This is a genomic window from Streptomyces sp. CA-251247 (assembly GCF_050952975.1).
GTDB classification, from domain to species: Bacteria; Actinomycetota; Actinomycetes; order Streptomycetales; family Streptomycetaceae; genus Streptomyces; species Streptomyces achmelvichensis.
In genome coordinates this window covers 2266202-2380985 of record NZ_CP191861.1, presented here as the reverse complement: position 1 = coordinate 2380985, position 114784 = coordinate 2266202, and the positions used below count along the sequence as shown (strand labels likewise).

Genomic DNA, 114784 nt, shown 5'->3' with positions numbered 1-114784 from the left:
GTCCTGACCTGGGACGACCATGAGACCGAGAACAACTACGCCGACGAGACACCCGAGAACGACGTCCCGCCGGAGGAGTTCCTGCTCCGCCGCGCCGCCGCCTACCGCGCGTACTGGGAGAACCAGCCGCTGCGCAGGCCCCAGCAGCCCAAGGGGCCCGACATGCAGCTCTACCGGCGGCTGCACTTCGGCCGGCTCGCCCAGTTCGACATCCTCGACACCCGCCAGTACCGCTCCGACCAGGCGTACGGCGACGGCTGGAAGGTGCCGGGACCGGAGTCCGAGGACCCGTCGCGCACCCTCACCGGTGCGACGCAGGAGCGGTGGCTCCTCGACGGCTGGAAGCGGTCGGGCTCCCGCTGGAACGTCGTGCCCCAGCAGGTCACGTTCGCCCAGCGCCGGGATGTCCCCACCGCCGCGTACAAGCTCAGCATGGACGCCTGGGACGGCTACCCGGCGTCCCGGCAGCGGGTTCTCGCCGGCGCGCAGACCGCCGGCATCGAGAACCTGATGGTCCTCACCGGTGACGTGCACGTCGGCTACGGCTTCGACCTCAAGAAGGACTGGGCCGACCCCACGTCCCGCACGCTCGGCACCGAGATCGTCGCCACGTCCATCAGCAGCGGCAAGGACGGCGCCGACAAGCCCGCCAACTGGGACAGCTTCACCCAGGCCAACCCGCACATGAAGTTCTACAACGGCCGTCGCGGCTATGTGACGGTCACCTACGGCGAGCGTCAGGCCCGGGCGGACTTCAAGACGGTCAGCGCCGTCACCACCCCGGGCGCGCCGCTCACCACGGCGGCGTCGTTCGTCACCGAGTCCGGCAATCCGGGCCTCACCCCGGTGTGATGCTCCCCGCCTCGCCGGGATAGCGGACGCCGATGCGGTCCCGTACCGCGTCGAGCGTCCGCATCACGGCGAGCGTCCCCTCCAACGGCACCAGCGGCGACTGCTTCTCACCGGCCCGCAGACAGCGCATCACCTCGGCCGCCTCGTGCCGGAACGGATGCGGGTCGGCCGGCACCGCGAACTCCCGCGGCTGTTCCCCGTCCCGGTGCAGGACGAACCGCTCGGGGTGGAAGAAGCCGCGCGGAAACTCGACGCGGCCCTTCGTGCCGGTCACCGATGCCGTCATGGGCGTGTCCGCCACGATCGAGCACGACAGCAGCGCGGACGCGCCCGATTCCCAGCCCAGCAGCATGCCCGTGTTCAGGTCCACGCCCTCGGGCGCGAGCAGCGCGTGCGCCTCGATCCGGTCCGGCTCGCCGAGCAGCAGCTGCGCGAACGCCACCGGGTAGACGCCGAGATCGAGCAGCGCGCCACCGCCGAGCGCCGGATCGCGCAGCCGGTGGCCGGCGTCGAAAGGACCCGCGAGGCCGAAGTCGGCGGACACGGAGCGGATGTCGCCGATCGTGCCGTCGGCGACGAGCTCGACGAGTTGGCGCATCAGGGGATGGCAGTACATCCACATCCCCTCCATCAGGAACACCCCGCGCTCGGTGGCGAGGTCCACGAGCTCCCCGGCCTCCGCTGCGTCGAGCGTGAACGCCTTCTCGCACAACACCGCCTTTCCGGCCGCCAGGCAGAGCCCCGCGGCCGCCCGGTGCGCGGAGTGCGGTGTGGCGACGTACACCACATCGACGTCCTCGTCGGCGGCCAGAGAGGCCCAGTCGCCGTACGCCCGGGGGATGCCGAAGCGGTCGGCGAAGGCCTGCGCCGACGCCTCGCTGCGGGACGCCACCGCCACCACCTCGGCATCCGGCATCTGTTGCAGATCAGCCGTGAACGCGGCGGCGATGCCGCCCGTCGCCAGTACGCCCCATCGCATGATTCCGCTCATTCCATCCCAGCCTGAAAAGGGACTCGACCACTCCGGACGAGCTGAGAGCATAGGGAGGGATTCAACAACATGGAGAGCCAATGCCGAAGCCGGAGACCGGCCAGGACCGTACAGAAGGACACATACCGGCCGGCGACCCGGTGACGGCGCCTGTTCCCACGGGACCCATCGCTCCCGTGGCGCACCAAGCGGTCGCCGCCGCGCGCCGCGTCGGCCTGCTCGTCACCCTCGTGCTCGGCGGACTCACCGCACTGCCGCCGCTCTCCATGGACATGTACCTCCCGGCGCTGCCCGCGGTCACCGACTCCCTGACCGCGCCCGCCGCCACCGTCCAGCTGACCCTGACCGCCTGCATCGCCGGCATGGCGTTCGGCCAGCTCGTCGTCGGCCCGATGAGCGACCGGTGGGGACGCCGCAGACCGCTGCTGATCGGCATGATCGTGTACGTCGTGGCCACCGCGATCTGCGCGATGGCCCCCTCCGTCCAGCTGCTCATCGGCTTCCGGCTGCTTCAGGGCCTCGCGGGCGCCGCCGGCATCGTCATCGCCCGCGCGGTGGTCCGCGATCTGTACGACGGCGTCGAGATGGCCCGGTTCTTCTCCACCCTGATGCTGATATCCGGCGTCGCCCCGATCATCGCGCCGCTCATCGGCGGCCAGGTGCTCCGGGTGACCGACTGGCGCGGCATCTTCGTCGTGCTCACCGGCGTCGGCATCCTGCTCACCCTCGTGGCGGTGAGGTGGCTGCCCGAGACCCTGGCCCCGGAACGGCGGCACAGCGGCGGCGTGGGGGAGACCTTGCGCACCGTGCGGTCGCTGCTCGGCGACCGTGTGTTCAGCGGCTACATGCTCACCGGCGGACTCTCCTTCGCGGCCCTGTTCTCCTACGTCGCCGCCTCGCCGTTCGTGGTGCAGGAGATCTACGGCGCGTCCCCGCAGACCTTCAGCCTGCTCTTCGGCATCAACTCCGTCGGCCTGATCGCGGTCGGCCAGATCAACGGCAGGGTGCTGGTGGGCCGGGTCAGTCTGGACAAGGCGCTCGGCTTCGGTCTGGGCATGATCACCCTGGCCGCGACCGGGCTGCTGCTGATGACCTCCGGCGTCTTCGGCAGGGCGAGCCTGTTCGCCGTGGCCGCAGGACTCTTCGTGCTGATGTCCGCCATGGGTCTCGCGATGCCGAACACCAACGCCCTGGCCCTGATGCGCACTCCGCATGCCGCCGGCTCCGCGTCCGCGCTGCTCGGCACCTCCGCGTTCCTGCTCGGGGCGGTCGCCTCACCCCTGGTCGGGATCGCCGGCGAGGCGACGGCCGTCCCGATGGCCGCGGTCCAACTGACGTGCGCGCTCGGCGCGGTGGGCTGCTTCATCGGGCTGTGCCGGCCGTGGCAGCGGCGCGCCGAAGCGGTCGTCTGAGCCGCGGGCGACCCACCAACCGCCGCGCTTCAGGACGTACGGGCCCGATGCCCGCTCAGCCGGGGCCGGTCCTGGGTGTCCGTCCAGCCGAAGAGACCCACGCCCGCGGCCTCCGCGCCCGGCAGCCGGACCCCGGACGCCAGCGGCTGCGGCACCCCCGACGCCAGGTCCAGTGCGATGGGCGTGCCGCCGCCCGCCAGCGCGTCCGCCGGGCCGCGGGCGCTCGTCGCGCCGTACGCGAGACCGGCGTCCGTCACGGTCGTCAGCGTCAGCGGCTTGGAGCCGTCCGACTCCTCGAAGCAGTGACCCGTGCGCCGCTCCAGGTCGAAGGCGAGGTTCCCGGCCACCAGAAAGCCGCCGCCGGGCGCGAGCACCGCCTGCGGGTACTCACCCGGCTCGATCGCCGGCCGCCGGCACCGCACCTGGACCAGCGGCCTGCCGGACGCCGAGTCGTGCACCGCCCAGATGTCGTGCGTGGCCGCGTCCTTGCTGCCCTTGGCGGGTCGCCACACGGCGAGCAGCCGGCCGGGTACCACGCTGGTCGGCACCCCCGAGGCGCGGTCGCCACCCGCCGGGGCGACATCGCGGCTGTACCAGCCCCCGCGGACCCAGAAGCCCGACTCGCCGCTCAGCAGCAGCCCCTTGGCGGTCAGGCCGCGCACCTCGGTCAGCCGGCGGCACCCCGCGCAGCCCTTCGGGTGGCCGAGCGATGTCTCGGGCACCTGCGTCACCACGCCGGACGCGGGGTCGACCATCGCGCTGCGGGTGCGCCCGTCGCCGACGAGGATGCCGGGACCGGTGCCGGACACGCTCGGCGCGGTCGGCCACGGGATCTCCACCCGCCGCCGGGTGCCGTCGTCGGCGCCGTACACATCGAGCACGACGAAGGTGCCGGCCGTGGTCAGCGTGTCCTCGCTCGCCCGGCCGAACGTCCAGGTCACGAAGTACTCACGGCCGTCCCTGGCGACGGACAGCAGCCGGGGGAGCGGACCGTCGGAGGCCGGCGGGCGCCACGGGCGGCCGGTCCAGCCGGCCCTGCCGGTGGCCGTGTCCAGGGTCCGCAGCCGGAAGCGGTCGCCGCCCGTGCGCTCCAGATAGCCGATCCGGCCGGCCTTCCGCGCGATCGCGTACTCGGCCGACGCCATGGCGATCTCCCAGCCGGGCCGCGGGTCGTACCCCGCGGGCACGGTGAGCCGGGGCTGCGTCGCCGCGGAGTGCCGGGCGGTACTGCGCGGCTTGTCCTCGGAGGTCCCGCCCTCGCCGCCGCGCAGGTTCAGTGCGACGAGCAGCGCCACTGCGATCACTCCGGCCACCAGAGCCAACCGCACGACCCGCTGTCTCATGGTCCCCCCGGAAGCGACCGCCTCACGTTCCGTGTGCGGCGAGGGCCACAGCGTAGCAACCGCCCCTGAGGCCACAGCAGTTCGATCCCGCACCCGGAGCGGTGGCCCCGCCGTGCCCCGGGGAGGTCGCGTCGACCGCCTTGGGACAGGACCTAGAATCGCTCGGTGAACGCCACCCTTCCCACCGCGGACGCCCTGCGCAGCGCACTCGCCGGCCTGCTGGACGGGCTGCCGCCCTCGCAGGCCGCGCGGGCCGTCGACCGGCTGATCGCCAACTACCGCGGGACGACTCCGACCGACGCCCCCGTGCTGCGCGACCGCTCCGACGTCGCCGCCTATGCCGCGTACCGGATGCCCGCGACCTTCGAGGCGGTACGGTCCGCGCTCGGCGCCCTGCGTGACGCGGCGCCCGGGTTCACCCCGGCCACCCACACCGACATCGGCGGCGGCACGGGCGCGGCGACCTGGGCCGTGGCCGAGGCCTGGGAGGACGAGGCCCCGCGCACCACGGTGCTGGACTGGGCGGAGCCGGCGCTGGCACTGGGCCGGGAGCTGGCCGCCGCGTCGGGGGTGCCCGCGCTGCGTGCAGCCCGCTGGGAGCGCTCACGGATCAGCGCGTCGCTCCGGTTGGAGAGCAGCGATCTCGTCACGGTGTCCTACGTCCTCAAGGAACTCACCGAGGCGGACCGGGCCGCGGTGGTCACCGAGGCGGCGCGCACCGCGCAGGCCGTCGTGATCGTCGAGCCCGGCACCCCGGACGGCTACGCCCGGATCATCGAGGCCCGCGACCGCCTCATCGGGGCGGGACTGACCGTGGCGGCGCCCTGCCCGCACAGCGGGGTCTGCCCGATCGTCCCGGGTACGGACTGGTGCCACTTCGCGGCCCGCGTCAGCCGCTCCTCGCTGCACCGGCAGGTGAAGGGCGGCTCCCTGCCGTACGAGGACGAGAAGTTCAGCTATGTCGCGGCGACCCGCTTCCCGCCGGAGCCGGCACCCTCGCGGATCGTCCGCAAGCCGCAGATCCGCAAGGGCCTGGTGCTGCTCGACCTCTGCGAGCCGGAGGGGGCCCTGACCCGTACGACGACGACCAAGCGCCACGGCGAGCTCTACAAGGCAGCACGCGATGCGGGGTGGGGCGACGCCTGGCCGCCCCACACCGGCTGATCTCAGGGGCGCAGCTCCTGTGTGCAGCACTTCACGCTGCCACCGCCCTTGAGGAGTTCACCCAGGTCCATGCCGAGGGGTTCGAAGCCGCGGTCCCGCAGCGGCTCGTAGAGGCCCACCGCCGCCTGCGGCAGCAGCACATGGCGCCCGTCGCTCACCGCGTTCAGACCGAGCGCGGCGGCGTCCCGTTCCTCGGCGATCAGCGCGTCGGGGAACAGCCGCTGGAGGACCTTGCGGCTGCCCGGGGAGAACGCGCCCGGGTAGTACATGATCTCGTCGGCCGCGTCGTCCAGCACACTCAGCGCGGTGTCCAGGTGGTAGTAGCGCGGATCGACCAGTTCCAGCCCGATCACGGGCCGGCCGAAGAACTCCTGCGCCTCGTCGTGCGAGAGCGGACTGGAGCGGAACCCGCGGCCCGCCAGCACATAGGACGAGGTGACCGCGAAGTCCCCTCGCCCTCGTTGATGTGCAGGGGTTCGTGGATCTCGGTGTAGCCGGCCGCGCGGAACCACGCGAGGTGGACGGCCGCCTCGGCCTCGCGTTCCGGGTGGGCGAACCGGGCGCCCAGCACCCGGTCGTCGATGACGGTCGCGCCGTTCGCGGCGTAGACCATGTCGGGCAGGTCGGGCTGTGGTTCCAGCAGCTCGACGGTGTGGCCGAGTGCGCGGTAGCGGTCGCGCAGGTCCTCCCACTGGGTCAGGGCCAGCGGCAGGTCGACCGGTTTCGCCGGATCCATCCATGGGTTGATGGAATACGTCACCTTGAAGTGCACGGGTGGGCACATGAGATAGCGACGCGGCGAGGCGTCACGAAGCGATGAGCGCAATGAGGGCTCCTCACGAACGAACAGGGGCACGCGGTCTGCGTTCAGCCATGGTGCGGCCTAACCGGCCGCTTCGCAGGAGATCGACCGCGTGGTTCACCGATTTGTGAGGTAAGCGCAGGCCGGCGTACCCCGCCGTGTCATGCGAACCGACGAATCGAGACGATACGTATCGGTTTGTTGTTGCCGGGAGCGGCACCTAGATTGACGGGATGACCGACACCAAGGCGCCCGACGCCGGCCGCCGCAGCGAACGCTCCCGCCGCGCGATCTACGAGGCCGCCCTCGCCCTCGTCGCCGAGGAGGGCTACACCCGCACCACCATCGAGGGCATCGCGGCCCGGGCCGGCGTCGGCAAGCAGACGATCTACCGCTGGTGGCCCTCCAAGTCGGCCGTCCTCCTCGAAGCCTTTCTCGACCTGGCCGAGCAGGCTGCCGCCGGAGAGAGGGAGATCCCCGACACCGGCGACCTCGCGACCGACCTCAAGCTCGTGCTGCGCGCCACCGTGGACGAGATGAACAGCCCCGCCTACGACGGCCCCGCCCGCGCGCTCGCCGCCGAGGGCGTGATCGACCCGGTGCTCGGGGCCCGGTTCGTCGAGAAGCTCCTCGACCCCCAGCTGGAGCTCTATGCCACCCGGCTGCGCTCCGCCGAGGAGGCGGGCCAGGTACAGGCCGGGACCGACCTGCGGATCGCGCTGGAACTCCTGGTCGGACCGCTGACCCACCGCTGGCTGCTGCGCACGCTGCCCCTCACCCACGCGTACGCGGACACCGTCGTCGACTACGCCCTGAACGGTCTCGCACCCCGCGGCTGACCTTCTGCGGAATGCCCGGGTCCACCCCCCGGTTGAGGACTGTGGCCACCCGGGGAGCAGGATGGTGGGACCATGGCAGAGTCCGCCGGTGCCGAGTGTGAGGTGTGAGGGGATAGATGGGCGACGGTAAAGGCCGCTACCGCGGCACGGAGAACAGGCTCCCCCGCGAGAGCCGGCTGCCCCAGTGGCTGCGCCGGCGCCCCCGCGACACCGAGCCGGAGGACTCACGCCGCGAGTCACTTCTCCTGGCCGCCGCCGGAGCCGGACTGCCGCTCGCGCCCGCCGCGTATCCCGTCGCATACCGCTGTTCCTGCGACCGCATCGGCTGTCCGACGCCCGCCATGCACCCCGTCTCCTTCGCCTGGCAGACCCAGTCCACGACCGACCGCGCCCAGATCGAGCGGTGGGCCCAGGGCCAGCCCGAGGCGAACTTCATCACCGCGACCGGCATGGTCCACGACGTCCTCGACGTCCCGCTGGAAGCCGGGCTCGACGCACTCGAACGCCTCCTGGAGCGCGGCATCGAGGTCGGTCCTGTCGCCGAGTCCGGCGGCACCGGCGGCGACGGACGGCTGCTGTTCTTCACCGCCACCCGCGGTACGCCCGAGGACGAGGACGAGTGGTGGCCGTGCGAGCTGGACTGCCACCCCGAGACGATGGACGAGCACCCGGGGCTGCGCTGGCACTGCCGGGGCAGCTATGTGCTCGTGCCGCCCGCCCGGCTCCCCGGTGATCTGGGAGTCCACTGGGTACGCGGTCCGGAACATCCGCTGCCGGACCCGCTGACCCTGCTGGAGACGCTCACCGACGCGTGCGCGCGCTACGCGGGTGACGACGAGGAACTGAACCGGCACGCGCCGGCCTGGCCGCTGGGCCGCTAGGGCGCCGGGTCCCGCCGGCCGCCGGCTGCGTCCCGGAGCCTGTCGTCCGGATCGGTCAGGACATTGCCGGGCCCGCTGCGGGGCCCGGACCGTCTGCCTACGACCCCTTCGCCGAGGTCAGGCCCGTCAGCCGGCCGAGGACGTCGACCTTGCCGACGCCGGAGGCCGGGACCGCCACCGCCTGGCTCGACACCCGCTCCTTGGTGATCGTCTGCTTCACCTCGCCGGTGAGCAGCGCCTTCACATCCGGGTGCACCTTCAGGCGCACACCCTTCGCCGAGGTCTGCCGCTCGTAGTTGCGCACGGTGAAGAAGACCAGCGCCCCGCCGTCCCGCGTCGCGAGCGCCAGCGGCGCGAAGTCACCGCTCTCCAGCGGCTGGTCGATGTACTGCGTGGACAGGCCCGGCAGGTTCTCCTCCTTCTGCCGCGAGGCGCGCCAGTCGGAGGTGTGCGGTCCGTCCTTGAAGTTGTCCGGCTGCCCGCTCTGCATGTACGAGGAGTAGTCCCCGCTCAGATCGCGCGGAGCGACCGCCAGCTCACCGCTGTCCACGGCGACCGGCTCGGCGTAGCCGTCCTGGTCCGTCTTCAGCTCCGGAATGCGGCCGGGGGTGAGGATGGTCAGATACGTCGCCTTCCACACCTCGGCCGGCCCGTTGCGTACGAAGATCAGCACCCAGCGGTTGTCCTCGCTGCCCTGGTCCCGGTCGCGGTTGGAGTCGACGTCGGCCAGGAAGAAGCGCGGCCAGCCGGCCTTCTTGGGAATCGTGATCTTCGGGTCGCTGAGCTCCAGCGGCACGTGCTGCGGGTTGCCGTCCGGGTAGTTGACGCTGCGCGCCTTCAACCCGGCCTGGTTGATGGCTCCGAGCGCACCGGTGACCCGGCCCGCGTCCAGTGCCGGGTCGTACGCCTTGTCGGCGGCGTTGTAGGCGGCGGTGAACTGCTTGACGGCCTCGACGGCCTCAGCCTTCGTCACCGACGGAACGATCTCCCGTTCCCCGTGCACCGTCACGCACCCGCTCGCCGTCAGGGCCAGCGTCGTCATCGCCACGAGGCCCGTCGCCGCCCGGCGCGGTCCTGTCACCCGAATCGGACTTCTCATCGGCTGCCTTCTGCTCCTCGACCCCCACTGACCGTCCGAACCCTACCGGGGCGAGGAAGAACCCGAGTGCCGGGATCAGATACAGGGCCCACACCACGGTCTGGAGAACGGTCGGATCCGGCTGGAAGTTGAAGACGCCCTTCAGCAGCGTCCCGTACCAGCTGTCGGGCGGGATCGTCGTGCTGATGTCGAAGGCCTTGTTCGCCAGGCCGCCGAGGAAGCGGGCTTCTTGCAGGTCATGGACGCCGTATGCGAGGACGCCGGCGGCCACGACCACGAGCATGCCGCCGGTCCAGGTGAAGAACCTGGCCAGGTTGATCTTCAGGGCGCCGCGGTAGAAGAGCCAGCCGAGGAGCACCGCGGTGGCGATGCCGAGGAGTACTCCGGTCAACGGGCCCTGTGAGCCTGCCTCGTCGGTGGCGGCCCGGACGGAGGCCCAGACGAACAGCGCCGTCTCCAGGCCCTCGCGGCCCACGGCCAGGAACGCGGTGGCGACCAGCGCGCCGGTGCCCATCTGCAGGGCGGCGTCCAGCTTGCCGTGCAGCTCGGACTTCAGGTGCCGCGCGGTGCGCTTCATCCAGAAGACCATCCAGGTCACCAGGCACACCGCGACGATCGACAGCGAACCGCCGAGCAGCTCCTGCGCCTCGAACGTCAGCTCCTGCGAGCCGTATTCGAGGGCGAAGCCGAATCCGAGCGACAGGGCGGCCGCGACGCCGATGCCGGTCCAGATCGGCCGCAGCGCGTCCCGTCTGCCGGTCTTGACGACATACGCGACGAGGATGCAGACGACGAGGCTTGCCTCCAGACCCTCGCGCAGGCCGATCAGATAGTTGCCGAACACGGCCGGTCCCTTCTGGTCATGAGAACAGGGCCCGTCCCCACCAGTCGTCCTTGTCCCGGACGCCCGGCGGGATCGCGAACAGTGCCGAACCCACGTGCTGGATGTACTCGTTGAGGTCGTCGCGGGCGAGCGAGCGCTGCACCGGGACGAATCCCTTGTCGACGTCGCGCTGGTAGGCGAGGAAGAACAGTCCTGCGTCCAGGCGACCGAGACCGTCCGTGCCGTCCGTGAAGGAGTAGCCGCGGCGCAGCATCCTGGCCCCGCCGTTGGAGGTGGGGTGCGCGAGGCGTACATGGGAGGTGGGCAGCATCGCGGGCAGGAACGGCTCGTCGCGTTCCTTCGCCTTGCCGACCGGGGCGCCTTTGCCCTTGTCCCGGCCGAAGATGTCTTCCTGCTCCTGCAGGGAGGTGCGGTCCCAGGTCTCGACGTTCATCCGGATCCGGCGGGCGACGAGGTAGGAGCCGCCGGCCAGCCACGCCGGACCGTCGTTCTCCGACACCCACACATGCTTCGTCAGCGCCGCGCCGTCCGTCCCCGCGATGTTGCGGGTGCCGTCCTTGAACCCGAAGAGGTTGCGGGGCGTCTGCGCGTCCGGGGTCGTGGACGACGTCTTGCCGAAGCCCAGCTGCGACCAGCGCACCGCGACCTTGCCGAAGCCGATCCGGGCGAGGTTGCGGATGGCGTGCACCGCGACCTGGGGATCGTCGGCGCAGGCCTGCACGCACAGATCGCCCCCGCTGCGCGCCGGGTCGAGGTTGTCGCCGGAGAATTTCGGCAGCTCGGCCAGGCCCTTCGGCCGCCGGTCTTCGAGCCCGAAGCGGTCCTTGGCGAACAACCCGGGGCCGAAGCCGATGGTCAGCGTCAGCCGGGACGGCTTGAGGCCCAGTGCCTCGCCGGTGTCGTCCGGCGGCGCCTCCGGCAGGCCGCCGAACGCGCCCTCGCCGACGGCCAGCCCGGCGGTCATCCGCTCCGCGGCCCGCGTCCAGTCCTTCAGCAACTGCACCAGCTCGGCGCGGTCCTTCGTCTTCACATCGAAGGCCGCGAAGTGCAGCCGGTCCTGCACGGCGGTGGCGACACCGGCCTGGTGCGCCCCATGGAAGGGCACGGCGGAACCGCTCGCCGCCGCGGTGGCGGTCTCGTCCCCGCCGCTGAGCGCGGCCACCGTGCCGCCGGCCGCGGCGGCACCGAGCGCGAGGCCCGCACCGCCCCAGCCGAGCAGCGCACGACGGGACGGCGTGCGGGTGCCCGTACCGGGCTCCCCGGGGCCGGCCGCCTCGGGCGTCGCGTCGCTCTGCTTGTCGTCAGACGCCGACATCTCGGTCCCCCTACTTGACCACTGCGGCGGCGAGCTTCGACAGCGGCTCGGCGAGGGCGTTGACGCCGTCGCTGAGCTCCTTGCGCTGGTCCTTGCCGACGGTGTCGTACGAGGCGAACACGTAACTGGTCTTGTCCTTGCGGTACTTGTCGAGCAGCGTGTTCAGCGCGGCGAACTGCTTGTCGAGCTCGGCCACCAGCTTCGGGTCGTTCTTCGACGCGACCGGCTTGAGCAGCTCGAACGACTTCTGCGCACCCTCGACGTTGGCCTTGAAGTCCACCAGGTCGGTGTGGCTGTAGCGCTCCTCCTCACCGGTGACCTTGCCGGTGGCGACCTCGTCGAGCAGCTCCTTGGCACCGTTGGCCATGGAAGTCGGAGTGATCTCGGCGGTGCCGACCTTCTTCTGCCAGACCGTGAGGTCCTTGATGAGGGTGTCGGCGAGCGCGGTGTCCTCGGGGCCGAGCTTCTTGTCCTGCCACAGGGACTTCTCCAGACGGTGCCAGCCGGTCCACTTCTGGCCCTTCTCGACGCCGTCCTCACGCAGGTCGACCTTGGGGTCGATGTCGCCGAAGGACTCCGCGACCGGCTCGGTGCGCTCCCAGCCGATACGGGAATCGGCGTACGCCTTCTTCGCCGCCTCGATGTCACCGGCCTTGACGGCGTCCGTGAACACCTTCGCCTTCGGAAGCGTCTCGTCGGCCTGCGCCTGGACGTACTGGCGGTAGGCGGCGACCGCGGCGTCCATCTCCGGGCTGCGCACGGCGGCCTTGCCGCCCGTCACGGTGACCTTCTGACGGATGCCGTCACCCTTCATGCCCGGCTTGCACGCGATCTCGTACGAACCGGACTTCACCTCGGCGGTGAGCCGGGCCTTGGTGCCGGGGCCTATGTTCTCCCGCTCGGTGACGATCCGGTCGTCGGGGAAGAGGATGTAGACCTCGGTGACCTTGCCGCCCTTGTTCTCGATGTCGAGCTGGACGTGCCCGGCGGGGAACTCCTTCTTCGACACCTCGCAGGAGTCGTCCTTCGCGGTGACCTTGATGGCGCCGTCGCCGCCGGCCGCGGTGTCGGCCTTCTCGGCGCAGCCCGTGACGGCGGCCAGAGCGGCCGCGACTGCGGTGGCAGTGGCGACGGAAAGACGGACTCGCATACGGACTCCATGCGGCAAGAGGCCCGGCGGAGACGGGCTGAGGGTGGGTGAGGCTGACCTAACTTAACCGAGCCTTACCTCGGCGCTACCCACCCGTGCAGTGATCTGGGACTCATGACGTACGTCCGGAAACGGAGGGGTCACAAGCTGTCCATCGGGACCCCATGACTAGGTCAAGCAGAGGTCAACCGGCCCGTTGCGGAAGCACCACGGGAACGCCGGAGCGAGGGTGCGGGAAGACTTCGACGGGCTGCCGGTAGACCCGGCTGAGCAGCACATCGTCGAAGACCTCGGCGGGCGGGCCCTCGGCCGCGAGCCGGCCCTCGTGCAGCACGGCGACCCGGTCCGCGTACGCCGCGGCGAGACCGAGATCGTGCAGCACGACGACCACGGCGTCACCGGCGGCGGCACGCTCCCGGCAGATGCGCAGCACCAGTTCCTGGTGGCGCAGATCGAGGGCCGCCGTCGGTTCGTCGAGGAGCAGGAGCGGGGCCCGCTGGGCCAGGACGCGGGCGAGGGCGACCCGGGCGCGTTCACCGCCGGAGAGCGCGGAGAAGGGGCGGGACGCGAAGCCGCCGACCTCCGTGACGGCCATCGCCTCGGCGACCGCCGCGTCGTCCTGCTCCTGGAGCGCGGTCCCGGACCAGGGGGCCCGCCCCATCCGCACGACGTCCTCCACCAGGAAGGGGAAGGAGAGCGCGGCGGCCTGGGGCAGCACGGCGCGGCGCAGGGCGAGTTCGGGAGCGGTCCAGCCGCCGGCCGGCCGGCCCGCGATGCTCACCGAGCCGCCGTCGGCGGGCAGATCGGCGGCGAGTGCGGCGAACAGGGTCGACTTCCCGGCGCCGTTCGGCCCGACCAGAGCCAGTACCTCGCCGGCGAGTGCGGACAGTTCGACCCCGGTGAGCACCTCACGGCCGCCGAGGCGGACATGAAGGCCCCGGGCCGCTGCGACGACGGAACCGGGTTCGGGACGCGCGGGCAGCTCCCGCCGGCGCATACCGAACAGACGGGTCACGGACCTCATGCCCAACCACCTTGCCTGCGACGGGTCCTGAGCAGCAGCCAGAAGAAGAACGGGCTGCCGAAGAGCGCGGTGAGCACGCCGAGGGGGAGTTCGGCGGGCTCGGCGACGGTGCGTGCCGCGAGGTCTCCCGCGACCAGCATCAGCGCGCCGCCGAGTGCGCTGCCGGGCACCAGGAAGCGATGGCCGGGTCCGTGCGCCATCCGCAGCAGATGCGGGACGAGCAGCCCGACGAAGGTGATGATTCCGGCGACGGCGACCGCGGCAGCGGTGAACAGGGCGACGACGAGGACGAGGACGATCCGCAGCCGCTCGACGTCGATGCCGAGATGCCGCGCCGGCCGCTCGCCGAGGGCGAGCAGGTCCAGTTTCCGTGCGTACAGGGGCGCGACGGCGAGACCGAGGAGTGCGCACGGCAGCACGGCGAGCACCTTGGGCCAGGTGGCCTGGGAGAGCGAACCCAGCTGCCAGAAGGTGATCTGGGTGATCTGGGCGTTGTCCGCGAAGAAGATGAACAGGCCGATGAGGGCGCCGGCGAAGGCGTTGACGGCGATGCCGGTCAGGATGAGCGTGACGACCTCGGTCCGCCCTCCCGAGCGGGACATCGCGTACACGAGGAGCACGGTCACCAGACCGGCGACGAACGCGCAGGCGGTGATGGTCCAGTTGCCGAGAAAGCTCAGCCCGAGCGCGATGGACGCGACGGCGCCGACGGCCGCGCCGGAGGAGATGCCGATGATGCCGGGCTCGGCGAGGGGGTTGCCGAAGACGCCCTGCATCAGGGCTCCCGCACAGCCGAGGGACGCGCCGACGAGGAGCGCGAGGACGACGCGGGGAAGGCGGACGTTCCACAGCACGCTCTCGCCGACCCGGTCGAGCGGGTGCCCGCCGAGCCCGGCGCGGTGCTGCACCGAGGCGATGACATCGGTGACGGGAATGTCGTACGCGCCGTAGGCGGCGGACACCAGGGCCAGGACGATCACGCCCGTCAGAAGTCCGCCGGCGAGCAGTCCGGCCCCGGTGCGGGTGCGGGCCAGGGGGACGGCGTCGGGCGCGTCCTTCGGGGTGGCCGGGTCGGAGGTGCTCCGGTCCTCCGGGGCCCCAGGGCTCTCGTGTGCCTCGGAGACTTCAGGGCTCTCAGGGCTCTCGGCGCCCTCCGGGCCGCTCCGTCGGTCCCGGTCCGGATCTCGGTCTCGCTCGCGCGGGCGGGCGGGTGAGGGGGAGTGGTCCGCGTGCGTGGCCATCGTCACCGGCCGCCCGGGTAGAGCTGTTCCACCAGCGACCGGAGCACCCGGTCGGTGCGCGGCCCGTAGTTCAGCAGGACGCCGTCGTCCACGCTCACCACGCGGCGGTCCATCCCGGCCGGGGTCTGGGCCACACCGGGGATCTTGACCAGACCGTCGATGCCGCCGACCGACTTCAGACCGTCCGTCATCACCAGCAGGGCGTCCGGCGCGGCCTTCGCGAGGGCCTCGGCGGTGATCGGGGTGAAGTCCTTCGCCAGTCCCGACTCCTTGCCGGCGTCCACGGCGCCCGCCGCCTCCAGCAGCGAGGCGGCCCCGGACTCGGCACCACCGATGAGGTACACCGACGCCGAGCCCCGCAGGTAGAGGAAGGCGACGCGGGGCTGCTTGCCCTCGGCGGGCTTCGGGATGTTCTTCTGCACGGCCGCGATCCGCTGTGCGGTACGGGTGTTGAGCTGGTCCCCGGCCGCCTTGACCCCCAGTGCGCCGGCCACCGCGTCGATCCGGGTCCGGACGTCGGCGAGGCTCTTGGGCGCCTTGACGACGACGAGCGGGATGCCCGCGGCGCGTATCTGGGCGATGGCCTCGGCCGGGCCGGTCGTCGAGTCGGCGAGGACGAGTGTCGGCTTCAGCGACAGCACGCTCTCGGCGGAGACGTCGTGTCCCCGGGTCACCACCGGCAGCGCGCGGGCCTGTTCGAAGGTCGCGGTGATGTCACGCGCCACCACCTGCTTGCCCAGGCCGAGCGTGAAGACGATCTCGCTGAGCCCACCGGACAGCGGCACGATCCGGTCCGCGGCGGAGACGGTGACGCTCTTGCCGTCGGCCGAGCGCACGGTGGCCGGGAGTCCGGGCTCCGGTGTCGCGGCGAGCGGCTCGATCCGGTCGGCGGCCACGGAGGCCTTCGGCTTTCCCGTGGCGGCGGGCGACTCGTCGTCTCCACCGCAGCCGGTCGCCGTCAGGGCGAGGGCGAGCACCGAGAGGAGAGCACCTGCCAGGCGAGGTGTGCGCACCGGGACACCTTTCTCTTGTTCACTGTCTAAGACGGTCACCGCGGCAGTCTGCCATGGGTGGGCGGGGAGTTGGCCGATGTTTCGGGTGGGTGGGGTCTTCCGAACCGCACGGATCAGAGCTTAGGTTAGCCTTACCTTACTTGCCAGTGCGTTGTGCCCCGGAGGATTCGTCATGCTGCCCTTCAGACCGGCCCGCGCGTCCGCCGTGGCGCTTCTCGCGGTCCTGCTCGGAGCCCTGCTCCCGGCCGGTACCGCACAGGCGGCGGACCGCACGGTGCAGGGCGGCAGGCTGGACTGGGGCATCAAGTCCTCGTTCCAGCGCTATGTCACCGGTCCCATCGCGCACGGCAGTTGGCGGCTCACCAGCGGCGCGGCCACCGTCGGCGGCAGTCAGTTCCGCTTCCACTCCGCCACCGGCACCTATGACCCGGCCACCGGCTCCTTCACCTCCCGCTTCTCGGGCGGCGTGCACTTCCTGGGCCACCGCAAAGCCGACGGCAGCCATGAGCTCGATCTCGCGCTCAGCCGCCCCACGGTGAGAATCTCCGGCGGACAGGGCACGCTCTTCGCCGACATGGTCAGCAGGGCCCGGTCGACGGGCAGGGTCACCACGTCGAGCCAGGTCCCGTTCGCCTCGCTCAACCTCTCCGGCATCTCGATGAAGGGCGGCGCGGGGCCCATCGAACTGCGCACCGTCCCCGCCACACTGACCTCGCAGGGCGCCACCGCCTTCGCCGGCTACTACACCGCAGGCACCCCGCTCGACCCGATCAGCCTCCGCGTCGATCTCGCGCCCGCCCGCACCAAGCCCTCGGCGCGGCCGTCCGCGCCGTCCACCCCGCCGGCCGCCAAGGCCGGTGCGCTCCAGGACGCCGCCGTCGACTGGGGGGTTCGCCGCACCTTCCGCGAATACGTCACCGGCCCGGTCGCGCAGGGCCGTTGGACCCTCACGGACGGCGCGCAGGACGGCGGGGCGCTCTTCCGCTTCCCGCGCGGCAAGGGCAGCTACGACGCCGGACGCGGAACCCTCTCGGCGTCGTTCGCCGGTTCCGTCCGGTTCACCGGCGACGGACTCGACCTCCGGCTGAGCAAGGTCAGGGCCACGGTGTCGGCCGGCCGCGGCACGCTGACCGCCGATGTGGCGCGCGGCGGCGAGACGCTCGCAGCCGTGCCCCTGGTGACCTTCGCCGCCCCGCGTCTCGTACCGAAGAAGGGTCTCGCCGCCGTCTCCGAGGCACCGGCGACCCTCACCGCGCAAGGTGCCGCGGCCTTCGGGGGGATGTACGCCGCGGGCACGGTCATGGACCCGGTCTCGCTCGCCGTGACCGTGGACCGGGCCGCCCGCCTGCCCGCCCTGCCGGACCTCGGCAGCGAGGCGGCACCGTCACCGCGGCAGACCACGACCGCGCCCGCCACCGCCTCCCGGCCGGCGGCGGCCGCCGCCTCGTCCGACACCTCGTCCCCCACCGGGACCTACCTCGCCGTGGGCGCCGGAGCCCTCGCCGCCGCGGCCATCGCCCTGTATGTCGTCCGGCGCCGCCGGACGGCCCAGCACTGAGGAGACCAACGACCATGGCAGCCACTCGCCGCCCCATCACCCTCGCCGCCGCGACAGCCGTCGTGGCCGCGCTCGGCGCCACCGCCTTCGCCCTTCCGGCGCTCGCGGCCGGCAGCGGTTCCGCCGCCCCCGGCGCCCCGAAACTGGAACTGAAGGACGGCACCCTGGACTGGGGCTTCAAGCAGTCCTTCCGCTCGTACGTCACGGGCATGGCCAAGGGCACGATCGTGGCGGCGGACGGCGCCACCCAGGCGCCGGACAACGGCCCCTTCACCTTCACCGGCGGCACGGGCACCTACGACACCGGCACCCACGCCACCGACACCGCCTTCAAGGGCAATGTGCTGTTCTCCTCCACCGCTCACGGCTTCGCCATCAAGCTCGCCGACGTGAAGGTGCTGACCGCGGGCACCACCGGCAGCATCCAGGCCGACGTCACCCTCAACGGCACGACGCAGGACGACATCGCGGTGGCCGCGCTCGATCTGTCGAAGGTCGCCCCGGGGCAGGGCGAGGGCGGTGCCATGGTCTTCAAGGACATCCCGGCCGCGCTCACCGCCGAGGGCGCGAAAGCCTTCAACGGCATGTACAAGGAGGGCGACGCGCTCGACCCGGCGACCCTCTCTGTCAAGGCGGTGAAGCCGGCCCCGTCGGCCACGCCGAGCGTCACCCCGCCGGTGACGGCGACCCCGACGGCCACCGCGACCGCGACGACCGACCCCACCGCGACGCCGTCCCCCACCGACTCCGCGACCCGTGACCCCGAGAGCGGCGACGGCTCGGTCGTGGACGGCAATCTCGACTGGGGCGTCAAGAAGCGGTTCCGGGACTACGTCACGGGCCCGATAGCCCACGGCAAGGTCGAACTGTCCGGCGGCGCGGCGAAGTCGGGTGAGGGCTACCGCTTCCCCGAGGGCCGGGGCTCCTACGACGCCGGTACCAAGACCCTGGCAGCCTCCTTCGACGGCGGCGTCCGTTTCCTCGGTCACCTCACCGGCGGCCAGTACGTCCTCGATCTGAAGCTGAGCGGCGTCGAGGTCGAGGTGAACGGCACCCGGGGCGCCCTGGTGGCCGACGTCAGCACCAAGGACCGGGAGACCGGCAAGACCGCCACCTACCAGAACCTGGGCATCGCCTCGCTGACCGTTCCGGCCGGCGCGCTCACGGCGCAGGCGGACGTGGTGAAGCTGACGGGCGTACCGGCGAAGCTCACGGCCGAGGGCACCAAGGCGTTCGGCGGTATGTACCCGGCCGGTGAGGAACTGGACCCGGTCACGGTCGCGGTCTCCCTCGACGAGGACGCCGATCTGCCGGAGGGCTCCGGCGGCACGAGCGGCTCCGGCGGTTCCGCGGGCGGTTCGACGGAGGGCGGCTCGGCCGGGACGACCACCGGCGGCGGCACCGTCGGCGGCACGGGCGGCGCCCTGGCCTCCACCGGCTCCGAGGTCCCGACGACCGCGCTGGCAGCCGCCTCGGCGGGCATCGCGGTGGCGGGCGCGGCCGTGGTCTTCGCGATCCGGCGCCGGGAGGCGACCCGCTCCTGACCCACGGGTCCCCGAGTCAGCGGGCCGCACCGGCAGCACTCGCCGCCGGTGCGGCCCTGTCGTACCAGGATGCTTGAATGCCGGGGTGAACGAACTCGACGTACTGGACGTGCTCCACGTCTTCTGCGCGGCCGACGGGGACCACGGCAACACCCTGGGAGTCGTACGCGACGCCCGGGCCTTTCCCGACCCGGCGTCCCGGCAGGCGCTCGCGGCCGAACTGGGCTTCAGCGAGACCGTGTTCGTCGACGACCCCGAGCGCGGGGTCGTGGACATCTACACCCCCGGCCTCAGGCTCCCGTTCGCCGGGCACCCGCTCGTCGGAGCGGCCTGGCTGCTGGACCTGGAGGCGGTGAACCCTCCCGCGGGCGAGGTGTGGGCGCGCAGCGACGGCGAGTTCACCTGGATCACCGCCCGCGCCGAATGGGCACCGCCGCGCACTCTGCGGCAATGCGCCTCACCGGCCGAGGTGGACGCGCTGCCCGCGCCGCCGCCCGGTGAGGGCTGGCTCTACGCCTGGGCCTGGGAGGACGAGGCCGCGGGCCGGGTCCGGGCCCGCGCCTTCCCCCGGCGGGACGACGGCATCGTGGAGGACGAGGCGACCGGCGCCGCGGCCCTGCTGCTCACCGACCGCCTCGGACGCGCGCTGAACATCACGCAGGGCCGCGGGTCGCAGATTCTGACGGCCCCCGGCCCCGACGGCACGATCGAGATCGGCGGACGGGTGCGCCTTGCGACGCCCGTGCCGGCCGCCCGCCGGATCTCGCTCATGCGCTGAGCGGGAACTCCTCGCCGAGCTCGCGGAAGACGGCTCCGTTGAAGTCGAAGGCCCGCTTGCACTCCTCGACGATCCGCTTCTTCTCCAGCTCGTCGGCGTTCACCGCGTCCAGCAGTTCGCGGTATCCGCGCTTGAAGGCGGCCGGGTTGTCGATCTGCTCGAAGACGTAGAACCGGACCCCGTCGCCCTTGCGTGCGAAGCCCCAGGTCTTCTCGGCGCGGTCGCGGATGATCTGGCCTCCGGAGAGGTCCCCGAGGTAGCGGGTGTAGTGGTGCGCGATGTACCCGGCGGGCCAGGTACGGGCGCACTCCTCGACCCGGGCGGCGTACGCCTCGGTCGCCGGCAGCGGTGCGGCACCCGCGCGCCAGTCCGGGCCGCGCAGATGCGCGAGATCGCGCTCCAGTGCGGCGGTGCGCATCAGCTCCGGGCGGATGAAGGGCCCTGCCACCGGGTCGTCCTCGAGCGCGCCCGCGGCACCTTCCAGTGCCCGGTACACGAACCAGAGCTGTTCGGTGTAGCGGGCGTAAGCCTCGACACCCAGCCGGCCGCCGAGCAGATCGCTCATGAAGGGCGAGGTCTCGGCCTCGGTGTGCTGCTCGTGCGAGGCAACACGGATGAGTGTCGAGAATGGCGTGTCCAAGGCGGACCTCCGGGGGACCGATGGGGACGGGAACCGGTTATGATCCTGCTACTTAGGCTTACCTAAGTCAACTGGTTCCCGACGACCTGTCGGTAAAACGCTACCCCCGAACGGCGTCAGGGCAACGTGAGAATCTCTGCGCCGCTCTCCGTGACCACGAGCGTGTGCTCGAACTGCGCGGTCCGCTTGCGGTCCTTGGTCACCACGGTCCAGCCGTCGTCCCACATGTCGTACTCGTAGGTCCCCAGCGTGAGCATCGGCTCGATGGTGAACGTCATGCCCGGCTGCATCACGGTCGTCGCGTGCTGGGCGTCGTAGTGCGGAATGATCAGGCCGGAGTGGAACGAGGAATTGATCCCGTGGCCGGTGAAGTCACGGACCACGCCGTAGCCGAAGCGCTTGGCGTACGACTCGATGACCCGCCCGATGACATTGACCTGGCGGCCCGGCTTCACGGCCTTGATGGCCCGGTTGAGGGATTCCCGGGTCCGCTCCACGAGCAGCCGCGACTCCTCGTCGACGTCGCCGCAGAGGTAGGTGGCGTTGTTGTCGCCGTGCACCCCGTTGATGTACGCCGTGACGTCGAGGTTCACGATGTCGCCGTCGCGCAGGACGGTGGAGTCGGGGATCCCGTGGCAGATCACCTCGTTGACCGAGGAGCACAGCGACTTGGGGAAGCCGCGGTAGCCGAGAGTGGACGGATAGGCGCCGTGGTCGCACATGAACTCGTGCGCGACGCGGTCCAGTTCGTCGGTGGTCACGCCGGGGGAGATGTGCTTGGCGGCCTCCTCCATCGCCTGCGCGGCGATACGGCCCGCGATGCGCATCCGCTCGACGGTGTCGGCGTCCTGCACCTCCGGCCCGGTGTACGGGGTCGGCGCGGGCTTTCCGACGTACTCGGGGCGCCGGATGGAGCCGGGGACGGAGCGGGTGGGGGAGAGCTCGCCTGGTACGAGCAGCGACTGGCCAGACATGCCGCGAGTCTAACCGGGGGCCCGGCACGCTCCCCGGGCGTAGGGGGACGTCCTTGGGGCAGCATGGCGTCAGAGGAAGGAGCCGACGATGGCCCTGTTCAAGAAGCGTACGGCCGGCAAACCGGGCGAGTGGTTCTACTGCCTGGAGCACAAGAAGGTCGAGGAGGGCCCGGACTGCCCCGGGAAGGACCGCTTCGGCCCGTACGCGAGCCGTGAGGAGGCGACCCACGCGATGGAGACGGCGCGCGAGAAGAACCTCGAATGGGAGAACGATCCGCGCTGGCACGACGCGCCGAAGGGCGAGTAGCGGTCAAGGGGCTCGCGCCCGTTGTGCCGGGGCGCGGGCGCACGTGGGTGCGGGCTGTTCGCGGGGCTCCGCCCCGGACCCCGCGCCTCAATCGCCGGCGGGGCTGGAGTTGCCCGCGCAGCCCGTGCACGAAAGCTCACGCCTTCGTCAGTGCCTCCTGCTGCGCGCGGCGGCGCATCGCGTCCTCGTCCGTCGAGGCGTCGTACGTGATCAGCTTCGGGAGTACCGCGGCCAGCAGGCCGACCGAGGCCACGCAGGCCACGCCGCCGGACCAGATCGCGGCTCGTGTGCCCGTCCAGCCCGCCATCGCGCCCGCGCGGACCTGGCCCAGCTGCGGGCCGACGCTGTACGACAGCACTTCTATCCCCGCGAGCCGTCCCCGCAGCTCCTCCGGGATCGTCTGGTTCCAGATCGTCGAGCGGCCGAGGCCGCTGAGCATGTCGCCCGCGCCCGCGAACGCCAGGCACAGCAGTACCAGCCACACGTTCGAGAACCATCCCGCCGCCGCGATCGCCAGGCCCCAGGCCGCCGCGCCGAACACCACGAACAGGCCGTGCCGTCGCACGCGCGACGTCCAGCCGCTCGTCATGCTCAGGGCCAGTGAGCCCACCGATCCCGCCGCGTACATCAGGCCGAGCGACCACTCCGCGTCCAGGTCGTCCGCGAGAAAGGGGAAGATCGCGTTCGGGAAGGCGAAGAACATCGCGGCCAGGTCGATCGCGTACGTCCCCAGCAGCACCGGGCGGGACCACGCATAGCGCGCCCCCTCCGCGATGCCCCGCAGCGACGGCTTCTGGGCGTCGTGTGCCGCCGGGGCCGGTGCCAGGCGCAGACACAGCACCACGGACACCGCGAAACCGGCGACCGTGACGCCGTACGCCGTGGCGTGGCCCGCGTAGGCCACGACCAGACCCGCCAGCGCAGGCCCGGCGATCGCGCCCAGCTGGTAGCGCAGGGCGTTCAGCGCGGCCGCAGCCGTCAGCTGGTCGTGCGGGACGATACGGGCCATCAGTGAGTCGAGCGCCGGGCGTTGCAGACCCGCCAGCGCCGAGACGCCCGCCGCGACCAGGTACAGCGGCCACAGCATCGGGTCCGGCAGCATCGCGTTGACCAGCAGGACGACCGCCAGCACGCCGAGCCCGGCCTCCGTGCCGAGGATCAGTTTCCGGCGGTCGGCGGAGTCCGCGAGCGCCCCGCCGTAGAGGCCGAACACCACCAGCGGCACCAGCTCCACCGCGCCCATCACGCCCACCGCGAGCGGCGATCCGGTCAGGTCCTTGATCTGGAGCGGCAGGGCGATCATCGCCATGAAACTGCCGAAGTACGTGACCACGCCCTGCACCCACAGGAGGCGGAAGTCGCGGGACGAGCGCCACGGAGAGAGGTCGGGCAGCAGCGCCGAGAGCTTGGAGGTCACAGGAGGTCATGCTCCCCGCGGCCGGTAGCCTGCGGCAACCGAATTTCCTGTGAGGAGACGGACTACCAGCGAGGCGGCGGCGGCGAGGTCAGCTGGTCGGCGAGGCGCGAGAGCCGGTCCCGCAGGCTCCGCCGGCCGCGCGCCACCGGCAGGCTGTTCTCCCCGGCCGCCGCGCTCACCAGATGCTGCACGGTGTCCAGATCGACCTCGTCCGCGGCCGCCGTCACCGTCAGCGCCTCGTGCGCGAGCCCGTGCACCTCCGGGTCCCCGCCGTCCAGCGCCAGCACCGTCGCACCGGCCCGCCGGGCGTCGTGCACCCGCTCCAGCAGCTCCGCCTCCGGCTGCCCCGGCGCGACCACCAGCAGCGTCTCGCCGCGGCGCGCCGCCTCCAGCCGGCCGAGCCCGACCGCGAGCTGCGGCGGGTCCCCGGGCCGCACCCGGTGGCGTACCAGCGTGGGCGTCAGTTCCGGCTGCCCCGACCAGGCGGCCTCGTCCACCAGATGCGCCGCGAGATGCCAGGGCTCGTACGCCTCGGTTCCCACCAGCAGCAGCCCGCCGCCCTGCGGGACGACGGACGACCGCAGGACCCCGGCGAACCGCCGGGTCGCCGCCGGCCACCCGGTACCCGCCAGGACTTCGCGCAGCAGCGCGACGCGTACGGCATCCATGGCCCCGCATCCTGCCCGACACCCCGCGCCGGCGGGCGGGCTTCGGTGCGGCTCACCCGTTCGTGAGCCCGATACCAGCAAGTAAGGTCGGCTGCATGACTTCTACTGACAACGCAGGCACGGCGCCGAAGCCCGCGGCCAAGGACCCCTGGGACCTCCCGGACGTGTCCGGCCTGGTCGTCGGCGTGCTCGGCGGTACCGGGGACCAGGGGCGCGGGCTCGCCTACCGCCTCGCCCGGGCCGGGCAGAAGGTGATCATCGGATCCCGCGCGGTGGAGCGCGCCGAGGCCGCCGCCACCGAACTGGGCTTCGGTGTCGAGGGCGCGGACAACGCGGAGTGCGCGCGGCGCAGCGACGTGGTGATCGTGGCCGTGCCGTGGGACGGGCACGCCAAGACCCTCGAGACCCTGCAGAAGGAGCTCGCGGGCAAGCTGGTCGTCGACTGCGTCAACCCGCTCGGCTTCGACAAGAAGGGCGCCTACGCGCTCAAGCCGGAGGAGGGCAGCGCCGCGGAGCAGGCCGCCGCCCTGCTGCCGGACTCCCGGGTGACCGCCGCCTTCCATCACCTGTCCGCGGTGCTGCTCCAGGACGAGTCGATCGAGGAGATCGACACCGATGTGATGGTGCTGGGCGAGTCGCGCGAGGACACCGACATCGTCCAGGCGATCGCGGCACGCATCCCCGGGATGCGCGGAGTGTTCGCGGGCCGGCTGCGCAACGCCCACCAGGTCGAGTCGCTGGTCGCCAATCTGATCTCGGTGAACCGGCGCTACAAGGCACACGCCGGACTGCGCGTCACCGACGTGTAGTCGCGCGCGGGGCATGGGGGACACTGGGCGGGACGAATCACCCCCCGACAGGAGCCGTACCCCATGCCCCGCCTCGCTCTCTACGCCCTCATCTTCTGCGTGCTCGCCGTCGTGGCGGCCGTGGTCTCGTTCGTGCAGGGCAGCTGGCTCGGGATCCTCTGGGTGCTGATCGCCGGCCTCACCTCGAACATGGCCTGGTACTACTTCCGCCGTGCGAAGGCGGAGCGCGCCGCCCGCTGACCCGCGGGCCCCGGCCGCGCCGCCTCGCCACCGTCACGCCGGGCAGGCCTCGGGCGTCCCCTGCCAGAAGCGGTAGTAGTCCAGCCCGCAGCCCGGGAACCCGGTCTCGACGCCGAGCCCGCGCAGGATCGCGTCGACCGCGTCGAAGAACAGCCCGTTCACCTCGGGAATCCACAGCAGACCGAACACCGCGATCAGTCCGAACGGCGCGAACGGCTCCACCTGCCGGCGGATCTTGTACGAGAGCCAGGGCTCGATCACGCCGTAGCCGTCGAGGCCCGGCACCGGCAGGAAGTTCAGGATCGCCGCGGAGACCTGGAGCAGCGCGAGGAACCCCAGCGCGTACTGGAACACCGGCGGCACACCGTCCAGTGCGTCCAGCCAGAACGGGGCGGTGCAGGCGACCGCGAACAGGATGTTCGTCAGCGGTCCGGCGGCCGAGATCAGACTGTGCTTCCAGCGGCCGTGGATGCGGTTCCGCTCGATGAAGACCGCCCCGCCCGGCAGACCGATACCGCCCATGATCACGAACAGCACCGGCAGCACGATGCTGAGCAGCGCATGCGTGTAGGCGAGCGGATTGAGGGTGAGATACCCCTTCGTCCCGATGGAGATGTCGCCGCTGTGCAGCGCGGTACGGGCGTGCGCGTACTCGTGGAGACAGAGCGAGACGACCCAGGCCGAGGTGACGAACAGGAACACCGCGAGGCCCGTGCTCGCGGAGAACTCCGTCCACACCGCCCAGCCGGTCACCGCCATCACGGCGACGATGCCGAGGAACACGGGACTGATGCCCCGGCCGCTGTGGCGGGAGGTGGCGGTGGTCATGGGTGCGGCTCCTGGGGATGCGGGGACGTGCGGTCGACCGTACCGGTGACGGAAACAGAACGTTCCGCGGAGGCCCCGGGGTTCCTGCTGCACGGGTCCGCGGGCGCGGCAGGGACAATGGGCGGGTGCGCTTCTCGCTACTCGGCACCACTCAGGCATGGCACGACGACGGGACACCCGTCGCGCTCGGCGGTGCGCGGCTGCGGACGCTGCTGACCGTCCTGGCGCTGCGGCCCGGTCGTACGGTCCCCGTCGCCACCCTGGTGGACGAGGTGTGGGACGGCGATCCGCCGGCGGATGCGGTCGGCGCGGTCCAGGCGCTCGTGGGCCGGCTGCGCCGGGTGCTGGGCCGCGACGCGGTCGCCTCACCCGAGGGCGGCGGTTACCGGCTCTGCGCCGACGGGGACGACGTGGACCTGCACCGCTTCGACCGGCTGGCGGGGGAGGGGGCGCGGGCGCTGGAACGGGGCGACCCGGTCAAGGCCGCGGCCCTCCTCGACGACGCCCTCGCGCTGTGGCAGGACCCGGTACTCGCGGACCTGCCCGCACGTGCGGCCGAGACGGCCCGCTGGGAGGCCCGCCGCCTCGACGCCCGCCGCACCCGCCTCGCGACGGCGCTGGCCCTCGGCCGCGCCGAGGAGGCGCTGCCGGAGCTGGTGGCGCTCTGCGAGGCCCACCCGATCGACGAGTCGCTCCAGGCGCTGCGGCTGCGCGCCCTGCGGGCCACGGGCCGCCCGGCGGAGGCGCTGGCCGCGTACGACATCGTCCGCAGATCCCTCGCCAACCGTCTGGGTACCGACCCGGGCCCGGAACTCCGTTCCCTGCACGCGGAGTTGCTCGCGGATCCGGGCCCTCCCGAGACTCCCGCGCACACAGCGGGCCCGGGGCGGCCGGACGCGGACGGTACGGATGCCGGGCCCCTGCGCGACGCGGGGAACCTCCGCGCCCGGCTCACCTCCTTCGTCGGCCGCGACGCCGACATCGGTGCCATCCGCCAGGACCTCGGCGCCGCCCGGCTCGTCACCCTCCTCGGGCCCGGCGGGGCCGGGAAGACGCGGCTGTCGCAGGAGGCCGCCGAGCATGCCGCGCCGCACATGGCGTGGCCCGACGGCGTCTGGATGGCCGAACTCGCCCCCGTGGACGACCCCGACAACGTGCCGGACGCCGTTCTCACCGCCCTCGGTGCGCGCGAGACCGTGCTGCGCGGCGCCGGTGCGGAGGAACTGCGGGCCGCCGAGCGGCACGGCGACGATCCGCTCGTCCGGCTCGTCGAGCACTGCTCGCACCGCCGCATGCTGCTGCTCCTCGACAACTGCGAGCATGTGATCGAGGCCGCCGCCGTGCTCGCCGAACGGCTGCTCCAGACCTGCCCGGGCCTCACCGTGCTCGCCACCAGCCGGGAACCCCTCGGTGTTCCGGGCGAGTTGGTGCGACCGGTGGACCCGCTGCCCGACCCGATGGCGCTGCGGCTCTTCGCGGACCGCGGCACGGCCGCCCGTCCCGGTTTCCGGATCGAGGACGACGAGGCGGCGGCCGCGGAGATCTGCCGCCGCCTCGACGGACTGCCGCTGGCCATCGAACTCGCCGCTGCCCGCCTCCGTATGCTCACCCCGCGGCAGATCGCCGACCGTCTCGACGACCGGTTCCGGCTGCTGACCGGTGGCAGCCGCACCGTCCTGCCCCGCCAGCAGACCCTGCGCGCCGTCGTCGACTGGTCCTGGGACCTGCTCGACGACGCCGAACGGACCGTCCTGCGGCGGCTGTCGGTCTTCGCCGGCGGGTGCGACCTGGCCGCCGCCGAAGCGGTCTGCTCCGGTCCGCAGGACGCCGGCCCGGATGACGCAGGCCCCGGTGGGCCGGGTGCCCGCCCGGCCCACCCCGGTGACGTCGCCGACAGCCTCGGATCCCTCATCGACAAGTCGCTCGTCGTCGCCGCCCCCGCCCCGGACGGCCCGATGCGCTACCGCCTCCTGGAGACCGTCGGGGAGTACGCCGCCGAGCGCCTCGACGAGGCCGGCGAGCGGGCCGCCGTGGAGCGCCGGCACCTCGTCCACTACCGCGAGGTGGCCCGCACGACGGACCCGCTCCTGCGAGGTTCGGAGCAGCGTGCCGCCATCGACCTCTTCGAGCGCGAGTACGAGAACCTGCGCACCGCCATGCGCCGGGCCGTCGCCGCGCGTGACGAGCAGGAGGCGCTGCACGTCGTCCTCTCGCTGGCCTGGTACTGGCAGATGCGGGACCTGCGTTCGGAGGCCCGGCACTGGTCCACCGCCGCCGGCGCGCTCGGCCCGGATCCGTTCCTGCCGCCGGCCGAGGCCGCGCCGCCGGTCTTCGAACGGTTCACGGACGCCCCGCCGCCCATGGGGCCCGAGCTGCTCCAGGAGGCCCGGCGCTGCGTCGCACTCATGCGCATGGTCTTCATGAACCACGACCTCGACGCGTGGACCACGCCCGAGGCCATGGACTGGCTGCACAGCGTCACCCGGGTCTACGCCCCCGGCCTGCCGCAGACCTGCCGCTCGCCCGGCGCGCTGTGGTTCTTCGCCGTCCTGATGACCGGTGACATCAACAGCCTGAAGGCGCTGCTGGACGAGACCGTCAGCGCCTGCCGCGCCTACGGCTACGAGTGGGAGCTCGCCGCCGCACTCCAGAACCGCGCCAACGTCCTGGCCAACCGCACCCATTGGGCCGGCGACGCGGCCCGCGACGCGGACGAGTCGCTGGAGATCTTCGTCCGGCTCGGTGACGCCTGGGGCGCGGCCGAATCCCTCTCCGCGCGCGGCGAGGCGCAGGAGCGGCGCGGCGAGTACACCGGCGCGGCCGAGGACTTCCGGGCGGCCATCGGATACGCCGAACAGATCGGCGCCCAGGCACAGGTGGCGGTCCTGCGGTGCCGGCTCGCCGGGATCATGATGGAGATCGGCGAGGGCGAGCGGGGTGAGCAGATCATCCGGGAGGTCCTCGCCGAGCACCGTGGTCTGGAGAACGAGTCGAGAGCCGTCGCGCGGCTCTTTCTCGCCCTGCGGCTCGGCAGCACCGGCCGCAGCGAGGAGGCGCGTGTCGAGATCGGCCACCTGTTGGAGCAGTTCCGCTCCAACACCCTGGCCATCTTCGAGGGCATGGTGATCGGATTCCTCGCCTGGCTCGATCTCGTCGACGGCTTCTACCCCAAGGCCGTGGAGGGCGCGCGCATGGCGCTGGAGCGGGCACGCGACCCGCTGAGCATGATGGTCGCCCCGCAAATGGTCTCCATGCATCTGGTGACGGCCGCCCGGGCGGTCGCCCTGGACCGGCCGGAACGGTCGGCGGACGCCGCCCGGGTGCTCGCGGTGGCCGACGCCCATCTGCCGCCCCGTCACTTCGCGGCCCTGCACGAGCGGGAGAACCGCGCCGAGTGCGAGACGGTCCTGCGCGGACAACTCGGGGACGAGGGCTACGAGCGCGCCTATGCCGAGGGCGGCGGCCTCACCGTGGACGAGGCCGCCGCCCTGATCTGATCCGCCGGCCCCACCGGGCCGCCGGGCTCAGGTCTTCTTGCGGAACTTGGCGACCGCGAGCGGCGCCGTCACCACCGTGACGGCGGCGGCCCAGGCGAGCGTCATCCACACCGAGTGGGCGACCGCGCCGCCGTTGATCAGGGCCCGTGCCGCGTCCGCGAGATTGGACAGCGGGTTGTAGTCGGTGAAGCTCTCCAGCCAGCCGGGCATCGTCGTCGGCGGGGCGAAGATCGACGACCCGAACTGGAGCGGCATCAGTACGAGCATGGCCACTCCCTGGACGGCCTGAGCCGTCTTCATGGTGAGACCGAGCAGAATGAAGATCCACATCAGCGAGGCGCCGAAGACCGTGGACAGACCGATCGCCGCGAACAGGTGCAGCACCGAGGTCTTGATCTCCAGGCCGAGCGCGAAGCCCATGCCGAGCAGGATCGTGGTGGCGACCAGCATCCGGCCGACCTCGACGACGATCTTGGCGATGAGCACCGAGGACCGTGCGATGGGCATGGACCGGAAGCGGTCCATCACGCCCTTCTTGAAGTCGTCGTTGACACCGGTGCCGACAGCCATGGCGATGTTCATGCCCATCATGGCCATCAGGCCGGGGATCACGTAGTTGACGTACGCGTCCTGGTTGCCCTTGCCGGAGATCGCGCCGCCGAAGACGTACACGAACAGCAGGGTGAAGATGATCGGCATGAGCACGGCGTCGAACATCGACTCCGGGTCCTGCTTGATCTGGAGCGCGTTGCGGCGCACCAGGGCGCCGATGTGGCGCAGATTGCCGCGCAGGCCGATCCGGCCCTCGCCGGCCGGCGCCTCCGGGCGTCGGGCGGGCGCCTCGGTGGGCGCGGGGGTGGCAGTTGCCGTGCTCACGCGGCGACCTCCTCTTCGGTCGTGTCGGACACGGACGTCTTCTCGCCCGTGATGGCCAGGAACACCTCGTCGAGGCTGGGCAGATGGGTGCCGATGTGTGCGATGCCGAAGCCGTGCGAGCCCATCACGCCGACGACGGCGGTCAGTTGGGCGTCGCTGAGGATCGGTACGTACAGCAGTCCCTCGTCGGGCACGACCGTGGCGCCGGAGACGCCGTCGAGTCCTGCCTCGGCGAGGACCCGCGCCATCGCGGACAGCTGCGCGGTGTCGGACGGCCGGATCTGCAGGGTGCGTCCGCCGACCTTGGCCTTGAGCTCGTCCACCCGGCCGTTGGCGATGACCCGCCCGCGGTCGATGACCGTGAGCTCGTTCGCGAGCTGCTCGGCCTCTTCCATGTACTGGGTGGTGAGCAGGACGGTCGCCCCCTCCGCGACCATCCGCTGGACCTCGTCCCAGACCTCGTTGCGGGTCCGGGGGTCGAGTCCGGTCGTCGGCTCGTCCAGATAGAGCACGGCCGGCTGCCCGATCATCGAGGCGGCGAGGTCGAGACGCCGGCGCATACCGCCGGAGTACTGCATCGCGGGCCGCTTCGCCGCGTCGGTGAGCGAGAAGCGCTCCAGCATCTCGTCGGCGCGCTGCCGTGCGGCCCTGCGCGGCAGATCGAGCAGCCGCCCGATCATGTAGAGGTTCTCCCAGCCGGACAGCTTCTCGTCGACCGAGGCGTACTGACCGGTGAGTCCGATGGTGCGGCGCAACTGCCGCGGCTGCTTCACCACGTCGTAGCCCGCCACGACCGCGGTGCCGGCGTCGGGGGTGACGAGGGTGGAGAGGCAGCGTACGAGTGTGGTCTTGCCGGCGCCGTTGGGGCCGAGCACACCGAGCACGGTGCCCTCGCGGACGTCCAGGTCCACCCCGTCCAGCGCCTTGGTCTCGCCGTAGTGCTTGACCAGCCCCCGCACCTCGACGGCGTTGTCCTTGCCGCCGTCAGGGTTCTTGTCGATTCGCGTCATGGCGTCAACCATGCAGGGTCCCACCGACAGCTCGCCGACAAGCCGCCGACACCTTGTCGACGGCTGGTCGACGGCCGGTGTCCGACTGCTCGCGGGCGACGCGGGCCGGGCCCCGGGCCGAACAGCAGCAATCTGACGTGGGCATGCCGACAGCCCGCCGACGGGGGAAGATCGGCGGGCTGTCGTCTGTGCCGGGAGTGGCTAGTGGAAGGTGTGCTCTTCCTGCGGGAACGCGCCGCCGACGACATCGTCGGCGAAGGCCTTCGCGGCGTCGCCGAGCGTCCTGCGCAGATCGGCGTACTGCTTGGTGAAGCGCGGCACCTTGCCGCCCGTGAGACCCGCCATGTCCGTCCAGACGAGGACCTGGGCGTCCGTGTCCGGACCGGCGCCGATGCCGATCGTCGGGATGTGCAGGGACCGGGTGACCTCGGCGGCCAGCTCCGCGGGGACCAGTTCGAGGACGACCGCGAAGGCGCCCGCGTCCTGGGCGGCCTTGGCGTCGCGCAGCAGCCGGTGCGCCGCCTCGTCGCCGCGGCCCTGTACCCGGTAGCCCATGGTGTTCACGGACTGCGGGGTCAGGCCCAGGTGCGACATCACGGGGATGCCGGACTCGACGATCAGCTCGGTCTGCGGCAGCGAGCGCTCGCCGCCCTCCAGCTTGACCGCGCCGACGCCCGCCTCCTTGACCAGCCGGGTGGCGTTGCGCAGGGCCTGGACGGGCCCCTCCTGGTACGAACCGAACGGGAGGTCGCCGACGACGAGGGCGCGGCTGGTGCCCCGGACGACCGCCGCGGAGAGCAGGGTCATCTCGTCCATCGTGACCGGCACGGTGGTGTCGTAGCCGAGGTGGGTGTTGCCCATGGAGTCGCCGACGAGCATCACGGGGATACCTGCCTCGTCGAAGACGGAGGCGATCATCGCGTCGTAGGCGGTCAGCATGGGCCACTTCTCGCCGCGCTCCTTGGCGGCGGTGATGTCGTGGACCGTGATGCGGCGAGTGCCCTTGCCGCCGTACAGCGCCTTGCTGCTGTCGGTGGGCTTCTGGGCAGCCTGAAGCGTCATGGCTAACGGCTCCTTCGTCATCTCGAGGCACCCTGACGGCGTCCCCGGATCAGCTCCATGGTGGCACCTCGTGCCGTCCGGACGGAAGGGGAGGGGGCCGGCCGGGTGTCGCCCTGCTATACGAGACGATTTCGTATCGAAATGGGATATTCTGCGCCGATGGCCACACCGCCGGGTCGTGTCGCACCCTCTGTCCCCGAGATCGTCCACCGTCGACGCTGGGCGATCCTCACCGTCCTGACGTTCAGCATGCTCATCGTGGTGCTGGACAACTCGATCCTGAATGTGGCGGTCAAGACGATCGCCACCCCCGCACCCACGGGCATCGGCGCCACCCAGAGCGAGCTCGAGTGGGCGATCAACGCCTACACGCTCGTCTTCGCCGGCCTCCTCTTCACCGCCGGCCTGGTCGGCGACCGGCTCGGGCGCAAGAACGTGCTGCTCCTCGGCGTCCTGGTCTTCGGCACGGGCTCCGCGCTCGCCGCCTTCTCCGCCACCCCCTCGGAACTCATCGTCTACCGGGCGATCATGGGCCTCGGCGCCGCCTTTGTGATGCCTGCCACGCTCGCCGTCCTGATGAATGTCTTCGAGCGCGACGAGCAGGCCCGGGCCATGGGGATCTGGACGGGCAGCGTGGGCGTCGCCATCGCCATCGGCCCGTTCACCGGCGGAGTGCTCCTGGAGCACTTCTGGTGGGGCTCGATCTTCCTGATCAACGTCCCCGTCGTGATCGTCGCGCTGGTCACGATGGCGATCCTGGTGCCCGACTCCAAGGACCCGAATCCCGGCCGTCTCGACCCCGTCGGTGTGCTGCTGTCCATCGTCGGCCTGGTGCTGCTGGTGTACGGCATCATCCGCGGCGGCGAACTCGCCGACTTCACCGCGGCGTCCGTGCTGCTCCCGCTGGTCGGCGGCCTCGTCGTGCTGGCCCTCTTCGTCCTGTACGAGAAGCACATCGACCATCCGGCGCTGGACCTCTCCTGCTTCGCCAAGCCGGCCTTCTCCGCGGCGATCGCCGCCATGGCGCTGGTCTTCTTCGCGGTGATGGGTGTGACGTTCTTCTCCGCCTTCTACCTCCAGAGCATCCGCGGCTACAGCCCGCTGCGCGCCGGCATGCTCGTGCTGCCGCTCGCCGTCGCCCAGGTGGTCTTCGCCCCCCGGGCCCGGCTTGTCGTCGACCGGTTCGGCGCCCGTCCCGTCTGTGCCGTCGGCATGGTGATGGTCGCGGCCGGACTCGCGGCCTTCGTGTTCTTCGACGCGTCCACGCCCCTGTGGGTCGTGGAGTTCATGCTGTTCGTCCAGGGCGTCGGAATGGCGCACATCATGCCGCCGGTCACGCTGTCCGTGATGCAGGCGCTGCCCCGCGAGAAGGCCGGCTCCGGCTCCGCGATCAACAACACCTTCCGCCAGGTCGGCGGAGCGCTCGGTGTCGCCGTCCTCGGCTCGCTGCTGTCCACGCGCTACCGCAGCGAGATCGAGGGGCACCTGCTGAGCGTTCCGGCGGACGCCCGGAGCGCGGCCGGGGAATCGATCGAGGCCACCCTCGGCGTGGCGGACACCATGGGTCCGGCCGGCAAGGCGCTCGTCGGCCCGGCGCAGGACGCCTTTCTCGACGCCATGCATCTGACAGCGGCCTGTGCGGCGGCTGTGGCCGTCGCCGGAGCGGTCGTCGTGGCGCTCTTCCTGCCGGGCAGGGACCCGGCCCGCCAGGCCCCCGAGCCCGACGCGCTGCCCGAGCGGGAGGGCGCCGGACGCTGACCCGCGGCCCGGCGGCGAACGGACGGCGACGTTGGCGAACCGGCGGCGGCGAACCGGGTGGCGGCGGCGGTGACGACAGTGAGAGGCGGTGCGGACATGCCCGTGCAGGACGACCGGGCGCGCCCCGGCCGGGAGTCCCGCGGCCCCGCACGGGCCGCGCGTCACGCCGAGCCCCGCACCGCCGGCGGCTCCGCGCCGGTGGTCCGCCGCGGCCGGCCGCGCAGCGAGGCGGCGGAACGGTCGATCGTCGAGGCCGTGGTGACCCTGCTGGAGGAGGGTCTGCCGCTCTCCGAACTCTCCGTCGACCGCATCGCCCGTACCGCCGGCGTCGGCAAGGCCACCATCTACCGCCGCTGGGAGGGCAAGGAGGCGCTGTTCGTCGACGTCGTCCGGTCCATCGAGCCGGTGGACCCGCCGCTGCCCGGCACGTCGGTACGGGACGATCTGGTCGCGATGGTGGAGAGCGTGCGCCGGCGCGGACTCGCCAAAGGGTCCTCGGCCCTGCTGCACAACGTCTTCGCCCAGATGCAGAGTTACCCCCGGCTCTGGGACATGTATCACCGCACCTCGGTGGCCCCCCGGCGTCGCCGGATGGACGAAGTGCTGCGCCGGGGCGTCGAGATGGGCGAGATCCGTGACGACATCGACGTCGATCTGCTCGGTGACCTGTTCCTCGGTCCGATGCTCATACGGACCGTGCTGCGGTCCGGCGGAACGCCGGGCGCCGGCAGTGCGGAACAGATGGTCGACGCGGTGCTCGCAGGGGTCCGCAGGCCCGTGTGACACGCCGGGCCCAGGTGTTGCCCGAAGTGTGCGTGTTCTGTCACAGCGCCCCAACCTGGCCTGATACCAGGAACCCCGGGCGCCTCACTGTCGTCTCCGAAACAGTACGGCCGCCCCGGGGCGGCAGGGAAAGTACCGTCATCGCCTAGTGTCGACGCCGAGGCTGGTGTGACGGCAAGGCAGTGAGGACAGCTCCATGGTGCAGGCGTACAAGACGGAGACCGGGAACGGCGGCCCGGGGGACCGGTTCAGCTCATCCCGGGTCCGGCGCCTGCTGGAGCGCTGGCGGGGCGACAGCGGCATCTGGCGGCGCGGTCTTCTCCTCGCGTCGTGCGCCGTGGTGATCGCGCTGCTGATGATCCTGCACGCGCAGATGCCCAACAGGATCGGGAACCTCGGCAGTCTCGCGGAGACGTTTCTCCCGTGGCTGGGCGTGTTCATCCCGGTGATCCTCGTCGCCGCCGTGTGGCGGCGTTCTGCCAGCGCGCTGATCGCCCTGCTGCTCCCGACCATCGTGTGGCTGAACCTCTTCGGCGGGCTGCTCACCGACAAGTCGGTCGGCGGCGGCGATCTGACGGTCGCCACGCACAACGTGAACGCGGGCAATCCGGACCCCGGGGGCACCGCGCAGGACGTGGCCGCCTCGGGCGCGGACGTCGTGGCGCTCCAGGAACTGCCCCAGGGGCAGGTCTCCACCTACGAGGAAGCGCTCGCCGGGACGTACAAGTACCACTCGGTGCAGGGCACGGTCGGCCTGTGGAGCAAGTACCCCATGAGCGACACCGCGCCCGTCGACATCAACATGGGCTGGACGCGCGCGATGCGCTCCACCGTGCAGACCCCGCAGGGCGCGGTCGCGGTGTACGTGGCCCACATGCCCTCGGTGCGGGTGAAGCTGAACGCCGGCTTCACCGCCAATCAGCGGGACAACAGCGCCGACGCGCTCGGCATGGCGATCGCCCGCGAGCCGGTTGCCAGGGTGGTGCTGCTCGGCGACCTCAACGGGACGATGAACGACCGCTCGCTGAAGGCCATCACCTCGCAGATGCGCTCCACCCAGGGAGCGGCGGGGGACGGCTTCGGGTTCAGCTGGCCGGCGTCGTTCCCGATGGCGCGGATCGACCAGATCATGGTGCGGGGGATCGACCCGGTCTCGTCGTGGACGCTGCCGCAGACGGACAGCGACCACCTGCCGATCGCGGCGCGGGTCAGGTTCTGACCGCGGTCCGCGGGGCCTTCCGGGGTCCCCGGAGGGCCTTTGGGGACCCCGGACCGAAACCCGGCGTTCACCCCGGGGGACCCAGCACGTGAGACCCTTTGTTCAGTAAAGGAACTTACGCGTTGTGAAAGGCCCACCCCCATGCCCCTGGCGCTGCTCGCGCTTGCCGTCTCCGCCTTCGGCATCGGCACCACAGAATTCGTCATGATGGGCCTGCTGCCCAACGTCGCCGACGACCTCGGCACGTCCGTCCCCACCGCGGGGTATCTCGTCTCCGCGTACGCGATCGGTGTCGTCCTCGGCGCGCCCCTGCTCACCGCCCTCGGCTCACGCGTCCCGCGCAAGAAGATGCTGCTGCTCCTGATGGCGCTCTTCGTCGTCGGCAACCTCGCCTCCGCGCTCGCCCCCGGCTTCGGATGGCTCGTCGCGGGCCGGGTGCTCGCCGGCCTTCCGCACGGTGCCTTCTTCGGCGTCGGCGCCGTCGTCGCCGCCCGGCTGGTCGCCGACGGGCGGCAGGCGCGGGCCGTGGCCACGATGTTCCTCGGCCTCACCGTCGCCAACATCGTCGGCGTTCCCGCCGCCACCCTGCTCGGCCAGCACCTCGGCTGGCGCGCCACCTTCCTCGTGGTCACCGTGATCGGACTGGTCGCCATGGCGGCGCTCGCCCGGCTCGTCCCGCGGATACCCATGGACGACCATCAGAGCCTCGGCCGGGAGATGCGCGCCCTCGGCAACCGCCAGGTGCTCCTCGGCCTGCTCACCGCCGTCTTCGGCTTCGCGGGCGTCTTCGCCGTCTACTCGTACCTGGCCTCGATGACCACCGAGGTCATGGGCTTCGGCGAGTCCTCCGTCACCCTCGTCCTCGCGCTGTTCGGCATCGGCATGACGCTCGGCGCCCTGGCCGCGGGACCGCTCACCGACCGGGCACTGCGCCCCACGCTGTACGGATCGCTCGCCGCCCTCGCGATCGTGCTGGTGGCCTTCCGCTTCACCGTGCACCACCAGGCGGCCGCCCTGGTCACCGTCGTCGTCCTCGGCGCGGTCGGGTTCATGACCACGACCCCGCTGCAGATGCTGGTGATGAACAAGGCCAAGGACGCCCCGACCCTGGCCTCCGCCTCCAACCACTCCGCCTTCAACCTCGCCAACGCGGGCGGCGCCTGGCTCGGTGGCGCGGCCATCGCGGCGGGCTGGGGCTGGACGTCCCCGATGCTGGTCGGCGCCGTGCTCGCGGTGGCCGGACTGGGCATCGCCGCGGCCGCCGGACTGCTGGACCGTACGGCGAAGGGGACCTCCCGCGTCATTGCCGCGGGAAGTCCCCCTCCGTCCGGACGGCGCGAGGTCAGCCGGTCGTCTCGCGCCAGCGGTTCGTGATCGGCAGCCGCCGGTCCTTGCCGAAGCCCTTCGCCGAGATCTTGGTGCCCGGCGGGTACTGGCGTCGCTTGTACTCCGCCGTGTCCACCATCCGCAGCGTCTTCGCCACCAGTTCCTCGTCGAACCCGGCCTCGACGATCGCGTCCTTGCCCTGGTCCCGGTCCACGTACATCGCGAGGATCCGGTCCAGCACGTCGTAGTCCGGCAGCGAGTCGGTGTCGACCTGGCCGGGACGCAGCTCGGCGCTCGGCGGCTTGCTGATCGAGGCCTCCGGGATCGGCGGCACCTGACCGCGCTCCTCGGCGGCGCGGTTGCGCCACCGCGCGAGCCGGAACACGGTCGTCTTGTAGACGTCCTTGATCGGTCCGTACGCGCCGACCGAGTCGCCGTACAGCGTCGAGTACCCCACCGCCAGCTCGGACTTGTTGCCCGGCGCGAGCACGATGTGGCCCTCCTGGTTGGACAGGGCCATCAGCATCGTGCCGCGCAGCCGTGACTGGAGGTTCTCCTCGGCGAGGCCGGTGAGGGAGAGCGAGCCCATGTACGCGTCGAACATCGGCTCGATCGACACCGTGCGGAAGTTGAGCCCCGTGCGGCGGGCCAGCTCGGCGGCGTCGCCCTTGGAGTGGTCCGAGGAGTACTTCGACGGCATGGAGACGCCGTACACGTTCTGCGCGCCGAGCGCGTCGCAGGCGATCGCGGCGACGAGCGCCGAGTCGATACCGCCCGACAGTCCGACCAGCACCGAACGGAAGCCGTTCTTGGCGGCGTACGCGCGCAGGCCCACGACCAGAGCGGAGTAGACCTCCTCGTCGTCCTCCAGGCGCTCGGCGTACCCGCCCGGCACCTCCGCCTCGTACGCGGGCAGCGGGTCCTCGGAGAGGACGACGTGGTCGATCCGCAGCCCGTCGTCCACCACCCCCGACGGCGCCTCGCCCGCGGCGGGCAGCTCCAGGTCGAGGACGACGCAGCCCTCCGCGAACTGCGGTGCACGCGCGACGACTTCACCCCGCGCGTCGACCACGATCGAGTCACCGTCGAAGACCAGCTCGTCCTGCCCGCCGATCATCGCCAGGTACGCGGTGGTGCAGCCGGCCTCCTGGGCGCGCTTGCGCACCAGCTCCAGCCGGGTGTCGTCCTTGTCCTGCTCGTACGGCGAGGCGTTGATGGAGACCAGCAGCCCGGCACCGGCGGAGCGGGTGGCCGGTACCCGTCCGCCGTCCTGCCAGAGGTCCTCGCAGATCGCGAGCGCGACGTCGACGCCGTGCACCCGGATCACCGGCATCGTGTCGCCGGGCATGAAGTAGCGGAACTCGTCGAAGACGCCGTAGTTGGGCAGGTGGTGCTTGGCGAACGTCAGCACCACCTCGCCCCGGTGCAGTACGGCGGCGGCGTTCCGCGGCGCCCCCGCTGGCTGGCCGTACTTCGGCTGGGCGTGCTCGGCGCGGTCGAGAAACCCGAGGATCACGGGCAGTTCGCCGAAGCCCTCGTCGTCGAGCCGCACCGCGAGTGCCCGCACGGCGGCCCGGGACGCCTCCACGAAGGACGACCGCAGGGCCAGGTCCTCCACGGGGTAGCCGGTCAGCACCATCTCGGGGAAGGCGACGAGGTGCGCCCCCTGCTCGGCGGAGTGCCGGGTCCAGTGCACGATCGCCTCGGCGTTGCCGGTGAGGTCGCCGACGGTCGAGTCGATCTGATTCAGAGCGAGACGTAGTTGAGGCACGCGGCCCAGTGTAATCGTCTTTCTGACGCGATGTCCTGTGAGAGGAAGATGATGCGCTGTAGCGCGGGGGTGAGAGGTGCCACAACGTCGTGCCGTTGCGGGACACCGGCCGCACCCGCTCGTCCGCACGGACCGGGCGGCGCCGGCCGGGGGTGCAGGGCGGCCGTCGAACGCCCTGTGGTCCGCCGGCTGCCGGCCGGCCCCAGGTCGATCGTGCGGTCGGGCCTCTTCGGCGTGCGGGCGCACCGGGGGCCGTTGATCATGGCCCCATGCCCGGCCCACGGGGCCGGCCGGCCGCCGCCCGTGGCAGGCTGGCGGGAAACTCACGTGCCGTCATCGGCAGGGGCGGGGAGAGGCGGGGCGCAGTGACGTTCGTACGGGTGGGCGGGGTGGCGCACCATGTGGTCGTCGAGGGCGACGGCCCGGTCTGCGTCCTGAGCGCCGGCCTCGCCATGAGCTGGTTCGACTGGGACCCCGTCGTGCCCCTCCTCGCACCGCACCGCACCGTCGTCCGCTTCGACCGGCCGGGCCACGGGCTCAGCGCCCCCGCCACCGTGCCGCCCTCGGCCGCCGGCGAGGCCCACCGCATCGCGGGCCTGCTCGACGCGCTCGGGACGGACGGGCCGGTGACGGTGGTGGGCCACTCGATCGCCGGGTTCCACGCCGAGGCCTTCGCCCGGCTCCATCCTGCCCGCACCGCGGCCGTCGTCCTCGTCGACTCCAGCATCGAGGAGACTGCGCGCAGACCGGCCGCGCCCGCTGTACGCACCGCGGTCACCGGTGCGCTCGGCAGGGCGCTGGGAGCCCTCGGGGTACCGGCCGCCCTCGGCCCGCCGACCCGGCGCGCGGCCGTACGGCTGTCCCGCACGGGCGGTGGCGACCCGGCACCCGCGGACCTCGTACGGCGCTGCTACGGCACCTCGCGCGTCCTGCGCGGCGCGCTGCTGGAGAACACCCACTACCGCGCGGTCGCCGCCGAACTCCTCGACCTACGCGAGCGGTACGCCCTGCCGGAGGTACCGGTCACCGTGCTCGCCGCCGACGCCGCGGGGCGCCGGTGGACGGCGCGGCAGCGGGCGTTCGCCGAACTGCTCGGCGCCCGGTTCCAGGAGGTCGAGGCCGGTCATCTGATCATGCTCGACCGGCCGGACGCGGTGGCCACCGCCGTACTCGACAGCGACCAGGAGGTCTCGGCATGGCACGGCTGACCCTGCGGATCACGGGCCACGAGCTGCCCGGCAGCGTGTGCGGCGACTACCGCGACGTCCATGTGGGCACCCAGCGCGGCCGCGAGCCGGACCAGTTGGTGCGGGCCGACGCGGCCGAGGCGGTGTTCGACATCCCGGTCGAGACGGTCGAGGCCGCCGACGGACCGGCCGACTTCCGCGGCCCGTATGTCCAGGGGCGGCGCGGGGAGCGCTTCGTGTATCTGACGTGGGGCGAGCTCAGGGACGGCGGTGAGTTCGCGATGTTCCGCCGGGCGAAGATCTTCCTCGCCGATCTGCCGGAGGGGGCGGCGTCCGGCGGCACGGCGGAGACCGCGCTCGGTCTGACGGACAGCTGCGGAATGCCGCTCTGCGCGGCGGTCCGCCCGCCCCGGATCACCTGGCGGCTGACGGGGGCGGACGGGCGCTGACGCGGCCGGGACCCCGTGCGGGGGTACGGGCGCGGTCAGGGTCGCAGTGACCCGCGGGTACGGCGGCGGTCACGTCCGGACCGGCCCGTCGCGGACCGACTCGTCGCGGACCGGCTCGTCGCGGACCGGCCGGCCGGAACCGGACCGGGCCGCGCGAACCGGGGTGCTCAGGACCGGGCGTCCGCGCCCCGCTTGTGCAGCAGGTCCACCATCAGGGCGACCTCCGACTCCTGCGCGGCGACCATGCCCGCGGCGAGGTCCCGTTCCGTGTCGACCGAGCACCGCTCCACACAGCCCTTGGCCATGGAGATCCCGCCGTTGTGGTGGACGATCATCAGCTGGAGATACTCGATCTCGGCCTGCTTGCCCACGGCTTTGTCCAGCCGCTCCACATCCGCCTTGGTCGCCATGCCCGGCATCAGCGAGCCGTCCTCGGCCTGATGACCGGTCCCGCCGTGGCCGCCGTGGCCGCCCTTCGCGTCGCCGGCCATCCAGGCCATCGGCTCACTGTCCGCCGCGACCTTCGGCAGGCCCCACAGATCCAGCCAGCCCAGCATCATGCCGCGCTGGTTGGCCTGGGTGTTGGCGATGTCGTACGCCAGACGGCGGACCTCGTCGTCCTGGGTGCCGTCGCGCACGATGAACGACATCTCCACCGCCTGCTGGTGATGGACCGCCATGTCGCGCGCGAACCCGGCATCCGCCGAATCCGCCGTCGGCGTCGCGGCCGTGGCGGAGTCACCACCACCCGCGGAGGCCACCGTGGCGGCCCCCGCGAACAGCAGCGCCAGGACGACCGCCACGACGGCCGCCCAGTGCGTACGGGTCATACGGATCACTTGCCACCCAGACCGTTGGTGCACGCGGCGCCCGGCTCGGGCGTCTGCGGGCCCTGCACGTACTTGGTGAAGAACTGGCTCACGCGCTTGTCGCTCGCGCTGTCGACGGTGACCTGCTTGCCCCACGCGGAGATCATGATGGCGCCCGCCTGGTCCTTGACCGGGCTCATCATCGAGTACGGCGTCTTCTTCACCTTGTCGGCGAGCTTGCTGACCTCGCCGGCCGGTGCCTTGTCGTTGTACGTCACCCACACGGCGCCGTGCTCCAGCGAGTGCACCGCGTTCACGTCGGGGACCGGCTCCGTGTAGACGTCGCCGTTGCAGTTCATCCAGACCTGGTTGTGGTCACCGCCGACCGGCGGCTTCATGGGGTAGGTGACGGCCTTGGCGACATGGTTGCGCCCGAGCTTCTTGGCGTCCCAGGACTTCTCGCCGGTGACCGGCGCCTTCGCCTCGGCGACCTGCTGGTCCTTCTCCTCGGACTCCTTGTTGAGGACGAAGACGCCGAAGCCGACCAGGCCGGCCACGACGACACCGCTGATGGCGATCGTGATGATGCGCCCACGGCGCTCACGCGCCTGCTCGGCGCGGCGCATCTCCTCTATTCGGGCCCGGCGGTCGTTGGTGCGGGAAGCCATGATGTGTCGTCCTTCGTCAATGAAGTGATCAGTGGGGGCGGAGGAGGTGCGGGACGACTCAGGTCCGCAGCACCTGAAGGACGTGCAGGCTCGGAGCGCGGGGCAGCGCGGTGGCATGGGGAGGCCGGGCCGTGCCGGCCGGGGCGTCGAGCCGCGGAAGCTGTTCCCCCGCGTCGAGCGGCGGGTCGAGCGGCGGCGCGGTGAGCACGGCGGGGCTGACCATGGGCAGCAGCCCGCAGGCGCCGTTGTCGTACGGGCACGAGTACGCGGCCACCGTCGTGTCCGGCACCGCGCTGTGGTGGTCGGCCGACGCGCTCGGGCAGATGAAGAGCGCGCCGAGGAGCGTCGCCACGGCACTCAGCAGTGCCACGGGACGCATGGTGCGCGTGAGCCGAGGGCCCCCCATGGCCGCGATCGTAGCGAGCGGGACGGCGCGCCGGAACGGGGGCTCCGTTCCCGGCCCCCGCGACCGGCCGCTTCCGGCCCCTCGCGACCGGCCTCCGCGGCGGCCCTCCCGCCCACGGCCGGGGCCCGTCGAACACGCCCGCCTCAGGTGCGAGGGGACTCAGGGTCGTCTCCCGGTGTGCCCTGACCCACAATGGGCTCAGCCCGGGTTCGCAACCTGCCTGAAACCCATGGGTGGGATGCTCGCGGTAGCAGGCGGCTTGACCAGCAAGGATTGGGTTGACATGGATAAGCAGCAGGAATTCGTGCTCCGTACGCTCGAGGAGCGCGACATCCGCTTCGTGCGCCTGTGGTTCACCGACGTACTCGGCTTCCTGAAGTCGGTCGCGGTGGCCCCGGCCGAGCTGGAACAGGCCTTCGACGAAGGCATCGGCTTCGACGGCTCCGCGATCGAGGGCTTCGCGCGCGTCTACGAGTCCGACATGATCGCCAAGCCCGATCCGAGCACCTTCCAGATCCTGCCCTGGCGCGCCGAGGCCCCCGGGACCGCCCGGATGTTCTGCGACATCCTGATGCCCGACGGCTCTCCGTCCTTCGCGGACCCGCGCTTCGTCCTCAAGCGGATCCTCGCGCGGACCTCGGACCTGGGCTTCACCTTCTACACGCATCCCGAGATCGAGTTCTTCCTGCTGAAGGACAAGCCGCTCGACGGGTCGCGCCCGGTGCCCGCGGACAACTCCGGCTACTTCGACCACACCCCCCAGAACGTCGGCATGGACTTCCGCCGGCAGGCGATCACCATGCTCGAATCGATGGGCATCTCGGTCGAGTTCAGCCACCACGAGGGCGCGCCGGGCCAGCAGGAGATCGACCTGCGGTACGCGGACGCGCTCTCCACGGCGGACAACATCATGACCTTCCGCCTGGTGATGAAGCAGGTCGCGCTGGAGCAGGGCGTGCAGGCGACCTTCATGCCCAAGCCGTTCAGCGAATACCCGGGCTCGGGCATGCACACCCACCTCTCGCTCTTCGAAGGCGACCGGAACGCCTTCTACGAGTCGGGCGCCGAGTACCAGCTCTCCAAGGTCGGCCGGTCCTTCATCGCGGGCCTGCTCACGCACGCGGCCGAGATCTCGGCCGTCACCAACCAGTGGGTCAACTCCTACAAGCGCATCTGGGGCGGCTCGGCCCGCAGCGCGGGCGCGGGCGGCGAGGCGCCTTCGTACATCTGCTGGGGCCACAACAACCGCTCGGCCCTGATCCGCGTCCCGATGTACAAGCCGGGCAAGACGGGCTCGGCCCGCGTGGAGGTCCGCTCCATCGACTCCGGCGCGAACCCGTACCTGACGTACGCGGTGCTGCTGGCGGCGGGCCTGAAGGGCATCGAGGAGGGCTACGAACTTCCGGCCGGCGCGGACGACGACGTATGGGCGCTCTCGGACGCGGAACGCCGCGCGATGGGCATCGAACCGCTGCCGCAGAACCTGGGCGAGGCGATCTCGCTGATGGAACGCAGTGAACTGGTGGCGGAGACGCTGGGGGAGCATGTGTTCGACTTCTTCCTCCGGAACAAGAAGCAGGAGTGGGAGGAGTACCGCAGCGAGGTCACGGCCTTCGAGCTGCGGAAGAACCTGCCGGTGCTGTAGGCGCGGGGCGGTTTCCCGTTCATGAGTCGGCTCCGGGCCGGTGGCAGTAGGCCACCGGCCCGGAGCCGTTCCGTGTCCTGCCCGGCCGGCGCCCACGGCCCGTCGTGTCGATGCCGACCCTGAACCCGCGCGACGCTCCGGGTGGGCGACGGGCTCGCGCGGACGAGCCGGAACCGGTGGGCGCCGACGCACCCGAGTCGCAGGCCTGAGCGCGGCTCCGCCGGCAGCGCTTCCGTCCTCCCGGCCGGCGCTCCGGAGCACCGGATCCGGCGCCCCGGACCCCTCGCCGACCGGCCTTCTCCGCCACTCGAATGGCCCCATCGCGCCACCCCGTGAACACCCGACGACGCTCCGTACCAGGAACGCCTGCACAGGGGCGACTTCAGCCCTCACCCGTACGGGCGACCCGGCGTGGGAGCGCCGTGGCCCCATGGCGCCCTCCCCGCGGTGGAGTTGCAGCGGTGCTGGGCCCATGAGTCGGTAGGAGGCGTGTCCCAGCAGAGCTCACCCACCAGGAGGAGATATGGGCACCGTGCAGAACGGCCATTCGGCCGACAGGCTTTCCGTCGTCTTCGCCGTCCAGGTCACCGAGGGCTGCGAGGAAGGGTTTCTGGAGATGTACGACCAGATCCGGAAGTCCGTCGCCCGCACTCCCGGTCACATCATCGACCGTCTCGGAGAACCCGTGGAGGAGGGCTCCCGTCAGTGGGTCATCACCAGCGAGTGGGAGACCCCTGAGGCCTTCTTCGCCTGGCAGCAGAGCGACGAGCACCAGGAGATGGTGGCTCCGCTGCGCAAGTGGGTCGACTCGACCCAGTCGCTGCGCTTCCGCGTCGTCAAGGAGACCGCGGAGGTGAAGTCATGACGCCCACCCAAGGACCCGTCGCCGTGCTCGGACTCGGCACGATGGGCGCCGGCCTGGCCGGTCGCCTGCTCGACCAGGGCGTACAGGTGCGGGTGTGGAACCGCACCCCGGAGCGTGCCGAGCCGCTGACCAAGGCCGGTGCCGTCGCCGCGGCCCGGCCGATAGAAGCCGTCGAGGGCACGAGCGCGACCATATGCACCGTGTCCGACGGCGAGGCGCTGCGCGCGGTGCTGCGGGGACCCGACGGGGTCCTGGCCGGGGGGTCGTACCCCGGAGCCATCATCTGCGCGAGCACCGTCTCTCCGGACGAGGTCGTCCGCCTGGTGGGCGACGAGCCCTCCGTGCTGGACGTCGGCATGCTCGGCAACCGCGACCATGCCCGCAGCGGAGACCTGCGGCTGTTCGTCGGCGGTGAGGAGCGGGTCTTCACCGCGGGCCGGCCGCTGCTCGACATGCTGGGCAAGGAGGTCGTCCACCTCGGCGCGCTCGGCTCGGGCATGCGGATGAAGCTGCTCCTCAACCTGCTGATGGGCATCGAGGTCCAGGCGATGGCCGAGGCCGCCGAGCTGGCCGCCGTCTCCGGACTCGACCGGCAGCAGGTCCTCGCGACCATCGCGGGCAGCGGTTTCGCCTCGCCGGTGATGGCCTTCAAGTCCAAGCGCCTGGCAGCCGGGCGTTACGACAAGCCGGACTTCCGGCTGCGTCTGATGGCCAAGGACCTCGCGCTCGCCACGGAGCAGGCCGCGGCCGCCGGGCTGCACCTGCCGCTCACCGCCGCTGCCGCGGAGACCCACCTCCGCGCCACCGAGCAGGGCCTCGGCGACGAGGACTGCGCCGCGGTGACCCGCGCGATCGTGCCCGACACGGGAGTGGGCGCATGATCATCGACATTCACGGGCACCTGTCCCCGCCCGAAGCCGCGCAGCGCTTCCCGATGCCCCCCGCCCTGACCGACGTCGACGGCATGCTCGCCGCCCGCGCCGAGGCCGGGATCGACCTCACCATCATCGGCAGCCCCGTCGGGGCCGGCGCGATGGCACGGGTCCCGGGCGTCGACAACTACGCCCAGCCGCGGGACCGGCTGCGCAGCTTCCACGCCTGGATGTCGGGCCTGATCGCCTCGTTCCCGGACCAGCTGCGCGGATACGTGTACGCCAATCCGTTCGGCGACGACGACCATCTGGAGGGTGTCAGGGAGACGTTGGCGGACCCCGCCTTCGTCGGTCTGATCACCACCTCCAGCGTCCACGGCGAGCTGCTCGGCTCGCCCCGGGCCGACTCCTTCTTCGCGCTGGCCGCGGAGGCGGGAGTGCCGGTCATGGTGCACGCCCCGGCCGAACCCGTCGGCACGGAGCACGTCCAGAACATGGGCTTCGTCGAGCAGATCGGCCGCTTCGGCGACCTGACCGTGGGCATGGCGATGCTGGCGTTCGCCGGGTGGCTGGAGAAGTACCCGGATCTGCGGCTCATCGGTGCCACCGGCGGCGGCGCGATGGCGCTGCTGACGGACCGTCTGCAGACGGCGGCGCGGCCCCGGCACTGGGGCCCGCCCGCCGGGGCCCCGGGCGGGCAGCCGGGAGCGGCCGGCGCGCCGCCCGCGCAGCCCGCCGTCGCGCCCGCCGCCGACCCGGGCGCGGCCCTCCAACGGATGTACGTCGACACCAGTCCTCTCAGCGCGGCGCATCTGAGCCTCAACGCGGAGGTCCTGGGGCCCGAACGGATGCTGTTCGGCACCGACTCGCCGCCGATGGCGATGCCACTGACGGAGTGGGTCCGCATGATCGAGAAGCTGCCGGTCGACAAAGCGGCCCAGCAGCGCATCCTCGGCGGCAACGCCGAGGCCCTCTTCGACCTCAGGAGTCGTCCGTGACCACCACGCAAGACCCCGCCGCCGCAGCAGAGCGGTGCACTCCCGAGTTCCGGCGGAACCCGCACCCGGTCTATGAGCACCTGCGGGACAACCAGCCCGTCTGTCCGATGAAGCCGCCGCACGGCATCGACACGTACCTCATCACGCGGTACGAGGACGCCCGGGCCGCTCTGTCGGATCCGCGGCTGAGCAAGGACATGTACGGCGCCATGGACGCGTACCGGAGAATCTTCGGCGACTCGTCGGTGGCGCTGGACGACCACATGCTCAACGCCGACGCGCCCAAGCACACCCGGCTGCGCAAGCTGGTCAACTCGGGGTTCACCCCCCGTCGTGTGGAGGCGCTGCGGCCGAAGATCCAGGGCATCACCGACATGCTGCTGGACGCGTGCCCGAAGCGGGAGGCGTTCGACCTGCTCCCCGCCTTCGCGTTCCCGCTGCCCATCACGGTGATCTGCGAACTTCTCGGTGTACCTCAGGACGAGCGGTCGGACGTCCAGACCTGGTCCACGACGGTGGCCCAGACCGGCTTCAGCGAGGAGTCCAAGCGCGCTCAGCAGCAGGCGGAGGAGAGTCTCCACCGCTACTTCTCGGACCTGATCGCGCGCAAGCGCAGCCACCCAGAGGAGGACCTGCTCAGCGCGCTCACCGAGGCGCGGGACAAGGACGGCGGCCTCACCGAGAACGAGCTCGTCTCGACGGCGTTCCTGCTGATGTTCGCGGGTCACAAGACGACCGCGTACCTCATCGGCAACGCGGTCCAGCACCTTCTCTCCCACCCCGCACAGCTGCGCGCCGTGCAGGACGACCCGGAGCTGATGGGCCGGGCGGTGGAGGAAGTGCTGCGCTACGACGGCTCGGTGGAGAGCGCGACGTTCCGCTTCGCGACCGAGGACGTGGAGATGTCCGAGACGCGGATCCCGAAGGGGTCGCTCGTGCAGATCGCGATCACCTCGGCCAACCGCGATCCGCGGAAGTTCGACTCCCCGGACGAGTTCGACGTGTCCCGGCCCGACAACGCGCAGAACGCCCACGTGGGGTTCGGCAACGGCAGTCACTACTGCCTCGGGGCGCCGCTGGCCCGGATGGAGACGCAGATCGCCCTCACGAGCCTGCTCGGCCGCTTCCCGCGGCTGGCCTTCGCCGACCCGGCGCAGGAGCCGGCCTGGCTCCAGGTTCCGTTTCCGGCCTTCCGCGGCCTCTCGGCACTGCCGGTCGTGCTGGAGCCGTAGCGGTCACCACGGCGCCGCCGTCCGCTGTCCCGGCCCACGGGCCGCTTCAGGACAGCGGACGGCGGCGTTCGCTGCGGTCGGTGACGCGTCGGGCCTTGCCCGTGCGCGCCACAGGAGCACACTGGCCGTATGGCCCTCCCCAGAACGCATCACTGCCAGGCATGCTCGGACACCTCGGCGCACGAACCGGTCCTGCACGAGGACCTCGTTGTCGGCGCGCCGCTGTCGATGGAGGATCTCACCGACGCACAGCGCCTCGACCGTTTCGCCCTCAAATACGCCCACGACGGCTGCCGCGTCACGGAAGTGCGCCGGGTCCCGCACGACAACCTGAGCGGCTACGCCTGGTCGGTGCGCTTCACGGCGGATTCCTGACCGACCCGTAGCGGCCCTGTCTGTTCCTGAGCCGCGCGTTCGTGCCGGTTGCCGACGAAAGCGCGGCCGCAGCCGGGCGGCAGCAGCCGCGCCACCAGCGCGACTGCTGCCTCCGCGGTATCTGCCGGGCAGCAGGTCCTGGCACGCCGCCTCGACAGACCCCAGGTCGGGGACCGTCGCTCACGCCGCTCCCGTCCTCGCCAGGATCTCCATGTAGTGGACGTTCGTCATCACGCCCAGCACGTTGCCGAACGGGTCCACCACCGTCGCCGTCACGAAACCCGGGCCGTGGACCCGCAGCGGCTGGTACTCCTTCGCGCCGAGCGCGAGCAGCCGGTCGACCGTCGCCTCCAGGTCGTCGACCGCCCAGTGGGCGATGGCTCCGCCCGGGGTGGTCGCCGCTCCCGGCGGGGCGTAGGACGCGTCGACGATGCCCAGTTCGTGCTGGTAGTCGCCGATGCGGAACTCGATGTATCCGGGGCGCTCGAAGTACGGCCCGATGCCCAGCAGGTCCGTGTACCAGGCCTCGGCCGCGGCCAGGTCGTCGGCCCAGAAGTTGATGGTGGCGAGTCCTCGGAGCATGGTCGTCGTCCCTTCGTCCCTGCGGTTTCCCCTGAGGGAACGATAGGCGGCCACTAGGCCAGAACCTGTCCTAGTGGGCGGGCCCGTCGGGATGCGAACCCGGCGGTGTGCGGTGACCCTGGAAGAGCGGGGGGCAACGCGGCGAAAGGGATGTCCCATGTCCGTGATGGACAAGCTCAAGCAAATGCTCAAGGGCCACGAGGACCAGGCCGGCAAGGGTGTGGACAAGGCCGGTGACATGGTCGACGGCAAGACCCAGGGCAAGTACAGCGGTCATGTCGACACGGCGCAGGACCGGATGAAGGACCAGCTCCGCTCCGACCGCGACCAGGGCGGCCCGCCTCAGACCTGACGCAGGCCGGTCCCTCTCCACGTCACTCACGCCACTCACGGCCGGACGGCCCGGGCGCCCAGCGCCGGAGCCGCCCGGCCGTCGGCATGAAAGGCCGGCATGAACGGTCCCTCACAGGGCCGGCAGGAAAGGCGGCCGGGCGCGAGGGACCGGCGCTCAGCGCTCCGAGAGCGGGGCCGGTGCTTCCTGGACGACCCAGCCGTTGCCGTCCGGGTCCTTGAAGAACATGAAGGCGTTCCACGTGTCCCCGCGGCCCTCCTCCCACGAGCCGCTCGCGCCGACGTGCTGCACGTTGCTCACCTCGACGCCCCGCTCGAGCAGTTCCGCGTGCGCCTGGTAGATGTCGGTGACACACAGCTGGAGCCCCTGGACCGAACCGGGCGCCATGTCGTGCTGGCCCGGAGCCGGCGGGAGGCCGCTGGAGAGGGCGATCGAGCAGCGGGAGCCGGGCGGGGTCAGCTGGACGATCCGCATGCCCGGGCCGATCTCGGTGTCGGTGTCGACCGCGAAACCGCAGGTGTCCTCGTAGAAGGCCCGTGACCGGTCCAGGTCCGCGACCGGGAGGATGACGACTTCGAGTGTCCATTCCATCGGTGCCGTTCCCTTCACTGGGTGAACTGCCACCGCGTCTGGCTGTAGGGGCTCTTGGCGAACCCGAAGGCCGTACGCGGCTCCACACGGAAGACCAGGGCTGTCCCGCCGTCGCCCACGAAGGCGCCGTCACGGACCTCGAAGGTCCAGTCCGCACCGTACTTCTCGACATACGCACCGGCGAGCGCACGCAGCCGCGCCTCGTCGCTCACGGTGGCCGCGGTGCCCTCCAGCACCAGGTCGTAGCCCTCGTTCAGGGCGTTCGCGCCGGTGGTGAGGACCACTTCCCGATTCTCCCGGAGGTTCTTGGCCTTGCGCTCGTCGGGACCGGTGCAGAAGTGCAGTCCGCCGTCGTGCCACACCGCGATGAGCGGGGTGACGTGCGGACGGCCGTCCGGGCGTACGGTCGACAGCCAGAACACCTCCGCGGTCCTCAGGTGGTCGACGGCCTCCGACCAGTCCGAGGCGGTGGCCTTCTCCTCGCTGTAGCGGGCGTCGAGTTCGGTCACGGGGCTGTTCGCGGCCATGGCGCGGTCCTCTCGGATCGGATGCGGGTCGGGTCCTTGGGGCTCACACAGGGGTGACTGCGAGCCGCGCCCGTATTCATCGGTCGGACGGGTCGGACGCGTCGGGCGGGTGGACAGGCCCTCGAAGGGTCCCCCGCGGCCCCCGGCGGCTACGCTCGAATCCGGACCTTGATCGGACAGCTCTACGCACGACAGGAGACCGCGGGATGACGGTGCCGGGGCGCAGAAGCAGTACGTTCACCCGACTGCTGCGGCACGGTTTCACCGACCCCGGCGAGGCCGAGCGGTTCCTCGAACTCCCCGACATGGCATCCGTACGGACCGACCCGGTGCTCCTGGAAGCGCTCGGCGCCGTCGCCGACCCCGACCTGGCGCTGCGCAGCCTCGTACGGCTGGTGGAGGGACAGGAACCGCCCGACCGCCGGGTCCTGCTCGACACCCTGGTCAGTGCGAAGCCGCTGCGCGACCGGTTGCTCGGGGTGCTGGGCGCGTCCGAGGCGCTCGGCGACCACCTGGCCCGGCACCCGGGCGACTGGCGGGCCCTGGCCACCTACGAGTCGGCGGACCTGCACCCGGGCGTCGAGGAGTTCGAGCGGTGTCTCGCCGACGCGGCCGACCCGGTGACGCTGCGGATCGCCTACCGGCGCTGTCTGCTCTCCATCGCGGCCCGTGACGTGTGCGGGACGACCGATGTCGCGCAGACCGCCGCCGAACTGGCCGACCTCGCCACCGCCACCCTGCGCGCGGCGCTCGCCATCGCCCGCAGCGCCGCCCCCGCCGACGCGGCCCAGTGCCGCCTCGCCGTCATCGCGATGGGCAAGTGCGGCGGCCACGAGCTCAATTACGTCTCCGACGTGGACGTGATCTTCGTGGGGGAGCCGTCCGACGGCGCCGACGAGAGCAAGGCGATGCAGGCCGCGACCCGGCTGGCCTCCCACCTCATGCGGATCTGCTCCGAGACCACCGTCGAGGGCACGATCTGGCCGGTGGACGCCAATCTGCGGCCCGAGGGCCGCAACGGGCCGCTGGTGCGGACCTTGTCCAGCCATCTCGCGTACTACCAGCGCTGGGCCAAGACCTGGGAGTTCCAGGCGCTGCTCAAGGCCCGGCCCGTCGCCGGTGATCCGTCCCTCGGCGAGGACTACATCGAGGCCGTCTCGCCCCTGGTGTGGCAGGCCGCCGAGCGGGAGAACTTCGTCCCCGACGTGCAGAAGATGCGCCGCCGTGTGGTCGACAACATCCCGGTGGCCGAGGTGGAGCGCGAGCTCAAGCTCGGCCCCGGCGGGCTGCGGGACGTCGAGTTCGCCGTGCAGCTGCTCCAGTTGGTGCACGGGCGCAGCGACGCCACCCTGCACAGCGGCAGCACCCTGGAGGCCCTTCAGGCGCTGGCGGCGGGCGGATACGTCGGCCGGGTGGACGCGGCGCAGCTGGACGAGGCGTACCGCTTCCTGCGCGCCATGGAGCACCGGATTCAGCTGTACCGGTTGCGGCGTACGCATCTCGTGCCCGATCAGGAGGCCGATCTGCGGCGCCTCGGGCGCTCGCTGGGGATGCGTACCGACCCGGTCACCGAGCTCAACAAGGAATGGCGGCGGCACGCGTCGGTCGTGCGCCGGCTGCACGAGAAGATCTTCTACCGGCCCCTGCTCGACGCCGTCGCCCAGCTCACCCCCGGCGAGACCCGGCTCAGCCCGAAGGCCGCGGGACAGCGGCTGGAGGCGCTCGGCTACGGGGACCCGGCCGCGGCGCTGCGGCATCTGGAAGCCCTCGCTTCCGGGGTCACCCGCAAGGCGGCGATCCAGCGGACCCTGCTGCCGGTGCTGCTGGGCTGGTTCGCCGACTCGGCCGACCCGGACGCGGGGCTGCTGGGCTTCCGCAAGGTGTCCGACGCGCTCGGCAAGACGCCCTGGTACCTGCGACTGCTGCGGGACGAGGGGGCGGCCGCGGAGAATCTGGCGCGCGTGCTCTCCGCCGGCCGTCTCGCGCCCGACCTGCTGCTGCGGGCGCCGGAGGCGGTCGCCATCCTCGGTGACCCGGAGGGACTGAAGCCGCGCGGCCGGGACCACCTGGAACAGGAGATCCTGGCGGCCGTCGGGCGCGCCGACACCGCGGAGGGCGCGGTCGCCGCGGCCCGCGGGGTCCGCCGGCGGGAGCTGTTCCGCACCACGTCCGCCGACCTCATCGGCTCGTACGGCACCGAGGAGAGCCCCGCCGAGACGGATACGGGCGCGCTGGTCGACCAGATCGGGGGAGCCGTCACCGACCTGAACGCGGCGACGATCGCGGGCGCGCTCCGGGCGGCCGTACGACAGCAGTGGGGCGACGAACTGCCGACCCGGTTCGCCGTCATCGGCATGGGACGCTTCGGCGGGCACGAGATGAGTTACGGCTCGGACGCGGATGTGCTTTTCGTGCACGAACCGCGCGAGGGCGTGGACGAGCAGGAGGCCGCCCGGGCCGCGAACGCCGTGGTCTCGGAGATCCGGCGGCTGCTCCAACTGCCCACGGCGGACCCGCCGTTGCTGATCGACGCGGATCTGCGCCCGGAGGGCAAGAGCGGGCCGATGGTCCGCACGCTCCGTTCCTACGAGGCGTACTACCGCCGGTGGGCGCTCGTGTGGGAGAGCCAGGCGCTGCTGCGGGCCGAGCCGATGGCGGGGGACCGGGAGCTCGGCGCCCGCTTCATCGAGCTGGTCGACCCGCTGCGCTACCCGGCGGAGGGCCTCGGGGACGACGCGGTCCGCGAGATCCGCAGGCTGAAGGCGCGGATGGAGTCCGAACGGCTGCCGAGGGGCGCGGACCCCACGCTGCACACGAAGCTCGGGCGCGGCGGCCTGAGCGATGTCGAATGGACGGTCCAGCTGTTGCAGATGCAGCACGGCTGGGCGGAACCGGGACTGCGGACGACCCGCACCCGCGAGGCACTGGCCGCGGCGCACGCGGCGGACCTGATCGGCACGGAGGACGCGCAGATCCTCGACGAGGCCTGGGTCCTCGCGGCCCGCGTCCGCAACGCCGTGATGCTGGTCCGCGGCCGCGCCGGCGACACGTTCCCCTCGGAGAGCCGCGAGCTGGCGGCCGTGGGCCGATATCTGGGGTACGGACCGGGGCACGTGGGCGACATGCTCGACGACTACCGGAGGATCACGCGACGGGCGCGGGCGGTCGTGGAGGTGCTGTTCTACGGCGCGTGAGCGGTCCCGGCGGCCCCCCGGACACGGCTGCGGAGCCCGGGTCCCGCGAGCGGCCGGGCAAGGCGCCGGTCCGCGTGCGTCTGCGGTGCAGGGTCCCGCTGACCCGCGAGCGGCCGGATCAGACCCGGGCGGGCAGCAGGCTCTTCCGGCTCCCGCTCTCCGGCAGGCGGGGCAGCCGGTGCGGCGCCGCGCCGAACCAGACGTACGAGAGCGCGAAGCCGAAGGCCAGGCAGATCATGCCGCCGACCGCGTCCAGCCAGAAGTGGTTCGCCGTCGCGACGATGACGACCAGCGTCGCCGTCGGGTACAGCAGGCCCAGGATCCGTGCCCACGGGGCGGAGGCCACCGCGCAGATGATGAGGCCGCACCACAGCGACCAGCCGATGTGCATCGACGGCATCGCCGCGTACTGGTTCGACATGTTCTTCAGGTTGCCCGAGGCCATCGAGCCCCAGGTGTGGTGGACGAGCACGGTGTCCACGAAGTCCTGGTTGCTCATCAACCGAGGGGGCGCAAGCGGATACAGGTAGTAACCGACCAGTGCCACGCCCGTCGTCGCGAACAGGGCGAGGCGGGCGGCCGCGTACCGTCCCGGATGCCACCGGTACAGCCACACCAGCACACCGATCGTCACGATGAAGTGCAGCGTCGCGTAGTAGTAGTTCATCGAGACGATCAGCCATGTCACCGAGTTCACGGCATGGTTGACCGACTGCTCGACCGCTATGCCGAGTGTCTGCTCGACGCGCCAGATCCAGTCGGCGTTGTGCAGCGCCTGCGTCTTCTGCTCCGGCACGGCGTTGCGGATCAGCGAGTACGTCCAGTAACTGACCGCGATCAGCAGGACTTCGAACCAGATCCGGGGCCGGCGCGGCGACCGTAGAGTCTGCAGTCGGGTACGCCGGACATGCGGCGTTTCGGCGACCTCGTCCGTCATGGGTGACGGGGTGGCCGTCCGGCCTTCCAAACTCTTCACGGTCGTTTCACCCATGGGACGAGAGTCTGCCAGATGCGCGCCCACCGACCGATCATCCCCCGGTCTGGTTCCCCTCGCACCCGATCCGACTCAGGGAGGAGTCAGCCCCGGACAGCGGCTCCGGGGCCCGACGCCGTCGACCCGCGAACCACCAGCTCAGGCATGAAAATGAACTCGCTGTGCGGGGCAGGGGTGCCCCCGATCTCCTCCAGCAGGGTCCGTACGGCGGCCTGTCCCATGGCCTGCACGGGCTGCCGGATCGTGGTCAGCGGCGGATCCGTGAACGCTATGAGGGGGGAGTCGTCGAAACCCACCACCGAGACGTCGCGCGGCACCTCCAGGCCCAGCCCGCGGGCGGCCCGGATCGCGCCGAGCGCCATCATGTCGCTCGCGCACACCACGGCGGTGCACCCCTCCCCGATCAGGGCGCCGGCCGCGGCCTGACCGCCTTCGAGGGTGTAGAGGGAGTGCTGGATGAGCTCTTCCGATTCCTCGGGGGCGAGCCCGAGTTGGATCTCCATGGCCTGCTGGAAACCCTCGATCTTCCGCAGCACGGGCACGAACCGCTTCGGGCCGACCGCCAGGCCGATCCGCGTGTGGCCGAGCGAGGCGAGGTGGGTCACCGCCAGATGCATCGCCGCCCGGTCGTCGGGCGAGACGAAGGGAGCCTTCACCTTGGGCGAGAAGCCGCCCAGGAGGACATAGGGCACGCCCTGTCCGCGCAACTGGTCGTAGCGCTGCATGTCCGCGGTGGTGTCCGCGTGCAGTCCCGAGACGAAGATGATGCCGGACACGCCCCGGTCCACCAGCATTTCGGTGAGTTCGTCCTCGGTGGAGCCGCCCGGTGTCTGGGTGGCCAGGACGGGGGTGTACCCCTGCCGGGTCAGTGCCTGGCCGATGACCTGGGCAAGGGCCGGGAAGATCGGGTTGTCGAGCTCGGGGGTTATCAGACCGACCAGTCCGGCGCTGCGCTGGCGCAGACGCACCGGGCGTTCGTAGCCGAGCACGTCGAGCGCCGCGAGTACGGATTCGCGGGTGGCTGCGGCCACACCGGGCTTGCCGTTGAGCACGCGGCTGACTGTGGCTTCGCTGACCCCCGCCTGGGCTGCGATGTCGGCAAGCCGTGCGGTCACAGGATTGGACTGTACCGGGCGCACGTCAGATTGCCCACCACGCACAGGAATCAGCCGGAATACGGGCTGTGTCGCCCGGCTGGTCCATGGCATCGGAGGAGATCAGCAGCCGTCCCGGCGTGGGGAGTTCGACCGCCGACGCGGTGGTGTTGAGGGTGCAGACCAGGCCGTTTCGGGCCAGTACGAGCAGTCCGTCGGGCCCCGGCAGCCACCGCATCGGGCCGCCCGGCAGCTGACGGCGCAGGGCCAGGGCCGAGCGGTAGAGCTCCAGCGTGGAGAGCGGGTCGCCGGTCTGGGCGGCCACCGAGAGTGCGCCCCACTCGGCGGGCTGCGGAAGCCAGCTGCCGCCCTCGCCGAAGCCGTACGACGGGCCCTTTGCGGTCCACGGGATCGGCACCCGGCAGCCGTCGCGGAAGCCGTCCTGCCCCGCCGCGCGGAAGAACGCGGGGTCCTGGCGCACCTCGCTCGGCAGGTCGGTGACCTCGGGGAGTCCGAGCTCCTCGCCCTGGTAGATGTACGTCGAGCCGGGCAGCGCGAGCATCAGCAGCGCGGCCGCGCGGGCGCGGCGCAGCCCCTGGGCGCCGCCGCCGTAGCGGGTGGGGTGGCGGACCACGTCGTGGTTGGAGAGCACCCAGGTGGTGGGTGCCCCGACCGACGCGGTGGCGGCCAGCGACTCGTCGATCACGCTGCGCATCGCCGCCGGCTCCCACGGGCACCGCAGGAACTGGAAGTTGAAGGCCTGGTGCAGCTCGTCGGGGCGTACGTACAGCGCCAGCCGTTCCGCGCTGGGCGCCCAGGCCTCGGCGACCCCGATCCGCTCGCCCGGGTAGGAATCGAGCAGTCTGCGCCAGCCGCGGTGGATCTCGTGGACCCCGTCCTGGTCGAAGAACGGCAGTGTCTGGGAACCGATCAGGCTGGCCTGTTCCCCGTGGCCGATGTCCGGCATTCCGGCGGCCTTGACCATGCCGTGCGCGACGTCGATGCGGAAACCGTCCACACCGAGGTCCAGCCAGAAGCGCAGGACCGAGTCGAACTCCTCGTGGACCTCCTGGTTGTCCCAGTTGAGGTCGGGCTGCTCGGGTGCGAAGAGGTGCAGGTACCAGGCGCCGTCGGGGGTGCGGGTCCAGGCCGGGCCGCCGAAGACGGATTCCCAGTCGTTCGGCGGCAGCTCGCCGTGCGCGCCCCTGCCGGGCCGGAAGTGGTAGCGCCGGCGGGCGCCGTCGGGGTCGGGGTCCGCGAGCGCGGCCAGGAACCACGGGTGCTGGTCCGAGGTGTGGTTCGGGACGACGTCCACGATCACCCGCAGGCCCAGCTCGTGGGCGGTGCGCACCAGGTCGTCGGCGTCGGCGAGATCCCCGAAGAGCGGGTCGACGGCCCGGTAGTCGGCGACGTCGTAGCCGCCGTCGGCCTGGGGGGAGGCATAGAAGGGGGTGAGCCATACGGCGTCGATGCCCAGCTCGGCCAGGTGCGGCAGGCGTTCGGTGGCGCCGCGCAGATCGCCGATGCCGTCGCCGTCGCTGTCGGCGAAGGAGCGGACGTACACCTGGTAGATGACGGCATCGCGCCACCAGTCGCGGCCCTCGCTGGAAGAGCTTGCAGGGCTCTGTCCCTCGGCTGCCGTGGGCGCGGGGAGGCCGACGGCGGGAGCGAGTTCGTGGGTCATGAGTGGGTCCCTCTCGTACGGTCCGGAGGCGGGGGGACGTACAACCAACGAGGTCAACGTGGGTGCGGGCGCTTGGTGACGGTGCTCGGGAACCAAAATATCAGCTCTGCAAGATCTTGCGGAAGTGATTGCGGGGGCGCACGGGGGCGGTCGGAGGAGCCACCGTCAAGCGATGCAACGGCAACTCTCCGGACACGTGGATGTAACGATCCTCCGCCCTTGCAGAAAATTGCCGCAAGGTCTTTCCGCTTCCTTTCATCCTTGTTACGTTCCTGCCGAACCCGGCGCCGCGAGGGAGCGGTCGGCGGGAGGCCCCCGGCCTCCGCCATCTCGGGCATCTCTGAAGGAGTTCACATGCGGCGTGGCATAGCGGCCACCGCGCTGGTAGCGGCACTGGCACTGGCAGCGACGGCGTGCGGCGGGGACGACAGCGGTGACGAGGCCGGCGGCCCGGTCACCCTGACCTGGTGGGACACGTCCAACGCGACGAACGAGGCGCCGACGTACAAGGCGATGATCGCCGAGTTCGAGAAGGCCAACAAGGACATCAAGGTCAAGTACGTCAACGTCCCGTTCGACCAGGCGCAGAACAAGTTCCAGACCGCGGCCGGCAGCAAGGGCGCGCCGGACATCGTCCGGGCCGAGGTCGGCTGGACCGCCGCCTGGGCCAAGTCGCAGTTCCTCGCCCCCCTCGACGGGACGGACGCCCTCAAGAACACCGAGGACATCACTCCCTCGCTCCTCAAGCAGGCCCAGTACGAGGGCAAGACCTACGGCGCCCCCTTCGTCACCGACTCCCTCGGCCTGATGTGGAACAAGGAGATCCTGAAGAAGGCCGGCTACGACAAGGCGCCCGCCACCTGGGACGAGGTCAAGGCCGTCTCCAAGGCGGTCAAGGAGAAGGCCAAGGTCGACGGCTTCACGCTGCGCGCCGACGCCTACTTCGAGCTGCCCTTCCTCTTCGGCGAGGGCACCGACATGGTCGACGCCCAGGCGAAGAAGATCACCGTCAACTCGCCCGAGGCCGTCAAGGCCGTGGACGCGAGCAAGGCCCTCCTCGAGGCTCCGGGTGTCTCCAAGCTCGACGTGACCGCCGACGCGTACGCCCACATGATGGACGCGTTCAACACCGGCAAGGTCGCGATGATCCTCCAGGGTCCCTGGGAGCTCACGAACATCTACAAGGGCGCCGCGTTCAAGGACAAGGCGAACCTCGGCATCTCCGGCGTCCCGGCCGGCGCCACCGGCAAGGCCGGCGCCCCGACCGGCGGCCACAACCTCTCCGTGTACGCCGGCTCCGACAAGGCGCACCAGGCCGCGGCCCAGAAGTTCGTCGGCTTCATGACCTCGGGCGAGACCCAGGCCAAGATCGCGCTGAAGAACGGCACGCTGCCGACCCGTACCTCCGCCTACACCGCCGAGGTCAAGGCCACCCCGGGCATCACCGAGTTCCAGGCGATCCTCGCCGGCTCCGCCCGCCCGCGTCCCGAACTGCCCGAGTACAGCTCGCTCTTCGCCGACCTGGGCACCAACCTCACGGCGATCCTCCAGGGCAAGGTGAGCACGCAGAAGGGTCTCGACACCACCGCCGAGTCCTACAAGAAGCTGCTCAAGGACTTCTCCTAAGGCCGTCGGCCGTCCGGACCCGGCTCCCGACAGGGGGCGGGACCGGGCGGCCGCCCGTCGTGGTGCGGCCCGCAGCCGGGCCGTGCCACCACGCCGTACACCCTGCTGAGAATCTGTCGTAAAGGTGTCGAAGATGACCGTCGCCGTCGAGGGCGGAAGCGATAAGACCCGGCGTGGCGCTGGGCAGCGTCCCGGGCCGATGAGCCGTATCAGGCAGTCGTACAACCGGAACTGGTACGCCTGGGCCATGGTCGCCCCCGTGGTGGCGGTCATCGGCGTCCTGGTGCTCTACCCCCTGGTCCGCGGCATCTATCTGTCGCTGACCGATGCCAACAGCCAGAACGTCGGCCGGACCATCGGCGTCAACGAGATCCCCGACAGCTTCTCGTGGGTGGGCCTCGACAACTACACGGAGATCCTCTCCGGCGGCGACCACCAGTTCTGGCCCCACTTCACCTGGACCATCGTCTGGACCGTCGTCTGTGTGGCCCTGCACTACGGCATCGGCATGGGGCTCGCCCTGATGCTGAACCGCAAGCTCCGCGGCCGCACCTTCTACCGGATGGTCCTGATCCTGCCGTGGGCCGTGCCCACCTTCGTCACCGTCTTCGCCTGGCGGCTGATCCTCGCCGACGACGGCGGCGTCCTCAACATGGCGCTGGAATGGGCGCATCTGCCGACCCCGGCCTGGCTGAGCGACCCGTTCTGGCAGAAGACCGCCGCCATCATGGTCAACACCTGGGTCGGCGTCCCGTTCATGATGGTCTCGCTGCTCGGCGGTCTGCAGTCGATCCCGCCCGAGCTCTACGAGGCCGCCGAGGTCGACGGAGCCACCCCCTGGCAGCGCTTCCGCTTCGTGACGCTCCCGGGTCTGCGCTCGGTCAGCAGCACGGTCGTCCTGCTCGGCGTGATCTGGACCTTCAACCAGTTCGTGGTCATCTTCCTGCTGTTCGGCAACAACTCGGGCACCGACGCCCAGATCCTCGTCACCTGGGCGTACCGCCTCGGCTTCGGACAGGAGCCGCGCGACTACGCGGGCTCCGCCGCCTACGGCGTCATCATCCTGTCGATGCTCATCGTCTTCGCCTCCTTCTACCGGCGCTGGCTGGCCCGCAACGAGAAGGCCGTCTGACGGTCCGTACACGGCCAACGGGCCATCAGAAGCAGTCCTGACGAAAGAGAGGGGAGCGACCCCCATGAGCACCACAGCAGATCTCCCGGCCGCGGGACCGGCCGCCGAATCCACCGCCGCCGTCCCGCCCCGCGGGCGCGCCGCGGGCAAGCGCCCGCTGAAGCGCGGCGAGCGTCCCCGCTCGGCTTCCGTGCTGATCCACAGCGCGCTGATCCTCGCGAGCTTCATCGCCGCGTTCCCGATCGGCTGGATCGCCTGGATCTCCCTCGGTCCCGACAAGAGCGACTTCCTGCACCCCGGCGACATCGCCGGCAAGATCAGCTTCGAGAACTACACGACGGTCCTGAGCGACACGTCGTTCCTCCAGTGGTTCGTCAACTCGATGATCGTCGCGCTGGGTACCTGCCTGCTCGGCGTCTTCATCGCCGCCAGCTCCGGCTACGCCGTCTCCCGGATGCGCTTCCCCGGCCACCGGCAGCTGATGTGGACCTTCCTGGTCACGCAGATGTTCCCGGTCGCCATCCTGATGGTGCCGCTCTACAACATCCTGGCGAACCTCGGCCTGCTCGACACCTACTGGGCGCTGATCCTCGTCTACTGCACCACGGCGATCCCGTACTGCGCCTGGCTGCTCAAGGGGTACTTCGACACCATCCCCGCGGAGATCGACGAGGCCGGCCGGATCGACGGACTCACCCCGTTCGGCACCTTCTACCGGCTGATCCTGCCGCTGGCGCGGCCGGGCCTGGCGGTGGCGGCGTTCTACACCTTCCTCACCGCCTGGGCCGAGGTCGCCTACGCGTCGGTCTTCATGCTCAGCGACGACAAGTACACCCTCGCCATCGGCCTGACCACCTTCATCAGCGAGCACGACACCCAGTGGGACCTGATGGCCGCGACCTCCGTGCTCATCGCCATCCCGGCCTCGCTGTTCTTCTACCTGGTCCAGCGGCACCTGGTCACCGGTCTCACCGCCGGCGCCGCCAAGTCCTGACCCCCCACGAACCGGGGCGCCCGGCTGCCTGACCGGCCGGGTGCCCCTGCTGCCTGATGTTTCGCCCCCATCGCTGCACCGAGCCTCAGAGGGATCGAGAATGACCCAGTACCTGGCTGACGCCCATCACGCCGCCAAGACGACCGCGCCCGGCGCGGACTGGTGGAGAGACGCCGTCATCTACCAGGTGTACCCCCGCAGCTTCGCCGACGGGAACGGCGACGGCATGGGCGACCTTCCCGGCATCCGCAGCCGGCTGCCGTATCTGAGGGAACTCGGCGTCGACGCCGTGTGGCTGAGCCCCTTCTACGCGTCGCCGCAGGCCGACGCCGGTTACGACGTCGCCGACTACCGCGCCATCGACCCGATGTTCGGCACGCTCCTCGACGCCGACGCGCTGATCAGGGACGCGCACGAGCTCGGTCTGCGGATCATCGTCGACCTGGTGCCCAACCACTCCTCGGACGCCCACGAGTGGTTCAAGCGCGCGCTGCAGGAGGGCCCGGGGTCGGCCCTGCGCGAGCGCTACCACTTCCGCCCCGGCAAGGGCGACGACGGCGAACTCCCGCCCAACGACTGGGAGTCCATCTTCGGCGGCCCCGCCTGGACCCGTACCGAGAACCCCGACGGGACGCCCGGCGACTGGTATCTGCACCTCTTCGCACCCGAGCAGCCCGACTTCAACTGGGAACACCCCGCCGTCGCCGACGAGTTCCGCTCGATCCTGCGCTTCTGGCTCGACATGGGAGTCGACGGCTTCCGGATCGACGTCGCCCACGGCCTGGTCAAGGCCGAGGGCCTGCCCGACCTCGGCGGCAGCGACCAGCTGAAGCTGCTCGGAAATGACGTCATGCCCTTCTTCGACCAGGACGGCGTCCACGAGATCTACCGCAGCTGGCGCACGATCCTGGACGAGTACCCCGGCGATCGCATCGCCGTGGCCGAGGCCTGGACCCCCACCGTCGAGCGCACGGCCAACTACGTACGCCCCGACGAACTGCACCAGGCCTTCAACTTCCAGTACCTGGGCACCCATTGGGACGCCCCGGAGCTGCGCCGGGTCATCGACCAGTCGCTGGACGCCATGCGGCCCGTCGGCGCCCCGGCGACCTGGGTGCTCTCCAACCACGACGTGACCCGGCACGCCACCCGCTTCGCCGGTCCGCCCGCCGGTACCCAGATCCGCGAGGCCGGCGACCGTGAACTGGGCCTGCGGCGCGCCCGCGCGGCCACCCTGCTGATGCTTGCGCTGCCCGGCTCCGCCTACGTCTACCAGGGCGAGGAGCTCGGCCTCCCCGATGTCACCGACCTGCCCGACGAGGTCCGCCAGGACCCCGCCTTCGGCCGCACCGAGGGCCAGGACGGCTTCCGCGACGGCTGCCGGGTACCGATCCCGTGGACCGCGAAGGGCCCGTCGTACGGCTTCGGCGAGGGCGGCAGCTGGCTTCCGCAGCCGGACAGCTGGGCGGCGCTGAGCGTCGAGGCGCAGACCGGTGACCCCGAATCGACGCTGGAGCTGTACCGCAGCGCTCTCGCGGCGCGGCGCGAGCACCCGGCGCTGGGTGCGGGCGACGCGGTCGAGTGGCTGGACGCGCCCGAGGGCGTGCTCGCCTTCCGCAGGGAGGGCGGCTTCGTCTGCACCGTCAACACGACGGGCGCGGCCGTGCGCATCCCGGCCGCCGGCCGTGTCCTGCTCGCCAACAGCGCGGTGCGGATCACCGACGGCGAGGCCGTACTGCCCGCGGACACCACCGTCTGGTGGGCGGTGTGACGATTCCTCCGTCGCGGGGCGGCGCCGTCCAGACCGGCGCCGCCGCCCCGCGGCTCGCGGACATCGCGGCTCAGGCGTCGGTCAGCGAGGCGACCGCCAGCCGGGTCATGAACGGCAAGCCGGGTGTGGCGAGCGGCACCCGGCAACGCGTGCTCGCGGCGCTCGACGTGCTCGGATACGAGAGGCCCGTACGGCTGCGGCAGCGCAGCGCGGGCCTCGTCGGGCTGCTCACGCCCGAACTCACCAACCCGATCTTCCCCGCCTTCGCCCAGGCCCTGGAGCAGGTGCTGGCAGGGCACGGCTACACCCCGGTGCTCTGCACGCAGTTGCCGGGCGGCGCGACCGAGGAGGAGCTCGTCGAGCAGCTCCAGGAGAGCGGTGTCAACGGCATCGTGTTCCTGTCCGGGCAGCACTCCGACACCTCGGCGGATCATTCGCGCTATGCCGAACTCGCGGCCCGGGGCGTCCCGTTCGTCCTCATCAACGGCCACAGCGAGCACATCAGCGCACCGTGCGTCTCGTGCGACGACCGGGCGGCGATGCGGATGGCCGTGAACCATCTGGCCGAGCTGGGGCATGAGCGGATCGGTCTCGCGATCGGCCCCCTCCGCTATGTGCCGGCGCAGCGCAAGACCGAGGGCTTCCTGGACGGGCTCGTGTCCCTCCTCGGCTACACCCGCGCGGCGGCCGAACAACTGGTGGAGCGCTCCCTGTTCAGTGTCGAGGGCGGCCACGCGGCGGCGGCCGCGCTGCTGGAGAAGGACTGCACCGCCATCGTCTGCGGCAGCGACATGATGGCCCTCGGCGTGATCCGGGCGGCCCGCGAGCGGGGGCTCCACGTGCCGTACGACCTCTCGGTGGTCGGGTTCGACGACTCACGGTTGGTGGCGTTCACCGACCCGCCGCTGACGACGATCCGCCAGCCGGTGAAGGCGATGGCGGCGGCCGCGGTCGGCGCGCTGCTGGAGGAACTCCAGGGAAGTCCGGTGCAGAGCACGGAGTATGTGTTCCAGCCCGAACTCGTGGTCCGCGGCAGCACCGCGCAGGCACGCCGCTAGAACCTGACCCGAACGACACGCCCTGGGCGCGCTCCGCGCCGCGCGCGAGCCGTGCCCGGGTGCCGGCGCGTGACCGGACCGGCCGGCCGGGCGCGTGGGGTCCGGACAGGCCGGCCCCCCGGCCGACCGGCCCGGAGTCATGGCTGAAAACTAACACCGCTGCAAGTCTTGCGAAAGAGCTTGCAGTTGGGAAACGGCAAGATTTCCGCGGTGCAACACCGGTGTGTCCAAAGGGTTGACCGCGGACCGGCGGAATCGTACGGTCGCGACCGCAATAACTTTCTGCTGCCTTGCAGCAAGAACCCTCACAGGCCTTACGGGCACGGCGCGTTGCCGGACAAGGCTTCTCCGTCACCCGCACCTCCCCCCATGCAGGAGGAACAATGGCCGGCAGACCTCTGGCCGCGGCACTCGCCCTGGTGGCGTGTGCGGCGGTGAGTGTGGTTGCACCGGCGGGCGCCGCGCAGGCGGCACCGCCGGGGGACAAGGACGTCACGGCTGTCCTTTTCGAGTGGAAGTACGCATCGGTCGCCACCGCGTGCAGCGGCACCCTGGGCCCGGCCGGCTACGGCTACGTCCAGGTCTCCCCGCCGCAGGAGCACATCCAGGGCGGCCAGTGGTGGACCTCGTACCAGCCCGTCAGCTACAAGATCGCCGGGCGGCTCGGCGACCGCGCCTCCTTCGCCGCGATGGTGAACACGTGTCACGCGGCCGGGGTCAAGGTCGTCGTCGACGCGGTGATCAACCACATGGCGTCGGCGGACGGCACCGGCACCGGCGGCTCGTCGTACACGAAGTACACCTACCCCGGGATCTGGTCCGGCGCCGACATGGACGACTGCCGGTCCCACATCACCAACTACCAGGACCGCGGCAACGTCCAGAACTGTGAGCTGGTGGGCCTCGCGGACCTCGACACCGGCGAGGACTACGTCCGCGGACGCATCGCCGCCTATCTGAACGACCTGCTCTCGCTCGGCGTCGACGGCTTCCGCATCGACGCGGCCAAGCACATGCCGGCGGCGGACCTCGCGAACATCAAGTCCCGGCTGAGCAAGCCGTCCGTGTACTGGAAGCAGGAAGCCATCTTCGGCGCGGGCGAGGCCGTCTCGCCGAGCGAGTACCTCGGCACCGGCGACGTCCAGGAGTTCCGCTACGCCCGCGACCTCAAGCGGGTCTTCACAGGCGAGAACCTCGCCTATCTGAAGAACTACGGCGAGGGCTGGGGCTACATGGAGTCGGGGAAGTCGGCGGTCTTCGTCGACAACCACGACACCGAGCGCGGCGGCGACACCCTCAGCTACAAGGACGGCGCCAACTACACGCTGGCCAACGTCTTCATGCTGGCCTGGCCCTACGGATCCCCGGACGTGCACTCCGGCTACGAGTTCTCCGACCGTGACGCCGGCCCGCCGAACGGCGGGACGGTGAACGCGTGCTGGCAGGACGGCTGGAAGTGCCAGCACGCCTGGCCGGAGATCAGGTCGATGGTCGCCTTCCGCAATGCGGCCCGCGGACAGGCCGTCACCAACTGGTGGGACAACGGCGGCGACCAGATCGCCTTCGGGCGCGGTTCGAAGGCGTACGTGGCCATCAACCACGAGACGGCGTCGCTGACCCGGACGTTCCAGACGTCGCTGCCCGCGGGCGGCTACTGCGACGTCCAGTCGGGACGCGCGGTCACGGTGAACGGCTCGGGCCAGTTCACGGCGACGCTCGGCCCCAACACCGCGGTGGCGCTGCACACGGGCGCCCGCAGCTGCGGCTGACAGGCACGCAGCCGCAGCCGGCGGGCATCCGAGCCGGATCCCTTTCGCCGCGCGCCGGCACAGCACGTCCCCACGGGCGGGTCCCGCACATCCCGGGCCCGCCCGCCGGGCCGCACCGCGCGCGCAGGACTACCCAAGGAGAACAACCGTGTTCCGAACCGGACGACCGCGCAGAGCCGTCGTCGGCATCGTCGGGGCGCTGTGCGCCGCGCTCGTACCCGCCGCGCCGGTCGCGGCCGAGACCAAGGCCCCCGGCCCACCGTCCGACGCCAGGCTCGCCGCCGAACCGGCCCGGCACGACCTGACCCGCGAGCAGTTCTACTTCGTGCTGCCGGACCGGTTCGCGAACGGCGACGCCGCCAACGACCGCGGCGGCCTCGGGGGCGGCCGGCTCGACACCGGGTACGACCCCGCCGACAAGGGGTTCTACCAGGGCGGTGACCTCAAGGGCCTGACGAAGAAGCTCGACTACATCAAGGGTCTCGGCACCACCGGGATCTGGCTCGCGCCCATCTTCAAGAACCGGCCCGTCCAGGGCGAGGGCAAGGATGCCTCCGCCGGGTACCACGGGTACTGGATCACCGACTTCACCCAGGTCGACCCGCACTTCGGGACCAACAAGGACCTGGAGACCCTCATCGACAAGGCCCACGCCAAGGGCATGAAGGTCTTCTTCGACGTCATCACCAACCACACCGCCGACACCGTCGACTACGCCGAGAAGAAGTACGGCTACCGCCCCAAGGGCGCATACCCCTACCTCGACTCGTCCGGCCGTCCCTTCGACGACCGGGCCGGCGTCCCTGCGGTGGACGCGGACTCCTTCCCGTACACCCCGGTCACCCGCGACAACACCGGGGCCAAGGTGCCGAGTTGGCTCAACGACCCCACGATGTACCACAACCGCGGTGACTCCACCTTCGCCGGTGAGAGCTCCGAGTACGGGGACTTCTCCGGGCTCGACGACCTGTGGACCGAGCGGCCCGAGGTCGTCACCGGCATGGAGCGGATCTACCAGAAGTGGGTCCGCGACTTCGACATCGACGGTTTCCGCATCGACACCGTCAAACACGTCGACATGGACTTCTGGACCCAGTGGGCGACCGCGCTCGACGCGTACGCGGCGAAGCAGGGCCGGGACGACTTCTTCATGTTCGGTGAGGTCTTCTCCGCGGACACCGCCATCACCTCGCCGTACGTCACCCGCGGCCGGCTCGACGCCACCCTCGACTTCCCCTTCCAGGACGCGGCCCGCGCCTACGCCTCCCAGGGCGCCCCCGCGGACCGGCTCGCGAAGGTGTTCGCCGACGACTACCGCTACACCACCGACAAGGCCAACGCCTATGAGCAGGTGACCTTCCTCGGCAACCACGACATGGGCCGCATCGGGACGTTCCTGAAGCAGGACAACCCGCAGGCGGACGACGCCGAACTGCTGGGCCGGGCCCGGCTCTCCAACGAGCTGATGTTCCTCTCCCGGGGCAACCCGGTGATCTACTACGGCGACGAGCAGGGCTTCACCGGAGCCGGCGGCGACAAGGACGCCCGCCAGACGCTCTTCGCCTCCAGGACCGCCGACTACCTGGACGACGACCAGCTCGGCACCGACCGTACGCACGCCTCGGACGCCTACGACCCCGGGCACCCGCTCTACCGCTCCATCGCCGCGCTCTCCCGGCTGACCAGGAGCCACCCGGCGCTGCGGGACGGCGTCCAGCAGCAGCGGTACGCCGAGGGTTCCGTGTACGCCTTCTCGCGCACCGACACCCGCCGGAAGGCGGAGTACCTGGTCGCGGTCAACAACGGCACGGCGCCGAAGACGGTCGAGGTGACCACCGGGTCGGCGGACACCGCCTTCCGCGGGATCTACGGAAGCACCGCCGCCACGCGCAGCGACGCGGCCCGCAAGGTCACCGTCACCGTGCCCGCGCTGTCGTCCGTCGTGCTCCGGGCCGCGACGCCGCAGCCCGCGCCGGCCGCGAAGCCCGTGATCAGCCTGAAGGCACCGGCCGCCGGGGCCACCGGCACCGTCGAGATCGCCGCCGACGCCGACGGCGGGCAGCTCGCCCGCGTCGTCTTCGCCGCGCAGGTCGGCAACGGCCCGTGGCGCCCCCTCGGCACCGCCGACCACGCCCCGTACAAGGTCACCCAGCACATCGACACCACCGTGACCGCCGGAACACCCCTGCGCTACAAGGCGGTTGTGGTGGACATCGCGGGCCGCACCGCGAGCGCGCTCGCCTCGACGACCGCCGGCCAGGCGCCACCGCCCGAGAAGCCCGGAGCGGTGGACCGTGACCACGCCGTCGTCCACTACCAGCGGCCCGACGGCGACTACGACGGCTGGCAGCTGAAGTCCGGCTCCACCACCGCCGCGTTCACCGGCCGCGACGCCTACGGCGCGTTCGCCTGGATCACGCTCGACGACGGCGCCTCGACGCTCCCGTACACCGTGGAGAAGAACGGCACGGCGGACGGCCCGCAGCGCACGGTCGACCTGGCCCGCACCGGCGAGGTGTGGATCGCCCAGGGCAAGGACGCCCAGGCGGACCGCGCCCCCGACGGCGCGTACCCGCCGCAGGACAGGACGAAGGCCGTCCTGCACTACCACCGCCCGGACGGCGACTACGACGGCTGGGGTCTGCACACCTGGACCGGCGCCGCGAACCCCACCGACTGGTCCAAGCCCCTCCAGCCCGTGCGCACGGACGCCTACGGAGTGACCTTCGAGGTGCCGCTCGCCGCCGGTGCAAGCTCACTCAGCTACATCCTCCACAAGGGGGACCAGAAGGACCTGCCCACCGACCAGTCGCTGGACCTCGCGACGTACTCCAACGAGGTCTGGCTGCTCGCCGGACAGCCGAAGTACCTCCTCCCGCAGACCGGCGGGGCGCCCTCGCTCGACCTCGGTACGTCCGAGGCCCAGTGGATCGACCGGAACACCGTCGTCTGGAAGGTGAAGGCGACCGAGGCGACCAGCCAGCAGCTCGTCTACGCCGAGAAGGGCGGCATCTCCGTCGTGGACGGTGCGCTGAGCGACGAGGGCCGCTGGCTGCGGCTCGGCGCGGCCGCACTCACCGACGCGCAGAAGGCCAGGTACCCGCACCTCAAGGACTATCCGGCCTTCACGGTCGACCCGCGTGACCGGGACCGTGTGCGCGACGCCCTGCGCGGGCAGGTCATCGCGACCCAGCGGGCCGCCGGGGGAGCGCTCCTGGCCGCCACCGGTGTGCAGACGGCAGGAATCCTCGACGACCTGTACGCGCCCGCGGCCACCAAGGCCTCCCTCGGACCGGTCTTCCGCCAGGGCGCTCCCTCCCTGTCCCTCTGGGCGCCGACCGCGCGCTCCGTCTCCCTCGAACTCGACGGCTCGAGCGTCCCGATGCGACGGGACGACACCTCGGGCGTCTGGTCCGTCACCGGCAAGAAGTCCTGGACCGGCAAGCCCTACCGGTACGCCGTCACCGTCTGGGCGCCGAGCGTCCAGAAGCTGGTCACCAACAAGGTCACCGACCCCTACTCCACCGCCCTGACCACCGACTCCGCCCGCAGCCTCCTCGTCGACCTCGCCGACCCGGAGCTCGCCCCGGCCGGCTGGCGCACCCTGAGGAAGCCCGCGGCGGTCCCGCTGCGCAACGCGCAGATCCAGGAACTGCACATCCGTGACTTCTCGGTCGCGGACCGCACCTCACGGCACCCGGGCGAGTACCTCGCCTTCACCGACCGCGCATCAGCCGGGATGAAGCACCTGTCGTCCCTCGCCGCGAGCGGTACGTCCTACGTCCACCTCCTGCCCGCCTTCGACATCGGCACGATCCCCGAGCGCAGGGCCGACCGGACGAAGCCCGGCTGCGACCTCTCGGTCTACGCCCCCGACTCGCAGGAGCAGCAGGCCTGTGTCGCCGCGGCGGCCGCCAAGGACGCCTACAACTGGGGCTACGACCCGCTGCACTACACCGTGCCGGAGGGCTCGTACGCCTCCGACCCCGAAGGCACCCGCCGCACGGTCGAGTTCCGGAAGATGGTCCAGGCCCTCAACGGGACCGGACTGCGCACGGTCATGGACGTCGTCTACAACCACACCGTGGCGAGCGGCCAGGCCGACAAGTCCGTACTCGACAGGATCGTGCCCGGCTACTACCAGCGCCTGCTGGAGGACGGCACCGTGGCCACCTCCACCTGCTGCGCCAACACCGCGCCCGAGAACGCCATGATGGGCAAGCTGGTGGTGGACTCCGTCGTCACCTGGGCGAAGGAGTACAAGGTCGACGGCTTCCGCTTCGACCTGATGGGACACCACCCGAAGGCCAACATCCTGGCCGTCCGCAAGGCGCTCGACGCCCTCACCCCCGCACGGGACGGCGTGGACGGAAGGAAGATCGTCCTGTACGGAGAGGGCTGGAACTTCGGCGAGATCGCCGACGACGCCCGGTTCGTCCAGGCGACGCAGAAGAACATGGCCGGGACCGGCATCGCGACGTTCTCCGACCGGGCGCGTGACGCGGTGCGCGGCGGCGGACCGTTCGACGAGGACCCGGGTGTGCAGGGCTTCGCCTCCGGACTGTTCACCGACCCCAACTCCTCACCCGCCAACGGCACCGAGGCTCAAGCGAAGGCCCGGTTGCTCCACTACCAGGACCTGATCAAGGTCGGCCTCACCGGCAACCTCGCCGAGTACACCTTCACCGACAGCGCGGGCCGCAGCGTCAAGGGTTCCGAGGTCGACTACAACGGCGCGCCCGCCGGGTACGCGGCCGCCCCCGGCGACGCACTCGCCTACGCCGACGCCCACGACAACGAATCGCTGTACGACGCCCTCGCCTTCAAGCTCCCCGCCACCACCTCACCCGGTGACCGGGCGCGTATGCAGGTGCTGGCGATGGCCACGGCGGCACTCTCCCAGGGCCCCGCGCTCTCCCAGGCCGGCACGGACCTGCTGCGCTCCAAGTCGCTGGACCGCAACTCCTACGACAGCGGCGACTGGTTCAACGCCATCCACTGGGACTGCCGGGACGGCAACGGCTTCGGCCGCGGACTGCCGCCCGCGGCCGACAACCGGCCCAAGTGGCCCTACGCCAAGCCGCTGCTGACCGCCCCGGCGCTCACGGTGGGCTGCCCGCAGATCACGGGAGCGTCCGCCGCCTACCGCGATCTGCTCACCATCCGCACCACCGAGAAGGTGTTCGGTCTCGGCACCGCCGAGCAGGTCCGGTCCGCGGTCTCCTTCCCGCTGTCCGGCAAGGACGAGACACCGGGTGTGATCACCATGCGGGCCGGCGACCTGGTCGTGGTCTTCAACGCCACCCCGCAGCGCCGGACCCAGCGGATCGAGGCCCTGACCGGCGCCCCGTACGCCCTGCACCCCGTCCAGGCGGCCGGCGCCGACGCCGTGACCAAGGGCTCCTCCTACGAAAGGAGTTCGGGCACCTTCTCGGTACCCGGGCGAACAGTCGCCGTCTTCACCCGGAGCTGAGCTGGGCGCGCTAGCGTAGTGGACCGACTACGGAGAGGAACCATCTCCCCGGTTCGACGGGAGCGCACGATGAACGAAGCGGACGGCGCCACGGTCCTGGTCGTCGACGACCTCGAGGCCAACCGCTATGCCATGGGTGCCGTGCTGCGCCGAGCGGGGCACCTGGTCGTGCCGTCCGCGTGTGCCGGCGACGCCCTGATCGAGCTGGATGCCCGGCTCAGATCAGGTGCGTTGCCGGACGCGGCACTGGTCGATGTCGGGCTGCCGGACATGAGCGGGTTCGAGCTCTGCCGCCGTATCAAGGCGCATCCGGAGATCGCCACCATGCCGGTGGTGCACTTCAGCGCCGCGGCCGTCACTCCGCGCGACCGCACCCGCGGTCTCGACTCCGGCGCCGAGGCCTATCTCACGATCCCCGTCGAGCCCGAGGAGATCGAGGCCGTCGTCCGCGCGGCCCTGCGCGGCGCCCGTTCCCTGCACGACGCCGAGGCCGAGGCGGACCGGCTGAACCGGCTGGCCGCCGTCACCACCGAACTGCACTGTGCCCACGGCCCGCAGGAGCTGGCCGACCTCGCCGCCGGCGCGGTCGGCTCGCTCACCGGCGGCCCCGCGGCGGCTTTCGTGTTCGGGGTCAACGAGACCCTGCACGCGGGCAGCCCCCTGCGGTACGGAAGCCTGCCGGGCGTCGAGGAACGCGCGGTGGTGGCCCGGCTGATGGAGCAGTGCACGGAGGGCCGCACCGGCGTGCAGCCCCTCGTCATACCGCCACCGCTGTGGCCCGCCGGCTTCTTCCGCCCCGAACCCCGCGGCGGCGCGGCCCTGCTGCTCGCCCGCAGCGGCCCCGACCAGCCGCCGGTCTGTCTGGCGTACCCGGTCGGCCCCCGGCGCGACCCGCACACCACACTGCTGCTGCGACGGCTCGCGCACACCACCGCCCTCACGGCCCGTACGCTGCGCACCGCGGCCGAGGAACGCCATGTCGCCCTCACCCTCCAGCGCAGCTTCCTGCCCCAGCAGCCGCCCGCCCTGCCGGGCGCGGAGCTGGCCCTGCGCTATGTGCCCGCCTCGCGCAACGCCGAGATCGGCGGCGACTTCTACGTGGCCCTGGCCACCGCCGAGGGACTGCTCGTCGGTGTCGGCGACGTCGTCGGCCACTCTCTCGACGCGGCCACCGTGATGGTCGAACTGCGCCACGCGCTGCGCGCGTACGCCACCGACGAGACCGATCCGGCCGTCCTGCTGCACCGGCTCGACCGTATGCTCCAGCGCTACCACCCGGAGGCGACGGCCACGGTCTGCCTCGCCCTGATCGACCCGGCCACCGGACGCACCCGTATCGCCAACGGCGGTCACATCCGCCCGCTGATCGTCGACGGCACCGGCGGAGCCCGCTACGCGGAGGTGTCGGGCCCGCTCCTCGGCCTGGGGCTGGGGCGCCCGCGGCCGGCCGAGGTCCGGCTCGCCGGCAGCGAGCGGCTGTTGATGGTCACCGACGGACTGATCGAGACCCGGGGAACCGATCTCGCGGTCTCGATGGACCGGCTGCGCCACGCTGCCTGCCAGGCGCCGCCGGGGGTCGAGGCGCTGTGCGACTCCCTGCTCGACTGCTTCGGCACCCGTGAGGACGATGTGGCGCTGCTGGCCCTGCGGATGACGGGGCTCTGACCGGGCTCTGACCGGGGACCGACGCCAGGACCGGGGCCGTGAGCGTCCGGTGCCGTGCTACGGCCGGCGCTGGGACGGCACCGTGCCCACGAGCGCGGGCGCCAGTGTCATGAGCCGGCCGACCAGATCACCGAAGGGTCCCTCGCCGGGTTCGTCCGTCAGGACGCCGCTCAGGATGCCGGCCATCTCCTCGTCGTAGGCCGCGCTCACCGCGCACAGCGCGGCGAAGTCGTGCACGAGCTGCAACTCCAGCTCGGTGCGCGGGATCCGGCGCCCGTCCAGCCAGATCAGCGCCGTCGACTCCGCGAGGGAGACCCAGGAGCGGACGACCAACGCGAGCCGCGCGGGCGGGCGACGGACGCCGAGGTGCGCGAGGATCTGCTCGTACGCGGCCTGCCGCACCTCGTCGATCATCGCGTTGGTGGTGGTCGATCCGACGGCCGGACCACCGCGCATCAGCGCGGAGAAGCCCGGCCCGTGCTCCTCCACGAAGTCGAAGTACCGGCGCATCACCCGCAGCAGCCGTGCACCGAGCGGCCCCTCGCGCGGTTCGATGAACCGGCCGGCCAGCTCGTCGGCCGCGCGCCGCAGCGCGGCCTCGTACAGGCTCTGCTTGCCGGGGAAGTAGTGGTAGACGAGAGGCCGCGAGATACCCGCGGCCGCGGCTATCTCGTCGATCGACACCTCATCGGGGGAGCGGGCGCTGAAGAGCTCCAGCGCCACACCGATCAGCTGCTGCCTGCGCTCCTCGACGCCCATCCTGCGGCGTACCCCGGTCGTCATGCCGACAGCCTACCGACTTCACTCCGTGCGCCTGTTCTACAGGTCGAGCACCAGCCGTCCGCCGTGACAGCGCGAGACGCAGATGAGCATCGAGTCCTCCCGCTCGCCGTCGGTCAGCAGTTCGTCGCGGTGGTCGATCTCGCCCGCCAGGACGCGCTGTTGGCAGGTGCCGCAGAAGCCCTGCTCGCAGGAGTACGAGACATCCCGCACCTCGGCGCGGACCGCCGCCAGCACCGACTGGCCCTCGGCGACCCGAACGGTCCGTCCGGTACGGCGGAGTTCGACCTCGAAGGGGCCGCCGCCCGCCTGCGCTCCCGGTGCGAACCGCTCCAGATGCGGCTGCCTGCCCTCCGGGAGCAGGCGGGTGACCGCGTCCATGAGCCCGTTCGGGCCGCAGCAGTACACCGCGGTCTCCGCCGGGGTGCCGGCGAGGAACGCGAGGTCCGGCAGCCCGGATTCGTCCTCGGCGACGATCGTGACCCGGCCGCCGTCGGCCCCCAGCTTCTCGACCTCGTCGAGGAACGGCATCGAGGCGCGGGAGCGGCCGCAGTACACCAGCCGCCAGTCGGCGCCCGCGGCCTCGGCGGCCCGCAGCATCGGCAGTACGGGCGTGATGCCGATACCGCCCGCCACGAAGAGATAGGCGGCGGAGCGGACCAGGGCGAACCGGTTGCGCGGCCCGCGGATCTCGATCTCGGTGCCTTCGTGGAGCTGTTCGTGCACCTCGCGCGAACCGCCCCGGCCGTCCTCGATCAGTCGCGCGGCCACCGTGTAGGTGCCCGACTCGGCCGGGTCGCCGCAGAGCGAGTACTGGCGCACCAGCCCGGACGGCAGCACCAGATCGAGGTGGGCGCCGGGCTCCCACGGAGGCAGATCCGTGCCCTCCAGGCGCAGCCGGACCACACCCTCGGCGGCGGAGGTCCGTTCGGTGACCAGCGCCCGCCGGGTCGCCGTGGCGCCGCGGCCGCGCCCCGACACCGGCTCCTCCAGGGCGGGCAGTGGCCACAGCGGCGAGGTCCCGATCCGGCGGCGCAGGGCCCGCCGGGTGAGCAGCGCCGCGCCGGCGACGAGGGCGAGGGTACGCAGGCGGGCCGCCATCTCAGTGGCCCCCGTTCGCGGCCGGGGACGCGGCGAGATAGGCGACGGCCTGCGCCGTGCTGCCCTCCTGCGACGGGTGGTAGCCGCGGCTCAGATAGCGGGGAACGGAGCGCAGCATCGCGGACGTCGACGGCAGGACGCCCTGCCGTCCCGCGCGGACGAACTGCGGAAGGCTCGCCCGGCCGTCCTTGAGGGACGGGTCGTTCTCCATGAAGAAGCGCGCACCGCGCTGCCACAGGAACACCAGCGCGGAGAACGCCGTCGCCCAGGTGCGCACCCGGCGCCGGTAGCCGCCGTCGACATGCATGAACAGCTCGAAGGCCACCGAACGGTGCTCGACCTCCTCGGCGCCGTGCCAGCGCAGCAGATCCAGCAGCGTGGCGTCGGCGCCGCGGCGGTCCAGCTCGTCCGCGTTGAGCACCCAGTTGCCGAGGAAGGCGGTGTAGTGCTCGATCGCCGCGATGATGGCGACCCGCTCCATCAGCCACCACTCACGCGGCCTGCCCGGCGGCAGGGTGCGGTCGCCGAGCAGCTTCTCGAAGAGCCAGTCCACCTGCGCGGTGTACGGCGTCGGATCCAGACCGAGCTTCTTCAGATGCGGCAGTACGTCGTCGTGCGCCTGGGAGTGCATCGCCTCCTGCCCGATGAAGCCGATGACGTCCGCGCGCAGTTCCTCGTCCGTGATGTACGGCAGGACCTGCTGGTAGACGTGCACGAACCAGCGCTCGCCGGCCGGGAGGAGGAGGTGCAGCACATTGATGGTGTGGGTCGCGAACGGGTCACCGGGGACCCAGTGGAGCGGGGTCTCCTGCCAGTCGAAGGAGACCTTGCGGGCCTTGAGCGCGATCCGCTCCGAAGCCTCCGGCGCAGGCTGCGTGTTAGACATGGCGTCAATGTACTGACGGGTAAGCTCCGGCGACAGGGGTGTGCACCCGATTTCCGGCCCGCGCAGTGCACCGCGTCCGCCCCGGGGAGAGCGCTCGTGACGCCCTTCCCCGGAACGGCCGTTCGCCGGAGCGCGCCCGGTGCGGGGCGCCCGTTCAGTGCAGTGTGCCCACCCGGTTCCCGTCCGACAGCACGCCGTTGAGCTCCGCCCGCGCACCCGCCTTCGCGCGCACCGCCAGCAGCCGGCCCGTGGCGCTGCCGTCCACACCGCCCGACGTGGCGAGCGAGGCGAACTGCCCGCTGCCCGCCGCCAGGACGTACCAACTGCCCGCGCGCGACTTCCACAGCACCCCGGCCAGCACCTTCGGGTCCCGCACCCCGCAGGCCGGCGAGTCCTCGGCCCGCGCGGCGATCGCGCCCGGCGCGCCGGGCAACGTCCCCGGTGCGTGGAACTGGGCCATGACCCGGCTGCCCGGCCCCCGCCAGGTCTCCGCCCGCGTACACAGCCAGGCCGCCGTGCCGTTCGCCTCGGGCAGCGACTGCTGGGCGTACTGCCACAGATTGACGCTGCGCACGCCGTGCGAGGCGACTCCCGGCAGCAGACAGGCCGTTCGCGCCCACGCGGCACGCTCCACCGCGCCGCCGAGATCCTTCGGGGCCGACGGCGTGCCGTAGGTGAGACGGGCCGGGGTCAGCTCGCCGAGGTCGGTCAGCAGCCGGTCGGCCGCAGAGTCGCGCAGCTCCAGTACGTCCCAGGAGCGGCAGTCCCGCGCCTGCGCCGGACTCGGCAGCGGGTTCGTCAGGCCGTCCTTGTCCCGGCGCAGCGGACGCGCCCCGCCCTCCGGGGTGAGCAGGTCCCGTACGGACGTGGTCCGGACCCAGGGAGCCGTCAGATAGCGGACGTTGCCGTCGGTGCGGCCGGCCACCAGGGCGCTCGCCGACGCGGAGTCGGCGTCGTCCGTGCGCGCGAAGTCGAGCGCCACCCCGCCGGTGCCCTCCTTCGGCTCGGCGTACCGCACCACCCGCAGTCCGTCGTGCAGCAGCACCACCCGAGCCCGGTCCACCACTCCCGCGTACAGCAACTGCGGCGGGCCCATCGGCGGCCCCGGCGGGGTTGCGGGGGTGGCCGATGTCTGAACGGCGCTGCCGGGCCTGGCCCAGACGGCGAGTGCCCGGCGGAGCAGGGCGTCGTCGCCGGTGAGCCCGCCCCGGGCCGGCCAGACGGAGAAGTCCCTGCGGGCGGAGTACTGCCACGCCGTGGGGGAGACCCGCACCAGGCGGCCGGGGTCGAGGGCCGCCTCGGCCGAGGGGTTACGGGCATACGCCGGCGCGGCGGCACCGTCCGGGCCCCAGCCCTCGCCCGGCAGCCCGAGCAGCGCCCCGCAGACCGCGAGCGCCGCGGCCGCCACCAGCGCCGCCTTCGCGTGCTGGCGGCGGCGCATCAGATCGGTGGGTCGCGCCTGGAGCGAACACGGGTCGAACTCGGCGGAGTCGAGCAGCGCCGGATCGCTCCCGGCCATGCCGTCGGCCTCCGCGAGCGCCGCGTGCGGATCGGCCACTCCGGCGTCGGTGAGCACCTGGGTCACGTCGGCGTCCGGCAGGTTCTCCAGAGCGCGCAGGACGTACGCGGCCCGGCCGGGGCCGGACAGCGCCGAGAGCCGCTGGTCCAGGGCGAGTTCGTCGGCGCCACCGGAGCGCGGAAAGACCCGCAGGCCCCAGACGTGCGGCAGCAGCGGCGGCAACTGCGCCCGCTTCGGGCGGGCGAACCGCCGCAGCGGCAGCCCGGCGTCCAGCGCCTGGCGCAGCACCCGCCCCCGGACATAGAGATAGCCGGGGTCGGCGGCGTTCTCCGGCCGGCCGCCCGCGCGGGCGGCAGCGGTGCCGCCGGCGTTCGCGGGGACGGTCCGGCCGCGCGGCAGCGAGCGCTGCGCGAGCGCGTGCGCGGTCAGCACACGGCGGTTGCGGCCGAGGCTGGGGGGCAGCACCAGATAGGCGATCCGGACGAGGCGGGGGTAGTGCTCGACCAGGGCCGCCTCGGCCTGGTCGAGCTCCACCCGGCCGGTCGGAGCGGGCGACGGCGGGGCAGGCGGGGTGACGACATCCTGTGGGCGCACGTTCAGCAGAACGAGCGAATGGTCGTATGGTCACCGCCCCGGTGGTGAGACGGTCTCAGCGGAGCGACCATCCGCTGAACCGCACCGTGCCGCGGGCCCCACCGCCACCGTTTATGGCCGTCATGAACAGCCCCACGTCCTGCACGCCGGCGGCCCCGGGCACGGAGACCGTGGCGACGGTCCGCCACGTCGTCCCGCCGTCCGTCGAGCAGGCGCCCGTGAACGACGTCCCCGTGCCCCGGGTCAGCCGCAGCAGCACCGGGGCGCGGACCCCCGTCACGCGCCGGTAGGTGTCCAGCGTCCCGTCGCCGTTGGTGTCGTAGGAGAGGGCGACGCCCTGGGACGGCGTGACGGCCAGGTTGAGGAAGCCGGTGTCGCCGGGGGTGGCCAGGCTGTTGCGGACGACGATGCCGGCGCGGGCCCATGACCCGGTGTTGTCCTGGGCGTCCACCCGGAGCAGCACGCTCCTGCCGGGCGTCAGCGCCCCCTCCCGGTAGGCGGTGCCGAACTGGGCGGTGCCCCGCCACAGGTCGTTGCCCGCGCCGTTGACCGCGAACCGGTCGTCCAGCTGCCCGAAGACGGCCGCGTTGCTGGTGAAGGTGCGCCACTCGGGGCCCAGCGGCGCGGCGACGTGCAGGGCGCCCTTCTGCGTGACGGCGACCCGCTCCGCGCCGCGCGGCCCGTACCGTGTGAGCAGCTCGTAGGGCAGGGCACGCAGCGGCTCGGTGAGCGGTTCCGGGGGCGCCGTCACCCGCCAGGCGACCGAGCCGGTTCCGCCCGCCGGCACACCGGGCAGCCGGCCGGCGCCCTGCGGTTCGGCGGTGAGGCCGGACAGGCCGAGGTCGACCCGGCCGGTGCCCCGCAGCCCGTTGAGGTTGCGGAAGGCGGCCGTGACGGTCCCCTCGCTGCCGGGCGTGAAGGCCGGCGGGTCCACCGAGACCTCGACGAAGCCCTGGTAGGGGGCCGTGGCCAGGGTGTCGTGGACGCGGCGCGCGGTGCGGTACGCGTCGCCGGTGGGCCGGACCGGATGCGGCCGGCGGTCCCGGGTCCAGGCCTCCTCGGCCGGGTACCAGTCGAACGGCGTGGGCGAGCGGCCCTCCGCCATCGCGGTGGCCACCTCGTCCAGATAGGCCTCCCACTGCGGGAGATGGACCTCGTTGATCAGCCCGTGCCAGTCGCGGTTGGCGTAGTTGCTGAGCTGGGCGGCGGCGGGACGGTCGGCCCAGGTGGTGATCAGGGCGCGGGCGGTACGTTCCAGTTCCACCGCCTCACCGGCACTGGTGGCCAGCCGTTTGGCGTCCTCCAGCCAGGGCCCGAGCAGGAAGGCGCGATGGCAGCCGGCCATGGTGTCGCTCAGCCGCATCAGCTTCAGCCAGAGCGAGGACAGCGCGCGGAAGGTGTCCACGTCCCCGTGCAGATACGCGGCACGCAGCGGGAGCTGGAGGGTGCGTGAGCGGTTGGCGAGCGCCTGCCGGGCGACATCCGTCAGATCGTGGCGGTAGGTGTCCGAGTCCCGCAGCGCCGGCCGCACGTCCAGCAGCGCGGTGAGCGCCCGGTCGAAGGCGGCCGGGTCGAAGGCCGTGCCGATGGCCCCGGACAGGCCAGGCCGGCGGCAGAACAGCGAGTCGTACGGCCGTCCGTCCGTGCTGGTGAGCTGGTACGCGGTCGTGGCGAGCGTGCCGAGAGCGGCCCGCGCGGCGGGGTCGTCGCCGCCGTAGCGGAAGCGGCTGTACTCCTCGAACCACTCGCGGCGGTCGATCCGCTCCTCCCGCCACGCCAGCTCGCTGAACAGCTCCAGCGCCGCCGGGTCGCGCTCGGCCGCCTCCGGCATGTAGGCGGTGCCGACGAGCGCGCTGCCGGGCTTGTCGCGCCAGGCGGTGAACTTGGCGGTCCAGCGGTCGGTGTTGGCGCCGACCGTCGTCCGGCCGCCGAAGTTGGGGATGGTGCCGAAGGCGTACGGCGCCCCGCCCCACTCCTTCTCCCGGTCCGTCACCGTGTCCAGGTCGGAGAGTCCGTCGACGATCAGCATCCGGCCGGTGTCGACGGCGTCCAGCAGCGCGGGCCGCGGATTGGACTGCCAGCCGAGGATCACCCAGGTCGCGCCCGGATGCGCGGTCTGCAGCGACCTCTCCACGGCCCGGGCCGCGTCGGCGACCGGTACGTCCCCGGCGCTGCCGCCCTCGTGCAGCAGATCCATCTTGAAGTGGGCGGCGTCGCCGAACAGTTCGGCCTGGTGCCGGTAGAAGGCGGCGGCGACCTCGGCGAAGGCCCCGGTGCGGGGGTCGAGCCAGTCGGGGCGCCGCAGTCCGTTCCAGGTACCCTGCGGCACGACCCGGGCGCCGGGATTGCGGGCGGTGAAACCGTCGGGGACCGTCCCGAACCAGCCGGGCAGCACCGGGTGCATCCCGAGCTCGCGCATCCGGTCCGCGATCCGGCGGCCGAGGTCCGTGCGGCGGTCGATGAGCGCCTGCGAGAGCGGGCCGCCGTATTCGCTCATGTTCTGCAGCAGCCACCACGGCTGGTGGGAGGGGGCGGGCAGCCAGGTGCGGGCCTCGGTGTCGGAGTAGCCGAAGTCCATCAGCAGCCGGTGGTAGACGGCCTCCTGCCCCGGGGTCACCAGTACCTCGTTGCAGCCGTGCAGGGCGAGGACGTCGAGCAGCCGCTCCCAGCGCGACCAGTCGGCGTACGGAGCGGTGTAGCCGTCGTGGGTGTCGTTGTACGCGAACCGGTGCGGGACGGTCGCCGCCCGCTCCAGCGGCCGGCCGGGGGCCGGCAGCCGGTGCGGCAGCGCGGGGTTGCTCCCCGACCAGGAGATGTGCGCCCGGCAGACGTACTTGAGATACCAGTGCACGCCGGTGAGCAGGACGGCGCCCGAGGTGCCCGCGACCTCGACACGGCCTGCGGAGCCGGTCACCCGGAAGCGCTCGGGGCCGTCGAGGAGCCGCAGCGTGAACTGGTCGGCGTGGCGGGGGAGCAGCCGCCGCAGAGCCGCGTGCGCCGCGGCCGGGCCGGACGGCGCCGCAGTCCTTGGCGGCGAGGCGGGCAGTGAGACGGGCAGCGCGGTGGGCAGTGGCGCGGCGGCCGCCAGGACCTGCCCGGCGAGGGCGGCACCCGCACCGATCGCCCCCGCGGTGCCCAGCACGGTACGTCTCGACAGCTCGAACATCAGCAATCCTCCGTGTTGCCCACGTCACAAGCGGTGCGTGCGTGGCGCAGGTTACCCGCCGTTCGACTCCCCGGATCGGTGGTGAAGGGGCACGATGGCCGGATGCGGACGAGTACGAAGACAGGCGCGAGGCGTACAGCCCGCGCGGCACTGGCAGTTCTGGCCCTGACCCTGGCCACGGCGTGCGGATCTTCCGGCGACGGTGACGGGCGTGGCGACGAGAAGGTCCCCAAGACGGCGACCGGCACGCTCGAACAGATCGCGGCGAAGGCCGCGTGCAAACCGAACATCCAGACGAACGCGAAAGAGCTGCGGCAGGCGAACTGCACCACGGGTGACGGCAAGTACGTGCTGGCCACCTTCGCCACCGACCGCGGCCAGCGGGAATGGCTGAACGAGGCCAACGACTACGGCGGCTCCTACCTCGTGGGCCGCAAGTGGATCGCCGTGGGCGACGCGAAGGTCGTCACCGCGCTGCGCGGCCGGCTCGGCGGTTCGGTGGAGACCGGCGTCCAGCACGGCTCCGGCGGAGGAAGCGGCGAGCCCAGCAAGGACCACTCGGGGCACACCGGGCACCACGGCGGCTGAGCCCGCGCGACCGCGCGGCAGCGGCAGGGGGGCCGGACACACGGAACGGCCCCCCTCAAGAGGGGGGCCGTTCCAGCCGGTCCGGGTGGGTCACTCGGACAGGGTCACTGGCACTTCTGGCCGTTGTTGATGCAGTCCACGAGCTCGTCCATCACGTTGTCGTCGAAGACGTTGATGAAGTCACCGTGGTCCGTGATCGGCTTGTGCAGCTGCTCGGGGAAGGAGTCGACCGCGAAGCCCGGGCCCGGAGGCACGTCGTACACGATCCGCTGCACCAGCTGGGGAATCGCCTGGAAGCCGTCACCGCACTCGCCGTCCTCGTTCGCAAACGCCACGTGGGTGCGGTGATTGGCACTGTCGATGTTCTGACCGTCCCAGCAGCTCTGGAACTTGAAGGAGCGCACCACCTGGCTGCCCTCGGGGCAGATCGGGTACTTGTCCTTCAGCTGACGGTCCTCGAATCCCGTACAGCTCCAGGAGGCATTGGCATTCGCGTCACCATTGGTGAACGCCTTGGCGTCACCGGTGATGATGCGCAGGAACCGCGGCATCGCGGTGACCTTGCTGACCGGGTTGCCGACGAAGTTCAGCGTGACCTCGGAAGGCTGCTGGATCTCACCGACGTTCTGGTCGTTGCCGCCGCCGTCCGCATTGGCGTCGTTCTCGTTCTGACCGTTCTGCAGACGCAGCACCGGCCAGTAATAGGTCGACTTGTCACCCTGGTTCTGGCAGGTGGTGTCGCCATTGGCGAGATCGTCGTCGCTCGCGAAAGCGTCGTTCGCCTGGTTTCCGACGTAGTCGTGCATATGGTGCGCGCCATTGGCGACACCGGGGGCGACGATGACGTTGTCCGGGTTGAACTTGCCGTTCTCGTTCACCCCGCAATCGGTGGCGAAGGAGCCCGTGGAGGCGTCATTGCCCTCCTGCGGTTCGTCGACGTTCGGCTCGATGGACTGGATGTCGACGAAGTCGTCGTCCTGGGGCCCGTTACCGGCCTGGCCGCCGTTGTCCTGGCCGCCGTCCTGACCGCCGTTGTCCTGACCCTGGTCCTGCCCGCCGTTGTCCTGGCCCTGGTCGTTGCCGCCCTGGTCCTGACCGCCGTCCTGGCCCTGGTCCTGGTTGCCGTCCTGGTTGTCTCCCTGGTTCTGGCCGTCGCCCTGGTCGTTGCCGTCGTCACGCAGCGAACAGGGGGCGAGGTTGTTCATCCCCTGCGGCTTGTTGCCACCTCGGCCGATGGCGTTCGTGATCCGGTCGATGCTCGCCTGACGCTTGTCCTTCAGAGGATTGAGAATCGCGTTCTCCGCCAACTGCGGATCACGCTGAATCTGTTCCTTCTGATCAGCGAACTTCTTGTACGCGTCCGTGATCTGGCTGTCGATCGCGGCCAGTTCACGGTCGACTTCTCCGCGTGCCTGCCTGGGCATTTCACGGGGAAGTTCGTTGGCGACCTCGGGGCAGTCAATGGTGGACACCTGTTGTCCGGCATTCTCGGCCCGCTGCGTTCGCGGACCGGATGACCAGCCTTCACCCGCGGATGCGTAGAAGTTGACCGCCACTAGCCCACCCCCGCCCAGGATCAGAGCGGCCGAGGCGACGATCGCCCGGTTCGCCAGCGTTGAGCGTTTTCTCGTATTGCGTCCCATGGAACTCCTCTGCTTCGTTGCCGGGTGTGGGTTTGGGGGGTCCCGGCAGAGGGAGAAGCGCAACGTTCCATACGGGTGGGGCTCATGGGGTGTTCAAAGCAATCCGGGATTCGTAGAAATCTCCATCGCCAAATCCGGCATACCGAGCGGAAGGAGGGCGGCCCCCTCAGCCGTGGTCGAGGTAGGCCAGAACGGCGAGGACGCGACGGTTGTCGTCGTCCGAGACCGGCAGCCCCAGCTTGGCGAAGATGTTGGAGGTGTGCTTGGCCACCGCCCGCTCCGTGACCACGAGTTGGGCGGCGATCGCCGCATTGGACCGGCCCTGTGCCATCAGCTCCATGACCTCGCGCTCGCGCGGGGTCAGTCCGCCCATCGGCTCGTCCCGGGCGCGGCGGCTGAGCAGCTGGGAGATCACCTGCGGGTCCATCGCCGTACCGCCCGCCGCGACCCGCCGGACCGCGTCGATGAACTGCTCCGCGTCGAACACCCGGTCCTTCAGGAGATAGCCGACGCCGCCGTTGCCGTCGGCCAGCAGCTCCCGTGCGTACAGCTGCTCCACATGCTGGGAGAGGACCAGCACCGGCAGGCCGGGCCTCGCCCGGCGCGCAGCCAGCGCGCACTGAAGCCCCTCGTCCGTGTGCGACGGCGGAAGCCGGACGTCGACGACCGCGACGTCCGGCTCCAGCTCCGCGAGTGCCTTGGACAGTTCGGGCCCGCTCTCCACCGCGGCCAGGATCTCGAAGCCGAACGCCTCGAGCATGCGCACCAGACCGTCACGCAGCAGGAACAGGTCTTCGGCTAGAACAACTCGCAAGGGATCTCCATGGTGACCATGGTCGGGCCGCCTGCGGGACTGCTGACGGCGAGTACTCCGTCGAATGTACCGAGTCGCCGTTCGATGCCGCTGAGACCGGATCCGGCGCCGATCCGCGCACCGCCGCCGCCGTTGTCGGTGACGGCGATCCGCAGCGAACCGTCCGCGTACGACACGTCGATCCACAGCCGGTCCGCCTCCGCGTGCTTGACCGCGTTCGTCAGGGCCTCGCTGACCGCGAAGTACGCGGCGGACTCCACCGGTGCGTCCGCGCGGCCCGGCAGATCCACGTCCACCTCGGCCGTCACCGGCAGCCGCAGGGCGAGCGCCTTCACCGCATCGCCCAGCCCGCGTTCGGCCAGCACCGGCGGGTGGATGCCGCGGACCAGGTCGCGCAGCTCGGTCAGCGCCTCCGCGGAGGACTCACGGGCCTTGGAGATGAGCTCCTTCGCCTGCGCCGGGTCCTTCTCGATGAGGGCCTCGATGGTGCCGAGGTTCATGCCCATCGCGACCAGCCGGGCCTGTGCGCCGTCGTGCAGATCGCGCTCGATGCGGCGCAGTTCGGCCGCCGAGGTGTCCAGGGCGTCGTGCCGGGTCTCGGTCAGCCGGTCGATGCGCTCCTCCAGCTCGTCCTCGCGGCCCGGGACCAGCACCGAGCCGGCGATCCTGAAGTGGGTGCGCACGAGTACCGGGTTGACCCGGAGAGCGAGGTGCAGCCAGAACAGGCCGAGCAGCGCGGCGAGGCCTGCCGTGCCCCAGCCGGTGACGGGGATGAAGGCGTACCAGTACGTGCCCCCCGCGTCGACGACCGGGTTCCACAGACCGGCGGCGAGCAGCAGACCGAAGACGCCCTCCAGGATCAGCCCCGGCGCGAGGATCGCGACGGTGGCACCCGCCGTCATGTCGACCAGCATCCACTGGAGGTCCCGCCAGGTCGCGGGGTCCTTGAGCATCACGGTGCAGCGCTCGACCTGCCCCGTGATGCCGCCGCGCAGATCGCGCGGGAACGGGCGGTAGCGGACGGGGATTCGCGTGCGCGACCACTGGGCGGCGAGGAGCCTGCGCTGGTTGGTGTGCGCCCGCACCGCCTGGAGTATCGGCGGGGTGGTGAACACCCCCACACCGATCGGGATCAGGGAGATGGAGACCACCGCCAGGACGAAGAGCGTGATCGATCCGATCAGTGCCATCAGGCTCAGCGCCAGCCCCTGGGCGCCGGCGGTCACCGCTTCTCGTGCCTTCGTCGACTTCATCGGGATTCCCCTCGTTGATCGGTCTCAGGCCCCAGTGTGGCCGTGGCACATGTGCCGGGGCACTGGGTCCGGACCCCGAACGGGGGTGTACCCAGCACCACCCTCCTGAGCTCGCCCTATGGCTCCGTGGGCGGGGGTCCTGACGGCTGGGGCGCGGGCCCGCCGGTTTCTAGCGTCGTACTCGAGTCGTTCGACTTGTTTCGACTTGCTTCGGCACGTTCGGCGCCGGCCCGGCGCGTGAATCGATGGACCATGGGGGCGAAAACGTCATGAGGGGCAACCTCGCAGCACGTATGGGTGTGTGGAGCGCACACCACCGGAAGACGGCGATCATCGGCTGGCTCCTCTTCGTCGTCCTGGCCACCGTGGCCGGCGGGGCCTCCGGCATGGTCGAGATGTCCGAGTCCGAGCAGGGCACGGGCGATTCCGCGCGGGCCCAGAAGATGCTGGACGACGCGGGCCTCGACCGGCCGGCCGGCGAACTGGTCCTGGTCAGCAGCCGGACCGCGGGCGGCTGGAAGGACACGGCACGCGATCTGGCCGCGGCGATCGGGAAGACGGGCGAGGCCGCCAAGGTCGAGCCGCCGCTGGCTTCCGGGAACGACCGGGAGGCCCTGATCCGCTTCGAGATCAAGGGTGACGCGAAAACGGCCGCCGACCGGGTGCAGCCCGTGCTCGACGCCGTACGCGACACGGCAGCGGGCCGGGACGGCGTCGAGGTGCACCAGTTCGGGCAGGCGAGCGCCGAGAAGTGGCTCGGCGACCTGCTCTCCGAGGACTTCCAGAAGGCCGAGTTCACCGCCGTACCGCTGGCGCTGGGCATCCTGCTGGTCGCCTTCGGTGCGGTCGTCGCCGCCCTGTTGCCGGTCGCCCTCGCACTGACGGCGTGCATGGCGGCCTTCGGCCTCCTCTCCCTCGCCAGCCATCAGCTGCATCTGTTCCAGACGACGTACTCCGTGATGTTCCTGATGGGACTCGCCGTCGGAGTCGACTACTGCCTGTTCTACCTGCGCCGGGAGCGCGACGAGCGGGCCGCCGGTCACGACGCCGACACCGCTCTGCGGATCGCCGCCGCCACCAGCGGACGCGCCGTCCTCGTCTCCGGCGTGACCGTCATGATGGCGATGGCCGGGATGTTCCTGTCCGGGCTGATGCTCTTCAAGGGGTTCGCCCTCGCCACGATCCTCGTCGTCTTCATCGCCATGCTGGGCTCGGTGACCGTCCTGCCCGCCCTGCTGGCCTGGCTGGGCGACCGGATCGACGCGGGCCGGCTGCCCTTCCTCAACCGCCGCAAGAAGAAGGGCGTGCACGAGAGCGGCGCGATCGCGGGCGCCGTGCTGAAGCCCGTCCTGAACAGGCCCAAGCTGTTCGCCCTCGGCGCGGTCGCCGTCCTGCTGGTGCTGGCGGCCCCGGCACTGGGCATGAAGACCGAACAGCTCGGCATGGAAAAGCAGTTCGGCTCGGACTCCGCCCTCTCGGTGGCGCACAAGAAGATCACCCAGGCGTTCCCCGTCGGTCCCGAGCCGGCGCTCGTGGTCGTCACGGCGGACGACATCACCGCCGCGCCGGTACGCGAAGCGCTCGCCGGGTTCGACAACGTCACCGTGCACGCGGCGAAGAACATCGCCGAGATCGAGGTGAACCTTCCCGGCAACGGCAGCGACGACCGCTCCGAGGCCGCACTCGCCGAACTGCGCGACACGACGGTCCCGGCCGCATTCGACGGCACCGGCGCACAGGTACGCGTCGGCGGTGAGCTGGCGGAGTCCGTCGACTTCAACGACCAGCTGAAGCGCGGCATCGTGCCGGTGTTCGTCTTCATCACGGCCGTCACCTTCCTCCTGATGCTGCTGTGCTTCCGCTCGTACGTCATCGCCGTGACGTCGATCCTGCTCAACCTGCTCTCGGTGGCCGCCGCGTACGGCGTCATGACCGCGGTCTTCCAGCACGGCTGGGGAGCCTCCGCGCTCGGCACCGAGGCCGTGGGCGCGATCGAGGGGTGGATGCCGCTGTTCGTCCTGGTGGTGCTGTTCGGACTGTCGATGGACTACCACGTGTTCGTGGTGTCCCGGATCCGCGAGGCGCGAGACCGCGGCGCGGACACCCGCGCCGCGATCAGCGAGGGCATCCGCCGTACGGCCGGCGCGGTGACGGGCGCGGCGGCGATCATGGTCGCGGTGTTCGCGGTCTTCGGCACGCTGTCCATGCAGGACATGCAGCAGATGGGAGTGGGCCTCGCGGTGGCGGTGCTGCTGGACGCGACGGTCGTCCGGATGGTGCTGCTGCCGTCGGTGATGGCGCTGCTCGGGGAACGCAACTGGCGTACGCCCAGGGGGCTGCGGTGGCTGCCGAGCATGGAACACGGAGAGGGGCCGCCGGCGGCGGGTCAGGGCCGGCACGCGGCACCGGTACCGGCGGGCCGCTGAGGTCGGCGCGGTACCGGGTGCGCGGATTCCGGGGCTCGGGCCCCGGGGCTGTGCACGGCGGCCGGGCCTGACCGCGGGCGCCCGAAGCCGGTCGCCGATCCGTGCCCGAACCCCCGTGCCCGAACCCCCGTGCCCGAACCCCCGTGCCCGAACCCCCGTGCCCGAACCCCCGTGCCCGAACCCCCGTGCCCGAACCCCCGTGCCCGGACGCCCGATCGGGGTCGAACCCCGGCGCACCCGGACGCCCGACCCGGACCTGAGCCAGGCACCCCGAACGCGTCGGCGGGGCTGGAATCCCAGCCCCGCCGGCGCGTTCACGTGCCCAGCAGCTTCGCCTCCGCGGCCGCGGACAGGCCCACCACCGGCCGGTCGGGCCGCTGCGGTGCTTCGCCGCCGATCGACTGGAGCCACTCCCAGGTGTCCGCCACCGTCTCCCCGACCGGCCGGCATCGCAGGCCCGCCGCGAGCGCCTTGGCGACCCCGACGCCGTGCACCGCATGGTGCAGTTCCGGCAACTGCTCCCGGGGCACCCAGATCGGCAGGTCGGTCCAGGGCTCCACGCCCGCCGCCAGGATCACCTCGGGGTCCGTCCAGCGCAGCTCCGGGTCCGCGCCCGTGGCCCGGACGCACGCCTCCAGCAACCCCTCGACGGTCGTGTGCCCCGCCTCGCTCACCAGGTTGTACGGACCGCTCAGCCCGCGCTCCGCGGCCGAGAGCGTCCAGTCGGCGAGGTCGCGCACATCGATGTACTGGAGGGGTGTGTCCCGTGGGCCGGGCGCCGTCATCGGGCCCCCGCGGGCGGTCCGCCGCAGCCACCACGGCAGCCGGCCGATGTTCTCCCAGGGGCCGATGATCAACCCGGCGCGCACCAGCAGCGAACGGTCCTCGCCGAACGCCTCCACGACGGCGAGTTCACCACCGCGTTTCGCCTCCGGGTACGCCACGTCGCCCGCGTCCGCCGAGCCGTCGACCACGGGTGCGGTCTCGTCGTACCCGGCCGTATGGGGCGCGGCATACACCGAGCAGCTCGACACATAGAGGTAGCGGTCCACCCGGCCGGCGAGAAGCCGGGCCGAGTCCCGTACCACCGACGGCGCGGCGGACCAGGTGTCGACGACCATGTCCCACCGGCCCTCGGCGAGTTCCGCGAGACCGTCCGGCGTGGTGCGGTCGCCGAGCAGCTCCGTGACGCCGGGCGGTGCGGGGTGCCGCCCGCGGTGGAAGACGGTCACGTGCCAGTCCCGGGCGAGGGCCGATTCGACGATCGCGCGACCGACGAACTCCGTACCTCCGAGCATCAGAAGTCTCATGCACCCGACCCTGCCTCCATCCTGTCCGCGCTGACCAGGAGTTCTGCCGGTAGAAGAGAAATCACGCGGATCGCGCCGGATCGCGGCCGATTGCGGGCGATCCGGGGTCGCCCGAGCCCGGAAACGCCGGAGGCGGTCGGACGAATCCCGCCCGCGGGTGCCCATTTCCCGGTGCGGGATGGCAGCATGTGCGGACCATGACAGATGCCCGGTCGCCGATGCGCGCCCTGCGGGCCGCACTCTTCGCGGCTGTCTGCACCGCATTGGCTGCGATGGGGCATTCGTTCATGTCTGGGCAGGACATCCCGTTCGCCGTGCTGCTGCCCGCGTTCGCCGTGACCGCGGCGGTGGCCTGGCTCGCCGGCGCCCGCCGCAGGGGTGGCCTCGCCATCGGCACCGGTGTGCTCGCCGTGCAGGGTGCGCTGCATCTGCTCTTCAGCAGCGCCCAGCCGCACACGGGCGGCCCCTCCCACTCGCACGACCACGGCGCGTCCGCCGGCACCATGGTGGCCGGCCCCACACCGCCGGGCTCCCTGTCCGCCGACACCATGGCTGTCGACACCACGGTCGACGGCCTCTTCGGACACTCCTCCGGCGGCATGCTCGCCGCCCACCTCCTCGCCGCCGTTCTCTGCGCTCTGTGGCTGGCCCGCGGCGAGACCGCCGTGTTCCGGGTCGCCGCCGCCGTCGGCGCGCTCGCCTTCACACCGTTGCGGCTCCTGCTCGCCGTCCCCGCGCTGCCCGAACCGCCGCGGCCCCTCGCGCGCCGCCGGTCCGCCGCCGTCCGGCGCCGCAGCGTCGTCCTCGGCCACACCCTGGTGCGCCGCGGGCCGCCCGCGCTCCTCGCACCCCGCGCCACGGCCCCCGGAGCAGCCGTCTGACCTGGGGCCGATTCCCCCATGTCGACATCAACTCCCCAGGATCATCATGGCCATTGACGCCCCTGCCCAAGGCAGAACTGAAACCGAGCAGGAGTCACCGACGGGCTCCACCTGGAGTGCCCTGCGGCCCCTCGTCCTGCGTATCCACTTCTACGCCGGTCTGCTCATCGCGCCGCTGCTGCTCGCCGCAGCCGCCAGCGGGCTGCTCTACGCCCTCTCGTTCCAGGCCGAAAAGGTCATCTACAGCCACGAGCTGGAGGTCCCGGCCGGCGACCGTGCCCTGCCGCTGAGCACCCAGGTCCAGGCCGCCCGCGACGCCCGGCCCGACGGCACGGTGACCGGCGTCTGGCCGAGCTCCGAGGACGGCGCCACCACCCGCGTCCTGATGGACGCCCCCGGTGTCGAAGAGGGCAAGTCCCTCGCCGTCTTCGTCGACCCGTACACCGCGGAGGTCCGCGGCGAGCTGCCCTCCTACGGCAGTTCGGGTGCCCTCCCGCTGCGCAGCTGGATCGACAGCCTGCACCGGGACCTCCTCCTCGGCGACTTCGGCCGCCACTACAGCGAACTGGCCGCCAGCTGGCTGTGGGTGGTCGCGCTGGGCGGTCTGCTGCTGTGGATCGGCCGCCGGCGCAGCTCGAAGCGCGCCCTGTTCGTGCCCGAGCGCGGGACCAAGGGCCGCCGCAGGACGCTCTCCTGGCACGGCACCGTCGGTCTGTGGGCCGTGATCGGTCTCGTGCTGCTCTCCGCCACCGGTCTGACCTGGTCGCGGTACGCGGGCGAGAACATCGGCGCGGTGCAGGACCAGCTCGGCGGCGCCACCCCCGCCGTCTCCGCGGCCGTCGAGCCCGGTGCCGCCGCCGGCGGTGAACACGCGGGGCACGGCGACGGCGCCGGAGAAGCCCACCAGGGTGCGGACGTCGGTGTGGACCAGGCCCTCCGGTCCGCACAGGCCTCGGGGATCGACGGCAAACTGGCGATCACGATGCCCGCCGAGGGCACCGGCTATGTGGTCAAGGAGACGGACACCGTGTTCCCCGTCCACCTCGACTCCGTCGCCGTCGACCCCGCGAACGGCAAGGTCATCGACGAACTCCGGTTCGCGGACTACCCGGTGCTCGCCAAGCTGACCCGCTTCGGTATCGACGCGCACATGGGCGTCTTCCTGGGCCTGGCGAACCAGCTGGCCCTGGCGGCCCTCGCGCTGGCCCTGATCCTGCTGATCCTGTGGGGCTACCGCATGTGGTGGCTGCGCCGGCCCACGAAGGGGAGCACGCTCGCCGGAGGCCGGCCGATACCGCGGGGAGCCTGGCGGAAGGCGCCCGTCACCGCCCTGCTGCCGCTCGCCGCGGCCACGGCCCTCGTCGGCTGGTTCGTGCCGCTGCTGGGCATCTCCCTGCTGGCGTTCGTGCTGGTCGACGCGGCGGTCGGCGCCGTACGGAAGGTCAGGGCGCGTACCTGAGGGATCTGATGCCGAGGGGCCCGGTCCGCCGCACGGCGGGCCGGGCCCCTCGGCTACCCCCTGGGGGCCGGGTCAGGCGCCGGGTCAGGGCGCGTACTTGTAGCCGACCCGCCGAACGGTCTGGATCGTCCGGCGGTGGTCGGCGCCCAGCTTGCGGCGCAGACGGGCGACATGGACGTCGACGGTCCGGCCGTCGCCGACATGGCCGTAGCCCCACACCGTGGTCACCAACTGGTCGCGGGTGTGCACCCGCTGCGGATGCGCCACCAGGTGCGCCAGCAGCTCGAATTCGAGATACGTCAGGTCGAGCATCCGGCCGTCCACATACGCGGTGCGCTCGGACGCGTCGATCCGCACGGGACCGGCACCCTCGCCGGTGTCGAGACGCGCGGGCTCCGGCAGGAGCCCGGTCGGGCCCTGCTGCTCGGCCGGGACGAGGACCAGATAGCCGAGCATCGGCGGCCGGCCCGGCAGCCCGGACACATTGTGCTGCGGCGCGGGCAGCCAGGTGGCGCCCGGCGGCAGGAAGTCCATCACGTTCACGAGACTGCCGAGGCTGCCGAGCGGCACGACCTCGTCGCGGTCGATGGCACGCAGCCGGTGACGGCCGGGGTGCAGGGCGCCGGGGCCGGTCCCCTGCACGGTGGGGGCCGCGGGCGCGGGGGAGTGGACGGCGGAGAAGGATCGGGAGTTCGCCATGAGAGGTCAGCTCTTTCGCGCGGAGGAGTCGTCGAGTCGTCAGAGGACGGACGTACGTCGTGCGCGCTGGCCGAAGGCCGGAACGGCTTTAGAGGGCCTGCGCGTTCACCGCGCGGCAACACACCCGGTCGAAGTCGTGGTGCTGCCGGGAGGGCCAGAACGGCTCGAGGTCGGTGCGACCTGTCGCGGGGTTCTCAAGGCTGGCCATGGGCCCATTGAATCAGATGAACGGCGTGCGAAGGAGGGGCCCTCTCACGGATCGAGACACAGATCTCGCGGGACGGCCCGGCCACCCGGTGACGGGAACAGCAAGAGGCGCCCGCCGGTACGGCGGGCGCCCCTGGTGCGGAACGGGCGGGATCAGACCTGTCCGGCCTTCTCCAGAGCGGTGCAGCAGGTGTCCACCAGCAGACGGGTCACCACGTACGGGTCGACGTTGGCGTTCGGGCGGCGGTCCTCGATGTAGCCCTTGCCGTCCTGCTCGACCTGCCACGGGATGCGCACCGAGGCGCCGCGGTTCGAGACGCCGTAGCTGTACTCGTTCCACGGGGCGGTCTCGTGCAGCCCGGTCAGCCGGTCGTCGATGCCGGCGCCGTAGTTCTTGACGTGGTCGAGCGGCTTGGAGCCCTCGCCCAGCGACTCGCAGGCGGTGATGATCGCGTCGTAGCCCTCGCGCATCGCCTTGGTCGAGAAGTTGGTGTGCGCACCGGCGCCGTTCCAGTCGCCCTTCACCGGCTTCGGGTCGAGCGTCGCGGAGACCTCGAAGTCCTCGGCGGTGCGGTAGAGCAGCCAGCGCGCGATCCACAGCTGGTCGGAGACCTCCAGCGGGGCGAGCGGGCCGACCTGGAACTCCCACTGGCCGGGCATGACCTCGGCGTTGATGCCGGAGATCCCGAGACCCGCCGCGAGACAGTTCTCCAGGTGGGCCTCGACGACGTCACGGCCGAAGATCTCGTCCGCGCCGACACCGCAGTAGTAGCCGCCCTGTGCGGCCGGGAAGCCGCCCTCCGGGAAGCCGAGCGGGCGGCTGCCCTTGAAGAACGTGTACTCCTGCTCGATACCGAAGATCGGCTCCTGCGCGGTGAACCCCGCCGCCACCTCGGCCAGCTGCGCCCGGGTGTTGGAGGGGTGCGGCGTCATGTCCGTGTTGAGGACCTCGCACAGCACCAGCAGGTCGTCGCCGCCGCGGATCGGGTCGGGGCAGGAGAAGACCGGCTTCAGGACACAGTCGGAGGCGTGCCCCTCGGCCTGGTTGGTGCTGGACCCGTCGAAGCCCCAGATCGGCAGCTCGCCGCCGGCCTCGGTGAGGATCTTCGTCTTGGAGCGAAGCTTGGCCGTCGGCGCGGTGCCGTCGATCCAGATGTACTCAGCCTTGAAGGTCACGGGCCTCATCCTTTGCGGGTCCAGCGGTATGCCGCGCAGCTTGGCAAGACGCGATTTCCCGGCCGTTGCCCGACTGTGAACCCCGTGTTACGCCGGACCGGTGGCCCGGCCCGGCGGCGGGTGAGGTCCCCTCAGCCGAAGGTGCCGAATACGCCGGATGCGCCGGATACGCCGAAGACACGGTGCAGCTCCAGAATCCGGTTGCGGGTCTCCGCGCGGTCGCCCAGCAGGACTTTGTCGCTCCATTTCCAGAGCAGCTCGCCGGTCTTATCGGCGATCATCTTGCGGAAGTACTGGCTCGTCGACACCTGGGTCGGGGCGAAATGGTGCCTGCCTTCCTGGTCGATCAGCAGAAGGTATTCCTGTTGCGCGTCGTTGGCCTGCGGCAGTTCGGACAGGGATCCGATTTCCCGGCATGCGAAGCGCTCCCGGAAGCCATCGGTGACGGACTGGTCCAGCGGCAGGACATGCAGATGTGCATGGTCGATTCCACAGGAGGAACGCACCGTGGGGTCGCACATTCCGTGCTCGAATGCGACGACGTCCGACGCGTACCCCTCGCGGATGACCGAGGTGACGTGCCTGCGCAGCATTTCCAGCGTCTCCAGCGACGCGGCCGGCAGGGCGGACATCGACAGGGCGTGCTCGTCCGGGACGATGAGCACATGCCCCCGGGTCAGTGGGGCGACGTCGGCGACGACCACGAAGCCGTCGGCCTCCGCCAGCAGCTCGCGCGGCAGTTCCGCACGCTCGAACAGGCTGCGGAACGGCGTGGTCTCGGCGTCGTGCAGCACATCGCACAACAGACACGGCGAGGGGGTCTCCGCGTCCGGGGCACCGGTGATGCCGAGGGGCTGGATGGTCTCCACCGCCTGCGGGCCGCGTCCGGTGCCTGGGGTGAACTTCACGGCGGTGTGCATCATGATCCCGTTTTCTTCGAGCAATGAATCGAGCGCCTCGTTCTGACCGTCGTGTTCGGCGAGCGCAACAATGTGTCGGGCATTGATGCCTGCGGACCTCAGGGCGGTCATGCAATCGACCAGATGATGTCCACTCAGGGCCACATCGTGCAACAGGACAGCACGATCGCCCTTCTCGTAAAAACCCTCGACGGGGTTGTCACGGTTCGGGCCATAGGGACTTACGTAGACGGCTGGGAAGGGTAGCAAGTCGGCTGCCGCGCTCAAAATACCGGTGGCCGCCACCTTGGAAACGGCGAGCAGTGTCGGTCGCATTACCTTTCGGCTGACCAGTTCGGCCACATGGTAGGCCAGGTGGCCTGCCAGGACCCGCTGGTCGAGGGATTCCGGAGCGACGCGCGTCAGATCGAGATAGCCCGCGACCGGCGTTTTCACCGTATGTCCGACCCGCTCTTCGCGCCCGTACGAGAGGGCGTAGCGCCGCAGGATGTCGAGGACCTGCGGCTCGGGCAGTTTGGGGAAGGCCCGCGAGTCCAGCTGGTCGCACAGCACCCGTGCCTTGAGCCGTACCCGGTCGCGCGGTTTGGCCTGCGGGGCGAGGCGGGTGAGCAGACCGGCGATCCGCGCGCCGTTGCTGCTCACCGCGTCCAGGGTGCGCAGCCACGGCACGATCCGCGGCTCGATCTCCACCGATTCGTACACCGAGGGGTCCTGGTGCGCCTCCGGCGGGCCGAGCCGCAGATGGACGACTCCGCCGAGGTCGGAGGGCAGATCGGGATCCCCCACCGTCACGATCGCCACACGTGCCTGGCCGAGCCGTCCGGTGAACAGCCCGTACTCCAGGAGGACGTTGCTCGCGGGGGCGTAGCTCGTGGCCCCGCGCCGCGTGGTCCGGTCGTCCGGAGTGGCGATGATCAGCGCGCCGTCCGCCTCGTTCAGCAGCCGCAGCAGCGAGTCGAGCAGGGTCATCCCGGGTGGAAAACACTGCTGGCTCCACCACAGCAGCGGCTCCACCCCCTGCCGCGCCAGCACGGCCGCCACGGCCTGCGCGAACGGCCGGCCCTCCGTCGACGAAGCTATGAACACGCGCGTCATGCGGGCTGCTCCTGCCGCTCACCTGCCGCGGGCGCCGCCCGTCCGCGCCGCCCCCCGTGGAGCCCGGATTTTAGCCCTTGGCCACCCTCTCGACCCCGTGCTTGAGCAGGGACGAGAAGCCCGCGTCACGGATTCTTCGGACGAGATCGGCCTCAGTGGTGCCGAGCGACTGCGCCGTCCGGCCCAGATGCCAGTCGTGGTCGTGCAGCCGGTTCAGCAGATGGCCGCGGCGGATCTGAGCCTCGGACAGACGAAAGGTCTTCAGATAGGCGACCCGGCCCTTGTGGTCCGTGATGACCTCGCCGATGTGCTGCTCCGCCTCGCCGCGGCTGAAGGAGGGCAGGAAGCGCCACAGCACGAACGACTGCATCCGGTAGACCCGTTCGTAGAGGTACGACGGGTCGAGCAGCCGGTTCGCGAACAGGGTGGCGTGGGCCGCGGTCCAGCTGCGCTCCTGTGCCAGCGCTGCCGCCCGCAGATCGGCGAGTGTCGTGAGGTGGCGGCTGTCGCGGATCCTGGCCTCGAAGGCGGGCACCGCGGCGCCGAAGAAGGCGTACTGGTGCACCAGCTCGCCGTACAGATCCTCGATCAGCGACGGATGCAGGGCGCGGTAGTCCTCGGGGTGCGGAACGACGAAGGCCGCGGCGAGCGAGTCCGCCGCGTACACGAGCACGCCGCACTGGTCCGGGTGGATCTCGAAGAGCCGCAGCGCTTCCGCGAGACCACGCACCTGCCACCCGGCCCAGGCCGCTTCCGCGCGCGGGGAGAGTCCCCGGCGCACGGCCTGCTGGGACCACTCGTCCCAGACGACGGACGGCCCGTTGAAGTGCAGTGCCAGATAGCCGTCCAGGGCGAGATGGAGCGGCAGGAAGCGCAGCCTCTGCTCGCTGACGCCCTTCACGGAGCGGCGCTTGGCGAGCCGGTGGTGACGGCGCACGGGAATGGTCACCGGGCTGCCGTCGCCCAGCTGGGTTCCGTACGTGGCCGACCGGCTGCCGTCGCCCGACCAGTCGGCGACGAAGCCGTGCGGGACGTAGGAGAGGTAGGACGTCCGGGGCCCGGTCTCCACCGCGCCGTATCCGGGGCCGTAGACCTCGTGGCGCAGCCGCAGCCCGTCCACCGGCTTGTCGCGCAGCAGGGGCACCAGGCGGATACCGCCCCACGTCTGGCCGGGCGCCGCGGTCAGGCCGGTCATGTCCAGCTTGTTCATCGTGCCCCCTCCTGATGGCGGTGCAGGAACTGGCCGCAGCGGCGGTCGAGATAGGCCTGGAGTTCGCCCAGCCGTGTGCGGCCCTCGGCGAACTGCGCGATCTCCACCAGCGCCGTCAGATCCTCCGCGTCGCGGATGCCCGCTGTCGGCACGCCCGGCGTGAGCCGGCGGACGTCGAACCCGTCCGCGTCGTATACAGGGTTCACATGCACGACACTTGTGCGCCGGTCCGGATCGAGGCGGGTCCGCCAGACGCGCAGCACCTCGCCTGCCAGCCCGGGCGGCGCGTTGTCCCAGCCGTCCGAAACGATCACCAGGCGGTCGGGGGAGTGCTCCAGTGCGTCGAGGATGCGGGTCCCGACCGGGCTCGGCCCCCACGGGCGCACCAGAAGCGGATCCCCGGCGCCCGAGGTCCAGTGCGCGCGGTACGACCCGGCCAGCGCCTCCAGCAGGAAGTGCGATCCGAGCGCCACGGCGAGCGGCCGACGGCGCTTCACCCCCGAGCCGTAGGACGAGTAGCTGTCGTCCAGCACGGCGGCCACCCTGCCCCAGGTACCGGCGTGCGGCCCCGCGGCCCGCAGCGCCGCCGCCCGCAGGGCACCCGTCAGCTCCGCCCGCCGGTCCACGCGCTCCTGCCGGGTGAGCGACAGGACATAGAGGCACAGCCGGGTGAGCGGCATGACGCTGAGATCCGCCGTCGTGCCGGAGCCCTGCGTACGCAGCCGCTCCAGCCGCGTCATCCGCGGCGCGATCCGCTCCAGGAACACCCCGCGCGGGATCCCGTGCCTGGCGGCGAAACCTTCGGCCACGGTGAACGGCAGCTCGTAGACCGCCTCACGTTCGTAGTGGGCCCGTCGGTACGCGTCCAGAAAGGCGTCCTCGTACCGGATCCGCCGGCCGGGACGGAAGAGGAAATCGCCGTACTCCTCGTCCAGGGACCCTGCCCCGAACGGGAGATGCGTGTGCCGTGCGGCCGCTCTCAGCCCGCTGCGGTACTTCACCGCGTCATGGCCGAGATCGGGGCGGGCCCGCAGCCAGTCGCGCTGGATCGCCCGGGTACGGCGGTTGTTGACCTTGGCGGTGCGCAGCGCGCGGAACAGCCGGTACACGCGCTGCGGCGGCAGCGCCGCCAGCCGCGCGGCGATCAGCCGGCCCTCGGTGAGCTTCTGCGGGCCGTCGGTGTCACCCGCCGTGCGCAGCAGTCGTTCGATGATGCCGGCCGCATTGTGGTCGTTGATGTCCAGCGCCAGCGCCGCCGCGTACACGGTCCGGTAGTTGGTGCACACGTACTCGTGCAGAAACGCCAGGGAGAGCTGCTGCTCGCCGGCCGTCGAGCGGAACTCCCGCTGTCCGGTCGCCGTGATCGCCGCGTTCACGAAGAGCAGTACGTCCTCGGCCGCGACCAGATCGGCAGATGTCTCGGCGGCGTCCGCCATGGTCTCCCCCCGGGCCCCACAAGCACTGGAGCCGGCCGGGGAATGGGGGTGCGAACGGCGAAATCACTGCGTCAGAAGCATGTCTCGGAAGTCGCACCGGAGTCCCGCGGCCGGCATCGGAAACGTAGCACCGCCCCCGCTCCGTTCCCCCGGAATTTTTCTCCGCCGGGCACACTGGGCCGCATGACGACCCCCGCGAAGCAGCTGCGTATCGGACTCTTCGGCGCCGGCCCGTGGGCCGAGCGCACCCAGGCGCCCGCCCTTGCCGCCCATCCCGGTGTCGAGTTCGCGGGAGTGTGGGCCAGGCGGCCCGAGGCCGCCGAGGCGATCGCCGCGGCGCACGGCACGGCCGCGTACACCGGGGAGGACGGCGCCGACGAGCTGCTCGCCTCCTGCGACATCGCGGCCTTCGCCCTGCCGCCGGACATCCAGGCGCCGCTCGCCGCGCGGGCCGCCGCGGCCGGCTGCCATCTGCTGCTGGACAAGCCGGTGGCGACGGACGTGGCCGCCGCCCGGGCCACGGCGGACGCGGCCGAGCGGGCCGGGGTGGCGTCCGTGGTGTTCTGCACGCTGCGTTTCGCCACCGAGACCGCGGCCTGGATCGAGGATCAGGCCGCGGCGAAGGGCTGGTACACGGCCCATGCGCGGTGGCTCGGTTCGCTGTTCGCGCACGACAGCGACAGCCCGTACGCCGCCTCGCCCTGGCGGCGCGAGAAGGGCGGGCTGTGGGACGTCGGCCCGCATGTGCTGTCCGTACTGATCCCGGTGCTCGGCGACGTGACCCGGGTGACGGCCGCCCCAGGGCCCGAGGACACCGTGCATCTGGTGCTGCGCCACGCGTCGGGCGCTTCGAGCACGGCGACCCTGGGGCTGAGCGCTCCGGTGAGGGCCTCGGGCGTGAGCATCGATCTCGTGGGCGAGCCGGGGACGGCCGCGCTGCCGGAGTGGGGGGACGCGGTCGGGTCGTTCGGGGCCGCGCTGGACGCGCTGGTGGAGTCGGCCCGCACGGGGCGGCCGCACAGCTGTGACCTCGCGTTCGGGCTGCGGCTGACCGAGATCCTCGCCGAGGCCGAGGCGCAGCTGCCGGCCCGCGAGGGGGAGCCGCGGCTCCCGTGAGGGGACCTGACGGGTGGGGAGCCGCGGCTCGTCGGGGGTGGCGAACCGCGGCTCGTCCGGTGGGCGCGGACGGGTCACCCCGCGCGCCGGCCCGGGCGCTGCCGCGTCCGCCTGTCCCGTTCCGCACGGGCGCTACTCCCCAAGGCGGGGGCGGGCAGCGCCCCACCGTATGAGTGCGGAACAGGCCTTCCGGTCACCCGGAGCGTGTGGACGCCTCGGGTGACAGCTCCGGAGGACGGACGGGCACCGGCCCGGGCTGTGCCGGGTCAGCTCACCGGACTGTGCCGGGTCAGCCCACGCGCTCGATGCGCGCCTTGCGGATCAGGAACTTGCCCGGCTCCCGCACCTGCTCGAAGGCGGCGTTGTTCAGCAGCGCGCAACTTCCGGAGGTGGACGCGACCTTCACCGTCGTCGACTTGTTGTTGTCGAGGTTGGTCACCTTGAGCGTGGTGCCGACCGGGAACTGGTTGCTGGAGGCGGCGGGCTCACCGGCCTCGCCGGACAGCGTCACGGTCGAACCGGCGCAGACGACCTCGCCCACGGCTCCGGCGTCACCGCCGCCGGCCTCCTCGCCGCCCCCTTCGGCGGGCGGCTGCTCCTCGGCCGGCGGGGCCTGCGCCGGGGGTTCGGCGGGCGGCTGCTCCTGCGCCGGGGGCTGCTGCGCGGGCGGCTGGGCCGCCTCGCCGCCCCCTGTGCCGACTTCACAACCCGAGGCGGCCTGCTTGCGTTTGATCTCCTCGATGACGGCCTGCCGGTTGGCGATACGCGCCTCGGACTGCGCGTCCGGGGTGGCGCGCTGGTCGGCGATGAACCGCTCGTTGTTCTGCAGGGCCGTGACGAGCCCGTCGCAGGCGACCGATGCCTGGCTGGTGCCGGTCATCGCGAAAGCCCCACCGCCGACGACGGTTGCTGCGCCGACGAGCAGAGCGATCTTCTTCTTACCGGTGAGGGTCTTCTTGCGGGACACGTGGGACTCCTGTCGGGTCGGTTCCGTGTGCCCCTACGTACGAGTAGGCGGGTGGTCCGACTCAAGGTCCTCACCCGCAACTTCCTTAACTTTTCTTAAGGTTGATCCAGGTGGGAGGGTCTTCCGGTCGCCGCGCGTCCCGCCGGCGGCAGTGCGCGTCAGGGCGGCGGGAGCGCGCGGCACAGGGCGTCCAGGGCTCCCGCGTACAGATGCTCGGGCGGGGTGGCGTACCCGACGACCAGTCCGTCCCGGAACCCGTCCGCCTCCACGCCCGGGCCGCCGGGACGGCGGAAGTCGGCGAGCCCCTCGACCGCGAGTCCCTGCCAGGCCGCCGCCTTCACCACGGCCCGCTCCGTCCCCGGCGGCAGCTCCAGTACGGCGTGCAGTCCGGCCGCGATCCCCGTCACCCGGACCTGCGGCGCCCGCTTCGCCAGCAGCGCGACGAGCCGGTCGCGCCGGCGGCGGTACCGCAGCCGCATCCTGCGGACATGGCGGTCGTACGCCCCGCACCGGACGAAGTCCGCGAGCGTGAGCTGTTCGGTGGCGCTGGAGAACTGCTCGCGCTCGCCCTTCGCCGCCACGACGTCGTCCAGCAGCTGTGGCGGAAGCACCATCCAGCCGATCCGCAGGGTGGGGGAGAGGCTCTTGCTCACGGACCCCATCAGCACCACCCGGTCCGGATCCAGGCCCTGCACGGCGCCCACGGGCCGGCGGTCGTAGCGGAACTCGCCGTCGTAGTCGTCCTCCAGGACCAGACCGCCCGTCGACCGTGCCCAGTCCACGAGGGCCGACCGCCGTTCGGGGTGCAGCGGGCCGCCGGTCGGGAACTGATGGGCCGGAGTGAGCAGGACGGCCCGTGCCCTGCCCAACAGGGCGATGACCGCGCCGTGTTCGTCGACCGGCAGGGACACAGTCCGCACGCCGCTGTCGGTCAGCAGGCTGTGGTGGAAGGGCAGCCCGTACTCCTCGACGCCCCACCGCCCGCCCACCACCTGCGCGAGAAGCCGCAGCGCGTGCGCGGCGCCCGAGCACACCACGATCCGGGTGGGGTCGGTCCGCACCCCGCGCACCCGGCCCAGATACTCCGCCAGCGCCTCGCGCAGCTCCGGCCGTCCCCGCGGATCACCGGGCCCGAAGGTGTCGTGCGGTGCGGCGGTCAGCGCCCGGCGCGTGGAGGCCAGCCAGGCGGCGCGGGGGAAGGCGGACGGATCGGGGCGGCCCTGCATGAGGTCGTACACCGGCCGGTGTTCGGGTGTCGCGGTGCGCGGTCTGCGGACGGGCGTGGTCGGTTCCGTGCGACGCGCGACGCGGGTCCCCGAGCCCTGTCGCGCGGTGAGCCAGCCCTCCGCGACCAGCTCGGCATAGGCGTCGGCCACGGTGTTGCGGGCGATACCGAGATCGGCGGCGAGCGAACGGTACGGCGGCAGCCGGGCGCCGGGCGCGAGCCGACCGGTCCGGATCGCGTCCCGCAGCGCACGCATCAGAGCCGCCCGTCGGCTGCCACCGCCGGTGAGCTCCAGATGCAGGTCGGCGCCCAGGATCTCCGCCGAATTGACCCATGAATCTGCCATAGAAGTGCACCCTGTCACCGGTCTTCTGTCTCACTAGATTCGTACACATGACGACGACAGAGATCAACCGCAGTGCCGCCCGCATCAACTTCGCCAAGCTGGCCCCGAAGGCGTTCCGCGCCGTGATCGGCCTGGACGCGGCAGCACGTGAGGGACTGGATCCGACGCTGGTGGAGCTGGTGCAGATCCGCTCCTCGCAGCTCAACCACTGCGCCTACTGCCTCCACATGCACACCGGTGACGCCCGCAAGGCCGGCGAGAGCGAGGAGCGCCTGCACATGACGGCTGTGTGGCGGGAGGCCGCGCACTTCTTCACGGCGAAGGAGCAGGCGGCGCTGGCGCTCACGGAGGCGGTCACGCTGGTCGCCGACGGCGGGGTCCCGGACGCGGTGTACGCGCGGGCCGCCGAGCACTTCGAGGAGCGGGAGCTGGCTCAGCTGCTCGCGCTGATCTTCACCATCAACACATGGAACAGGATCGCACTGGCGACGGGGAAGGTGGCGGGCACGGACGAGCGGTGACCGCGGAAGGGGCCTACGGCGGAGGGGGCCTTCGGCGGTACGGGGAAGGGGCCTTCGGCCGTGCGGAAGGAGCCCTCGGCGGTACGGGGAAGGGGCCTTCGGCCGTGCGGAGGGGCCCAGGGGTGAACAGGCGCCCCGGCCGCTCGGAACGGACGCCCCGGCCGCCTGGAACGGGCCCCGCGACCGTGCGGCGCGGGACCTTGGCGCCCGGCTCTCAGCCGTGGCGTCCGAGCGCGTCCCGTACCGCCTCGTCCGTCCGCGCGACGACGGCCGTCCCGTCGTCCGCCGTGATGATCGGCCGCTGGATCAGCTTCGGGTGCCGCGCCAGTGCCTCGATCCACCGGTCACGCGAACTCTCGTCCCGCGCCCACTCCTTGAGCCCGAGCTCCTTCGCCTCCGCCTCCTGCGTCCGGGTGATGTCCCACGGTTCGAGCCCGAGCCGGCCGAGGACCGCGCGGATCTCGTCCTCGGTCGGCACCTCGTCGAGGTAGCGGCGGACGGTGTACGAAGCGCCTTCCGCGTCGAGCAGATGCACCGCGCTGCGGCACTTGGAACAGGCGGGATTGATCCAGATCTCCATCCCGCCACGGTACCGCTCACCAGCCCCTCAAACACCGTCTGGCCAGGGGGGATTGTCAGTGGCGGCCAGTAGAATGAACAGTAGTTCGGGATGGTCCCGCCACCGTGCCAGGAGGTTGCCGATGGCTGTAGCCAGACTCATGAGGAAGCCCGCCGACACCGCGTTCCCGCAGGCGACGAGGAAGCCGCTGCCGGCCGGACAGCCGCGCGAGTGGTACGTGACGCACAACCGCCGCCTGAAGGCCATGCGGCTGACGATCGCCCTGCTGGATTCGGGTATCTACCACCCGGCGACCGCGGACAACACGAGGATACGAGCGACGGCGGAGCAGATCGGAGTGCACCCGCCCTCGGACACGACGTGCCGGATGGTGCGTGCGCTGATCCGCTACGGACGCTGACCCGTCACGACCGCTGACCCCGCCCACGGCCCCGCCGTCGTCACCCCGGTGACGACGGCGGGGCTCTTTCCCGTCCCGCCAGGGCGGTTTGTCCGGTTACCGCAACAAAACGCGCAGCTGAGGGCACAGTTGGCGGTCTGCGGCGCATGCTGATGCCACTCGGTTCGAACCGCTCAGGGGGGCCGCCATGCCGCACCCGTCCCGCATCCTTCACCGACTTCCCGGAATCCGAAGACTCTGCGTCCTGCCGACCGCCGGCGCGCTCGTCGCCGGCACCGTCCTCGCCTTCGCTCCGTCCGCAGCCGCCGAACCGGCCACGCCCGCCGCCTATCCGGCGGGTGCGAGCGCGACGCGCTACTCCGGACTCGCCTTCGACACCTGCACCGCACCGCCTCTGTCGGCCATCCAGGCCTGGACGGCCTCCCCGTACCGCGCCGTCGGCGTGTACATCGGGGGCATCACCCGCACCTGCGCCCAACCGCAGCTCACCGCTCCGTGGGTGGCCTCCGTGTCGGCGCTCCAGTGGCGTCTGCTGCCCATCTACAAGGGACTTCAGCCGCCGTGTGGCGGCAAGCCCACCGACGCCAAGATCAGCCGTGCCGCGGCGACCGCCCGGGGGCAGGGCACCGCGGCGGCGGCCGACGCCGTCGCCAAGGCGAAGGCGCTCGGCATGGTCGCCGGCAGCGCGGTCTACAACGACATCGAGCACTACACCCAGACCGACGCCACCTGCCGGACCGGTGTGCTGGCCTTCGTCTCCGCCTGGACGAAGGAACTGCACCGGCTCGGCTTTGTCTCGGGCGTGTACATGAACCTCAACTTCGGGGCCAAGCAGCTCTCCGACGTCTACACGTCCACCTCGTACGCCCGTCCCGACGCGCTGTGGATCGCCCGCTACGACTCGGTCGACTCCCTCAAGGGCTGGACGAACATCCCCGATGTGCGCTGGCCGCTGCACCAGCGGGCCAAGCAGTTCAAGGGCGGCCACAACGAGACGTACGGCGGTGTCACGATCAATATCGACACCGACCGGCTCGACTCGCCCGTCGCCACCGTGGCGTACCCCTACTCGGTCACCAGCACCACCGCGCTGAACGCCAGGACCGGCCCGTCGACGACCTATCCGGCGGCGAAGTCCTACGCGCCGGGGACCACGGTGAGGGTGGTGTGCCAGACCCCCGGTCCGGCTGTCGGCGGCTCCCCGGTGTGGGACAAGCTCGCCGACGGCACATACGTCACCGACCGCTATGTGAGCACCCCGTCGAACACCGGGTACAGCCGCCCGCTGCCGCTGTGCACGTACCCGTTCCAGACGACCACGGGTGTCGCCGAACGCACCGGTCCCGGCACGTCGTTCCCGGCCGGAGCGGTCCTCGCGAACGGGTCGCTGGCCTGGGTGTACTGCCAGCGGGCAGGCTCGGCCGTCGGCACGACGTCGGTGTGGAACCGTACGGAGAACGGCCGCTACGTCTCCGACTACTACGTGTCCAACGCCAGCAACACGACCTACAGCAAGCCGGTACCGCGCTGCTGAGGCCGGCGGGGGCAGGGTGAGTTCAGGCAGCCGGGCCGGACGCCGGCTCCGCCACCACGGTGTCGCCCACGGCGAGCGTGCCGTGCCGTACGACCGCCGCCTTCATGCCGAAGCTCACCCTGTTGTCGTACGCGGGCTCCCGCCGGTACCCGGCGAGCGTCCGGATCGGTTCGGGACCGGCCCGCAGCCCGGTGAGCTGGTCCACCATCGGCACCGCGCACCGCACCGCCCGTACGGCGTAGGCGAGTCGGGCCGTTCCGATGTCCAGTTGCCGCATGTCGTCCTCGGCGTGCGGGGCGTCGCAGCCGGCGAGCACGATGTTCGGCCGGAAGCGGTCCATCGGAACGGGGGCGGCTCCGGCGGCCTCGATCCGCGCGTTGAGACCGTCCAGCGAAGCCTGCGAGGCGACGAGGACGGCATGCGCGTCGGCGAACCCCACCTTGCCGGGCGTCTCGCCCCACCCGTCCCGGTCGAACCCCGGCGGCACCCGCACCAGCCGTGACTTCGCCCCCAGCACCTCGGAGAACCACTCGGCCACGGCGTCCCCCTGATCGGCGCCCTCCCCGATGTCCCGCCCGAACATGCTCACCGGCCGCCGCTCACCGTCGCGGTCGACGTCCAGCAGCAGACTCCCGACCCCGTCGGCGGACAGCCGCAGCACGGCACCGCCGTCGACGATCTCGGGCCGGACGGCGGCCATCGCCGGCAGCGTCCGCTGACTGCGGAAGGACCCGTCGGCAGCGTCGACGACCATGAACGTACGGTCGTGCTCCAGCCCTGTCTCCCCGACCCGGGAGGACTCGACGCCCGTACCGGCACAGCCCTTGACCGGGTAGTACGTCAGTTTCTGCACAGTGATCCCCATGCTGTCCGATCGTACGGCCGAGGCCCGGGGGAGCGGACCGGGACCGGCGAGGCTGGGCACGCGCGACCCCGGCGGCCCCGGCGGCGGCTCGCGCTCAGCCCGCCGCCGCGCCGAACCACCGCGGCAGCCCGTCCATCAGATCCCGTTGGTCCTCACCCACCCACGCCACGTGGCCGTCCGGTCGCAGCAGGACCGCGGGTGCGTCCAGTTCCTCGCTGACGTCGACGACATGGTCGACCCGGTCCGCCCAGCCCTCCGCCGAGAGGCGGCCGGTCTGGTCGAGCAGCAGGCCGCGCCCCTCGTGCATCAGCCCGTAGAGGCGGCCGCGCTTCAGCTGTACGTCCCGCAGCCGGCTGCCGAGCAGGTCATGGCCCTCGCCGAAGTCGTAGCGGACCTCGACCGCGGTGACCATCCCGGTCACGTACCGGTTCACCTCCTCGAAGTCCATCAGCCTCCCGAGCAGTTCCCGCAGCGCGGTCGCCCGCGGATCGCTCCCCAGCATCGTCATCTGCGCCCGGGTGTTGTCCAGCACGCGGGCCCCCACCGGGTGCCGTTCGCAGTGGTAGCTGTCCAGCAGGCCCTCCGGTGCCCAGCCGTCGACCGCCGCGGCCAGCTTCCAGCCGAGGTTGAACGCGTCCTGCACGCCCAGGTTGAGCCCCTGCCCGCCGGTCGGCGGGTGGATGTGCGCCGCGTCGCCGGCCAGCAGCACCCGGCCGACCCGGTAGCGCTCGGCCTGCCGGGTGGCGTCGCCGAAACGGGACAGCCAGCGCGGCGAGTGCACGCCGAAGTCGGTGCCCGCGAAGGCCCGCAGCTGCTTCGTGAACTCCTCCAGCGTCGGCGCGGTGGCACGGTCCTCGGCCACCCCGTCGGCGGGCACGACGACACGGCACACCCCGTCCTTGTCGGGGGCGCCGACGCCGAACCGCAGATGGGACTTGCGGACTTCCTCGACGACGGCGGCGACCGTCGCCGGGTCCTCGGTCACCTCCATCTCACCCAGCAGCGTCTCGACCGTCGCGGGCTCACCGGGGAAGCCGACACCGAGCAGCTTGCGCACGGCGCTGCGGCCGCCGTCGCACCCGACGACATAGCGCGAGCGCAGGTGCGTGCGTCCCCCGCCGGCCACGCCCTCATGTGCGGGGGCGCCCCCACTCGCCAGCTCGACACTCACCCCGTGCTCGTCCTGGCTCAGCCCGACGACCTCGCAGCCGCGCCGGATGTCGGTGCCGAGTTCGACGGCGCGCTCCTCCAGCAGCCGCTCGGTGACCGGCTGCGGGGTGGCGACGCCGTACGGATGCGCCGTGTCCAGCCGCTCCGGCCACGGCTTCACGATGCCGCCGAAGAGACCGCCGACCCGGAACTTCTCACTGACCGCGAGGAACCGGTCCAGCAGGCCGCGCTGATCCATCACCTCGACACTGCGCGCGTGCAGACCCTGCCCGCGGGACTCCCCGGTGCGCTTGGTCAGCTTCTCCAGCACGACCACCTGCACGCCGTGCAGCCGCAGCTCGCAGGCCAGCATCAAACCGGTCGGTCCGCCGCCGACCACGATCACGTCAATCATCAGAACGCCCATTCAACGAGACTGGATTCCGGCCGTCCCCGCGCCTGTCGCGCATCTACTGTTTCCGCAGGTCCTGGCTTCGGCGGATCATTCTGCGGGACGACCGGGGCCTTGCCGCAAGCCCCCCGGTGCGCTATACGTTGAGAGTGGCAAGGAGTCGAACTCTCCTTGCCCTTTCTCGTCTCAGGGCACCTTTCACCCGCTGCGGAGGCGGGCCCCGAGTCCCTCCCTCACCGCCGGCCACTCGTCGGCCAGGATCGAGAAGTAGACCGTGTCCCGCCAGGTGCCGTCCGGGCGCAGGCGGTGGCGGCGCAGGACTCCCTCCCGCCGGGCGCCGAGGCGCGCGATCGCCTTCTGGGAGCGGAGGTTCATGTGGTCGGTCTTCAACTGGACGCGGCCCATGCCCAGTTCCTCGAAGGCGTGGGTCAGGAGCAGCAGCTTCGTCTCGGTGTTGACCGCCGTACGCCAGAACGCACGGCCGTACCAGGTCCAGCCGATCTCCAGGCGCTCGTTCTCCACGTCGACGTCCATGTACGTGGTCCAGCCGACCGCCCGGCCGGTGGAGCGGTGGACGACAGCGAAGGGGATGTACGTGCCACGCGCGGCGCTGTCGAGCAGAGCGCCCAGCTTCTCGCCCAGTTCGTCCTGGGTGTGCGGTGCCGGCCCGCCCTGCCAGCGCCAGACCTCCTCGTCACCGCCACCCGCGGCGAACAGATCCGGGAGGTGATCCGTGGTGAGGGGTTCGAGGCGTACGTGGTGGCCGGTCAGGGTGACGGGCGCGGGCATCGTGGTGGGCATGCGCACCGACGCTAGCCGGATTATGTACTAGCCGCAACATGTTTTCGCACTAGTGCAAAAGAGTGGGAGGTTCCCGCGCATCCGCCGATGATTCCCCGCCGCAGTGGAAGTCTGTCTCTGCGACGGCACCCGGCGAGCAGAAGGTGGAGCGATGACCAGCCTGCACGACATCCTGAACGACCAGGTCGACAAGGGATCGGTGCCCGGAGCCGTGGCCCTGGTGGCCCGGGGCGACCGGGTCGAGGTGGAGACCGCCGGGTCCGCCGACGCCGACGGCACCGCCCCGATGGCCCGGGACTCGATCTTCCGCATCGCCTCGATCACCAAGCCCGTCGTCGCGGCCGCGGCCATGATGCTCGTCGACGACGGCCTCGTCGCGCTGGACGAGCCCGTCAAGAACTGGCTCCCGGAGCTGGCGTCACCGGCCGTCGTGCGCACCCCGGACGCCCCGGTCGACGACGTGGTCCCGGCCGCCCGGCCGGTCACCCTCTTCGACCTGCTCACCTTCCGCGCCGGATACGGCTTCCCGTCCGACTTCTCCCTGCCCGCGGTCGCCCCGCTGTTCGGCGATCTCCAGCAGGGCCCGCCGCAGCCGCAGACGGTCGCCGGGCCCGACGCGTGGATGGCGGCCCTGTCCCGCATCCCGATGCTGCATCAGCCGGGCGACACCTGGCTGTACAACACCTGCTCCGACATCCTCGGCGTACTGATCGCCCGGGCCGGCGGCCGGCCGCTGCCCGAGTTCCTCCAGACGCGGCTGTTCGACCCGCTCGGTATGACCGACACGGCCTTCGCCGTCCCGGCCGGCAAACGCGGCCGTTTCACCTCCGCCTACCGGGAGGGCCAGTCGGGCGGCCTCGACCTGGTCGACGCCCCCGACGGGCAGTGGAGCACCCCGCCCGCGTTCCCCTCGGGTGCGGGCGGGCTGGTCTCGACCGCCGACGACTGGCTCGCCTTCGCCCGCATGCTCCTCGCCGGGGGGACCGTCGACGGCCGCAGGCTGCTGTCGGCCGCATCCGTACGGCAGATGACCACCGACCATCTGACGGCGTCCCAGCGCGCGGACAGCGAACTGTTCCTGGAGGGCCAGGGCTGGGGGTTCGGTGGATCGGTCGACGTCGCGGCCGTCGATCCCTGGAACGTGCCGGGCCGCTACGGCTGGGTCGGCGGCACCGGGACGGCGGCGCACATCACGCCGTCCACCGGCACGGTCTCGATCCTGCTCACCCAGCGGGAGATGAGCGGGCCGACCCCGCCGGCCCTGATGCGCGAGTTCTGGCGGTACGCGGCCGACGCCTGAGCCGTGGTCGTACGAGGGCGGGGCACCCGGCACCTCACGGGCACCGGGCACCTCACGGGCGCCGGGCACCTCACGGGCGCCGGGCACCTCACGGGCGCCGGGCACCTCACGGGCACCCGGCACCTCACGGGCCGGGGCGCCGGGCCTCGCGCGTACGCCTCCGTCACGCGCCCGAGTGGTACCTCAGCGAGACCTCAGTGCGCGATCCCGTCGATCAGCTCCCGCGCCCCCTGCCGCAGCAGCGCGACCGCCACCGACGTCCCGAGCGTCGCCGGGTCCAGCGGGCCCGCCCACTCGTGTGCGTTCAGCACCCGCTTGCCGTCGGGCGTGAAGACCCGCGCCCGCAGCGACAGGTCCCCGGAGCGCTCCGCCCGCGCGTACCCGGCGATCGGCGAGTTGCAGTGGCCCTGAAGAACATGGAGGAACATCCGCTCGGCCGTCGCCTCCCGGTACGCCGCCGGATCGCCGAGCCCGCTCACCGCGTCGATCGTCGCGGTGTCGTCCTCACGGCACTGGAGCGCCAGGATTCCCGCACCGATCGGCGGGCACATCGTCTCGACCGACAGAACCTCGCTGATCACGTCCGTACGCCCGATGCGCTCCAGACCGGACACCGCGAGCAGCAGCGCGTCCGCGTCCCCGGCCGCGAGCTTCTCCAGCCGCCGGTTGGCGTTGCCCCGCATCGGCACGCACTCCAGCTCCGGGTGCGAGGCGGCCAGTTGCGCGATCCTGCGCACCGAGGACGTGCCGATCCGGGTCCCGGCCGGCAGCTCGTCCAGGGTCAGCCCCTCGGGATGGATCAGCGCGTCCCGGATGTCGTCCCGCTCCAGGAAGGCGGCGAACGTCGTCCCGGCCGGCAGCGGCCGGTCCGCGGGCACGTCCTTCACGCAGTGCACCGCCAGATCCGCCTCCCCGGCGATCAGCGCCGCATCCACCTCCTTGGTGAACGCGCCCTTTCCGCCAAGCTTGGCCAGGTCCCCCATCCAGCGGTCCCCTGACGTGGTGACGGGCACGACCTCGGTACGGATTCCGGGGTGCAGCGCGGTCAGTTCGGCGCGGACGCGCTCGACCTGGGCCAGAGCCATGGGCGAGGAGCGGGAGACGATACGGATGAGGTCAGGCGCAGACATGCGGACCACCATAGAGCGTCCCGCTCGACGATCGTTCCACTCCCGGCCGACTCCCGGCACGTTCACCGCCCGGCCACACCCCTCTGCGCAGTGTGACGAGTCACAGACAACCCGGCGGTGCTGTGGGAGCTTCAACTCTGCTGCTCTTCAGGTGAGTTGGGATCAAGGATGAGGGACTGATCGAATGAGCACCCTGGAAGCCCTGCCACTCGGCCATGTGGTCGACACCGCCCGCTACCCCCTGTCCGACCTCGATGGCGCCGAAGGACAGGCCGTCGTGTCCCGCGCGCGTCGCGAACTCGCCGCCACCGGCTGCACCGTACTGACGGACTTCATCCGTGCCGACCTGCGCGACGTGCTCCGGCGGGAGTGCGCGGACATCGCCCCCCGCGCCCACTTCGACGTCGAGACCGTCAACGTCTACAACATCGCCGTCGACTCCGACCTCCCGGACGGACATCCCGGCCGCACGACCTTCCGGCGGGGCAACGCCTTCGTCGCCCGCGACCGGGTCCCCGAAGCCTCCCTCATCAGCAGGCTGTACACCCATCCCGACGTCCAGTCCTTCGTCGCCCGCTGCTTCGGCCTCCCCGAACTGCACGAACTGGCGGACCCGCTGTCCGGTCTCGTGCTCAATGTCGTCGAGCCCGGTATGGAACACCCCTGGCACTTCGACACGAACGAATTCACCGTGAGCATGCTGACCCAACAGGCCGACGCGGGCGGTGTCTTCGAGTACTGCCCCGGCATCAGGTCCGCCGAGGACGAACGCTTCGACGACGTACGGGACGTGCTTCAGGGGCGCGGTGAGCGGCTCGTCCGCCGGCTGCCGCTGCAACCCGGTGACCTTCAGCTGTTCAAGGGCCGTTACTCACTGCACCGCGTCAGCCCCGTCCGCGGCGACCTCGCCCGCCACTCCGCGATCTTCGCGTACAGCGAGCGCCCGGGCGTCATCGGGAGCGTGGCGAGGACCCGCCAGCTGTTCGGGCGGGTGCTGCCCGAGCACATCGAGGCGGAGGGGCGGGCGGTCCGCGGCGACCGGCTGCTCGACTGACGTACGGCCCGGAAGCCGGCCGAGCAGCCGATCGGCCGGCGACGTACGGCCCCCGGCGCGCGGTGACCCGCCGCCGTTCCCCGGCGCATTCCCCCTGGCGACCCATCGAGGAGTCATGCCTGTGCGTTTCGACGCGACCGGAAAAGTCACGCTCGACCACATCTACACGCAGCCGGACCCGCGCGCCTACTTCAGCGTGCTGCGCCCCCTCGGCTACTGCGTTCCCCAGCAGGCCAAGCCCTATTTCGAGAAGCTGATCAAGGAGTACCGGGAGGCCCGGCACGTCGAGGTGCCCCAGGTGCTGGACATCGGCTGCTCGTACGGGATCAACGCCGCCCTGCTCAAGTACGACGCCACCATGGACGAGTTGTACGCCCGCTACTGCGGCGACGAGAACCGGGACACCGCCGCGCAGGACACACGGTCGCGAGAGGAACTGGTGGCCCGGGACCGCGGACTGTCCCGGTCGCGGCGGCCCGCCAACGGCCTGCGCGTCGTCGGACTCGACACCTCGGCGCCCGCGCTCGACTACGCCCGGGAGACCGGCTTCCTCGACGAGGCCGTCCACGCCGACCTCGAACGGAACGAGCCGACCCCTCGCCAGCGGGCCCAGTTCGCCGGGACCGACCTGGTGATCTCGACGGGCTGCCTCGGCTACGTCACCGAACGCACCCTGCTGCGTGTCGTCGAGGCGCAGGAGGGCGGCCGGCCGTGGATGGCCCACTTCGTGCTGAGGATGTTCCCCTTCGACTCCGTCGAACGCGCGCTGGAGGGCCTCGGCTACCGGACGATCCTGGTCGACGAGGTCTTCAAACAGCGCCGTTTCGCCTCCCCGGAGGAGCAGGCTCTCGTCCTCGACGGCATGTCGGCCGCGGGGGTGGATGCGCGGGGCCTGGAGGCGGAAGGCTGGCTCCACGCACAGCTCTATCTCTCCCGGCCGCAGGACACACCACCCGTGCCCACCACGATCTGAATCGAGTACAGAAGTGAAGATCAGTCAGGAAGCAGCAGGCAATGCGACCTTCGCCCAGGAGGAGAGCCTGCCGCGGGTACCGCTGCCCGCCCTCGAGGCGAGCTGCGAGCGGTTCCTCACCTGGTGCGCGCCGCTGCTGTCCGCCGGCGAACTGGAGGCGACGCGGGCGGAGGTGGCCGAGTTCCTCCGCCCGGACGGCCCCGGCCGGGTCCTGCACAGCGCCCTGGAGGAGTACGACGCCACCGAGGGCGTGCACAGCTGGCTCGACACCTTCTGGCCGTACCGCTACCTGGGCCGCCGGGACCGGATCGCGCTCAACGCCAACTTCTTCTTCCTCTTCCAGGACTCCGACAAGCCGCAGGTGGAACGCGCGGCCGGGCTCGTCGCCGGGGCCCTCAACTACAAGAGGCAGCTCGACCAGGGTCTGATCGAGCCGGTGGTGCAGCGGGGCGTACCCCAGTCGATGGTGCAGAACGCCTTCCTGTTCTCCGCCACCCGCATCCCCGGGGCGCAGCTGGACTCCGTCCGCGCCCCGTACACCGACGCCTGCCCGGGGCCGTCCCCGGCCCGGCACATCGTCGTCTTCTTCCGCGGCGCGATGTTCCGGCTGGAGGTGCTCGGACCGGACGGTGCGCCGCACAGCCTGGAGGACCTCGAGGCGGGCCTGTGCGCCGTCATGAAGGCCGGGGGTGAGCCCGACGCCGACACCTCGGCGGGCCACTTCACCACCATGGCCCGCGCGGAGTGGGCGGCCACCCGCGAGTCCCTGATCACCGGCCACCCCGTCAACGCGGCGGCTCTCGACGACATCGAGACCGCGCTGTTCTGCGTCGCTCTGGAGGACTTCGCCCCGGCGGACATCCAGGAGGCCTGTGACGAGCTGCTGTACGGCGACCGCGGCAACCGCTGGTTCGACAAGGCCGTGTCCCTGATCGTGTTCGCGGACGGCCGGGCCGGTATCAACGTGGAGCACTGCGAGCTGGACGGGACGACCATCCTCAGCTTCGTCGACGCGCTGCTGAACACCCCGGCGGAGGAACAGTCCCGGCAGTCCGGCGCCCGCCCGCAGGGCCTGCCGGCCCTGGAGCCCATCGTCTTCGAACTGGACGAGGCCTTGCGCAACCAGGCCCAGGCGGCCGCCGAGGCGTTCGCCGCGTACGGGGCCGCAACGGCCACCAGGACCGTGTCCTTCGAGGACTTCGGCAGCAGCACGGCGAAGGCTCTCGGGGTGTCGCCGGACGCCTTCGTCCAGGTCGCCTACCAGCTCGCCCACCGGCGCGCGAAGGGGCATGTGGGCGCCACGTACGAGTCGATCGCCACCCGGCAGTACCGGTACGGGCGCACCGAGGCGATGCGGGTCGTCACCCCCGAGATGGTGACGTTCACGGACACGATGGAGGACCCGTCGACGGACACCGCGACCCGTCGCGCGGCCTTCCACGCCGCTGCCCGCGCGCATGTGACCCGCGCGAAGGAGTCCCAGGCGGGCCAGGTCCCCGAGCAGCACCTGTGGGAGCTGGAACTGATCCAGCGCCGCCGGGGCACGGAACTGGGCGTTCCGGAACAGCCCGCGCTGTACCGCAGCCCAGGCTGGCTGACGCTGCGCGACGACTACCTGAGCACGAGCTCGGCACCCTCGGCCAACATCCAGTACTTCGGCTTCGGCTCGACGAGCAGCCGCTGCATCGGCATCGCGTACGTCCTGCTCCCGGAGCGCTTCAACCTCTACCTGAGCACACCCCTGGCGGTGGCGGACCAGATGGAGAGCTTCGCGGAGGAGCTGCGGGGGGTGGTGGCGGAACTGAGGGGGCTGCTGGCGCCGGAGGGTTCGGCGAGCTGAGCGGCCGGTGACGAAGGGGCCGCCATCCCGAAGGGGGTGGTGGCCCCATCGCGTGATCATCGGATATCGAAGTATCGATGCGTCTTTCACTGCCTCTGCCCCTTGTTGGCTGCGGTGGGCAGTTTGTGATTCGCCCCTGCCGGTGCGACGACGGCTGCTAGCTTCGGCCCATGGGGAACCAGATGCACGTCCAAGTGCCTGCGGATCTATGGGAGTTCCTGGACCGTGAGGACTTCGATTCAGTCGACTTCTTCCGCAGTCCGGACCAGTGGGCGCAGGTGGCACAGGGAGTGATCACCGTCGCGGACCAGGGCTTGGGGGTGGGGGCGAATCTGGTCACGGTGATTCTGGGCCGGGATGC

94 protein-coding genes and 2 pseudogenes (2 of these 96 cut by a window edge) are annotated in these 114784 nt (G+C 71.5%); 47 read left to right on the top strand and 49 right to left on the bottom strand.

Annotated features, from left to right (window positions below; translation table 11 throughout):
* Positions 1–852 carry the 3' portion of an alkaline phosphatase D family protein gene (locus tag ACQPWZ_RS10530; protein ID WP_356703571.1) on the top strand. Its footprint begins 771 nt before the window's first position, so the window shows 852 of its 1623 coding nt (coding positions 772–1623); the start codon falls outside the window, past its left edge; the stop codon is at positions 850–852.
* Here the strand turns inward: ACQPWZ_RS10530 and ACQPWZ_RS10525 are convergent.
* Positions 839–1843 carry a Gfo/Idh/MocA family protein gene (locus ACQPWZ_RS10525; RefSeq protein WP_433571177.1) on the bottom strand — a complete coding sequence of 335 codons (1005 nt, stop codon included), beginning with the start codon at positions 1841–1843 and terminating at the stop codon, positions 839–841. The two genes, ACQPWZ_RS10530 and ACQPWZ_RS10525, sit on opposite strands and share 14 nt — an antisense overlap.
* A gap of 80 nt (positions 1844–1923) precedes the next feature.
* Between ACQPWZ_RS10525 and ACQPWZ_RS10520 the strand changes: the two genes are divergently transcribed.
* The gene (locus tag ACQPWZ_RS10520; protein ID WP_433571176.1) at positions 1924–3255 is read left to right on the top strand and encodes a multidrug effflux MFS transporter; all 1332 of its coding nucleotides are present in this window, start codon (positions 1924–1926) and stop codon (positions 3253–3255) included.
* Positions 3256–3284: 29 nt separating this feature from the next.
* Here ACQPWZ_RS10520 and ACQPWZ_RS10515 read toward each other — a convergent pair whose 3' ends face one another.
* Positions 3285–4598 carry a hypothetical protein gene (locus ACQPWZ_RS10515; protein ID WP_433571175.1) on the bottom strand — a complete coding sequence of 438 codons (1314 nt, stop codon included), beginning with the start codon at positions 4596–4598 and terminating at the stop codon, positions 3285–3287.
* Between the two features lie 165 nt (positions 4599–4763).
* On the opposite strand from ACQPWZ_RS10515, the gene ACQPWZ_RS10510 reads away from it, so the two are divergent.
* Positions 4764–5762 (top strand): small ribosomal subunit Rsm22 family protein, encoded by a 999-nt coding sequence (locus ACQPWZ_RS10510; RefSeq protein ID WP_433571174.1) that lies wholly within the window; start codon positions 4764–4766, stop codon positions 5760–5762.
* A 2-nt stretch (positions 5763–5764) separates the two neighbouring features.
* Here ACQPWZ_RS10510 and ddaH read toward each other — a convergent pair.
* A pseudogene (ddaH, locus tag ACQPWZ_RS10505) lies at positions 5765–6546 on the bottom strand (dimethylargininase).
* A gap of 251 nt (positions 6547–6797) precedes the next feature.
* Here ddaH and ACQPWZ_RS10500 point away from each other — a divergent pair.
* Both ACQPWZ_RS10500 and ACQPWZ_RS10495 read left to right on the top strand, forming a co-directional pair.
* Positions 6798–7403 carry a TetR/AcrR family transcriptional regulator gene (locus tag ACQPWZ_RS10500; RefSeq protein ID WP_433571173.1) on the top strand — a complete coding sequence of 202 codons (606 nt, stop codon included), beginning with the start codon at positions 6798–6800 and terminating at the stop codon, positions 7401–7403.
* Between the two features lie 116 nt (positions 7404–7519).
* A complete protein-coding gene (locus ACQPWZ_RS10495) occupies positions 7520–8284 on the top strand; it encodes a bifunctional DNA primase/polymerase (RefSeq protein WP_340472797.1) in 765 nt (254 codons plus the stop codon).
* Between the two features lie 97 nt (positions 8285–8381).
* Here the strand turns inward: ACQPWZ_RS10495 and ACQPWZ_RS10490 are convergent, their stop codons facing one another.
* The 7 genes from ACQPWZ_RS10490 to ACQPWZ_RS10460 all read right to left on the bottom strand — a co-directional run bounded on the left by ACQPWZ_RS10490 (position 8382) and on the right by ACQPWZ_RS10460 (position 15970).
* The gene (locus tag ACQPWZ_RS10490) at positions 8382–9326 is read right to left on the bottom strand and encodes a hypothetical protein (protein ID WP_405575835.1); all 945 of its coding nucleotides are present in this window, start codon (positions 9324–9326) and stop codon (positions 8382–8384) included.
* On the bottom strand, positions 9244–10227 hold the full coding sequence (efeU, locus tag ACQPWZ_RS10485) for an iron uptake transporter permease EfeU (protein ID WP_340472796.1): 984 nt from the start codon (positions 10225–10227) through the stop codon (positions 9244–9246). Before efeU ends, ACQPWZ_RS10490 begins: the two co-directional genes overlap by 83 nt.
* 16 nt (positions 10228–10243) lie before the next feature.
* Positions 10244–11542, bottom strand: a complete 1299-nt coding sequence (gene efeB, locus ACQPWZ_RS10480) for an iron uptake transporter deferrochelatase/peroxidase subunit (protein ID WP_433571172.1) — start codon at positions 11540–11542, stop codon at positions 10244–10246.
* 10 nt (positions 11543–11552) lie between these two features.
* Positions 11553–12692 (bottom strand): iron uptake system protein EfeO, encoded by a 1140-nt coding sequence (efeO, locus tag ACQPWZ_RS10475; RefSeq protein ID WP_433571171.1) that lies wholly within the window; start codon positions 12690–12692, stop codon positions 11553–11555.
* A gap of 184 nt (positions 12693–12876) precedes the next feature.
* On the bottom strand, positions 12877–13716 hold the full coding sequence (locus tag ACQPWZ_RS10470; RefSeq protein ID WP_433571170.1) for a heme ABC transporter ATP-binding protein: 840 nt from the start codon (positions 13714–13716) through the stop codon (positions 12877–12879).
* A complete protein-coding gene (locus ACQPWZ_RS10465; protein ID WP_433571169.1) occupies positions 13713–14963 on the bottom strand; it encodes a FecCD family ABC transporter permease in 1251 nt (416 codons plus the stop codon). The genes ACQPWZ_RS10470 and ACQPWZ_RS10465 overlap by 4 nt, the downstream gene beginning before the upstream one ends.
* Positions 14960–15970, bottom strand: a complete 1011-nt coding sequence (locus ACQPWZ_RS10460; protein WP_433571168.1) for a heme/hemin ABC transporter substrate-binding protein — start codon at positions 15968–15970, stop codon at positions 14960–14962. The genes ACQPWZ_RS10465 and ACQPWZ_RS10460 overlap by 4 nt, the downstream gene beginning before the upstream one ends.
* A 172-nt stretch (positions 15971–16142) precedes the next feature.
* On the opposite strand from ACQPWZ_RS10460, the gene ACQPWZ_RS10455 reads away from it, so the two are divergent.
* From ACQPWZ_RS10455 to ACQPWZ_RS10445, 3 genes are all read left to right on the top strand, one after another.
* The gene (locus ACQPWZ_RS10455) at positions 16143–17528 is read left to right on the top strand and encodes an HtaA domain-containing protein (RefSeq protein ID WP_433571167.1); all 1386 of its coding nucleotides are present in this window, start codon (positions 16143–16145) and stop codon (positions 17526–17528) included.
* 14 nt (positions 17529–17542) lie between these two features.
* A complete protein-coding gene (locus ACQPWZ_RS10450; protein WP_433571166.1) occupies positions 17543–19072 on the top strand; it encodes an HtaA domain-containing protein in 1530 nt (509 codons plus the stop codon).
* 85 nt (positions 19073–19157) lie between these two features.
* Entirely contained in the window at positions 19158–19850 is a 693-nt protein-coding gene (locus ACQPWZ_RS10445) for a PhzF family phenazine biosynthesis protein (RefSeq protein WP_340472788.1), read from the top strand.
* Here ACQPWZ_RS10445 and ACQPWZ_RS10440 read toward each other — a convergent pair.
* Complete coding sequence (locus ACQPWZ_RS10440; protein WP_405569112.1) at positions 19840–20490, bottom strand: heme oxygenase (biliverdin-producing); 651 nt, start codon at positions 20488–20490, stop codon at positions 19840–19842. The genes ACQPWZ_RS10445 and ACQPWZ_RS10440 overlap by 11 nt on opposite strands.
* Before the next feature lie 116 nt (positions 20491–20606).
* Positions 20607–21464 (bottom strand): type I methionyl aminopeptidase, encoded by an 858-nt coding sequence (gene map / locus ACQPWZ_RS10435; protein WP_313946678.1) that lies wholly within the window; start codon positions 21462–21464, stop codon positions 20607–20609.
* 88 nt (positions 21465–21552) lie between these two features.
* On the opposite strand from map, the gene ACQPWZ_RS10430 reads away from it, so the two are divergent.
* Positions 21553–21771: a hypothetical protein gene (locus ACQPWZ_RS10430; protein ID WP_340472786.1), complete on the top strand. Its 219-nt coding sequence runs from the start codon at positions 21553–21555 to the stop codon at positions 21769–21771.
* Between the two features lie 136 nt (positions 21772–21907).
* Here ACQPWZ_RS10430 and ACQPWZ_RS10425 read toward each other — a convergent pair whose 3' ends face one another.
* Positions 21908–23188 carry an MFS transporter gene (locus ACQPWZ_RS10425; RefSeq protein WP_340472785.1) on the bottom strand — a complete coding sequence of 427 codons (1281 nt, stop codon included), beginning with the start codon at positions 23186–23188 and terminating at the stop codon, positions 21908–21910.
* A gap of 62 nt (positions 23189–23250) precedes the next feature.
* A complete protein-coding gene (locus ACQPWZ_RS10420; RefSeq protein WP_340472784.1) occupies positions 23251–23856 on the bottom strand; it encodes a hypothetical protein in 606 nt (201 codons plus the stop codon).
* A gap of 95 nt (positions 23857–23951) precedes the next feature.
* Between ACQPWZ_RS10420 and npdG the strand changes: the two genes are divergently transcribed.
* Positions 23952–24665 carry an NADPH-dependent F420 reductase gene (gene npdG / locus ACQPWZ_RS10415; RefSeq protein ID WP_340472783.1) on the top strand — a complete coding sequence of 238 codons (714 nt, stop codon included), beginning with the start codon at positions 23952–23954 and terminating at the stop codon, positions 24663–24665.
* Positions 24666–24728: 63 nt separating this feature from the next.
* The gene (locus ACQPWZ_RS10410) at positions 24729–24905 is read left to right on the top strand and encodes a hypothetical protein (protein WP_327684576.1); all 177 of its coding nucleotides are present in this window, start codon (positions 24729–24731) and stop codon (positions 24903–24905) included.
* A 33-nt stretch (positions 24906–24938) separates the two neighbouring features.
* Here the strand turns inward: ACQPWZ_RS10410 and ACQPWZ_RS10405 are convergent, their stop codons facing one another.
* On the bottom strand, positions 24939–25733 hold the full coding sequence (locus ACQPWZ_RS10405) for a site-2 protease family protein (protein ID WP_405569106.1): 795 nt from the start codon (positions 25731–25733) through the stop codon (positions 24939–24941).
* Between the two features lie 125 nt (positions 25734–25858).
* On the opposite strand from ACQPWZ_RS10405, the gene ACQPWZ_RS10400 reads away from it, so the two are divergent.
* Complete coding sequence (locus ACQPWZ_RS10400; RefSeq protein WP_433571165.1) at positions 25859–29230, top strand: AfsR/SARP family transcriptional regulator; 3372 nt, start codon at positions 25859–25861, stop codon at positions 29228–29230.
* 27 nt (positions 29231–29257) lie between these two features.
* On the opposite strand, the gene ACQPWZ_RS10395 is transcribed toward ACQPWZ_RS10400, so the two are convergent.
* The 3 genes from ACQPWZ_RS10395 to panB form a co-directional block, all read right to left on the bottom strand.
* Positions 29258–30106, bottom strand: coding sequence for an ABC transporter permease (locus ACQPWZ_RS10395; RefSeq protein WP_383247398.1), 849 nt, complete (start codon positions 30104–30106; stop codon positions 29258–29260).
* A complete protein-coding gene (locus tag ACQPWZ_RS10390; protein WP_433571164.1) occupies positions 30103–31116 on the bottom strand; it encodes an ATP-binding cassette domain-containing protein in 1014 nt (337 codons plus the stop codon). The genes ACQPWZ_RS10395 and ACQPWZ_RS10390 overlap by 4 nt, the downstream gene beginning before the upstream one ends.
* A 201-nt stretch (positions 31117–31317) precedes the next feature.
* Complete coding sequence (panB, locus tag ACQPWZ_RS10385; protein WP_356703554.1) at positions 31318–32178, bottom strand: 3-methyl-2-oxobutanoate hydroxymethyltransferase; 861 nt, start codon at positions 32176–32178, stop codon at positions 31318–31320.
* A 159-nt stretch (positions 32179–32337) separates the two neighbouring features.
* Here panB and ACQPWZ_RS10380 point away from each other — a divergent pair, with 159 nt between their 5' ends.
* The 4 genes from ACQPWZ_RS10380 (at position 32338) to ACQPWZ_RS10365 (ending at position 37312) form a co-directional block, all read left to right on the top strand.
* Positions 32338–33936, top strand: a complete 1599-nt coding sequence (locus ACQPWZ_RS10380; RefSeq protein ID WP_405569098.1) for an MFS transporter — start codon at positions 32338–32340, stop codon at positions 33934–33936.
* Positions 33937–34032: 96 nt separating this feature from the next.
* A complete protein-coding gene (locus ACQPWZ_RS10375; protein ID WP_433571163.1) occupies positions 34033–34719 on the top strand; it encodes a TetR/AcrR family transcriptional regulator in 687 nt (228 codons plus the stop codon).
* 196 nt (positions 34720–34915) lie between these two features.
* Positions 34916–35938, top strand: coding sequence for an endonuclease/exonuclease/phosphatase family protein (locus tag ACQPWZ_RS10370; RefSeq protein ID WP_340472777.1), 1023 nt, complete (start codon positions 34916–34918; stop codon positions 35936–35938).
* 141 nt (positions 35939–36079) lie between these two features.
* Complete coding sequence (locus ACQPWZ_RS10365) at positions 36080–37312, top strand: MFS transporter (protein WP_340472776.1); 1233 nt, start codon at positions 36080–36082, stop codon at positions 37310–37312.
* Here ACQPWZ_RS10365 and ACQPWZ_RS10360 read toward each other — a convergent pair.
* Positions 37281–39035 (bottom strand): NAD+ synthase, encoded by a 1755-nt coding sequence (locus ACQPWZ_RS10360; protein WP_340472775.1) that lies wholly within the window; start codon positions 39033–39035, stop codon positions 37281–37283. The two genes, ACQPWZ_RS10365 and ACQPWZ_RS10360, sit on opposite strands and share 32 nt — an antisense overlap.
* Positions 39036–39400: 365 nt before the next feature.
* Between ACQPWZ_RS10360 and ACQPWZ_RS10355 the strand changes: the two genes are divergently transcribed.
* Together ACQPWZ_RS10355 and ACQPWZ_RS10350 are read left to right on the top strand one after the other, a co-directional pair.
* Positions 39401–40243: an alpha/beta fold hydrolase gene (locus tag ACQPWZ_RS10355; RefSeq protein WP_433571162.1), complete on the top strand. Its 843-nt coding sequence runs from the start codon at positions 39401–39403 to the stop codon at positions 40241–40243.
* Positions 40231–40671 carry a DUF5990 family protein gene (locus tag ACQPWZ_RS10350; RefSeq protein WP_405569087.1) on the top strand — a complete coding sequence of 147 codons (441 nt, stop codon included), beginning with the start codon at positions 40231–40233 and terminating at the stop codon, positions 40669–40671. The genes ACQPWZ_RS10355 and ACQPWZ_RS10350 overlap by 13 nt, the downstream gene beginning before the upstream one ends.
* A 167-nt stretch (positions 40672–40838) precedes the next feature.
* Here ACQPWZ_RS10350 and ACQPWZ_RS10345 read toward each other — a convergent pair whose 3' ends face one another.
* The 3 genes from ACQPWZ_RS10345 to ACQPWZ_RS10335 are packed head-to-tail and all read right to left on the bottom strand — an operon-like array spanning position 40839 to position 42527.
* Positions 40839–41501, bottom strand: coding sequence for a DUF305 domain-containing protein (locus ACQPWZ_RS10345; RefSeq protein ID WP_340472772.1), 663 nt, complete (start codon positions 41499–41501; stop codon positions 40839–40841).
* 5 nt (positions 41502–41506) lie between these two features.
* The gene (locus tag ACQPWZ_RS10340) at positions 41507–42148 is read right to left on the bottom strand and encodes a DUF3105 domain-containing protein (RefSeq protein WP_340472771.1); all 642 of its coding nucleotides are present in this window, start codon (positions 42146–42148) and stop codon (positions 41507–41509) included.
* Between the two features lie 58 nt (positions 42149–42206).
* Positions 42207–42527 (bottom strand): hypothetical protein, encoded by a 321-nt coding sequence (locus ACQPWZ_RS10335; RefSeq protein ID WP_340477820.1) that lies wholly within the window; start codon positions 42525–42527, stop codon positions 42207–42209.
* Between the two features lie 310 nt (positions 42528–42837).
* Between ACQPWZ_RS10335 and glnA the strand changes: the two genes are divergently transcribed.
* The 6 genes from glnA (at position 42838) to ACQPWZ_RS10305 (ending at position 48541) form a co-directional block, all read left to right on the top strand.
* A complete protein-coding gene (glnA, locus tag ACQPWZ_RS10330; protein ID WP_340472770.1) occupies positions 42838–44199 on the top strand; it encodes a type I glutamate--ammonia ligase in 1362 nt (453 codons plus the stop codon).
* A gap of 523 nt (positions 44200–44722) precedes the next feature.
* Positions 44723–45064 carry an antibiotic biosynthesis monooxygenase family protein gene (locus ACQPWZ_RS10325; protein WP_313946699.1) on the top strand — a complete coding sequence of 114 codons (342 nt, stop codon included), beginning with the start codon at positions 44723–44725 and terminating at the stop codon, positions 45062–45064.
* Positions 45061–45945: an NAD(P)-dependent oxidoreductase gene (locus tag ACQPWZ_RS10320; RefSeq protein WP_356703547.1), complete on the top strand. Its 885-nt coding sequence runs from the start codon at positions 45061–45063 to the stop codon at positions 45943–45945. Before ACQPWZ_RS10325 ends, ACQPWZ_RS10320 begins: the two co-directional genes overlap by 4 nt.
* The gene (locus ACQPWZ_RS10315) at positions 45942–46934 is read left to right on the top strand and encodes an amidohydrolase family protein (RefSeq protein WP_340472756.1); all 993 of its coding nucleotides are present in this window, start codon (positions 45942–45944) and stop codon (positions 46932–46934) included. Before ACQPWZ_RS10320 ends, ACQPWZ_RS10315 begins: the two co-directional genes overlap by 4 nt.
* Complete coding sequence (locus ACQPWZ_RS10310; RefSeq protein ID WP_433571161.1) at positions 46931–48166, top strand: cytochrome P450 family protein; 1236 nt, start codon at positions 46931–46933, stop codon at positions 48164–48166. The genes ACQPWZ_RS10315 and ACQPWZ_RS10310 overlap by 4 nt, the downstream gene beginning before the upstream one ends.
* Positions 48167–48295: 129 nt before the next feature.
* Positions 48296–48541 carry a hypothetical protein gene (locus ACQPWZ_RS10305; protein ID WP_340472754.1) on the top strand — a complete coding sequence of 82 codons (246 nt, stop codon included), beginning with the start codon at positions 48296–48298 and terminating at the stop codon, positions 48539–48541.
* 180 nt (positions 48542–48721) lie between these two features.
* Here ACQPWZ_RS10305 and ACQPWZ_RS10300 read toward each other — a convergent pair whose 3' ends face one another.
* Positions 48722–49123, bottom strand: coding sequence for a VOC family protein (locus ACQPWZ_RS10300; protein WP_433571160.1), 402 nt, complete (start codon positions 49121–49123; stop codon positions 48722–48724).
* Between the two features lie 157 nt (positions 49124–49280).
* Between ACQPWZ_RS10300 and ACQPWZ_RS10295 the strand changes: the two genes are divergently transcribed.
* Entirely contained in the window at positions 49281–49475 is a 195-nt protein-coding gene (locus tag ACQPWZ_RS10295) for an antitoxin (protein WP_391839102.1), read from the top strand.
* Positions 49476–49631: 156 nt separating this feature from the next.
* Here the strand turns inward: ACQPWZ_RS10295 and ACQPWZ_RS10290 are convergent, their stop codons facing one another.
* Together ACQPWZ_RS10290 and ACQPWZ_RS10285 are read right to left on the bottom strand one after the other, a co-directional pair.
* Positions 49632–50066: a VOC family protein gene (locus ACQPWZ_RS10290; RefSeq protein ID WP_340472751.1), complete on the bottom strand. Its 435-nt coding sequence runs from the start codon at positions 50064–50066 to the stop codon at positions 49632–49634.
* 14 nt (positions 50067–50080) lie between these two features.
* Complete coding sequence (locus tag ACQPWZ_RS10285; RefSeq protein WP_340472750.1) at positions 50081–50593, bottom strand: pyridoxamine 5'-phosphate oxidase family protein; 513 nt, start codon at positions 50591–50593, stop codon at positions 50081–50083.
* Positions 50594–50799: 206 nt separating this feature from the next.
* Here ACQPWZ_RS10285 and ACQPWZ_RS10280 point away from each other — a divergent pair, with 206 nt between their 5' ends.
* Complete coding sequence (locus ACQPWZ_RS10280) at positions 50800–53787, top strand: bifunctional [glutamine synthetase] adenylyltransferase/[glutamine synthetase]-adenylyl-L-tyrosine phosphorylase (RefSeq protein WP_340472749.1); 2988 nt, start codon at positions 50800–50802, stop codon at positions 53785–53787.
* Positions 53788–53905: 118 nt separating this feature from the next.
* On the opposite strand, the gene ACQPWZ_RS10275 is transcribed toward ACQPWZ_RS10280, so the two are convergent.
* From ACQPWZ_RS10275 to ACQPWZ_RS10265, 3 genes are all read right to left on the bottom strand, one after another.
* Positions 53906–54778, bottom strand: a complete 873-nt coding sequence (locus tag ACQPWZ_RS10275; protein ID WP_340472748.1) for a phosphatase PAP2 family protein — start codon at positions 54776–54778, stop codon at positions 53906–53908.
* Positions 54779–54864: 86 nt separating this feature from the next.
* Complete coding sequence (locus tag ACQPWZ_RS10270) at positions 54865–55896, bottom strand: LacI family DNA-binding transcriptional regulator (protein ID WP_340472747.1); 1032 nt, start codon at positions 55894–55896, stop codon at positions 54865–54867.
* Positions 55897–55921: 25 nt separating this feature from the next.
* Positions 55922–57559 carry a glycoside hydrolase family 13 protein gene (locus ACQPWZ_RS10265; protein WP_356703542.1) on the bottom strand — a complete coding sequence of 546 codons (1638 nt, stop codon included), beginning with the start codon at positions 57557–57559 and terminating at the stop codon, positions 55922–55924.
* A gap of 354 nt (positions 57560–57913) precedes the next feature.
* Between ACQPWZ_RS10265 and ACQPWZ_RS10260 the strand changes: the two genes are divergently transcribed.
* The 8 genes and pseudogenes from ACQPWZ_RS10260 (at position 57914) to ACQPWZ_RS10225 (ending at position 73047) form a co-directional block, all read left to right on the top strand.
* Complete coding sequence (locus ACQPWZ_RS10260; protein WP_340472745.1) at positions 57914–59185, top strand: extracellular solute-binding protein; 1272 nt, start codon at positions 57914–57916, stop codon at positions 59183–59185.
* 133 nt (positions 59186–59318) lie between these two features.
* Positions 59319–60317, top strand: coding sequence for a carbohydrate ABC transporter permease (locus ACQPWZ_RS10255; RefSeq protein WP_356703541.1), 999 nt, complete (start codon positions 59319–59321; stop codon positions 60315–60317).
* A 64-nt stretch (positions 60318–60381) separates the two neighbouring features.
* Positions 60382–61311, top strand: a complete 930-nt coding sequence (locus ACQPWZ_RS10250; protein ID WP_340472743.1) for a sugar ABC transporter permease — start codon at positions 60382–60384, stop codon at positions 61309–61311.
* A 100-nt stretch (positions 61312–61411) separates the two neighbouring features.
* Entirely contained in the window at positions 61412–63082 is a 1671-nt protein-coding gene (locus ACQPWZ_RS10245) for a glycoside hydrolase family 13 protein (protein ID WP_405569068.1), read from the top strand.
* Positions 63067–64140, top strand: a complete 1074-nt coding sequence (locus tag ACQPWZ_RS10240) for a LacI family DNA-binding transcriptional regulator (RefSeq protein WP_405575834.1) — start codon at positions 63067–63069, stop codon at positions 64138–64140. Before ACQPWZ_RS10245 ends, ACQPWZ_RS10240 begins: the two co-directional genes overlap by 16 nt.
* A 383-nt stretch (positions 64141–64523) precedes the next feature.
* Positions 64524–65903, top strand: a pseudogene (locus ACQPWZ_RS10235) (alpha-amylase); the annotation flags it as partial.
* 154 nt (positions 65904–66057) lie between these two features.
* On the top strand, positions 66058–71382 hold the full coding sequence (gene pulA, locus ACQPWZ_RS10230) for a pullulanase-type alpha-1,6-glucosidase (RefSeq protein WP_433571159.1): 5325 nt from the start codon (positions 66058–66060) through the stop codon (positions 71380–71382).
* A 69-nt stretch (positions 71383–71451) separates the two neighbouring features.
* The gene (locus ACQPWZ_RS10225) at positions 71452–73047 is read left to right on the top strand and encodes a SpoIIE family protein phosphatase (protein ID WP_433571158.1); all 1596 of its coding nucleotides are present in this window, start codon (positions 71452–71454) and stop codon (positions 73045–73047) included.
* Between the two features lie 57 nt (positions 73048–73104).
* On the opposite strand, the gene ACQPWZ_RS10220 is transcribed toward ACQPWZ_RS10225, so the two are convergent.
* The 5 genes from ACQPWZ_RS10220 to ACQPWZ_RS10200 form a co-directional block, all read right to left on the bottom strand.
* Positions 73105–73830: a TetR/AcrR family transcriptional regulator gene (locus ACQPWZ_RS10220; RefSeq protein ID WP_433571157.1), complete on the bottom strand. Its 726-nt coding sequence runs from the start codon at positions 73828–73830 to the stop codon at positions 73105–73107.
* Between the two features lie 36 nt (positions 73831–73866).
* On the bottom strand, positions 73867–74928 hold the full coding sequence (locus tag ACQPWZ_RS10215; protein WP_433571156.1) for a PDR/VanB family oxidoreductase: 1062 nt from the start codon (positions 74926–74928) through the stop codon (positions 73867–73869).
* Position 74929: 1 nt separating this feature from the next.
* The gene (locus tag ACQPWZ_RS10210) at positions 74930–75814 is read right to left on the bottom strand and encodes a metal-dependent hydrolase (protein ID WP_433571155.1); all 885 of its coding nucleotides are present in this window, start codon (positions 75812–75814) and stop codon (positions 74930–74932) included.
* A gap of 154 nt (positions 75815–75968) precedes the next feature.
* Positions 75969–77927 carry a hypothetical protein gene (locus ACQPWZ_RS10205; RefSeq protein WP_433571154.1) on the bottom strand — a complete coding sequence of 653 codons (1959 nt, stop codon included), beginning with the start codon at positions 77925–77927 and terminating at the stop codon, positions 75969–75971.
* 55 nt (positions 77928–77982) lie between these two features.
* Positions 77983–81093 carry an alpha-N-acetylglucosaminidase gene (locus ACQPWZ_RS10200; protein ID WP_433571153.1) on the bottom strand — a complete coding sequence of 1037 codons (3111 nt, stop codon included), beginning with the start codon at positions 81091–81093 and terminating at the stop codon, positions 77983–77985.
* A gap of 102 nt (positions 81094–81195) precedes the next feature.
* On the opposite strand from ACQPWZ_RS10200, the gene ACQPWZ_RS10195 reads away from it, so the two are divergent.
* Positions 81196–81681, top strand: coding sequence for a hypothetical protein (locus ACQPWZ_RS10195; protein WP_340472725.1), 486 nt, complete (start codon positions 81196–81198; stop codon positions 81679–81681).
* 104 nt (positions 81682–81785) lie between these two features.
* Here ACQPWZ_RS10195 and ACQPWZ_RS10190 read toward each other — a convergent pair whose 3' ends face one another.
* The 3 genes from ACQPWZ_RS10190 to ACQPWZ_RS10180 form a co-directional block, all read right to left on the bottom strand.
* Complete coding sequence (locus ACQPWZ_RS10190; protein WP_340472724.1) at positions 81786–83324, bottom strand: DUF1996 domain-containing protein; 1539 nt, start codon at positions 83322–83324, stop codon at positions 81786–81788.
* A 166-nt stretch (positions 83325–83490) separates the two neighbouring features.
* The gene (locus ACQPWZ_RS10185; protein WP_313946726.1) at positions 83491–84138 is read right to left on the bottom strand and encodes a response regulator transcription factor; all 648 of its coding nucleotides are present in this window, start codon (positions 84136–84138) and stop codon (positions 83491–83493) included.
* Positions 84123–85391, bottom strand: coding sequence for a sensor histidine kinase (locus tag ACQPWZ_RS10180; protein WP_340472723.1), 1269 nt, complete (start codon positions 85389–85391; stop codon positions 84123–84125). Before ACQPWZ_RS10180 ends, ACQPWZ_RS10185 begins: the two co-directional genes overlap by 16 nt.
* Positions 85392–85660: 269 nt before the next feature.
* On the opposite strand from ACQPWZ_RS10180, the gene ACQPWZ_RS10175 reads away from it, so the two are divergent.
* Positions 85661–87817 carry an MMPL family transporter gene (locus ACQPWZ_RS10175; protein ID WP_340472722.1) on the top strand — a complete coding sequence of 719 codons (2157 nt, stop codon included), beginning with the start codon at positions 85661–85663 and terminating at the stop codon, positions 87815–87817.
* 314 nt (positions 87818–88131) lie between these two features.
* On the opposite strand, the gene ACQPWZ_RS10170 is transcribed toward ACQPWZ_RS10175, so the two are convergent.
* Positions 88132–89127 (bottom strand): NAD-dependent epimerase/dehydratase family protein, encoded by a 996-nt coding sequence (locus tag ACQPWZ_RS10170; RefSeq protein WP_356699023.1) that lies wholly within the window; start codon positions 89125–89127, stop codon positions 88132–88134.
* 287 nt (positions 89128–89414) lie between these two features.
* Here ACQPWZ_RS10170 and ACQPWZ_RS10165 point away from each other — a divergent pair, with 287 nt between their 5' ends.
* Entirely contained in the window at positions 89415–90008 is a 594-nt protein-coding gene (locus ACQPWZ_RS10165) for a hypothetical protein (protein ID WP_433571152.1), read from the top strand.
* A 46-nt stretch (positions 90009–90054) separates the two neighbouring features.
* Positions 90055–91467, top strand: coding sequence for a PepSY-associated TM helix domain-containing protein (locus ACQPWZ_RS10160; RefSeq protein ID WP_433571151.1), 1413 nt, complete (start codon positions 90055–90057; stop codon positions 91465–91467).
* An 84-nt stretch (positions 91468–91551) separates the two neighbouring features.
* Here ACQPWZ_RS10160 and ACQPWZ_RS10155 read toward each other — a convergent pair whose 3' ends face one another.
* From ACQPWZ_RS10155 to ACQPWZ_RS10135, 5 genes are all read right to left on the bottom strand, one after another.
* Complete coding sequence (locus ACQPWZ_RS10155; protein WP_433571150.1) at positions 91552–92166, bottom strand: winged helix-turn-helix domain-containing protein; 615 nt, start codon at positions 92164–92166, stop codon at positions 91552–91554.
* A gap of 360 nt (positions 92167–92526) precedes the next feature.
* Entirely contained in the window at positions 92527–93549 is a 1023-nt protein-coding gene (glnII, locus tag ACQPWZ_RS10150; protein ID WP_340472717.1) for a glutamine synthetase, read from the bottom strand.
* 131 nt (positions 93550–93680) lie between these two features.
* Positions 93681–95564, bottom strand: coding sequence for a TIR domain-containing protein (locus tag ACQPWZ_RS10145; protein ID WP_433571149.1), 1884 nt, complete (start codon positions 95562–95564; stop codon positions 93681–93683).
* Positions 95565–95634: 70 nt separating this feature from the next.
* A complete protein-coding gene (locus ACQPWZ_RS10140; protein WP_433571148.1) occupies positions 95635–96774 on the bottom strand; it encodes an ARPP-2 domain-containing protein in 1140 nt (379 codons plus the stop codon).
* Entirely contained in the window at positions 96771–98210 is a 1440-nt protein-coding gene (locus tag ACQPWZ_RS10135; RefSeq protein ID WP_433571147.1) for a hypothetical protein, read from the bottom strand. The genes ACQPWZ_RS10140 and ACQPWZ_RS10135 overlap by 4 nt, the downstream gene beginning before the upstream one ends.
* A gap of 183 nt (positions 98211–98393) precedes the next feature.
* On the opposite strand from ACQPWZ_RS10135, the gene ACQPWZ_RS10130 reads away from it, so the two are divergent.
* Entirely contained in the window at positions 98394–99326 is a 933-nt protein-coding gene (locus ACQPWZ_RS10130) for a Gfo/Idh/MocA family protein (RefSeq protein ID WP_433571146.1), read from the top strand.
* A 289-nt stretch (positions 99327–99615) separates the two neighbouring features.
* Here the strand turns inward: ACQPWZ_RS10130 and ACQPWZ_RS10125 are convergent, their stop codons facing one another.
* Both ACQPWZ_RS10125 and ACQPWZ_RS10120 read right to left on the bottom strand, forming a co-directional pair.
* Positions 99616–100293, bottom strand: coding sequence for a hypothetical protein (locus ACQPWZ_RS10125; RefSeq protein ID WP_383247544.1), 678 nt, complete (start codon positions 100291–100293; stop codon positions 99616–99618).
* Positions 100294–100451: 158 nt separating this feature from the next.
* Complete coding sequence (locus ACQPWZ_RS10120; protein ID WP_433571145.1) at positions 100452–101864, bottom strand: PLP-dependent aminotransferase family protein; 1413 nt, start codon at positions 101862–101864, stop codon at positions 100452–100454.
* A 47-nt stretch (positions 101865–101911) separates the two neighbouring features.
* On the opposite strand from ACQPWZ_RS10120, the gene ACQPWZ_RS10115 reads away from it, so the two are divergent.
* Complete coding sequence (locus ACQPWZ_RS10115; RefSeq protein ID WP_340472711.1) at positions 101912–102385, top strand: carboxymuconolactone decarboxylase family protein; 474 nt, start codon at positions 101912–101914, stop codon at positions 102383–102385.
* Positions 102386–102599: 214 nt separating this feature from the next.
* Here the strand turns inward: ACQPWZ_RS10115 and ACQPWZ_RS10110 are convergent, their stop codons facing one another.
* Positions 102600–102965, bottom strand: a complete 366-nt coding sequence (locus tag ACQPWZ_RS10110; protein WP_340472710.1) for an arsenate reductase family protein — start codon at positions 102963–102965, stop codon at positions 102600–102602.
* Positions 102966–103086: 121 nt separating this feature from the next.
* On the opposite strand from ACQPWZ_RS10110, the gene ACQPWZ_RS10105 reads away from it, so the two are divergent.
* Positions 103087–103365 carry a hypothetical protein gene (locus ACQPWZ_RS10105; protein ID WP_383246781.1) on the top strand — a complete coding sequence of 93 codons (279 nt, stop codon included), beginning with the start codon at positions 103087–103089 and terminating at the stop codon, positions 103363–103365.
* Between the two features lie 187 nt (positions 103366–103552).
* Positions 103553–104899, top strand: a complete 1347-nt coding sequence (locus ACQPWZ_RS10100) for a glycoside hydrolase domain-containing protein (RefSeq protein WP_405569001.1) — start codon at positions 103553–103555, stop codon at positions 104897–104899.
* 22 nt (positions 104900–104921) lie between these two features.
* On the opposite strand, the gene ACQPWZ_RS10095 is transcribed toward ACQPWZ_RS10100, so the two are convergent.
* The 3 genes from ACQPWZ_RS10095 to ACQPWZ_RS10085 all read right to left on the bottom strand — a co-directional run bounded on the left by ACQPWZ_RS10095 (position 104922) and on the right by ACQPWZ_RS10085 (position 108126).
* Complete coding sequence (locus ACQPWZ_RS10095) at positions 104922–105764, bottom strand: MOSC domain-containing protein (protein ID WP_433571144.1); 843 nt, start codon at positions 105762–105764, stop codon at positions 104922–104924.
* A 94-nt stretch (positions 105765–105858) separates the two neighbouring features.
* Positions 105859–107328, bottom strand: a complete 1470-nt coding sequence (rox, locus tag ACQPWZ_RS10090) for a rifampin monooxygenase (RefSeq protein WP_433571143.1) — start codon at positions 107326–107328, stop codon at positions 105859–105861.
* A gap of 195 nt (positions 107329–107523) precedes the next feature.
* Positions 107524–108126, bottom strand: coding sequence for a GNAT family N-acetyltransferase (locus ACQPWZ_RS10085; RefSeq protein ID WP_340472706.1), 603 nt, complete (start codon positions 108124–108126; stop codon positions 107524–107526).
* Between the two features lie 151 nt (positions 108127–108277).
* Between ACQPWZ_RS10085 and ACQPWZ_RS10080 the strand changes: the two genes are divergently transcribed.
* Positions 108278–109426: a serine hydrolase domain-containing protein gene (locus ACQPWZ_RS10080; protein ID WP_433571142.1), complete on the top strand. Its 1149-nt coding sequence runs from the start codon at positions 108278–108280 to the stop codon at positions 109424–109426.
* A 194-nt stretch (positions 109427–109620) separates the two neighbouring features.
* Here the strand turns inward: ACQPWZ_RS10080 and hemC are convergent, their stop codons facing one another.
* Positions 109621–110556 carry a hydroxymethylbilane synthase gene (gene hemC / locus ACQPWZ_RS10075; protein WP_327684638.1) on the bottom strand — a complete coding sequence of 312 codons (936 nt, stop codon included), beginning with the start codon at positions 110554–110556 and terminating at the stop codon, positions 109621–109623.
* Between the two features lie 184 nt (positions 110557–110740).
* On the opposite strand from hemC, the gene ACQPWZ_RS10070 reads away from it, so the two are divergent.
* From ACQPWZ_RS10070 to ACQPWZ_RS10055, 4 genes are all read left to right on the top strand, one after another.
* Complete coding sequence (locus ACQPWZ_RS10070; RefSeq protein WP_356699053.1) at positions 110741–111610, top strand: HalD/BesD family halogenase; 870 nt, start codon at positions 110741–110743, stop codon at positions 111608–111610.
* Positions 111611–111725: 115 nt separating this feature from the next.
* Positions 111726–112583, top strand: coding sequence for a class I SAM-dependent methyltransferase (locus ACQPWZ_RS10065; protein ID WP_340472703.1), 858 nt, complete (start codon positions 111726–111728; stop codon positions 112581–112583).
* A gap of 13 nt (positions 112584–112596) precedes the next feature.
* On the top strand, positions 112597–114423 hold the full coding sequence (locus tag ACQPWZ_RS10060; RefSeq protein ID WP_433571141.1) for a choline/carnitine O-acyltransferase: 1827 nt from the start codon (positions 112597–112599) through the stop codon (positions 114421–114423).
* 170 nt (positions 114424–114593) lie between these two features.
* On the top strand, positions 114594–114784 hold the 5' portion of the coding sequence (locus ACQPWZ_RS10055) for a hypothetical protein (protein ID WP_340472701.1). The gene runs 232 nt beyond the window's last position; only the first 191 of its 423 coding nucleotides appear in the window; its start codon is at positions 114594–114596; the stop codon falls past the right edge of the window.

Coding starts and splice junctions, on each gene's coding strand:
- ACQPWZ_RS10525 (WP_433571177.1), bottom strand. CDS start 1,843: ATGAGCGGAATCATGCGATGGGGCGTACTGGCGACGGGCGGCATCGCC.
- ACQPWZ_RS10520 (WP_433571176.1), top strand. CDS start 1,924: ATGCCGAAGCCGGAGACCGGCCAGGACCGTACAGAAGGACACATACCG.
- ACQPWZ_RS10515 (WP_433571175.1), bottom strand. CDS start 4,598: ATGAGACAGCGGGTCGTGCGGTTGGCTCTGGTGGCCGGAGTGATCGCA.
- ACQPWZ_RS10500 (WP_433571173.1), top strand. CDS start 6,798: ATGACCGACACCAAGGCGCCCGACGCCGGCCGCCGCAGCGAACGCTCC.
- ACQPWZ_RS10495 (WP_340472797.1), top strand. CDS start 7,520: ATGGGCGACGGTAAAGGCCGCTACCGCGGCACGGAGAACAGGCTCCCC.
- ACQPWZ_RS10490 (WP_405575835.1), bottom strand. CDS start 9,326: ATGACGACGCTGGCCCTGACGGCGAGCGGGTGCGTGACGGTGCACGGG.
- efeB (WP_433571172.1), bottom strand. CDS start 11,542: ATGTCGGCGTCTGACGACAAGCAGAGCGACGCGACGCCCGAGGCGGCC.
- efeO (WP_433571171.1), bottom strand. CDS start 12,692: ATGCGAGTCCGTCTTTCCGTCGCCACTGCCACCGCAGTCGCGGCCGCT.
- ACQPWZ_RS10470 (WP_433571170.1), bottom strand. CDS start 13,716: ATGAGGTCCGTGACCCGTCTGTTCGGTATGCGCCGGCGGGAGCTGCCC.
- ACQPWZ_RS10455 (WP_433571167.1), top strand. CDS start 16,143: ATGCTGCCCTTCAGACCGGCCCGCGCGTCCGCCGTGGCGCTTCTCGCG.
- ACQPWZ_RS10450 (WP_433571166.1), top strand. CDS start 17,543: ATGGCAGCCACTCGCCGCCCCATCACCCTCGCCGCCGCGACAGCCGTC.
- map (WP_313946678.1), bottom strand. CDS start 21,464: ATGTCTGGCCAGTCGCTGCTCGTACCAGGCGAGCTCTCCCCCACCCGC.
- ACQPWZ_RS10430 (WP_340472786.1), top strand. CDS start 21,553: ATGGCCCTGTTCAAGAAGCGTACGGCCGGCAAACCGGGCGAGTGGTTC.
- ACQPWZ_RS10420 (WP_340472784.1), bottom strand. CDS start 23,856: ATGGATGCCGTACGCGTCGCGCTGCTGCGCGAAGTCCTGGCGGGTACC.
- npdG (WP_340472783.1), top strand. CDS start 23,952: ATGACTTCTACTGACAACGCAGGCACGGCGCCGAAGCCCGCGGCCAAG.
- ACQPWZ_RS10410 (WP_327684576.1), top strand. CDS start 24,729: ATGCCCCGCCTCGCTCTCTACGCCCTCATCTTCTGCGTGCTCGCCGTC.
- ACQPWZ_RS10405 (WP_405569106.1), bottom strand. CDS start 25,733: ATGACCACCGCCACCTCCCGCCACAGCGGCCGGGGCATCAGTCCCGTG.
- ACQPWZ_RS10390 (WP_433571164.1), bottom strand. CDS start 31,116: ATGACGCGAATCGACAAGAACCCTGACGGCGGCAAGGACAACGCCGTC.
- panB (WP_356703554.1), bottom strand. CDS start 32,178: ATGACGCTTCAGGCTGCCCAGAAGCCCACCGACAGCAGCAAGGCGCTG.
- ACQPWZ_RS10380 (WP_405569098.1), top strand. CDS start 32,338: ATGGCCACACCGCCGGGTCGTGTCGCACCCTCTGTCCCCGAGATCGTC.
- ACQPWZ_RS10375 (WP_433571163.1), top strand. CDS start 34,033: ATGCCCGTGCAGGACGACCGGGCGCGCCCCGGCCGGGAGTCCCGCGGC.
- ACQPWZ_RS10370 (WP_340472777.1), top strand. CDS start 34,916: ATGGTGCAGGCGTACAAGACGGAGACCGGGAACGGCGGCCCGGGGGAC.
- ACQPWZ_RS10365 (WP_340472776.1), top strand. CDS start 36,080: ATGCCCCTGGCGCTGCTCGCGCTTGCCGTCTCCGCCTTCGGCATCGGC.
- ACQPWZ_RS10350 (WP_405569087.1), top strand. CDS start 40,231: ATGGCACGGCTGACCCTGCGGATCACGGGCCACGAGCTGCCCGGCAGC.
- ACQPWZ_RS10345 (WP_340472772.1), bottom strand. CDS start 41,501: ATGACCCGTACGCACTGGGCGGCCGTCGTGGCGGTCGTCCTGGCGCTG.
- ACQPWZ_RS10340 (WP_340472771.1), bottom strand. CDS start 42,148: ATGGCTTCCCGCACCAACGACCGCCGGGCCCGAATAGAGGAGATGCGC.
- ACQPWZ_RS10335 (WP_340477820.1), bottom strand. CDS start 42,527: ATGCGTCCCGTGGCACTGCTGAGTGCCGTGGCGACGCTCCTCGGCGCG.
- glnA (WP_340472770.1), top strand. CDS start 42,838: ATGGATAAGCAGCAGGAATTCGTGCTCCGTACGCTCGAGGAGCGCGAC.
- ACQPWZ_RS10325 (WP_313946699.1), top strand. CDS start 44,723: ATGGGCACCGTGCAGAACGGCCATTCGGCCGACAGGCTTTCCGTCGTC.
- ACQPWZ_RS10320 (WP_356703547.1), top strand. CDS start 45,061: ATGACGCCCACCCAAGGACCCGTCGCCGTGCTCGGACTCGGCACGATG.
- ACQPWZ_RS10315 (WP_340472756.1), top strand. CDS start 45,942: ATGATCATCGACATTCACGGGCACCTGTCCCCGCCCGAAGCCGCGCAG.
- ACQPWZ_RS10305 (WP_340472754.1), top strand. CDS start 48,296: ATGGCCCTCCCCAGAACGCATCACTGCCAGGCATGCTCGGACACCTCG.
- ACQPWZ_RS10300 (WP_433571160.1), bottom strand. CDS start 49,123: ATGCTCCGAGGACTCGCCACCATCAACTTCTGGGCCGACGACCTGGCC.
- ACQPWZ_RS10295 (WP_391839102.1), top strand. CDS start 49,281: ATGTCCGTGATGGACAAGCTCAAGCAAATGCTCAAGGGCCACGAGGAC.
- ACQPWZ_RS10290 (WP_340472751.1), bottom strand. CDS start 50,066: ATGGAATGGACACTCGAAGTCGTCATCCTCCCGGTCGCGGACCTGGAC.
- ACQPWZ_RS10285 (WP_340472750.1), bottom strand. CDS start 50,593: ATGGCCGCGAACAGCCCCGTGACCGAACTCGACGCCCGCTACAGCGAG.
- ACQPWZ_RS10280 (WP_340472749.1), top strand. CDS start 50,800: ATGACGGTGCCGGGGCGCAGAAGCAGTACGTTCACCCGACTGCTGCGG.
- ACQPWZ_RS10275 (WP_340472748.1), bottom strand. CDS start 54,778: ATGGGTGAAACGACCGTGAAGAGTTTGGAAGGCCGGACGGCCACCCCG.
- ACQPWZ_RS10265 (WP_356703542.1), bottom strand. CDS start 57,559: ATGACCCACGAACTCGCTCCCGCCGTCGGCCTCCCCGCGCCCACGGCA.
- ACQPWZ_RS10260 (WP_340472745.1), top strand. CDS start 57,914: ATGCGGCGTGGCATAGCGGCCACCGCGCTGGTAGCGGCACTGGCACTG.
- ACQPWZ_RS10255 (WP_356703541.1), top strand. CDS start 59,319: ATGACCGTCGCCGTCGAGGGCGGAAGCGATAAGACCCGGCGTGGCGCT.
- ACQPWZ_RS10250 (WP_340472743.1), top strand. CDS start 60,382: ATGAGCACCACAGCAGATCTCCCGGCCGCGGGACCGGCCGCCGAATCC.
- ACQPWZ_RS10245 (WP_405569068.1), top strand. CDS start 61,412: ATGACCCAGTACCTGGCTGACGCCCATCACGCCGCCAAGACGACCGCG.
- ACQPWZ_RS10225 (WP_433571158.1), top strand. CDS start 71,452: ATGAACGAAGCGGACGGCGCCACGGTCCTGGTCGTCGACGACCTCGAG.
- ACQPWZ_RS10220 (WP_433571157.1), bottom strand. CDS start 73,830: ATGACGACCGGGGTACGCCGCAGGATGGGCGTCGAGGAGCGCAGGCAG.
- ACQPWZ_RS10215 (WP_433571156.1), bottom strand. CDS start 74,928: ATGGCGGCCCGCCTGCGTACCCTCGCCCTCGTCGCCGGCGCGGCGCTG.
- ACQPWZ_RS10210 (WP_433571155.1), bottom strand. CDS start 75,814: ATGTCTAACACGCAGCCTGCGCCGGAGGCTTCGGAGCGGATCGCGCTC.
- ACQPWZ_RS10200 (WP_433571153.1), bottom strand. CDS start 81,093: ATGTTCGAGCTGTCGAGACGTACCGTGCTGGGCACCGCGGGGGCGATC.
- ACQPWZ_RS10195 (WP_340472725.1), top strand. CDS start 81,196: ATGCGGACGAGTACGAAGACAGGCGCGAGGCGTACAGCCCGCGCGGCA.
- ACQPWZ_RS10190 (WP_340472724.1), bottom strand. CDS start 83,324: ATGGGACGCAATACGAGAAAACGCTCAACGCTGGCGAACCGGGCGATC.
- ACQPWZ_RS10180 (WP_340472723.1), bottom strand. CDS start 85,391: ATGAAGTCGACGAAGGCACGAGAAGCGGTGACCGCCGGCGCCCAGGGG.
- ACQPWZ_RS10175 (WP_340472722.1), top strand. CDS start 85,661: ATGAGGGGCAACCTCGCAGCACGTATGGGTGTGTGGAGCGCACACCAC.
- ACQPWZ_RS10170 (WP_356699023.1), bottom strand. CDS start 89,127: ATGAGACTTCTGATGCTCGGAGGTACGGAGTTCGTCGGTCGCGCGATC.
- ACQPWZ_RS10165 (WP_433571152.1), top strand. CDS start 89,415: ATGTCTGGGCAGGACATCCCGTTCGCCGTGCTGCTGCCCGCGTTCGCC.
- ACQPWZ_RS10160 (WP_433571151.1), top strand. CDS start 90,055: ATGGCCATTGACGCCCCTGCCCAAGGCAGAACTGAAACCGAGCAGGAG.
- ACQPWZ_RS10155 (WP_433571150.1), bottom strand. CDS start 92,166: ATGGCGAACTCCCGATCCTTCTCCGCCGTCCACTCCCCCGCGCCCGCG.
- ACQPWZ_RS10145 (WP_433571149.1), bottom strand. CDS start 95,564: ATGACGCGCGTGTTCATAGCTTCGTCGACGGAGGGCCGGCCGTTCGCG.
- ACQPWZ_RS10140 (WP_433571148.1), bottom strand. CDS start 96,774: ATGAACAAGCTGGACATGACCGGCCTGACCGCGGCGCCCGGCCAGACG.
- ACQPWZ_RS10135 (WP_433571147.1), bottom strand. CDS start 98,210: ATGGCGGACGCCGCCGAGACATCTGCCGATCTGGTCGCGGCCGAGGAC.
- ACQPWZ_RS10130 (WP_433571146.1), top strand. CDS start 98,394: ATGACGACCCCCGCGAAGCAGCTGCGTATCGGACTCTTCGGCGCCGGC.
- ACQPWZ_RS10120 (WP_433571145.1), bottom strand. CDS start 101,864: ATGGCAGATTCATGGGTCAATTCGGCGGAGATCCTGGGCGCCGACCTG.
- ACQPWZ_RS10115 (WP_340472711.1), top strand. CDS start 101,912: ATGACGACGACAGAGATCAACCGCAGTGCCGCCCGCATCAACTTCGCC.
- ACQPWZ_RS10110 (WP_340472710.1), bottom strand. CDS start 102,965: ATGGAGATCTGGATCAATCCCGCCTGTTCCAAGTGCCGCAGCGCGGTG.
- ACQPWZ_RS10105 (WP_383246781.1), top strand. CDS start 103,087: ATGGCTGTAGCCAGACTCATGAGGAAGCCCGCCGACACCGCGTTCCCG.
- ACQPWZ_RS10100 (WP_405569001.1), top strand. CDS start 103,553: ATGCCGCACCCGTCCCGCATCCTTCACCGACTTCCCGGAATCCGAAGA.
- ACQPWZ_RS10095 (WP_433571144.1), bottom strand. CDS start 105,764: ATGGGGATCACTGTGCAGAAACTGACGTACTACCCGGTCAAGGGCTGT.
- rox (WP_433571143.1), bottom strand. CDS start 107,328: ATGATTGACGTGATCGTGGTCGGCGGCGGACCGACCGGTTTGATGCTG.
- ACQPWZ_RS10085 (WP_340472706.1), bottom strand. CDS start 108,126: ATGCCCACCACGATGCCCGCGCCCGTCACCCTGACCGGCCACCACGTA.
- ACQPWZ_RS10080 (WP_433571142.1), top strand. CDS start 108,278: ATGACCAGCCTGCACGACATCCTGAACGACCAGGTCGACAAGGGATCG.
- hemC (WP_327684638.1), bottom strand. CDS start 110,556: ATGTCTGCGCCTGACCTCATCCGTATCGTCTCCCGCTCCTCGCCCATG.
- ACQPWZ_RS10070 (WP_356699053.1), top strand. CDS start 110,741: ATGAGCACCCTGGAAGCCCTGCCACTCGGCCATGTGGTCGACACCGCC.
- ACQPWZ_RS10065 (WP_340472703.1), top strand. CDS start 111,726: ATGCCTGTGCGTTTCGACGCGACCGGAAAAGTCACGCTCGACCACATC.